Source organism: Ensifer sp. ENS10 (assembly GCF_014852025.1).
GTDB lineage: Bacteria > Pseudomonadota > Alphaproteobacteria > Rhizobiales > Rhizobiaceae > Ensifer.
In genome coordinates this window covers 226551-337371 of sequence record NZ_JACVAS010000004.1, presented here as the reverse complement: position 1 = coordinate 337371, position 110821 = coordinate 226551, and the positions used below count along the sequence as shown (strand labels likewise).

Sequence of the window (110821 nt, the reverse complement as noted above, 5' to 3'; positions counted from 1 at the left end):
TCGCCTTTAATGCGCTTGGCGACGGTCTGCGCGACGCCATCGATCCCTATTGAGGAGGACGCTTCATGACTGAGACAATCGACGTCCTCGTAGCCGCGCCCGCCGAGCGCAAGGATCTTACCGAACGAAACGGCCGGCCGATCATCGACGCCCGCAATGTCGCTGTTCGTTTCAAGGTCGAACACGGCATGGTGGAGGCGGTGAAGGACGTGTCCTTCCAGCTCTACCGTGGCGAAACCATCGCCATTGTCGGCGAGTCCGGCTCGGGCAAATCGGTGACGGCGCGCAGCGTCATGGGGCTTCTCTCCAAGCGCGCCACCATCGCTCCGCAATCGCGCATCGACTATGACGGCAAGGACGTGTTGAAGTTCTCGCCGCGCGAGCGGCGCGCCTTGCGCGGCAATCGGCTGGCGATGATCTTCCAGGAGCCGATGAGTTCGCTGAACCCGGTCTATACGGTCGGCACGCAGATCATCGAGGCGATCCGGGCGCACCGCAGGATCAGCCGCCGGGCGGCGATGGAGCGGGCACTGGAACTGCTGCGCCACGTGCGGATCCCGGACCCGGAACTGCGGCTCAATCAGTATCCGCACCAGCTTTCTGGCGGCCAGCGCCAGCGGGTGATGATCGCCATGGCGCTCGCCAACGATCCTGATGTGCTCATCGCCGACGAACCGACGACGGCGCTCGACGTCACCGTGCAGGCGCAGATCCTCAACCTGATCCGCGACCTGCAGCGCGAACTCGGCATGGCGGTGATCCTGATCACCCACGACCTGACGGTCGTGCGGCAGTTCTCCGACTACGTCTATGTGATGCAGTATGGCGAGGTGAAGGAGCACAACACGACGGCTGCGCTCTTCGCCAACCCGTTGCATGCCTATACCAAACGGCTGCTGTCTTCGGAGCCGTCGGGTGCCGCCAAGCCGCTGCCCGACAATGCGCCGATCATGCTTGATGGACGGGACGTGAAGGTCTGCTTCACGCTGAAGAAGGGTGGCCTGTTTCGCCCGCAATTCTCCGAGTTCGTCGCCGTCGACAGGCTGAGCCTCAATCTGCGCAAGCATGAGACGCTGGGGCTCGTCGGCGAATCCGGCTCGGGCAAGACGACCTTCGGCCAGGCGCTGATCCGTCTCATCAATGCCGATGGCGGCGAGGTCTTCTTTGACGGTATCCCGATCCACGACAAGGACCGGACCGCGATGCGGCCCTTGCGTTCGCGCATCCAGATCGTCTTTCAGGATCCCTTCGCCTCGCTCAATCCGCGCATGTCGATCGGCCAGATCATCGAGGAGGGGCTCGTCGTCAACGGCATAGGTCAAAACCGCAAGGAGCGGCTCGACCGGGTGGTGGACGCGCTCAGCGCCGCCGGCATGCCGGGCAACATCCTGTCGCGCTTCCCGCATGAGTTTTCCGGCGGCCAGCGCCAGCGCATCGCGATCGCTCGGGCCATTGCGCTCGAGCCGGAATTCATCCTGCTCGACGAGCCGACATCGGCGCTCGATCTCTCCGTCCAGGCCCAGATCATCGAGCTCCTGCGCAAGCTGCAGGACGAGCGGGGCTTGAGCTATCTGTTCATCTCCCATGACCTCAAGGTCGTGCGCGCGCTCTGCCACCGGGTGGTGGTGATGCAGCATGGCAAAATCGTCGAGGAGGGGCCGGTGAGCGAAATCCTTTCCAATCCCAAGACCGCCTACACCGAACGGCTCGTTAAAGCCGCCTTCGATGTGGCAGCATGACCACGAGAAAACAGAGGCAATCCATGACCAGACAACCCAAGATCACCTTCATCGGCGCTGGATCCACCGTCTTCATGAAGAACATCATCGGCGACGTGCTGCAGCGGCCGTCCCTGTCCGCCGCAACGATCGCGCTGATGGACGTCAACCCGCAGCGCCTTGGTGAAAGCGAGATCGTCGCCGGCAAGCTGGTGCGCACGCTCGGCGTCAAAGCCAAGATCGAGACCCATTCCAACCAGCGCAAGGCGCTCGAAGGTGCCGATTTCGTCGTCGTCGCCTTCCAGATTGGTGGTTATGAGCCCTGCACGGTCACCGATTTCGAGGTTCCGAAGAAATACGGCCTGCGCCAGACGATCGCCGACACACTCGGCGTCGGCGGCATCATGCGGGGCTTGCGCACCGTGCCGCATCTCTGGAAGATCTGCGAGGACATGCTCGAGGTCTGCCCCAACGCGATCCTGCTGCAATACGTCAACCCGATGGCGATCAACACCTGGGCGATCGCCGAGAAGTATCCGACGATCCGCCAGGTTGGCCTTTGCCACTCCGTCCAGGGCACGGCCTTCGAACTGGCGCGCGATCTCGATATCCCGGTGTCGGAGATCCGCTACCGCGCCGCAGGCATCAACCACATGGCCTTCTATCTGACGTTCGAACACAAGCAGGCCGACGGCAGCTTCCGCAATCTCTATCCGGATTTGGTGCGTGGCTACCGCGAGGGACGTTTTCCGAAGCCCAGCCACTGGAACCCGCGCTGCCCCAACAAGGTTCGCTATGAGATGCTGACGCGGCTCGGTTACTTTGTCACCGAAAGCTCGGAGCACTTTGCCGAATACACGCCCTATTTCATCAAGGACGGCCGTCCGGATCTGATCGAGAAGTTCGGCATTCCACTCGACGAATATCCGAAGCGTTGCGTCGAACAGATCGAGCGCTGGAAGGGGCAGGCGGCAGCCTTCAAGGAAGCCGAGACGATCGAAGTGGCCGAGAGCCACGAATATGCCTCCTCGATCATGAACTCGGTCTGGACCGGCGAACCCTCGGTGATCTACGGCAACCTCCGCAACAACGGCTGCATCACCTCGCTGCCGGCAAACTGCGCCGCGGAAGTTCCCTGCCTGGTCGACGCATCGGGCATCCAGCCGACCTTCATCGGCGACTTGCCGCCGCAGCTGACGGCGCTGATCCGCACCAACATCAACGTTCAGGAACTGACGGTCCAGGCGCTGGTGACCGAGAACCGTGAGCACCTCTATCATGCCGCGATGATGGACCCGCACACGGCGGCCGAACTCGACCTCGACCAGATCTGGTCGCTCGTCGACGACCTGCTCGTCGCCCATCGCGACTGGATCCCGGAATGGGCGCGAGTTTCGAAAAAGGTCCAGGCGGCTTAGCTCTTTCTCCCGGCTAAGCTGCGATCGAGCCCCGGAACTGCTGTTCCGGGGCTTGTCCTTTCACTACAGCGCCGCGCGTCTTGTCAGACGCGCAAAGGTCGCTGTAGCACTTTGAATTGCTGCATGTTTTTGTCCTTTGATCGGAGACGATTAAAGGAAACATCCAGTTAGGCTTCAACGCCTTGCGAAAGCGGCAGCACAATGCGCATGCAAGCGCCGCCGGACGCCGAGCGGGCGACATCGACGTAACCGCCGTGCAGATGGGCGATTTTCTGCACGAGATTGAGCCCAAGGCCGGCGCCCTTGCCGTCCTTGCGCAGCCGCTGGAACGGCTCGAATATCTTGTCCGTCTCGCTGCGCGGTATTCCGTCGCCGTCGTCGCACACATCGATCGAACCTTGCGAGTCGACCTTAACCGTGATCGTGCCCCGGCGACCGCCATGGTCGATGGCGTTCTGTACGAGATTGGTAAGCGCCCGCTCCAACGATGCTTCGTCCCCCGTCACCATGACAGGGCGTTGATCTGCCTCGAAGGTCATCTCGTAGCCCGCTCCGAAGGCAAGTGGTGCGAGCGCAACGATCACCCGCTCGGCAAGCGCTGCGAGATCGACGGGCCTGAACTCGTCCTTTTGGGCATCGAGACGTTCGAGGTCGAGCAACTGGCCTGCCAGAATTGAAAGGCGCGTCACGTCCTCGTTGAGTCGGGTCTTGTCCGGTCCCGGTGGAAGCGACGCGATACGGGCGCCGAGGATGGCGACCGGTGTGCGCAGTTCATGCGCCGCCTGCGCCAGAAAGCGCTTATGTCTTGTATACCCGTCATCAAGCCGCACCAGCGCATCGTTGACCGCCGTCACCAGCGGCAGGAATTCCGAGGGAACGTCCGCGACCGGCATCTGGATGCCGCGCTGGTCATATTCGATATGCGCTGCATGCGAGGCGGCGTGTGACAGGCCCGACAGCATCCTGCGAACGACGATCGGCGTGACCACCACGGTCGCAAACGCCAGAAGCAGCAGCATCGGCACGAAGATCGTGAGGAAGGCGCCGGTCGTGCTGAGCAGAAGGCGGCTCAAGGTCAGCTCCCCTTCTGTGCCGCTGAATATCTGGACGCTGCCGGCCGGGGACTCGAGCCATTTGACAACGGCTTCCGGGCGCGCGTTCTTGTCCGGGGAAAGCCTGAAGCGGGCGTCGTTCATGTGCTCGAGGCCGGCGGTCGCAAAGGCGAAGGCGTCGGGCACCTCTCCTTCGGAGCCTTCCTTGTCACGCACGATGAACCAGATGTTCCCCGCCTGCTGACGCAACCGGGTCAAGTCAGGCGTTTCCTGAAGGACGAGGTCGCCGTTCTGATTGCGGGTGATGGCATCCTTTAAGACGTCGACATTGCCGTTCTCGTAGCCGTCAATGAGATAGCCGGTCACCCAGAGCAAACCGACGGCAATGGCGATCACGACCAGGGTCGCGACCGTCTCGAACAGCACCAGCCAGCCGACGAGACGCCATTTGAACGAATGCGAAGCGCTGCCGCTCATGAGCCTTCCCGCAAGAGGTAGCCGACGCCGCGGATGCCGTTGATGATCACGCCGGCGTCCGCCTGCTGCAGCTTGCGGCGGACGCGCGAGATATGGGTGTCGAGTGCGTTGGACTGGATTTCGTCGTCGAGGCCGAACACCGCTTCCATCAAGGCGGCGCGCAGCACCATCCGGCCCATGCGGCGGGTGAGGGTTTCGAGCACCAGAAGCTCGCGCCGCGGCATTTTCAGCGATGTGCCGGCCACGCTTGCCTCGCAATGCGCGAGGTCGAAGGAGAAGCGCCCGGCCGTGACTATGTCGGACTGCACAGGGATCGGCCGCCGCGCCAACGCCCGCAGTCGCGCCAGCAGCTCCTCAAAGGCAAAGGGTTTGCCGATGTAATCGTCGGCCCCACCATCGAGCCCTGCAACCCGGTCGGCGAGGTCGTCGAGTGCGGTCAGCACCAGCACGGGCACGTTGTTGCCGCGCGCCCGTATCTTGGGGATGAGCGAGAGCCCGTCACCATCCGGAAGCTTGCGGTCGAGCACGATGACATCGTAGACCGCATCGCGCAGGATCAAGGCCGCTTCGGCGAGGTCGCGCGCATGATCCGCGATCATCCTGTGATTGCTCAACGCCGCCCTCAGCGCATCCGCGAGTTCCTTCTCATCCTCGACCAGCAAGACCCGCATGATTGCGCTTCACCTCGTGCAAATGTCGTTACGCGCGCGCAACGTAGTGCCGCTTCATTGAGGGAACCTGTCATTCGTCCTATGGGGCAAATGCTGGTTCGATCGGTATCTTCAAAGAGGGCGTTCCTTCCGTAGGATGCCGCAAGCTAATCCCGATCGCCAGCATTGCACAATCATTCGTTGCGAGCGCGGCGCATGACATGCTGTCTCAATGTTGATCCTTAGGCTGTGCGACAATCGCTCGTGGGCATGCGTTCCGCGAGATATCGCCAAAGGGCCTGGATCAGGACGCATGAAAATCGGGAACCGAAGGTGGCGTTCGCGCCACGCACATGGAGATCGACCCGGCCGCAACCCAGCCACGGGGTGGGCTGCGGCGATCCATTCCTCAAGGCTTCTGCAGTACGCGGTTCTGGCATTCGCGCTTGCCATGGCTGGCTGCGTCGGCCCGGACGTGACGCCGACGAACAGGCGGCTGGAATTGACGACCGGAGCCGTCCCGCTGCAGCAACCGACGCCGGATGCCGACGACACGGGTATCATTCTTGCGTTTTCCGGGGGCGGCGCCCGCTCGGCTGCGTTCGGCTATGGTGTGCTGTCGGCTCTGGCGGAGGCGCCATCGCCAGGGGTAAGAGGACGCAAGCTCGCGGACGAGGTTGCCGTCGTCGCCGGCGTTTCTGGCGGGGCGGTGCTTGCGTCGTACTTCGCACTTTACGGCCGCCCAGGCCTCGCCGACTTCCGCGAGCGCTTTCTCGGGCGAAACGTCGAGGCGTCGCTCCGGTTGTCGTTTTCGCCGGGGAACATCCTGCGCGGCTATCAGGGCGGGGTGAACGACCGGTCCGGCTTGCCCGCCTGGCTTGATGCGAACCTGTTCAAGGGCGCAACGCTCGGCACGGTGGCGCGCCCGGGCCATCCGCGCCTGGTGATCCATGCGACCGACCTCTACAACCGCGCGCCGTTCATCTTCGACCGTGAATCTTTCACTGCCATTTGCAGCGATTTTGACGACTATCCGCTCGCCTATGCTGTCGCGGCCTCGGCCGCCGTCCCGGTCGTCTTTGCGCCCTTGACCTTGCAGAACTTCCGGACGGGTTGCGAGGCGCTGCCTGAAAAGGCTGCCCCGGTTGCCGGATCACGCGCAGCGGGTTCGCTTGTCGCAAGCGAGTACGCCGACGCCCTTCGGCGATACGAAACAGCAAAAGACCTGAACTACCTCAAGCTCTACGACGGCGGTCTGGTGGATGGCGTCGGAACACAGAGTCTGTTGCATCTGATGGTGCGGTCTGCACCCGAACCCATTCCCGAGGAGCGGGCCCAGCGCTTGAGGCACGTGATCGTCATCGTCGTGGATGCCTCGACCCGGATCGGAGGGGATCTGTCGAAAACCGTCGATAGCCCCAAGGCGCCGGACGCGATTGTCGCGGCCATCGACGCGATGATCAACATTCCCAATCTCCAGAGTTTCGATGCCTTCCGCAATCATCTGCCGGCATGGCGCGACAGGTTCGTGAAGTGGCGTTGCGGTAACGGGAGGGCGAAACGGAACTGCGGCGATCTCGATGTCGACGTCGTCCGGCTGGCCTTGACCGACATCGTCGACCCGCCGGTGGCACGGCGGATCATGACGCTCCACAACAGACTGACATTGGATGCGAAGGATGTCGATTTCCTGTCGGGCCTCGGCCGGCGGCTGCTTATCGAACATCCCGGATACCAGCGATTCCTGGACCGCATCAGGCGGGGCACCACGGATGGGCGTATCAGCGCCTTGTCGAATTGGCGCTGAGGCAATCTCAAATAACAGTAAATACTAATACAACCTCTCTGAATAAGGCTTTCGATGTGATAAACTCATCGCGGGAGCAACAGCCGGCTTAGGAGATGCCGGCCTCCGTTTCATCTCGCAGTTCAGTCGTTCGTGGATGTCGAGGCAGTGTCTCCACCATGCCGGACCAGGTCAGGCCGTCCGCAAAGTCGACCATTGACCGAAACTCGGATTGGGAGGTGTATGATGGTTCGCAAATTGTTTCTCATCTTGGCTGCCGCGGCGTCCGCGCTTGCGATCAACGGAGCCGCTTGGGCCGATTTCACGGTCCTCGTGCCATCGAGCAGCGAGGGGGACGGCCTTAGGGCTGCTGCCGACGACTACTCGAAGATGAAGGGCACGAAGGTGGAGATCGTGCAGGCGCCCTATGCCAACGTCTTCGAACAGGGAGCCAATGCAGGGGCAACCAAATCCGGCGTATTCGACATCATTCTGATGGATGACCCGTGGATTCCGTTTTTCGCCGAGAACGGACATCTCGAGGATTTGACACCATACTTCAAGAAAGCGGGCCTGGAGGGGCCGGACACCGACTTCCTGTCGAAGTCGCTGGCGATCTGCCGCAACCCTTACAATACCGGCCCCTATGTTTGCCTGCCCTATGTGGGAAACGCCCAGATGTTCTTCTATGACGCCGCCAAGTACAAGGAAGCCGGCGTCGACGCTCCCAAGACCTGGGATGACGTCTTGAAGGCGAGCCAGGCGCTGACCAAGGACGGCGGCGGCCGCTATTTCGGTTATGTCTTCCGCGGCGGTCAGGGTAACCCGGTCGTGGCCGACTTCATGCCGATCTTCTGGTCCTACGGCGCCGATATGTTCAACGCGGATCGCACAAAGGTGACGATCGACACGCCGGAAGGCGCGGCCGCGATGAAGACCTTCATGGCGCTCCGCGACGTTTCGCCAAAGGGGATCGAGAGCTACAACGCCAACGAAGTGGGCACTGCGCTTGCCGCCGGCACCGCCGCCTCGTCAATCAACTGGCCGAACTGGGTTGCGACCTTCGAGGATCCGAGCCAATCGAAAATGGTCGGCAAGATCTCCTACAGCCCGATCCCGGCGGGCACGAAAGCGGGCAGCTCGGAAATCGGCCATTGGACCATGGGCATCATGTCGGCCTCCAAGAACAAGCAAGAAGCCTTCGACTTCATGCTGTGGGCGACTTCGCCCGAGCAGATCAAGATCTCCGCCGAGCGCGGCAACCCACCGGTGCGGACCTCGGTCTTTACCGACCCGGAACTGACCAAGCAGGAGAAATTCCGCCACTACCCGGTGCTGATGGAGGCGATCCAGGCCTCGACGCCACGGCCGCGCCATCCGAAGTGGCCGGAGATCGAAAATGCCTTCGGCATCGAGCTTTCCAAGGTGGTCGCGGGCACGATCACGCCCGAGGAAGCGCTGAAGAACTCACAGGCAGCGGTCGAAGAAATCACCGGCCTTAAATAGGCGGAGGCATATATCGGCGGGGCCACAGACCCTACTCTCGCGGCCGCACCGGCATCGGTCCGGTGGGGTCGCACTTGAGGTCTGTATGGACAGCGCCTGCGGGAGAAATCGATGTTGAAGCCCGGCAAAGGCATACCGGCGGCGTCGCTCCGACTGGGTGGCGCACTCGAACATTGGACCGAGCGGCACCTGCGCTACCTGATGCTGGCGCCGACCATGCTCATCCTTCTGGCGCTGACGATCTTCCCCAGCCTCTACATGTTCTATGCGGCGGTCCACAAGATCAGCCCCAATCCCGACCTGCCCTGGCAATTCGTCGGTCCAGGCAATTTTGCGCGGCTCTTGACCGATGCACAATTTCACGCCGCGCTGCGCAACACTGCAGTCTTTACCATCGTTTCCGTGTCAGTGGAGTTCGTGCTCGGTCTCGGCCTGGCGCTGCTTCTTGATCGGTTCATTCGCCGGCTCACCTTCTTGAAGACTGTGCTGATGATCCCGATGATGCTGCCGCCAATCGCCGTCGCGATCACCTGGAAGATCATCTACGAGCCACAGTTTGGCGTCCTCAACGAAATCATGTTCCGTCTCGGCCTTCCACTGCAGGCCTGGGCGGGCGACGTGAACCTTGCGATGTTTTCGATCATCGTTGCCGACGTCTGGCAATGGACGCCTTTCATCTTCCTTCTGATGCTGGCGGGGCTGGCAAGTCTCCCGGTCGAGCCCTACGAGGCGGCCGCGCTCGATGGCGCCTCGTCCTGGCGGCAGTTCTGGGACCTGACGCTGCCGTTCCTCAAACCGGTGATTGCCATTGCCTTGCTGCTGCGCGTCATGGATGCGCTGCGCCTATTCGATCTCGTCTTCATCCTGACGGGAGGAGGTCCCGCCGATCGCACCAAGGTTCTGAGCCTCTATATCTACCAGGTCGCCTACCGCTTCGCCGATCCCGGCTACGCGGCGGCGATATCGCTGTTCGTCCTGTTCGTGACGATCGTTCTCAGCACCTGGTTCATGAAACGCATGCGGCTGGCGGATTGACGATATGGCGACGACGACCCTCCCCACACGCAGCCGCACCAGAGAATGGCTCATCCGCCTGTCCGCCTATCTGGCGATCCTCGTCGCCTTGGTGTTCACGCTTTTCCCGATCTATTGGATCGCCGCGAACTCGTTCAAGTTCGACATCGATATCTTCGCCGTGCCGCCCGAATGGCTGCCGCGCAACCCGACATTGAAGCACTATGACGAAGCCTTCATTCAGCGACCGTTCCTGCGTTACGCGCTGAACAGCTTCCTCGTCGCGGCCGGCACGACCATCGTTTCCGTGGTTTTTGGTACGATGGCGGGTTATGCGCTGGCGCGCTTCAGCTATCCCTGGCAATGGCGTAAGCAGATTTCCTTCTGGATACTGTCGACGCGGATGATGCCGCCGATCGTCAGCATCATCCCGCTCTACCTGTTCTTCAACTACTTCGACATGCTCAACACGAAGTCGGCGCTGATCATCGCCTACACAGCCTTCAACCTGCCGTTCGCCACCTGGATGATGAAGAGCTATTTCCAGGACCTGCCGGTCGAACTGGAAGAGGCGGCGATTGTCGACGGCGACACGCGCTGGGGCGCCTTCCTCCATGTCGCTTTGCCGCTCGCCAGGCCCGGGCTTGCGGCGACGGCCATCTTCTGCCTGATCATCTCCTGGAACGAGTTCCTGCTTTCCCTGATCATCACGCTCACCGAGCAGTCGCAGACGCTGCCGATCGGCATCGCCGGGCGGGTGACGCAGTACAAGACCTATTGGGGGGAAATCAGCGCCGCCGGCTTCATGGCCTGCGTGCCGATCGTCATCTTCGCTTTCATCGTTCAGAAGCATCTCGTCCGGGGGCTGTCTCTCGGGGCGGTCAAGGGGTGAGACGATGGCGTCCGTCACGTTCAACAACGTCTCCAAGAAGTTCGGCGAATTCGTCGCGGTGGCCGACTTCAATCTGGAGGTTCGGGACAAGGAGTTCCTGGTCCTGCTCGGGCCTTCCGGCTGCGGCAAGACCACGACGATGCGCATGGTTGCCGGTCTCGAGGAGGCGACATCGGGTGACATCTTCATCGATGCGGTACGCATCAATGGCGTGCTGCCGAAATACCGCGACGTGGCGATGGTCTTCCAGTCCTATGCGCTCTATCCGCATTTAACCGTCGAGGAGAATATCGGCTACCCGCTCAGGATCCGCAAAGTGCCTGAGGAGGAACGCAAGCAACGTATCGCCGAGGTCGCACGCCGGGTGGAACTCGAGACCATGCTCTCCCGCCTGCCGAAGGAGCTCTCCGGCGGCCAGCGCCAGCGCGTCGCGCTCGCCCGTGCGATCGTGCGCACGCCGCGCGTCTTTCTCATGGATGAGCCGCTCTCCAATCTCGACGCCAAGCTGCGCACCCAGATGCGCGCGGAGCTGAAACATCTTCAGCACGAGTTGCAGGTCACGACGATCTACGTCACGCATGACCAGATCGAGGCGATGACGCTGGCGCATCGGGTGGCGGTCATGAACAAGGGTGTGATCGAGCAACTGGGAACGCCGCGGGAAATCTACAGCAATCCGCGCACGCTGTTCGTCGCCGGCTTCATCGGCTCTCCGCCGATGAACCTCATCCCGGGGGAGGCACGCGACGGAGTGTTCACAAGCGCCGGCTTCAGGGTCGGCGGGCTTGGCCAGGCGACCGTTCCCCGCGCCGTCCTCGGTGTTCGCCCGGAAGATGTCCAGGCAACGAGCGCCGCAGACGCCGATGTCAATCTGGTTGCGCCCATCTATTCGGTCGAGCTCACCGGCGAGAACACGCTGGTCAGCCTGCGGCTCGGTGCTCAATTGCTGACCTTGCGTGCAGACAAGAATTTCGCCGGCCAGATCGACCAGCCGATCGGCATCAAGGTCGTGGCCGACCGGGTGTTTCTCTTCGATGGCGAGTCTCAGCGTCGTGTCGACTTCTGATTTCCGGTTGGCGGCCGCAGTCGTCGCGATCACGTTTGCGGCAGGGGCTGCCGTCGCTGATGACGGCCCGATCACCGGCAATCCGCTCGTCGATATTCCCGCCGGCACCTTCGTCTTCGGTCGCGATAATGGCCCGGACAACGAACGTCCGCGTCGGCAATTGCTAGGCGGTGCGTTTGCGATCAACCGCACCGAAATCACCAATCGTCAGTATCAGGATTTCGTGGCTGCGACGGGTCATCGCCCCGCCTTCTATGCCGGTCACCCGCTTCTCGGTTTGGACGATCATCCTGTCGTCGGCGTAAGCTGGGCGGACGCCGATGCCTTTTGCCGTCACTACGTCCTCACCCTTCCGTCGGAGCAGCAATATGAAAGAGCGGCGCGCGGAACCGAGGGACTGGCGTTCCCTTGGGGCATGGCGCCGGCGGATTATCGGCGGGTCAATGCCGGCACGACGATCTGTTGCTCCGGCGATGCGAGCGACGGCTATCCGATGACCGCGCCGGCGATGTCATTTGCCGCCGGCGCGAGCGGCGAGGGGGTGCTCAATCTCATCGGCAATGTCTGGGAATGGACCAGCGATCTCTATGTGCCCCATGAACCCAAGGGAGCCATGGGTGGCAGATCGTATCGCGTACTGCGCGGCGGGTCCTGGAACAGCGATTCCGCGCATCTTACCACAACCTATCGTTTGGCCTATGATCCGGATTTCCGGTTCTCGGCCAATGGCGGCTTCCGATGCGTCCGTTCCGGCAGATGACGATCCTCGTCGCCTTTTTGCTTCTGGCAGCAGGTGCCGCTGCCGAGCCGAAGGTCGCGCCAGGCTATCGGCTCGAAAGCTTCAGCAAAACCGGCGCCGCCTTCGCCGGCCTTTCTCGCGATGGCGAGGCTCTGCTCGTCACCGATCTCGCCAGTGGCCGGCTCTATCGCGGCACGCCGGGCGGCGATTTCGATGCGTTCGGTCCTGTCTTCCCCCATGGGCTCGATGTGATCGGCGATCCGACCGGTCCCTATCGCGTGTTTCGCGTCGGTGACAAACTGATCGTCGCCCAAGGCTGGACGCCCGCAAACGGCGATGAGGGACCCTATGACCATGCGCTCATCGCGATCGACGGTACCGGCAGACGCCATGTTATCAGCGCCGATTTCTGGAACCCGTTCGACCTTGTCGCCGTCGAGGATGCCTATTACGTCGTCGACTCCGCGCGCAACAGTGTCGAGCGTCTTGGGGTCGATGGCCGCAAGCAGACGATGATGAGCTTCCGCCGCCTGCAGCAACAGGCGACCGCGTTGGAGACGCTCTCGCCGACGGAGTTCAAGGGTGAAGACAGCTACGAAGTCGACGCCGTGCCGACCGGTATCGCGCTTCGCGAGGGGCGCCTCTATGTCGCGCTGTTCGGCGGCTTTCCCTTCCTCGCCGCTGCCGGAAAGGTCGTTTCGATGGCCGAGAAAGGCGATCGCACGGAGGTGCGGCCGGACGTTGAGGGCCTGAACGCACCGGTCGCCATCGCCTTCGACGACGAAGGACAGATGCTCATCCTCGAACACGGCCTATACGACCAGCAGCAAGGGTTCCGGTCAGGAAGCGGCCGGCTGTTGCGGCTCGACAAGGCGACGGGCCGCCGCGAGACGGTTGTCGGTGGGTTGACGCGACCGGTCTCCATCCTCGTCTGGGATGTGAGGCAGATCGTCATCTCCGAACTTGGCGGCACGCTCCTCTTCCTGACGCGCGAGGAGAGGCGCTGACGTCGCAGTTGCCGGGGCTGACTATCGTGACCTCATGCAGCAAATCAAAGTGCTACGGCGACCTTGCGCGTCTGATATGACGCGCGGCGCTGCAGAGTGTGACCGAGCCTCAACTCGCCCGCGCCTCCAGCCAGTTTTGCCACTCCGCCTCGCTGCCGTGGAAGACGTTGAGGTCGATCTTGCCGTCGACGCCGTGCGACAGGCCCGAGCCCGAATACTGCCAGAACAGCCACTTGCGGTTCGGGTAGACCTTGGACGGATGCTGGGCCACGGCGCGCAGCCAGAACGGATACTTCTGGAACGCGCCCTGCAGGTTGTCGGCATAAAAGTCCGGGGCGGTGTAGATGATCGGGCGCTGGCCGTAATGCGCCTCGAGCTTGTCCATGAACACCTGCATCTTTTCGCGCACGCGTTCGGGCGACAGGCGGCGCTTGCAGCTCGATTCGCCGTTGTATTCGACGTCGATCACGGGCGGCAGCGCGCCGGGCTCGCGCGGAACGTTGCGAATGAACCAGTCGGCCTGCTCGCCGGCGGTGCGGCACCAGTAGAAGAAGTGATAGGCACCGCGGCGCATGCCGGCCGCCTTGGCGGCGCGCCAGTTCTTCTTGAACATCGGGTCCAGATGGTCGCCGCCGTCGGTCGCCTTGATGAAGGCGAAGTTGGCCCCTTGAGTGCGCAGCTTCGGCCAGTCGATCTCGCCCTGCCAGCGTGAGACATCGACGCCGTGAACGGCCATCTTGCGCGGATTTTTGGCGCGGCCGAAATTGATCGGCTTGGCGTCGCGGAAACGGTGACCGTAGACCCGCGAACGGCCCTGCGGCATCGCCTGCGTCACCGGATTGTCCGGCGCGACGAAGGCGACCGGACGCGCGCCCGGAACGGGCGTGGCCAAGGTCGTCGTGGTCGTCGTGGTATTGGCCGCGGGCGCGAAGGCTTCGGGTTCGGGAACCGGGCCGGCCCAGGCGAGCATTTCCTGCGGCGGTGCGGATTGGACGTTCTGCGGCGGCGTGACCTCGGCCACCCTTGCGCCGACATTGGCGGCGGGTACCGGCGCGGCCGAAAGCACGACCGAGCTGGTCGTTTCGCGCGAGGGCCGCGGTGCGATCGTGTCCAGGCTCGAACTGGAAGAGCAGCCGGAAACTAGGCCGGCAAAGATGATTGCGGTCGCAGCTGAAAGACGCATGGGCACCCGTACGCAAAACAAGGTCGACGGCGATCGCCGGCCGACAGGTGTGAAATAGCTAACGGAAGCTTACCCAAAAAGTTTGAATCCAATCTTACCAAGCCGACCCAACTTCACGCACTGGAGGTTGCAATTACGGGGCAGATTGACGCAGACGCCGGGACGCTCTCAACCAGGGCTATTTAACGCCGAGGCTCGTTCGTTGTCGCTGGCCGGTCCGATATTCGAGATTGCGGGCAATGGTCTCGTCAAGCGCGCCCGAGGCGTCGGTGATCATCGTTGGCGCAAAATGCGCACGGAAGCCTTCGCCGACCCGAAAGGCCGGCGTGTAGAGCGGCCCAAGCGGCTGCGTCGTCGTGACATAGGTGAGATTGCCGTCGCTGCCCGAACGCGTCGGAAGACCATGGCGATGCATGACCGAGGGCAAGGCGAGGCGCAGGCTGTTGGCCAGCAGATGGATCATCTGCCGGCCCGAAAGCGAGCGACGGTAATTGCGGTAGAAGCCCAGGCAATGGCGCAGGATTTGGGTCCGATTGCCGTCGAGACGCGACAGCTTGCGGGCAAACAAGGCGACGTCGTCAAGGTTGTCGAGGGGATGGGTCATCAGCGTGAACCCATCCATGTCGCGCAGTTTGGCAGAAGGAAGGAAGCGGCCCTCTGCGGCGCATTCGTCAAACAGGGGTGTGCCCAGCAGCGGGATCGTCAGGCTCAGGAAGGCCGGCAATGGCATTCTGCTTTCGCCGGTGATGAAGGCGAGTTCGTCCTGCATCGCCTGCATCGTCTGCGACGACGGATCGAACATCAGCCCGTACTGGAAGGCGACACCGGCCTTCAGGCAGGTCTGAATGGCTTCCAACTGCGGCACCACCAGGTTCTGTTTCTTCTGGTAGCGCTTCAACTGCGCTTCGTTGAGCGTCTCGACGCCGCTGAAGAGGCCGAGACAGCCGGCCGCGCGCACCGCTTCGAGATTGTCGGGATCGCGAAAGAAATCTCCGGTGACGAGCGCAATCCATCCCTGAAACAGTCCCTCTTTCCAAAGCGAGCGGATCAGGTCGAGCTTGGCATGGAAGGCGTCCTTGCTGTTTCCGTAGAAATTGTTGTCGATGAACAGCACGTATTTCTTGGCCGGGACATTGCGCAATTGCGCTTCGATATAGCCGAGGTCGTAGCTGTGATAGCGCCGGCCTTCGGCGGTGAGCGCACAGAAGCTGCACTTGAAATTGCAGTAGCGGCTCGTCTCGACATAGCTGACCGGGCCGCCCCAGCCGGCGAGGTCGAAGCGCGGCAGGATCGTCTCGGAGACGGCCCATTCGCCAAAGACCTCCTTGATAACCGCCTGCATCTCCTCGACGTCACCTTCGCAGGCGTAGTCGAAGGTTTCGGCGCTCGAAACCGGCAGATTGCGGACGACCGGTCCGCCGGCGACGATGACGCAGCCTGGAGATTTCGTGCGGGCATAGGCGGTCAGATGGCGCATCCGGTCGAAGGCGGCGGTGACCCCGGTCAGCACCAGCATGTCCAGTTCCGCGAAGGCCGCCTCGTCGACGAGCGGCCCGTCGTGAAATTCGCTGTAGGCGCGAAGGCTCACGCGATCGCGGGCAAAGGCGCCCGCCAGGAACAGGTGGCCGGTTCCCTGCGGGATGAAGTCGGGGCGACCTTCCGGATTTCTGGTCTCGTCGAAATGCGCAAGCACGATTAGGACGCGAGGCACTCGATACTGGTTCACGCATGGCCTCCCTCAAACGCAACAACCGGGACATGGGGCGGAAACGCGGCCTGATCGAGCTGGAGGACCTCGCCCCAGGTGTTTTGCCGAACGGCAAACATTGTCTCCAAGGCCTGCCACGCCGCAGCATCCTTCGGCCCCGCCGGGTGGCGAAACGAGGCGAGCGCCACGGCCGGCATCTCCAATTGTATCGCCTCTGCGAAGGCGTATCGCGCCACCCGCTCGGCGCGTCGTTGCTGGCCGAGATGCAGGTAAATGGTCGCCTCGCCGAGTGCTGCCGTTGGGCGGCCGATCGGATAGACGCGTGCGAACCGCTCGAGCTTTCGCAGGACAAGCTGCGCCGCTGCCGGGTCGCCGCCCTCCGTGTCGCTCGCGACGTCGAACAGCCGGGCGAGCGCCGGCAGGGTTCGCGTCTTCATCGCCGGGTTGAGCGTCTGGCACCAGGAGAATGCCCGTTCGAACCACGCCTTTGCTTCGCCTCCATCACCTTGCCGCCGGGCGGCTTCCGCGAGAAGAGACGCACCCTCGATGCAGTGCACGAGTTCCAGTCCGTCGGCCTTTGCGGTGATGATCTGCCTGAGTTCATCGAGATCGGCGTCGATGGCGGCCCATCGGCCAAGCGCCGCATGGCCCCTGAGGCGGCCGAGCAGGCCGCAGCCGAGCACCTGGGTGTCGCCGCGCCTGCGGCCCTCTTCGCAGATGCGCTGAACCAGGATTTCCCATGGTGCAATGCCTTCGAAAGCGGAGGTCAGCAGCCAGGGGCCGGAAATCGTCTCGAGGCCAACGGCCACTTCGCACCAACGTCTCAAATCGCCGACGGTCGAGGCGTTGTTGAGGCCGGCCTCGAACGCCCGCTTGCCTTCGCGCCAATGGCCTATGCCGATTTGGTACATGCCCGACAAAAGGTCGACGCGCACGCGCGTTCCCAGTTGATCCACGCGCTCCGAAAGGGCGGCGGCCAATCGGCTGTAGTGCTCGGCCTGTTTGTGAAGCGGGATCACGCCGCATATGGCGCCGAGGCTCGCGTAATTGGTGGCGGTCGTCGGCGAGACATATTTGTTTCTTTCGGCGAGGTTCGTCGCCCGAAGCGTCGCATGGATCAGCCGCAGCTTCTCGCTGGTGAAGTAGTAGATCCGCGTCAGGTCCTCATGCGCCTTTGCCGCGAGAAGGAAAGGATCGGATGGTGACCGCGAGATCTCGCGTTCCAGGATCCAGTCCTTGTCTCCATGGGTCACGCGACGCCACACCTGTTCGGCAAGATCGAGAACGAGATGCAGCGCAAGGCCGGCCGAGGTGCGCGGAAGCGGCAGGCCGGAAAGCCGTAGGCCCTCCTCATAGGCATGCCTTGCAGCTTCGGCCCGGCCGAGATTGAGACTGGCCTCCCCGAGCAGGAAACAGGCGGCCGCCCGCCGGGCAGGCGTGATCGTGATCGAGAGCTCGCGCGCGGTCTTGAAAAAGCGCTCGATCAGGTCGACGACAGCGGCATTGTCGAACTGGCGCAGACGCAGCTCGGCTACACGATCCAGGTAGTTGAATGCCTGCGCTGCATCGCCGGCGCGCTCCCAATGGCTCAATATGCGCGGCAGATTTTCCGCATTGTCGGGCTGCCCGCTCTCTTCCATCGCCTGGGCGATGGCGCGATGTGCCTCACGGCGCTGTTCCGACAGCATGCTGTCGTAAATGGCCTGGCGGATGACGGCGTGGCTGAATGTGAAACGGCCCGGACGGTCGTCCATGGGTTTGATCAGATGGGCCGCCTGCAGCCGCTCGATGCTTGCCTCGATGTCCAAGGCGGACTTCCTGATCGGTGAAAGCGCCTGGAGTTCGGCGATGGAAAAGGTCGCGCCCATGGCGCTTGCGATCTTCAGGAGAGCCTGGAGCTCAGCCGGGAGCTGGTCGGTTCGGGCGATCACGGTGACCTTGGCCGTATTGAGCAAGGTCGCTTCGTTCGAACGGGCTTCGGCGAGCGACAGGGGGACCTGGGTTTCCGCAGCCTTCGGCAATCGCCGTTCGCCGATCATCCGGCAGATTTCGCGTATGAGCAGCGGGTTTCCCGCCGACTGTGCATAGACCGCTTCGCAAAAGCCATCTGCCGGGGAGTTGCTGCCGATCGACGCGCGCACCAGTGAAATCGTGCCCTCGAAATCGAGGGGCAAGAGATCAAGTGTCTGCGCACCATTGTAATGTTGTCCGGTCCACCGCGTCAGGTCCTGTTGCGTCCTGGCCGTGCGGGTTGACACAACGACCGGGATCGGCGCCGTTCCGGAAACCAATCGGCCGAGCAGCTGACCGGATGCCTCGTCCAGCCAGTGGACGTCCTCAAGCACTACAAGGCCGCGCCCCCAGGAAAGGCTGTCGGTCATCAGATCGCGCAGCAATTCACGCAGCCGGTGCGACCGCCCGTCGCCTGACATCGCCCGGGTCTCGACCGTGTCGGTCAAGGTGAGGTTGATGGCATCGTTCAGCAACGGCGCCAGATGTGCGAGTTCCGGTCGGTGGGCGAAGAACTGCATCACCTGATCCGAGGCTTCGGCGCCGCGCAGGTCGCCGATACCAAGCAGGTCGCGGATCACTCCGCGCCAGGCAAAATAGGGCACGTCGCTTTCGATATCGTCGGCATTGCCGACCAGAACCTGGCTTCCACGGTCACGGCAGGTTTCGACGAAGGAACGAAGCAGCGCCGATTTGCCGACGCCGGAATCACCCTTAACGATCATCACGCCGGTGGCCTGTCCTCTGCCTGCGCGCTCCACATACGCGTTGAGTGCTGCAAGTTCGGCCGCCCGGTTGAAGAGAACGGGGGACTTGGTGTCGATGGTCGCGACGGTCTCGGCAAATGGCGCGAAGGCGACCACGCCGCCGCGCATGCCGGGCACGGCAAGTGTCCAGGGACCGGAAAAAGCAATCTGGCCGGCAGTCTCCTTCGCCGTTGCCTGGTCGACGAGAATGCGGCCTGCGGCAACGCTCGCCAGCCGGGAGGCCATGTTCACGGCGGCTCCAACGACAGTGTAGTCGGCACGATGGATCGTCCCGAGCGCGCCGCAGAAACTCTCGCCGGTCGAGATGCCGGCCGACAGGCCGAGATCCGGCTCGTCGAGTTCGTTCGACAGGCGAAGGGCGGCGATGATCGCCCGGCGCGCATTGTCGGCATGTTTTTTGCCGGGCAGGCCGAAAACGGCGAAGACTTCGAGCCCGCCGGAATGGAGCGCTGTGTGCAGGATCTCTCCACCGGTGCGGCCGACGACGGCAATCGATCGTGCTACGAGCTTGTTCAACCGATCGAGATCCGTATCGAGATCGCGCCCGACGATATGCACGAAAAGCGCGGTCACGATCCTGAGGTCTGCGAGCCATTGTGAAAGCGGTGAGAGCAGGCGGCTGCGCAGCGAAAGCGGTAGATAGGCTTCAAGCCGGTCGGTTGCGGAGCCCGGCTGAGTGCGGGGCGCTTCCTTCGTGGTCGAGCAGGGCTCGATGCTTTCGAGGCGTGTGGTCCCCTCCCGGTTCAACCCGCCCTTGGCGCGCCTGCCGATCAGCTGCCACGCGGCATCGGAGACGAGAATTTCTCCGGCGTCGCTCAGTTGGCCGCCATGATCGGCCTGGGCCAGGCAGTCGCCTCCGACGATCAGCCAACGCTGGTCCGCGCGCGGCAGCAGATGCAGCAGCGTGATGGCGCCGGCACCGACGGCGATGCGCAGTTGAAGCGCGTCTTCGGGATTGCCCGGCCCGCCGATTTGCTCGCGGATACGTTCGGCGCAATAACAGCTGCGCCAGGCCGTCTGTTCGAGCTCATCCGGGGACGGTGCCCGCCAGCCGGCAATCAGGCTGTCGCCGGCGAAACTCAAGACCGTGCCGCCATGCTCCTCGATATGGGTGATGAGCTCGCCCATGAAGGCGTTCAGAAGCAGGCTGACGCGTTCGGCGCCGGCAGCGCGGTCGCTTTCGGACCATTTGGCGGTCAAACGCGTAAAGCCGGAGATGTCGGCGAAAAGCAGCGAGCCGAGAAAGTCTTCCCGAGCGGGGGCAGCCGATTCCGTTGCTGCCGGGGAGGACCATTGGACCAGGGCTCCGGACAGGTAACGTTGGAACTCATATTTGCCGGCGCCACCAACCACGCAAAATTCTCCCCAAGATTTTAGAGTAACACGCCTCCTGTCTGACTGAAAGTCGACTCACGCTGATCTACGGGACCCCAGTAACGGCAAGTAAATATCTGTTTCGCGCGGCTTTCGGACGGAGTAATGTTTGCCCGATTGTTCGAGGGGGTCTCGCAACAGGAGGGGACAATGGAGGTCGACTGGGCTGGTCCGGTCGCCGCCGTGACGCGCCGCGATGTCTTGCGGCTGGTTTCGGCGGGCGTGCTTGCAAATGTGCTTTCCGGGTGCCGGCATCTGCCTTCGCCCGGCGCCTGCAGTCTCAGTCATCCGATCATCGACGTCCATTGCCATTTCTTCAACGCGGCCGATGTGCCGGTGGATGGACTGGTTCGCTATGTGGCGCTGCGGGAGAAGATGCCGGAGAAAAGGCTCTCCGCGAACGCTGAGGAGGCGAAGGGGCTGGAAAATGCCCTGGTGGTCTTTCTCGTGACAGCGCTTGGCGATGTCGCGCCCAAAGCCAAACATGAACTTGCTGTTCTGAAAAAAGGCGCTCGGCGCCTTTCCGACGCCGAGCTCGCGCGGCGCAAGGACGAGCAATTGCGCGTCGCGGTAAGGGATCTGATCGCGCGCGCAGGCGAGCAACGATCGACGTTTTCGAGGCGCAGTCTTGGCGAATCCCCTGACTATGACGGTTTGCTGCGTCAGCTCGGCGGAACTCCCGATCTGCCCCAGACATTCCAGCGGCGTTCGGGCGGCGGCGTGAGTGAAGCGGATGTCGATACCGTCGCCACCGCCGCAAAGGCGCACGACCAGATCGGAACCTATCTTTCCTTCGTCCGGCTGATGCAGGACTACCGGGAAAACCTGGCGGAAGCCTATGTCAAGATCTTCGCTTCCAAATGTCGGCTCTCTCTGATCACGCCGAGCATCCTGGACTTCGATAAATCGCTTCACGGGACATCATCGCCACAGCGCGACCAGATCGACGTCATGGACGAGGTCCAGCAGATCGTCACCAGGAAGCACGGCATCCGCATGCACAGCTTCGTCGGCTTCGATCCGCATCGGGAAGCGCAAAGGCCGGGTTCATCGCTGGCAAACGTCCAGTACGCGATCATGGAAAAGGGCTTCATCGGTGTCAAAATCTACCCGCCGATGGGCTTCAAGGCATGGGGCAATGCGGATCCGGCGATCGATGGCGCGCTGAAGCGGCTCTACGCCTGGTGTCGCGACAACGATGTGCCGATCATGGCCCATGCGGAAAACAGCATCGGGGCCGGCTGCGGCTACGGCAATCTTGCAAGCCCCGCCTATTGGAAGAAGCTGCTCGACACGAACCAGTACGATAAGCTGCGGATCAATCTCGCGCATTTCGGCGCCTTCGACGAAATCCTGCGCCCGGGGGCGCCGACAGGCGTGATGGTCTCCTGTGCCCAGGACAAGTTTTCCGGGCCGCCGACCTGGGAAGAGATCATCGGCAGGACGATCGATCACGAGCGTCGCCCGAACCTGTTTGCGGATCTGAGCTATCTCAGCGAACTGGTCAGCAGCGACGACAAGAATCTTCACACGAAGATCCGGCAGCTGTTGGACGAATGGCTTGATGATTACGACCCGGACGCCCGCCATCTCATGTTCGGCACCGACTGGTCGATGATGGCGCTGGAGAAGGACTACAACGCCTATGTTTCGAGAATAGTCGAGCAACTGACGCTCGCCAGCGTCAGCGACGAGCACCAGCAGAATATCCTCTGGAGGAACGCTTCCCGCTTTCTCGGTCTCGACCGGCCCGGCAAAACGCGCGACCGGCTTACCGCCTATTGCGACAAGCACGGCCTGGGTTCGGCCTGGCTTTCAGAACTGGCGATTGCCTGAGGCAGAGCCACGGCGTCAGGTGATCCCGCTGTTTTCCTCGATCAGCGCCACGGCGCCGTGCGTGCAATCCACTCCCGCGTCCGCCCCTCTGGATCGGCATTCAGCGTGATATCGGTGACGACCGCGGCGCTGTCGGCGCCATGCTCGAAGACGCCGGCAATCCGGTCGATATTGAGGCCGCCGATCGCAACGAGCGGCAGCGGCGTGACGCGCTCCCGCCAGGCGGAGAGGCGCGGCAGCCCCTGCGGATCCCATTTCATCTGCTTGAGGATCGTCGGATAGATCGGTCCGAGCGCGACATAGTCGGGCTTGGCGGCAAGCGCCGTCTCCAGCTCCCTCTCGTCGTGGGTGCTGAGGCCGAGCTTCAGGCCGGAAGCGCGGATTGCGGCAAGATCCGCATCCGCGAGATCCTCCTGGCCGAGATGGACGAAATCGCAGCCTTCCTCGATCGCGAGGCCCCAGTAGTCGTTGACGACGAGCTGGCACCCATGATGGTCACAGATCGCCTTGGCCGCGCGGATCTCGTCGCGAAGCTCTGCTTCCGGACGGTCCTTGACGCGAAGCTGCACCAGTTTCACGCCGAGCGGCACCAGCCGCCCGATCCATTGGGCACTATCGACGATGAGGTAGAAGGGGTCGAGTTTCACGCGAACACCGCCTTTCCGATGACGGGCGTGGAGGGAACGGCAAAATCGCGCGGTTCGAGCATGCCCGCCTCGAAGGCATCGCGTCCGGCGTCGATTGCTCGGGCGAAGGCGGAGGCCATGAGGGCCGGTTTCGTTGCCCCGGCCACGGCGGTGTTGAGCAGAACCGCGTCGAAGCCGAGTTCCATCACTGTCGTTGCGTGTGAGGGCCGGCCGATGCCGGCATCGACGATCAGCGGCATATCCGGAAAATGGGCCCGCATGGCGCGCAGCGCCGGGATGTTCTGTGGCCCCATGGCGCTGCCGATCGGCGCGCACCAGGGCATCAGCACCTTGCATCCGGCCTCGACGAGATGCTCGCCGACCACGAGGTCGTCGGTCGTGTAGGGGAAGACCTCGAAGCCTTCGGCGCAAAGGATGCGTGCTGCTTCGACCAGCCCGAAGACATCGGGCTGAAGCGTATCCTGATGGCCGATGACTTCGAGCTTGATCCAGTTGGTGCCGAAGACCTCGCGCGCCATCTTGGCGGTCAGCACCGCCTCCGCCACCGAGTGGCAGCCGGCGGTGTTGGGCAGCACGTGCACGCCGAGCGACCGGATCAGGTCGAAGAAAGCGCCGCCCTGACGGCCGCCGGCGGTTTCGCGGCGCAGCGAAACCGTGACAATCTCGGTCGCCGACGAACGAACCGCGTCTTCGAGCGCGGCAGGCGAGGGGTAGCGGGCGGTGCCCAGAAGCAGGCGGGAACGCAGTTCCTGTCCATAAAGCGTCAGCATGTCTCAGCCTCCTTTCATCGGCGAGAGAATTTCGATCCGGTCGCGATCGCTGAGGGAATGGGCCGAGCGGTCGGCTCGGTGCACCAGCTCGCCGTTGACGGCGGTGGCAAGCCAATCCCCTTCGAAGTCGAGTGCGGCCAGGAGTTCGGCAAGGGTCGTGACTGTGAGGTCGTGATCCTCGCCGTTGACGGTCAATTTCATGCGGCGTCTCCCTTCAGGTTCCGGGTAAGGGCAAGGTTCGCCGCTTCCTCGGCCAGGGCCGGTGAAAGCAGGAAGCCGTGGCGATAGAGCCCGTTGAGCGTGATGGTGTTTCCGGCGCGCATGACGCGCGGCAGATTGTCGGCAAAGGCCGGCCGGACGCCGGTGCCGGTTTCGAGAAGGCGCGCCTCGCCGAAGGCGGGGTGAAGCGCATAGGCTGCGTTCAGCAATTCCATCAGCGAACGGGCGGCAATCGGACCGCCGTCGTCGGTTTCGATCATGGTCGCTCCGCACATGAACAGACCATTGCCGCGCGGTACGATGTAGAGCGGGATGCGCGGGTGGATGAGACGGACTGGCCGCGACAATTCCACTTCGCCCGTCTGCAGATAGAGCATCTCGCCGCGCACGCCGCGCAGGCCGGCGATGGCGCCGATCCGCGAAGCGCCGCTGCAGTCGGCGATCAGATCGCTGTCGCTGCTATTATCCGCCTCGCCGATGAAGGCGACGCCGTTCTCGACGAGCTTTTGCCGCAGCAAGACAAGCGCCCGGCGCGGGTCGAGATGCGCCTCGCCGGGGAAGAACAACGCCTCTCGGAAGCGACCGGCAAGCGCCGGCTCCAGCCTCGCGATCGCTTCTCCGCCGAGCCATTCGAAGCCGGACGTGCGCGAAGCGAAGCGTTTGAGTTCGCCGACGTCTCGCGGCGGAGCGACGACGAGGGTGCCGTTGCGTGACACTTCGCCCGGAAGCGCGCGGTCCCACCAGTCGATGGCGCCGATGCCGCGCGTCAGCACCGTTTCCTCGGCGCTCTCGCGTTCGCACCAGGGCGCCAGCATGCCGCCGGCAAACCACGAGGCCGCCCCGCCGAAGTCTGGCTGCCGCTCGGCAACGGCCACCTCGACGCCGCGGCCCGCCAGCTCATGCGCCAAGGTCAGCCCGCCGACGCCGGCACCTTTGATCAGGACACGCATGGTCAATGCGCCCAGCTGCGGCGAGCCGAACGTCGGCCAGAAGGAAGCAGAATCGCGATGAAGATACGCATTGCCGAGGCTCCATTGTTGGAGACCCAGCTCGGACCGGAAGAGAGGGAAGGACGCCTTGCCGAGATCTGCTCGCGCGAACGCGAATGCGGCAGCGATGTCTGCACCGTCCCTACGCCAGTATGAACTGGATCAGGTTCAACGGGTCACTGCGCCGCGGAAACCGCCTAGCAGAATCTCAGCCCCTTGTCGGGACACCCCTGGTGAATGCTTCAAACTGAGCGGCTGGATCGGATTTTGTCAAGGGCTGCCGGTGTGTACCTCGTGCGCAAAAAATTATCTATAAAAAGTGGAAGGACATGTGTTCTTGAGGCTCGCTGGTGTCGGTAGCGGGCATCGGTCGAGAGATCTACGGCTAGTGCAAGGCGCAAGGTCCCGAAAATCCGGGCATCTGGCCGTTGCTGTCATCGCCATCAGCTGATGCCGCCGAGGCGGAAAGTCGCGGTATTTGCCCTTCTGACCGCAGCCGTCGAGGCACGAAAAAGCACGACAAGGTTGAGTCATTGCAATTAGGTCTCCTTTTAGATGGTTGCTCGATGCAGTGTCCGTGAAAATTATAGATAATAATGGATTCTATCTATTCTGGGGAAGTGAACGAACATGCTCGACACAAACAGTTCGACTGAGCCGACCTCCGGAGCTACGAAGCCCGGCAAAACCGGTTGGAATCTGGGCGACGCGCAAAAAATCTATAATTTGCCGTTCAACGACCTTCTGTATCGTGCGCAGTCCGTTCACCGCGCCCAGTTCGACCCCAATGCCATCCAGATGAGCCGCCTGCTCTCGATCAAGACCGGCGGCTGTGCCGAAGACTGCGGCTATTGCAGCCAGTCGGCACACTACCCGACGGGGCTGAAAGCGTCGAAACTGATGGAAGTCGAACAGGTTCTTGCAGAGGCACGCAAAGCGAGGGATGGCGGCGCGACGCGCTATTGCATGGGCGCCGCCTGGCGCAGCCCGAAGGAGCGCGACATGGAGGCGATCGTCGCCATGGTCCGCGGCGTCCGGTCGCTCGGCATGGAGACCTGCATGACGCTTGGCATGCTGACGCCGGAACAATCCGGGCGGCTCGCAGATGCCGGGCTCGATTACTACAACCACAATGTCGATACGTCGGAGCGCTTCTACGGCGAGATCATCACCACCCGCAGCTTTGCCGACCGGCTGGAAACGTTGGCGAACGTCCGCGACGCCGGCATCAAGGTCTGTGCCGGCGGCATCCTCGGCATGGGCGAGACGGCTGACGATCGGATCTCGATGCTGGTGACGCTTGCCAATCTGCCGGTGCCCCCCGAAAGCGTGCCGATCAACATGCTGATTCCGATCCCGGGCTCGAAGCTTGCCGATGCGGCGCCGGTCGATCCGATCGATTTCGTTCGCACCATCGCCCTGGCGCGTATCCTGATGCCGCAGTCGCATGTCCGCCTTTCGGCCGGCCGCACCGATATGAGCGACGAGATGCAGGCGCTCTGTTTCTTCGCCGGCGCCAATTCGATCTTCGTCGGCGAAACGCTGCTGACCGCCGACAACCCCGGCGAGGATCACGATGCGGCACTCTTCCGCCGGCTCGGGCTGAAGCCGATGCCGCTTACGGCAGAACCGGAAGCGGCCGAATGACCGCGGGCTTGCTCCACCGCTACGAGAAGACGCTTCACGGCCTTGAACGCAAGGAGCGCCGCCGCGAACTCGCCTCCGGCAGTGGGGTCGACTTCACCTCGAACGACTATCTGGCGCTTGCCGGTTCGCCGCGTCTCAAGGCGGCGATCATCGCGGCGATCGACCGCGGCCTGCCGGTTGGATCAGGCGGTTCGAGACTGTTGCGCGGCAACCACAGGGAACACGAGGCGCTGGAGGCGGAGGCGGCCGCCTTCTTTGGCGTGGAGCGAACGCTGTTCTTCGGCAGCGGCTATGCGGCCAATGCCGCCTTGTTTTCGACGCTGCCGCAGCGCGACGATATTATCGTCCACGATGCCCTGATCCATGCGAGTGCCCATGAGGGTATCGCCGTAAGCAGGGCCGGTGCGATCGCGGTCAAGCATAGCGACGTTGACGCCTTTGCCGATGCGATCGGTGCGTGGCGCAAGCGCGGCGGCATGGGACATCCGTGGATTGCCGTCGAAAGCCTCTATTCGATGGACGGCGACCGGGCGCCGCTTGCAGACCTCGCCGCGCTCGCCGATCGGCATGATGGATTTCTGGTGGTCGACGAAGCGCATGCGACCGGCGTCTTCGGGCCAGATGGCCGCGGTTTGACGGCCGAATTGGACGGCAGGGAAAATCTCGTCGTGCTGCATACCTGCGGCAAGGCGCTCGGCGTTTCCGGCGCCCTCGTTGGCGCAAACGCCGTGCTTTGCGACTATCTCGTCAACCGTGCTCGCAACTTCATCTATGCGACGGCGCCTTCGCCGCTCATTGCTGTCGCCGTCCGCGAGGCTCTTGTGACACTGGCGGATGAGCCTCAGCGCCGGGCAGCGTTCGATGATCTCAGGACCTTCGCCAATCGGGCGCTTGCCGAGACCCTCGGCATCGAAGGCAGCGGCTCGCAGATCCAGCCCGTCCTGATCGGCGACAACGGTCGCGCCGTGAGGATTGCCGCGCGAATGCGCGCCGAAGGTTTCGATTTCAGGGCGATCCGTCCACCGACCGTTCCCGAGGGGACGGCGCGGCTTCGGATCGCGATCACGCTGAATGTCGACCGGCCGATGATCACGCGCATGCTGCAGGGCTTGAAGGTCGCAATGACGGAGGAGCGGTCATGATGCGCCGTTTCGTCGTCACCGGCACGGATACCGGGATCGGCAAGACGATATTCTCCGCGGCGCTGACCGACGCGCTTTGCGGTTGCTACTGGAAACCGGTGCAGTCGGGGCTCGATGAAGAGACCGACAGCGAGGCTGTAGCGCGGCTCGGTCGGATCCCGCCCGACCGCATCCTGCCTGAGACCTATCGGCTGCGGACACCGGCTTCGCCACATCTGTCGGCGCGGATCGATGGTCAGTCGATCCAACCTGAACATCTCTTGCCGCCCAAGGTCGACCGCCCGCTCGTCATCGAGGGGGCAGGCGGGCTCCTGGTGCCTCTCACCGAGCGGAGCGTCTTTGCCGATGTGTTCGCGCGTTGGCACATCCCGGTCATTCTCTGTGCCCGCACGGGGCTCGGCACGATCAATCACACGCTGTTGTCGCTCGATGCGCTCCGGCGCCGTGCGATCCCGGTCCTGGGTGTCGCCTTCATCGGCGACGAGCAGGCGGATAGCGAAGCGATCATCGCGGAACTGGGGGAGGTTCGACGGCTTGGGCGGCTGCCGCGGCTCGACCCGTTGACGCCGGAACGGCTGCGGCAGGCGTTTCGCGAGAATTTCAACGTCGACGATTTGCTGGAGGTGCCGGCATGAGAAATTCCACCGTCTGGTATCCCTTCACCCAGCATGCATTGGAGCCGGCGATGCGACGCGTCGTCCGGACCGAGGGCGCCTATCTCATCGACGAAAACGGGGCGGCGATCCTCGATGCGATTTCGTCCTGGTGGGTCATCACCCACGGCCACCGGCATCCCGCCATCATGGAAGCGATCCGCGCCGCCTCGCAAACCTACGATCAGCTTATCTTCGCCGAATATACGCATGCGCCGGCGGAGAACCTGGCGCGCGGGCTGATCGAGATCGCGCCACCCGGGCTCGCCCATGTGTTCTATTCCGACAGCGGCTCGACCGCGGTCGAAGTCGCGCTGAAGATGGCACTTGGTTTCTTCCACAATCTCGGCCGGCCGCGGAACCGCATCTGTGTGCTCGAACACGGCTATCATGGCGATACGATCGGCACGATGTCCGCGGGAGAAAGGGGCGTCTTCAATGCGCCTTACGCACCGTTGCTCTTTGCCGTCGATCGGCTGACGTTTCCGGAGCCGGCTCAAGAGCAGGCGACGCTTGATGCCTTCGAGGCGGCCTGTGCCACCGGCGAGGTCGCGGCCCTGTTGATCGAACCACTGCTCCTCGGTGCAGGCGGCATGAAAACCTACCCGGCTTCCGTGCTTGCCGAGTTGAAACGGATTGCCGAACGGCATGGCAGCCTGTTGATCGCCGACGAGGTGATGACCGGATGGGGAAGGACGGGCAGCCTGTTCGCCTGTGATCAGGCCGGCATCACGCCCGATATTCTCTGCACGTCGAAGGGACTGACCGGTGGCGCGCTGCCCTTGGCGGCGACACTCTGCACGGCCGAGATCTTCGAGGCGCATCTCTCGACCGATCGACGCAAGACGTTCTTTCATTCGAGTTCCTATACGGCCAATCCTATCGCCTGCGCGGCAGCGCTCGCCAATCTCGCCGTCTGGAAGGGAGAGCCAGTGCGGGAACGTATCGCCGCGTTGTCGGAGGAGCAGCGTCGGCATGGCGCCCGCCTCGCCGACGATCCCCGCTTCAGCGATACCCGCCAGCTCGGAACGATTGCTGCCCTTGATCTCAAGGTTCCGGCCGGCGGCTATCTCTCCGAGATCGGCCCGCGGCTCAGGGCCTTCTTCCGCGAGCGGCGATTGCTGATCCGCCCGCTCGGCAATGTCATCTATCTGATGCCACCCTATTGCGTGACCGCTGAAGAGCTCGACCGGGCCTATGGCGCGGTCGACGAGGCGGCATCGCTTTTCGCGGCAGGGCGGCTGTGAGCGCCGCACGGTCCTCCCGGCTCGCCGGCTTCGGCCATGCCGTGCCGGCACGGCGCGTTGCCAATGCCGAGATCGAAACGAAGCTCGGTCTCGAGCCCGGCTGGATCGAGCGTCGTACCGGCATTCGCGAGCGGCGTTGGGTCGAGGATGGCGAGACATTGACGGGACTTGCGTCGAGCGCCGGCGCGGCGGCGCTCGAGGATGCCGGCATGCTGCGGGGCGATGTCGCCCTGACCCTGTTGGCGACCTCCACGCCCGATCATCTCCTGCCGCCTTCCGCACCTTTGCTCGCCCACCGGCTCGGGCTCACCCGTTCCGGCGCGATCGATCTGGCCGGTGCGTGCTCGGGGTTCCTCTATGCTTTGACGCTTGCCGACGGCTTTGTCCGTTCGCAGGGAAAACCGGTATTGGTGGTGGCGGCCAACATTCTGAGCCGACGCATCAACCCGGCGGAAAGAGCAAGCACCGTTCTCTTTGCCGACGCGGCGGGTGCGGTCGTCGTTGCTCCTTCCGATGATCCGCAGACCGGTTTGCTTGGCGTTGACCTTGCCGCCGACGGCAGCCGCTACGACCTGATCTCAATCGCAGCCGGCGGCAGCAGCCAACCGTTCTCACCGGGCCTGCAGCCCGAGGATTTCCTGATGACGATGCGCGACGGGCGGGAGATGTTCGCCCAGGCGGTGGAGATGATGACAGCCTGTGCCGTCCGCGCAATGGATGCCGCCGGCTGCAATCCCCAAGAGATCAGCCGCTTCGTGCCGCATCAGGCCAATGCCCGGATCTTTGACGCCGTCTGCGATCGCCTTGCCATCGAGCCTGCAAGAACCGTACGGACCATCGCGGACTACGGCAACTCGTCCGCCGCGACGATCCCGCTGTCACTATCGCTGACGCATAAAAATCGGCCGTTCGCTCGCGGGGAGAAGCTGCTGTTGACGGCAGCGGGCGCCGGGCTCACCGGAGGCGCGGTGGTGCTTGGCTGTTAGCCGGTGCGAGACGGGTGCGGAAATCGCGCGCAATTTTCGCGCCTCACTTGGGCAGGCTCGCAGTCAGGGCGTCCCAGGCGCTGCGCAGGATCCGCGGCGTATGAGGACTGGCTGCAGCTTGTATTCCTCCTGCAGCGCGTGGCTGCCGAGCACGCCGTCCAGCGCCAGCCGTGCGATCTCGTCGATCGGCTGGCGGATCGTCGTCAGGCGCGGCAGCACCAGCGAGGCAAGCGGGATGTCGTCGAAGCCGACGATCGAAAGATCGGTCGGCACGCGCACGCCCATGTCGCCGGCGGCGCGCAGAAGACCGATCGCCTGCTGATCGCTCGCAGTCGCGATCGCCGTCGGGCGCGTTGCTGCCGCTTGTGTCAGCATCTGCTTACCGATCTCTTCGCCCGAGCGGTAGTCGAAGTGACCTTCGACGACCTGCGGTGCGACGTATTCGCCTGGATGGGTCGTGCGGAATTCCTCGAGCCGCTGCTTAAAGCCATCGCGGCGCTCGCCCGACACCTCGGTCGAACTCGGTCCGCTGATGTAGCCGAGCCGGCGATGCCCGAGTGCGAGCAGATGATCGGCGGCGAGGTAGCCGCCCTGCCTGTTGTCGACGGCAACGAGTGCATGCCCGCTCAAGGGCCGGTCGACGGTTACCGTCCGCGTGCCGGCGACAAGTCCGTCGACGAGACTGTTGCTGACGGGAACGAGGATCAAACCGGCGGGCAGGCGCCCGAGCAGTGTCTCGATCTGCTGCCTTTCGGCCTCCGGATCGTCATGGGTGTTGGCGAGCAGGACCGAATATCCCTCGGCCGAAGCAAGCATCTCGACATGCTTGGCAAGCTCAGCGAAGAAGGGATTGGTGATATCGGGCACGACGAGCCCGATGATGTCGGTTTTGGCGAGCCTGAGACTGCGGCCGAGGATGTTCGGGCGATAGCCGATTGCCTCAATCGTTGCTTCCACTTTCTTCCGGATGTCTTCGCTGACCGTCTTGTTCTTGGCGAGGACGCGCGAAACAGTGCCCACGGAGACACCGGCACGCTGGGCAACATCCTTTATCGTCGGGTTCAAACGGTCGGCTCCAGTCCCATTTTCTGCGTCCGCTGCGGTTAGAAATCATGCAGCAGATCAAAGCGTTATCGCAAGCCCCCGGGGTATCGGGTGGCGGCTGGTTTCTTCCTTTTAAATCAGAGAATGCCGGCAACAGATAGCGACTTCCAGCACAAATTTCACCGTGATGAAACGTTTCATATTGACAGCAGAGAGATGTTTCGCTTTTCTTGGCGGCAGAAGCGGTTCATTCGCATTCACTTGATGAAACGTTTCATCGATGGTTGGAGGACCGTCGTTTCACCGGAGGAGAACCCATGAAGCTTTCAAGATTCGCATCTATCGTCGCGCTCACTGTTGCCACTGCGCTCCCGACGATCGCGATGGCCGCCGACAAACCCGTCGTTGGCCTCGTCATGAAGTCGCTTGCCAACGACTTCTTCAAGAACATGCTCGAAGGCGCAGAGGCGCATGCAAAGAAGCGGGGCGACTACGAGCTCAAAGCCATCGGCATGCAGAACGAGACGGATTTCGAGAGCCAATTGAACGGCGTCGAAAACTTCATCACCCAAGGCGTCGACGCGATCGTCATCGCACCAGCCGACTCCCGCGCCATGGTCGCGCCGCTGAAGAAGGCGATGGACGCCGGCATCGTCGTCGTCAACTTCGACGTCTCGCTCGACGAGCAGGCGAAGAAGGATGCGGGTGTCGACCTCGCCTTCGTCGGTCCTGACAACCGCGGCGGCGCCAAGATGGTCGGCGATGCGCTCGCCAAGGACCTTGGCGCCGGCGGCAAGGTCGTGATCCTCGAAGGCAACCCGGGCGCCGACAATGCGGCGCAGCGCAAGCTCGGTTTTGAAGACGCGGTCGCCGCCGGCAAGCTCGATCTTCTCGATTCCCGCACGGCTCATTGGGAAACGGAAGAGGCGAACGCCGTCTTTTCCACCATGCTGACGGCGCATCCCGATATCCAGGGTGTGCTCGCGGCCAACGATTCGATGGCGATCGGGGTGGTCAAGGCGCTCGATGCGGTCGGCCGCAATGACATCAAGGTCGTCGGCTTCGACAACGTGCCAGCGGTCGCGCCCATGCTGAAGGACGGCAAGCTGCTCGCGACCGTCGACCAGTTCGGCTCGGAGATGGCGGCCAATGCGATCGACAAGGCGCTCGCCGTCGTCGCCGGCGGTCCCAAGCTTGAAGGCTGGGTCAAGACCGACATCAAACTCGTGACCAAGGACGACGTGAAATAGCCCAGAGATTGCTTCTACCGCACCGGGTGTCGCCCGGTGCGGCTTAGGCAGGAACAGCGGACGCGGGATGCGATTGGCTCCCGTTCGGAATTGCTGCGTTTCAAAGGGCTAGATTATGATGAACACGGAATCAGTGCGCGCGGATGCGGCTGACATTTCGACGCGGCCCGTTCTGGAGCTGCACGATGTCAGGAAGGCCTTCGGCGGCACCAAGGCGCTGAACGGCGTCAGCCTTTCTATTGAGCCAGGCGAAGTGCATGGCCTGATCGGCGAGAACGGCGCCGGAAAGTCCACGTTGATCAAGGTGCTCTGCGGCATCGTCCGTCCGGACGAGGGCGCGATCAACCTGTCCGGCCGCGCTTACGCGCCGACGACGCCGCGCGAGGCCAAGGCCAACGGCCTCCAGGTCGTGCACCAGGAATTCAACCTGCTGCCCTATCTCTCAGTGGCGGAAAACATCTTCATCGAACATCTGCCGCGCAATGCACTCGGCGTTGTCAGGCTGCAGGAGATGCATGCCGGCGCGCGTGCCGCGCTCGACGCCATCGGACTCAGCGACATCGACGTGTGCTGGCCGGTCGAGCGGCTCGGCATCGCCCATCGCCAGCTCGTCGAAGTTGCCAGAGCGCTGATGACGGAAAGCCGCATCCTCATACTGGACGAACCGACGGCAACGCTGACGTCGCGCGAGACCGAGCGGCTGTTCAAGATCATCAACGAGCTTCGCAGTCGCGGCGTGTCGATCATCTTCGTTTCCCATCACCTCGACGAAGTCTTCCGCATTTGCGACCGAGTGACGGTGCTGCGCAATGGCGAGACGGTGTTCTCGCGGCCGATTGCCGAAACCAACCAGGACGAACTGGTGCGCGCCATGGTCGGCCGCAAGCTGCAACAACAGATGGCGAGCGAAATGGTGTCGTTGGCGCGCCCCGAAGAAGCGCTGTCGCTCGTCAACTTCCGCCATCCGCAATCGCCCCATGCCCAAGGCATCTCGCTTCAGTTGCACAAAGGCGAAATCCTCGGGATTGCCGGTCTCGTCGGTTCGGGGCGCACCGAGCTCTTGCGCGCGATCGCCGCTGCCGAGCCACCGCTCTCCGGCGCGCTTCGTCTTGAGGGTGCGCCCGTTTCCTTCCGCTCGCCGCGCGAGGCGATCAATGCCGGCATCGGTTTCGTCACCGAGGACAGGAAGGAAGAGGGGTTGATCCTCAACATGCCGATCGCCGCCAATGTCACGCTCGCGTCTCTCTCGGACGTGTCGCGCGCCGGCATCCTCGACAGGAAGGCCGAGATCGCGGTGACGGAGCGGCTCGGTGCCGAGCTCAAGCTGAAATATGGCGGGCCGGGCAGGAATGCCGCGACCCTTTCCGGCGGCAACCAGCAGAAGGTGGTGCTCGCCAAGTGGCTGGCGCGCAATCCGAAAGTGCTTTTGCTCGACGAACCGACGCGCGGCGTCGACGTCGGCGCGAAGGCTGAAATCTATGCGCTGATCCGCCAGTTCGCCGAGCGTGGCCTGGCGTTGCTGGTCGTCTCCTCCGAACTGCCGGAGCTGATGACGCTGTCGGACCGCATCCTGGTGATGTCGCAGCACCGCGTCGTCGGCGAACTGTCGCGGCCGGAATTCTCCGAAGAACGTATCCTGCAATATGCCTACCAGGGCGAGCAGCAACAGGCGAGGCACTGAGATGCAAGCACTCGAAAAGACACAAGCAAGCGACACCGCCGATACGCGCCGGCTGACGGGCTGGTCGCCGAAGGTGCTCCTGCGCGATGCCGGTATCGGCCTGGCGCTGCTGCTTTTGATCGTGTTCTTCTCGGTCAGCACCGAGCATTTCCTGACGCCCAACAACATCTCCAATATCCTGACGCAGATCACCATCAACCTGATCCTCGCCGTCGGCATGACCTTCGTCATCCTGATCGGCGGCATCGATCTTTCCGTCGGCTCGATGCTCGCCTTCTGCGCCGTCGTCGGCGGCACGGTGCTGACGATCCCCGATCTCTCTGTGTTTCAGGCAGTAGCCCTTGCGACCCTTGCGGCCGTCGGCACCGGCGTGGTCTGCGGCTTCCTCAATGGCTGGATCAGCGCCTTCTGGGGGCTGCCCTCCTTCATCGTCACGCTCGGCATGCTGAATATCGCGCGCGGCGCAGCACTTCAGGTGACGGATGCGCGGACGATCTATTCCTTCCCGCCGAGCTTCAACGCCTTCGGTTCGCAGATGATCCTCGGCATACCCGTGGTCTTCCTGATCGCACTGGTGCTCGTCGCGATCGCCTGGTTCGTGCTGTCGAAGACGGTGTTCGGCCGGCTGCTCTATGGCATCGGCAACAACGAGGAGGCCGTGCGCCTCGCCGGCCACTCGCTGATGTTCTACAAGGTGGCGGCGTTCACCATCGCCGGCGCGCTCGTCGGCATTGCCGCCATGGTCTACATGGCCCGCCTCAACATCGCGAGCCCGATCATAGGCATCGGCTTCGAGCTCAATGCGATCGCGGCAGTCATCATTGGCGGCACCAGTCTCAACGGCGGCCGGGGCACGGTCATCGGCACATTGCTCGGCGCCTGCATCACCGGGGTTCTGGCCAACGGCCTCATCCTGTTCGGGCTCAGCGACTTCATGCGCCAGATGATAACAGGCGTCGTCATCATCCTCGCCGTGATCATCGACAAATATCGCGAGCGGCTGACGGGCATTTGATCGGGGCGGCTTGCCGCCCGCTCCCAACCAACGAGAAACGTTCATGCGCGCTGCTGGGGCGATAAGGCCCGCATGCATCGCAGTTTCGTGCCCGGATTTCCGTGGGCAGAGACAAGCTGAGGAAAGGATAGGCTGATGCTTATGAATGTTGACCCGGCACTGAATGCGGACGTGTTGCACGCGCTTCGCTCCATGGGCCACGGAGACCGGATCGCGCTCGTCGACGCGAACTTTCCGGCCGACACGATTGCCCGCAACACCCGGCTTGGCCTGCCGCTGCACATTGCCAATGTTTCGGCTGCGCGCGCAGCCAGAGCCATCCTCTCCGTCATGCCGCTCGATACGCCGCTGCAGCCTTCCGCCGCTCGAATGGCGCCAGAAGCCAAGGCGGGGGAGTTGCCGGATGTCCAGCTGGAGGTGCAGGCCGAAATCGCACGGGCGGATGGCGACGCGCCGAAGATGTACGCGATCGAGCGCTTCGCCTTCTACGAGGAAGCAAGACGCGCCTATTGCGTCATCGTGACCGGCGAGGCGCGCCTTTATGGCTGCTTCCTGTTCACCAAGGGCGTAGTGCCGCCCACCAGCCGTTGGGACGAGGCGATGTGACGGAAGTCGGCATCGTTGCTTCCTCGCCGCCCGGCAGAAGTGTGGCCGGCCCGCGACTCAGGCAGCCGGGATCGCCAAGGACGCTGGTACCTTGACCCAGGCCGCTCCCGTCTGGCCGTGGTGGAAGCCATTGGAAAACGGGACTCCCGGATAGACAGACTCGAGGCGTGCCAGGCTTTCGTCGATGGCGCGCCGGCCGGCGATCGCGTCGCCATAGATCTCGGCGACGGCGACCATGTCGCAGTCCTGTGGGGACAGCCGGATCCGGGAGACGCCGGCGGCGGCAAGTTCAGGCAGTTCCTGCATCAGCGCCTGGCAGGTGTGCGACATGGTCTGCACGCCGTTCAGTGCGAGGAAAGGTTGACGGTCGAGCGTCTCGACGGTCAGGCCATCCGTGTCCTCGCCGCAGATGAACTGGCAATTGTCCTTGATCAGGCCCTTGGAACGGGCATGGGCGCAGCGCGCCGAGATCGCCAGCGGCACGCGACCGAAGGCGAAGATCTCGAAAGCGAGGCCCGGATTGTCCTTGATGATGCCGCGCACCGATGCCATCGGCAGTTCTGGCGGCAGACAGATGCTCGTCGCGCCCCTCGATGCCAATAGCCTGGCGGTTGCGCCGTTGTAGACGTTGACCAGCGGCCCGACCGAATGCGGCCTGCCGGCAAGCAGGTGCAGCGCGGATAGGTCGTTGGCCTCGATCGGGTAGGTGCTGTCACGCACCAGCCCGCGCACGAGCTGGCTTTCGCGTTCCAGCGTCACCAGCGCCAGCGAGGCGAGGCTAACCTCTTTGCCGGCACTCTCCAGCCGCTCGATGACCTCTCCGACATGCGGCTCGATGAAATGCAGCCGCTTCGAGCACACGGCCTCGCCGATCGTTACATGGGCGATCGGCGCCTCGTCGGCGATGCGAAAGTAGAAGTCGCGCCACTTGGGGCCGTCCCAGAGATAATAGACTGGGCCGAGGCTCAAGGCGGGTTTGGATGGGCTCGTAGATGTGGTCATGGGCCGATTACCTCCAGCGCTTTTCATAGGCGCCTGTTGTCGTCTTCTGGCCTTCGCTAAGCGCTTTCAGCCGCGATACCAAAGCGGGCCGCTCGGCGGCGCCGGCGGTCAGTGCCCGCCGCATGACCGAGACGACCTCGGCAACATAGGCCTTGCCGCGCTGCCGCCCTTCGATTTTCAGCGCGCTGACGCCCGCGCTGCGCAGCGCATCGATATGGTCCATCACGTCGAGCGAAACCGGATCCTCGAAGGCATAACCGCGTTCGTCGGCAATATCGAAGCGCCCCTTGCAGAGCGTCGGGTAGCCGGCGGCCTCTCCGGCCGGGAAGCGGTTGATCGTGTAGTCGCCGAGCTCGGAGACGAGTTCGCGCCCGTCCTGGCGGTAGCGCACATGGCTTGCGGGCGAGCAGACGCCGTTCATGTTGGGCGACTTGCCCGTGGCGTAGGAAGAGAGCGAGCAACGCCCCTCGGCCATGACGCAGAGGCCGCCAAAGGCGAAGACCTCGATCTCGCAATCGATCTGTTTGGCTAGTCGGGCGATGTCGGCGATCGTCAGCGTGCGTGGCAGCACGACGCGTTTTGCCGCGAAAGCCTCGACAAGGAACCGAACGGCATCGGCATTGGAGGCGGAGGCTTGCACGGAGACATGCAGCCGCTGTTGCGGATGGCGTTCGACCGTGTAGGCCATCAGGCCGAAGTCGGCGAGGATGACGGCATCGGCGCCGAGTGCCACGGCGTCGTCCACCGCCTGGTGCCAGAGCGTCTCCTGGCCGGCGCGCATGAAGGTGTTGATCGCGACGAAGGTCATCACCTTGCGCTGCTTGGCATAGGCAATTGCCGTCCGGAGTTCCTCTCGGGAGAAGTTCAGCCCGGGAAAATTGCGGGCGTTGGTTTCGTCGCGAAAACCGCAATAGACCACGTCGGCGCCGGCATCGACGGCTTCGCGGAAGGCGGCCGGCGTGCCGGCGGGGCAGATCAGTTCCATTGGGGAGCCTCCTCCTTGACAACACGGCCAAGTGCGCGCTCGCGGATTTCCTCCGTGGCGCGGCGCACGAGCGGTGCGAACGGCCCACTCATCCGCGCAAGATCGCGTGGGAGATCGATTTCGCAATCGTCGAGTGCGTTGCGCAGCGCCAGCATCGCCTCCATGTCGCCGCTGACGGTGAGATCACGCGAGAAGAAGACGGCGTCGCCATCGACACGGCCTTCGAGCAGGGCCAGCAGCAGCACCAATTCGCCTTCCATGCAGGCATCGGAAGCCGGCGCGCGCTCCTTGCGATGGACGGAAATGCGCGGCACGGCCGGTTCGACGAGAAAGCCGATCGGCAGATCGGAGGGCAGGAAGGCGTAGCGTTTGTTGGCATGGTCAGCCAAGCGATCGAAGAGGCCGGGATGGGTCTCGATCACGCGGGTGAAGACACGTTGCACCACGCTTTCGATGGCGATGATGGGAACGAAGCTGAGAGGTGCGGTGATCGCGAGCGGAAGTGACATTGTTACCTTTTGGGGCTACCTGCGAAGCGACGGAATCGGACGATGCGGCGCATGCTAGTCGCCCGCCGCCGCCGGTTGTTTGCGCCACGTCAAAGACAAGGGCCATTCGCCGCCACAAACAGGCTCCATGAACAGGACCTTCCGCCCGTCCCAGGGCTTTGCAACGCTTCAGGAATTTGTCGATACGCTCGAGCGCGAGGGCGACCTGAAGCGCATCTCACGGCCGGTTTCGCTGGTGCACGAGATGACCGAGATCCACCGCCGCGTGCTTGCGGACGACGGGCCGGCGCTTCTTTTCGAGCAGCCGATCGATGCCTCTGGCGCCGTGCAGCCGATCCCGCTTCTCACCAATCTCTTCGGGTCGGAACGCCGGATCGAACGCGGTTTCGGCCTGATGCCGGGAGGGCTCGATGCGCTTGCCGCCGAACTGGCGGAACTGCGCGACCCCAGAGCGCCGCAGTCGCTGCGCGACGCCTGGGATCGGCTGCCTCTATTGAGATCGGCGATGTATATGCGGCCGCGAAAGGTAACGCGCGCACTCTGCCAGGAGGTCGTCTGGCGTGATCACGAAATCGACCTCGGGCGCCTGCCGGTCCAATGGTGCTGGCCGGGCGAGCCGGCGCCGCTCATCACCTGGCCGCTGGTGATCACGCGCGCCCCGGATGATCCGCTGGATGTCAATGTCGGCATCTATCGCATGCAGGTGCTCGGCCCCGATCGTGCCATCGTGCGCTGGCTCGCGCACCGCGGCGGCGCCCGCCACCACCGTCTGTGGCAACGGCTGGGTCAGGATATGCCGATAGCGGTCGTTATTGGCGCCGACCCGGCAACGATCCTAGCTGCCGTCATGCCGCTGCCCGACGGGTTGAGCGAGCTGAATTTTTCAGGACTGCTCAGGCGCGGCAGGACACAGCTTGTGAAGGCGAAGACCGTGCCGCTTTCGGTGCCGGCCAATGCGGAGATCGTGCTGGAGGGTACCGTCTCTGCCGTCGAAACGGTAGAGGAGGGTCCCTATGGCGACCACACCGGCTACTATAATTCGGTCGAGCCGTTCCCGGTCATGCGTCTGTCGGCGATCACCATGCGCCGGAACCCGCTTTATCTCTCGACCTATACCGGCCGGCCGCCGGATGAGCCCTCGCGGCTCGGTGAAGCGATGAACAGGCTGTTCGTGCCGCTGGTTCGCAAGCAGTTTCCGGAGATATCCGATCTCTGGCTGCCTCCGGAAGCCTGTTCCTACAGGGCCATGGTCGTCTCGATCGACAAACGTTACCCGGGACAGGCCAAGCGTGTGATGATGGGGCTTTGGTCGATGCTGCCGCAGTTCAGCTACACCAAGCTGATTATCGCCGTCGATCCCGATATCGACGTGCGCAACTGGTCCGATGTGATATGGGCCTTGGCGACTCGTTTCGATGCCAGCCGCGACGTGACCGTGATCGAGGGTACGCCGATCGACTATCTCGACTTCGCCTCGCCGCGCTCTGGCCTCGGCGGCAAGCTCGGGCTCGACGCCACCAACAAGATAGGCACCGAAACCGATCGCGACTGGGGGCGGGTCCTCGAAATGTCGCCAGAGGTCATCGGTCAGGTCGATGCGATCTGGGCCGGTCTCGGGCTTGGAGGACTGACACGATGACCCGAATGAAGATCGTGCTCGGCGTCACCGGCGCTTCCGGTGCAGCGATTGCGGTGCGCATCGCCGAGCGGCTCAGCGATATCGAAAGCGTCGAGATGCATCTCGTCCTGTCGCCGGCGGCGCACCGCACACTCGCGCACGAGGTTGGCGCGGAGGCGCTTCCGTCGCTGTTACGTAGGGCTACCCGAACCTATGATCACGCCGACATCGGTGCGGCGATTGCGAGCGGGTCGTTTTCGACGGCGGGCATGATCATTGCTCCGTGCTCCATGCGTACGCTCGCGGCTATCTCCGCCGGCATGGCCGACAATCTCGTGGTTCGCGCCGCCGACGTGCATCTGAAGGAGCGCCGCAGGCTGATACTGATGGCGCGAGAGACGCCGCTGCATCTCGGTCACCTGCGCAACATGTGCGCCGTCACCGAAATGGGGGCGATCATCATGCCGCCCGTGCCGGCCTTCTACCATCGACCTGAAACCGTGGACGCCATCGTCGACCATCTGGCGGCGCGGGCTATCGACCTCCTGGCGCTGCCGATCGCCCCGCTGGCAAAGGCCTGGCAAGGTGAAGGCTAGTCGAAGGCAGCAGCCTGGAGCAGCGGGTCGGCGCCGAAGAGGACCTCGTGACCGCCAAGCAGCAGCCAGACGGCAATCGCCACGGTGGCAAAGGCGGCGATGATCATCACCGGATCGGCACGCAAACGGGTTTCGCCCCGAATAATCGCTGCGAAGGGCCAGACCGATGTGCCCTTCGAGGCCGCTTGCCAGCCGTCACCGAGACGACGGCGTGCGCGCTTTTCGAGCATGAAAAAACCGCCGACGGAAAACAGCGCGAAGCCGCCGAAAAGCACGAGCGAGCGCAGGTCGCCATTGGGCACGATGTGACCGGCGGCCCAGAGGAGGAAGCCCCAGAGCACCGGATGACGGGTGATCGTCACGATGGCGCCGGGCCGCTCGTTGCCCTGGTAGATCGAGATCGACAGCGCGTTCTCGCTGAAAAGGCCGGCCAGCACGAGAAAGATCCCTAGCGGCGCCAGCATGAAGGTCATCCACGCCTGCCAGGCGGCCGGTTCCCAGAGCGGGATGAAATCGAGCTGCAGCGCTGCGTGAAAAATGAACCCGAGAGCGAGCAGCGACAGCAGCGAGTAGACCGCGAAATAGGTCGAGCGGCCGAGCCGGTCGATCAGGCCCTGGCGCAGCGCCGGCCAGGCCGGCACCAGATGGAGCAGGAGGAAGACGGCGAAGGCGAGGAGGAAATAGGTCATGTCGATCTCCTCACGCATGGCGCCAGAGAAGCAGGCGTTCCGTTGCCACGTGGCGGCGAACGGTTTCGAAGAAGCCCCGCAACATGTAGCCGATCGCATCCCAGCTGAGCGAAGCCCTGTTGTCGAGAACGGCCTTCAGCACGTGCACCAGTTCGGCGGCTGCCCGATCGTCCTGGTCGTGTTCGGCGCGCAGTCGGGCGATCAAGGCGTCGCGATCATCAGTCGCTCGCCGGTCTTCGACTGCAGGAAACAGGATCATTTCCTCCAGCGCGTGGACGCGCCGGAGCTTTTCCGGAAGTTCCGTCATGATCACGCGGCAGCTTGTCAGGTCGATGCGGCGCGGAATGGAATCGGCGAGCGTCTCGAGGCGATCGCACAGCGAAAGAAGCTCGCGGTAAGCCTGTCCCAGCTCGTGGTGTTCCGAAAATTGCTGCTGCATCGATCTGCTCCGTTGAGTGTCGTGCTTGAACTACACCCAACGGCAACGGTCCTCTTTGACATTTCTCAAAGTCTGCGGCGTGACCGTTCATGGCTCGGACGCTTGTCTCGCGCGATACGAACGCGTTGGCGACGGGCGTCCTTGTCACAGCAATCAGATTGTGACTTGGAGTTTGCAAGCCCGGAACACGGCCGCGGCCTTTGGCCGGGCTTGGCTCCGTCGCCGTCATTCACGGACGCGGTGTCAATCGATCAAGCCATGCAGTCAGTCTTGATCTTTCGCGGACCAAACCATTCTGATTGAAGTGGTGAACACAAAAATGCGCCCATGAATCCTCGTAGGCCATCTCCATACTTCCGGTGACCGCAGTCGTACCTAGCCCGATCTCTGCGTAGGTAAACTCGAAACTGCCACTCGGACGTGCCATCGCAATGTGGAACGGTTGACCAGTAAACTCGTTGATCATCGGCCGACCGCTGCTGCGCATGACGCCGGGTATCTCTACTCTGGCGGTTCTGAGTTCCAGGTCCGCTTCAAGATGAATCGGCAGGAACAATGTCTCGCAAAACTCCGAGCATGTGGATGCGAACACGGAGAACAGATTGCTGAGTGGTTCGCCTGCTTCGCCCGAGATGATCGCTTCAAGCGCGCTCCGTTGCGCTTGATCCGCACGCTCGTCGATAACGATCAGGCGCTGGCCGTTTCCATCCTTGATTTCACCTGGCCACTTGTACATCGCCGCCCAGTTCAGGCCCGCTATCGGCGTATCGCCAAAGTAGCCTTCCACAATGTTGCCGACGAATGCCGACTGACAATAGCCGTGGGTGCTCGGCAGGTTGAACTGGCAGCCGCAGTTCATGGCGCAATTGCAGTTATCGTAAGTCTCGCTCTTGAATAGCCATTGGTCGATCATACCCTGATCCTCCCCTAGTCCGTGAGAGAGGGCAGCTCGTCAGGCTGAACTCTTCTGCATCGCTCCGCGCCCGCGACACGCGCCCAGTTTGGATGCGGAAGAAACCGAAGCTGAGCAGTGCTGACATGTGTCAACCGCGAGGCTCGAACTCCGATTATAGCATGACTTGGAAGGGCGGCTCATCGCTCCAAAAGCGGAATCTGACAAGCCGTCCGCGAGCGTGGTTATGAGTCCACTCCCTTAGGTCCAGGCAGCTGGCGCCGCGGAAGACTTCGCGCCTTAGCGATCGAGGAAGAGAACGATCGCGATTGCAACGGAGGAGAGGATCGCCGACAGCGTCGCGCCGCGCTGAAGCACGCCCATACGATAAAGCACCAGGGCGAAGACGATGATGATGGGGGTGGCGACGGAAAGGCCGATCTGTGCGTCTGTCATCGGAAGGCTCCTTTGTTTCCCGCCAATAGCCCCGCCCCCTGCCGCCTTCTTTGCTCAATCGCAAAGACAGGGTGGGCGCCCGTGCCTAGCTCAAGCCTCAAGTTTTTTGACGGAGGCGCTGACATGGATGCGCGCAGTCATCCGATTGCCGCGACGGCGGAAGAGGACACGACGGACACACTGCTGCTCTGGGTGCTCGTCTGGAGCGAACTTGCCGCCTTCGGCATTTTGCTTGCCGGTTTTCTGCTTGTCGGTCTCGTCCAGCCGGACGCGTTTGTTGCCGCCCGTTTGCATCTCGATCCGCTGCTTGCCGGTATCAACACGCTTGTTCTTCTGACCAGCGGCTGGCAGGCGGCCCTGGCGACAAGGCCGCGGGCGTCGCTCGGGCAGCGCCGGCGGGCGCTGGTGAATGCCGCGCTTATCGGCTTTGCCTTCGTGGCGATCAAGCTCTTCGAATACAGCACGGAGGCGGGCGTCGCCGGCGATCCTGCATTCGGCTCCTTCTTCGAACTCTATTTCCTCGTCACCGGTTTCCATCTGCTGCACGTCGTCTTCGGTGCCTTTGTGCTGCTCATCGTTGCGTGGCGCCCGGCATCCGGCAACGTCACCCTGATCACCACTCTGTGGCATGTGATCGATCTCGTCTGGATCGTGATGTTTCCGCTCGTCTATCTCGTGTGAGTGCCATGACCGACCGAAATCCCCGACAATTGTTCAACACCTGGCTCGTGCTCGCCGTGGTCGTGATCGCGGGCATGGCGTTGATGGCGATCGCCGGGCCGACAGCTCCCGTCATCGCGGTCTTGCTCGGGCTCGCCGTCGTCAAATGCCGGTTCGTCGCGCTCGATTTCATGGGGCTCAGGCAGGCGCCGTCCGCCCTTCGCTTAGGCCTTTTGATTTGGCCCGTAACGCTCGTCCTGCTCGCCGCAGCGAAGCAGGTGTTGAGCACTGTTCTCTTCATCTGAGCTCACCCGCCGACTTGTTTGCCGAAACGCAAAGAAGCCGCCGCCGATTTCCCTAGACATGGGTTCGCCCCGATTGTTGCCGGCGTTGGAAGTACCGACGCCACACGGGGAGGGGATCAGATCAGCCGGCCGCGCTCTTCGCGGCCAACTGAAATCGAAAGGACCACGTGATGGCAGAACGCCTCACCAAAACCGGGGCCCGTAACGTCTTTTACGGCGGGTCCTTCTTTTTCTTCGCAATCTTCGTCGGGCTGACAGCTCACAGCCACTACTACATGCGGACGACCTCGACGGATGAAACGACGCTGACCGATGCGGTCGCACGCGGCAAACACGTCTGGGAAAAGAACTCTTGTATCAACTGCCACACGCTCCTGGGCGAGGGCGCCTATTTCGCGCCCGAGCTCGGCAATGTCTGGAAGCGCTTCGGCGGCGAGGCCGATCGAGACGGCGCCCGCGAAACGCTCAAAGCCTGGATGGCCGCCCAGCCGACCGGCATCGAGGGGCGGCGACAGATGCCGCAGTTCAACCTCTCCGAACAGGAACTCAACGACCTCGCCGATTTCCTCGAATGGACGAGCCGCATCAAGACCCAGAACTGGCCGCCGAACGAGGCGGGTTGAGCAGAGCAATTGGAGTGTGACACCATGAAATACCAAACCCAGAAGGTCGCGATGCTCTACTTCTACGGAGCGCTCGGCCTGTTCCTCGCCCAGGTGCTGTTCGGCGTGCTTGCCGGCACCATCTATGTCCTACCCAATACGCTCTCCGAGCTCCTGCCCTTCAATATCGTGCGCATGGTCCACACCAACGCGCTGATCGTCTGGCTGCTCATGGGCTTCATGGGCGCGACCTATTACCTGCTGCCGGAAGAGGCGGAAACCGAACTCTACAGCACGAAGATCGCCATTGCGCAGTTCTGGATCTTCCTGATCGCCGCGGCCGTCGCCGTCGTCGGCTACCTCCTGCACATTCATGAGGGGCGCGAATTCCTCGAACAGCCCTTCGCAATCAAGGTGGGAATCGTCATCGTCGCGCTGATGTTTCTCTACAACATCACGCTGACGGTGCTGAAAGGCCGCAAGACCACCGTCACCAACATCCTGATCTTCGGGCTCTGGGGTGTGGCGATCTTCTTCCTTTTCGCCTTCTACAACCCGATCAACCTGGCGCTCGACAAGATGTACTGGTGGTACGTCGTTCACCTCTGGGTCGAAGGCGTCTGGGAGCTGATCATGGCATCGGTGCTCGCCTTCCTGATGATCAAGCTCAACGGCATCGACCGCGAAGTCGTCGAGAAGTGGCTCTATGTCATCGTCGGCCTGGCGCTCTTCTCCGGTATTCTCGGCACGGGCCACCACTATTACTGGATCGGTGCGCCGGGCTACTGGCAGTGGATCGGTTCGCTGTTCTCGACGCTCGAAGTGGCCCCCTTCTTCACCATGGTGATCTTCACCTTCGTGATGACCTGGAAGGCCGGCCGCAAGCATCCGAATCGCGCAGCCCTCCTCTGGTCCATCGGTTGCTCGGTTATGGCCTTCTTCGGTGCCGGCGTCTGGGGCTTCCTGCACACGCTGTCTTCGGTGAACTACTACACCCACGGCACGCAGGTGACCGCGGCCCACGGACACCTCGCCTTCTTCGGCGCCTATGTGATGCTGAACCTGGCGGTCATGGCCTATGCCATCCCGGAGATCCGCGGCCGCGCGCCCTATAACCAGTGGCTGTCGATGGTGAGCTTCTGGACCATGTGCACCGCCATGTCGGTCATGACCTTCGCGCTCACCTTCGCCGGTGTCCTCCAGGCGCACCTGCAGCGGGTGCTCGGCGAAAGCTACATGGACGTCCAGGACCAGCTCGCGCTGTTCTACTGGATCCGCCTCGGCTCCGGTGCCGTCGTGCTGATCTCGGCGCTGATGTTCATCTGGGCGGTTCTCGTCCCCGGCCGCGAGCGCAGCGCAAAGCTCGCCAGCATCGTCCAGCCTGCCGAATGACCAAGCAACCGGCGCGGCTTGCCGCGCCGGCACCCCCAAGAAATCCCACCATGGAGACTTGCCATGAGCCCTGTCCAAACCGCCGTCAGCCGCGCGGCGCTCGATATTCCCGCCTATAGTCCCTCCGGCAATGAATGCGCGCTTTTCGAAAGCGCCTGGGTGCGGCAACTGCCGCTGCTCCTCAAGGGACCGACCGGTTGCGGCAAGACCCGTTTCGTCAGCCACATGGCAGCGAAGCTCGGCCTGCCGCTTTCGACCGTTTCGTGCCACGACGACCTTGCCGCCGCCGATCTCACCGGCCGCTATCTCCTGAAGGGCGGCGACACCGTCTGGGTCGACGGCCCCCTGACCCGCGCCGTGCGCAATGGCGGCGTCTGCTATCTCGACGAGATCGTCGAGGCCCGCAAGGACGTGGCCGTCGTCCTGCACCCGCTCACCGACGATCGCCGCATGCTGCCGCTCGAACGCACCGGCGAACTGCTCGAGGCTCCGTCGAGCTTCATGCTGATCGTCTCCTACAATCCCGGCTACCAGAACTTGCTCAAGAGCCTGAAGCCCAGCACAAGGCAGCGCTTCGTGGCGATCGAGTTCGACTTTCTGCCGCGGAACGAAGAGATATCAGTCGTTTCCCAGGAAAGTGGATTGCTGGAAAGCCAGGTGGCGCCGCTCGTCAACCTCGCGCAGCGGCTGCGTGCGCTTAAGGGGCATGATCTGGAAGAAGGCGTGTCGACCCGGCTGCTCGTCTATTGCGCCTCGCTGATCGATGCCGGCATGCCGGTCAGGGACGCGGTGCGCGCCGCGATGATCGAACCGCTCACGGATGAACCGGATGTGCGCGCAGCACTTCTCGAAGTGGCCGGTTCGCTGATCGCCTGAGGTGGACCATGCTTGATTTCCTCGAGCTCGAAGAGACCGTCGGACGGGCCTGGCACCGCTTCGTCGGTAATACCAGAACCTGGCGGCGTTACCCGGAACACGCGGTGAAGCTCGCCGATATGATGCCGGTGCTCGGCGTCTCATTTCGCGGACACGGCGGCGAGGCGGCGGTGCAGATCGTACCCGCCCGCGGGCGCACGTCGGGCCATCGCTTGCGCTGGCGGCAGCGCATGGGGCTCGGCGAAGAGAAGCTCGTCCAGCCGGCGCGCGACCACGCGTCGCTGATGCTGCCGGGCGAGATCGATATTTTTCCGACGAAAGACCTGAACCGGGATCTCTATCACTGGCTCGTCGCCTATATGGCGACGATGCCCGTTGATCCCATCGACGAAACCGATCCGCTCCGTCGCGACCTGGCGCTGGTATCGCGCGCCCAGGAAACGGTCGAGGAAGTATTCCAGCGGTTCCCCGGTCTCCGGCGGCGCTATCGGCGCCTGGCCGAGGCGACGCTTGCCGAGCGCCAGCGTGGCGCGCTGCCGTCGATCGAGCAGCATCTCGAAAACCGTATCCTGCGCCTGTTGCGCAAGGTCGTAGGTGAGGCGGATGCGACGCTGCCGGTGATCTTCCCGCATCGCGCGCCGCCCGGCTACCTGCCGATGCTGCCGATGCCGCTTTGGCCAGACACGCTGCTGCGCACAGAAACGACGACCACGCGCGACGAGGATGTCGCCGCGACACCGGGCACTCAGAGTGCGGTTGCCGAAGTCGAACGCCACGTCGCCGTGCGCGAAAATCCGGAAAACCGCAAGGGGGAGCGCAGCCCCTTCATTCTCAACCGCTTCGAGAAGATCCTCGCCATGGCCGAAATGGTCAATGTCGACCGTCCCGGCGACGACAGCGACGACCACGACAGCAAGGCGGCCGAGGAACTCGACGACATGACGCTTGGCGAGCGCAAGGGACGCCCCTCGGCACGCTTCCGCTTCGATCTCGACCTGCCGCCGGAAGCCGTCGATGCGACGCCGTTGACGGCCGAGCTCACCTATCCCGAATGGAACTACCGAACCGGACAATACCTCAAGGACCATTGCCGGGTGCTGGCGACGCCTGCCTGGGCCCAGGAAGAGCGGACCGAGCTCACGGAGGAAAGCAAGAGCCTGATCCGCCGGGTGCGGCGCCAGTTCGAAGTGCTGCGCCCGCGGCACGAGATGCTGCGCGCGCAACTCGACGGCGCCGATCTCGATCTCGATGCGGTCGTGCGCGCCCGCACCGATCTCGCCGCTGGCGGCCAGGGCAGTGATCGCATCCATCTGATGAGCCGGCCGCAGGTGCACGATCTGGCGGTGACGATCCTCGTCGACGTGTCGCTGTCGACCGATTCCTGGTCCGACAACCGGCGAGTGCTCGACGTGGAGAAGGAGGCGCTGCTCATCCTGGCGCACGGGCTGTCGGCCTGCGGTGACAACCACTCGATCCTGACCTTTACCTCGCGACGGCGCGACTGGGTGCGGGTCGAAACGGTGAAAGCCTTCAACGAGGCGATGGGACCCCTGGTCGAGGCGCGCATCGCGGCGCTGAAGCCCGGCTATTACACCCGCATCGGCGCCGCGATCCGTCATGCCTCTGCCGAGCTTCGCCGACAACCGAACCGCAAGAAGCTTCTCCTGGTACTGACCGACGGCAAGCCCAACGACATCGACCATTACGAGGGGCGCTTCGCGCTCGAAGACAGCCGCCGTGCGGTCACGGAAGCACGGCGCAGCGGCATCAACACCTTCGCCGTCACGGTCGATCGCGAGGCGAAGTCCTATGTGCCTGCCATGTTCGGCCAGAACGGCTACGCCGTGGTCGGCAACATCTCGCGCCTGCCCGCGGCACTGCCGGCGATCTACCGCAATCTGGTGGGATAGTGGAGGTGGAAATCAGCCGAGAAGACAAGAAGGCCCGGCAATCGCCGGGCCTTTCGCGTTCAAGACGGGATAAGATCGCTCAAGCCGCCTTGCTGTGTACTCTCTGGGACTCGTCGATATAGGCATCGAAGGCGGCCGCGACTGCGCGGATGACGAAGCGGTGTTCGGGGCGGACGGTGATGACGCCATCAGCGATATCGATCACGCCATCCTGCCGCAGCTCCGCCAATTTGCCGTTGCCTTCGACGAGCGACTGCCCGTCCCGGCCGTGCGCCGCGGCGATCGCGGGAATATCGACACTGAAATCGCACATCAGCCGTTCGATGATCGCGGCGCGCAGCCGGTCCTCGTCGGTCAGCCGGTAGCCCTTGGTGGTTGCGAGGCGGCCCGAGGCGATTCGGCTCGCATAGACACCGGGCGGCACCTCGTTCTGGACATAACCGTCGCGCGAGCGGCCGATCGCCGAGGCGCCGAAACCGATCAGCGTCTCGCAGTTGTCGGTGGTATAGCCCTGGAAGTTGCGGCGAAGCCGGCCGGTCGCCTGGGCGGTGACGAGGTCGTCGTCAGGCAGGGCGAAATGGTCGAGGCCGATCTGCCGGTAGCCGGCCTTGATCAGCGCCTCGCCGATGGCCAGCGCCTGTTCGGCGCGGGCGCTACTGTCCGGCAGTGCCGTCTCGTCGATCATGCGCTGATGCTTCTTGAAGCTTGGCACATGGGCGTAGCCGAAAACGGCGAACCGCTCCGGACGCATCGTGACGGCCGCTTCGACAGTCTCGATGCAGGAGCGCACCGTTTGATGCGGCAGGCCGTAGATCAGGTCGAAATTGATCCCGCCAATGCCGGCGCCGCGCAAATGGGCGACCGCTTCGGCCGTCTGCTTCTCACTCTGAATGCGATTGATCGCCTTCTGCACAACGGGATCGAAGCTTTGCACGCCAAGGCTGGCGCGCTTGACGCCGCCTTCGCCGAGCGCCTCGGCCATGGCGAGTGTCAGCCGGCGCGGATCGATCTCGACGGCGACGTTGGCCGACGGCGACAGTGCGAAGCGCTCACGCATCAGCGTCATCAGCGCGAGGAATTCGCGCGGCTCGATGATCGTGGGCGTGCCGCCCCCGAAGTGCACTTCCGCGACAGGCAGCGGCCTGCCGACGGTGTCGGCGACCATGCGGATCTCGTCTCTCAGCACGTCGAGATAATCGAGGATCGGATCGTCCTTCTTGGTGATCGTCGTGTGGCAGCCGCAGTACCAGCACATCGAGCGACAGAAAGGGATGTGCAGATAGAGCGACACGTCCTCACCTGCGGGGATAGCCTTCAGCCAGTCGCCGTAGGTGTGGTCGTCGACCGTTGCGGCAAAGCGTGGGGCGGTCGGGTAACTCGTGTAGCGCGGCAGGCGCATTTCACCGTATTTCAGGAGCGCGGAAGCTAACATTTCGTCCTCATCTGGGTGCCGATGGATGCACCTTTCTAGGCCTCGCGGCCCGGCAACTCTTTGCGAAAAGTCAAGGACGGGGGTGGTCTCGGCCAAACCGGGATTTGTTTGCGCTTCGACAAAATGTCGCGGTGCCGCCGCCGCTAGGTTGCGGAAATCCGGGGCGTGTGCGCCGGCGTTTCCCGGACCATCATCAAACGACGGCGCCTAGAGCGGATGACTATGACCATTGCAGAGACCGACAAGCCCTTCATCGATGTGCGGACCATTCCGCCGGTGGAGCGCCATCCGAAAATCTTCGGCATGCTGAATGCGCTTGCCGAGGGTGGTGCCTTCATCATCATCAACGATCACGATCCGCGTCCGCTGCACTACCAGCTGGAAACGCGCTATCCGGGCGAGTTCACCTGGGAGTATCTCGAGCAGGGACCGGCTGTCTGGCGTGTCGAAATCGGCCGGCAGCAGTCCTCCGGCTGCGATTGCTGCTGCGGCGGGCACTGAGCCCCAGTGCGCCTCAAGAGCGGGATCGGGAAAAGTGGATGCGGATTTCCGCTCACATCCCGCTCTAACTTACGAGAATCGGTCACGTTTATGGCTTTTGGTCGGCTCGGCCAAAACCATCGTGCTCTAGGGGATGAACCACCATGTTCGCAGCAACGCTATCCCGCTGGACGATGTCCTACTTCGCGGCCGCGCTGATCTTTCTCGTCCTTGGCGAGATCATGATGGTTCTCGGCTACGGCTACCCGGTCTCAGCCCTTGAGGCGCCCGAAACGCTGGCGCTCGTCCATGCCGTCGTCCTGGGCTGGTTGAGCCTGTTGATGACCGGCGCGCTGCTGCAGTTCGTGCCGGTCCTCGTCGGCCGGCCGCTTTCCTTCCCAAGCGTCGCACTGCCGGCGCTCCTCTTCCTCATCGCCGGCATCGCCGGCCTGACACTTGGTTTCGTCAGCCTGTCCGGCGCGATAGATCTTCCGGTAACAGTGCTTCCTGTGGGAGCCGCTTTCTCAATTGTCGGGTTTTCGGTGCTTGGCTTTGCTTTCGCAGCCACGCTCTGGCATGCCCGCCCCCTGCCGCTCCCGGCCCGCTTCGTCGCGGTCGGTCTTGCTGCGCTCTTCGGCACGATGCTGCTCGGCGGCGTCTATGCCGGGGTACTGTCGGGGTTGATCGATGCGGAAGCTGCGATCGACCTGACGATCGATGGGCTTTCACTGCATGCTTCCCTGGGCCTGTGCGGCTGGTTGAGCTTCACCACCATGGGCGTCAGTTATCGGCTTTTGACCATGTTCATGCTGTCGCCGGACAAGGAGCGGACAAGCAGTCGCGTGGTCTTCGCGCTTGGTGCCCTTTGCCTCGGCCTTCTTGCAGCGGCTGTGCCGGTCATTCTCGCGGGTACTTTCGGTCGCTCCTCGCTCCTACTCCTCGCCGTTGGCTCCGGCGCTGCCGTGGTGGCGATCTATATCGCCGATATCCTGCGGATCTATCGGGAGCGTCGCCGCAAGGCGATCGAGCTCAACAGCCGCGCCAGCATCGGCGCCTTCGCGTCGTTGATCGCTGCGACTGCGCTGTTCGTCGCGCTGCTCGCGACCGGCCGTCTCGACGCGGGTTCCGGTGCCGTTATCTATCTCGTCGCCTTCGGCTGGCTGACGGGCATGGGCCTTGCCCAGCTCTACAAGATCGTGCCGTTCATGACCTGGCTCGAATGCTACGGGCCGGCGCTTGGGCGTATGCCAACGCCAAGGGTTCAGGACCTCGTCGTCGAGGTCTCGGCCCTTCGCTGGTTTTGGCTCTATTATCTGACGGTAGCGCTCGGTACTCTGGCCCTGCTGATCGGTAGTGTTGTCCTCTTTCGCTTTGCGAGCCTCGGCCAATTGATTGCCGTCAATGCGCTCATCCTGGAGTTCGTGCGAACACGGCGTCTGATCAACGTTCCGGCTGAACTTCGATTGCCTGATGGACTTGTTCGACCAGGCCTGTTTTTGCCATCCATTCCTCACGGAGGTTCCCATGAGCCAAGATCCCTATGAACTCGATGTCCGACCGCTGTTGCGCGGTGGCAGCGACCCGTTCCAGGCCATCATGAATGCCGTTGACAATCTGGCGCCGGGCCAGGCGCTGAAGCTGATTGCAACCTTCCGGCCCGTTCCGCTCTACAGCGTCATGGCCGGACGTGGTTTCACCCATCAGGACCGCCCGCTCGACAATGGCGACTGGGAGGTTCTGTTCACGCCCGAAGGAGACGTAGACGAAATCCGGCTTTCGGTCGGCGAAACGGATCTCGACACCTGGCCCGACCCGAGCCGCCAGCTCGACCTGACCGAGCTCGATCCGCCCGAGCCCATGGTGCGCATTCTGGCGACGGCCGAGAAGATGGCGGAGGGTGAAGTGCTCTTCGCCTTGCTCGCACGCGAGCCGCTGTTCCTCTATCCGGAGCTCGCCAAACGCGGGCACAAATGGGCCGGCAATTTCGATGCGACCGGCGAGACCTACCGGATCCTTATTCGCGTCGGCGGGAGGCGCTCCCATGTCGGCGCCTGATACCCTGGACCTCGAAGCGAAGATCCGCGATGCGCTGCGCATCATCATCGACCCCGAAATGGGCAAGAACGTCGTCGATCTCGGCCTGATCTATGACATCGACGTCCAGGAGGGTGGCATCGCCCGCGTCACCATGACGACAACGATCAAGGGGTGCCCGGCGACGGCCTTCCTCAAGGAGGCCGTACAGAACTGCGTCTGGTATGTGCCAGGCGTCGAATATGCCGAGGTCCGCCTGACCTACGAGCCGCCCTGGACGCCTGAGATGATGGCCGAAGGCGCGATCGAATTCGCGCAAGGCGGCATCTTCTAAGAGTTGTCCTGCAACAAACAAAAGGCGCCGCTGATGCGGCGCCTTTTGTTTTGGGTTCGAACGTGCAGTCAGGATGACGCGCGGGGCGATCGGCGATCGCAGACCAGCATCGGCCCGTATTCGAGCGCGAACAGCGCGAAGGCGGCAATCCACAACACGCCCGAAAGTGCAATCAGATGATGATAGTGTGCGGGCAGCACCTCTGCCAGCGGCCGGATCAGTGCTGCGGCCATGATGGCGACGTAGGAGGCGGTGGTGAGTGTTGATCCCACCAGCGGTCGTCCGGTGTGGCCGCGGCTGGCGCGGGTCATGACGGCGAGCATCATCGAGGCAATCACGCCCACGGTGAGCACGTGCATGACCGGGTATTCGCTCAGGAGTTCGACCGCTCCGGCGGCGACGGCCAGGAAGCCGAGCGGCACGAAGGCATAGGCTGCGTGCAGCACGAAGAGTAGCGTCTCCGGCCGGGTCGCCCATCCGCGCCAGCGGAACAGCCGCACCATGTGGAAGGCGCAGGCGACAAGCGCGATCGTCCCCGTGACGATGTGATCAGGTGCGAAGGTCCAGGCAGCGAGCGCCGCGACACCGATCAGGATCGCCGCGGTGTCGAAGCGGTTATAGGGCACCGGGAAATTTGTGCGCCCGACCTTGTTCAGCCAGTTGCGCGTGAAGCTCGGCACAATGCGTCCACCAACGATCATGATCAGCATGGTGTAGGCGCCGATCGCCAGTCGCGCCGCGGCATCGACGTCGAGGTCGCTGAGAACCGAAAGGTGAAAGCAGATATTGGCGGCAGACAGGAGCACCAGCCCGCCGATGACTTTCAGGTCTTTCCATTTGCGACCGACGATCACCTCGCGCGCGCAGATCAAAAGGAGCACAGGCAGGAACAACGCTTCGATACCGGCCGCGACTGGCAGGCCGATCAAACCGCTCGATAGCAGAGCGATCCGTCCGACCACCCAGAGCCCAAAGAGGCCGGCGAGCGGACCGCCGGAGACCGGCAGCCTTCCCGTCCAGTTCGGGATCGCCGTCAAAAGGAAGCCGCCGAGCACGGCGGAGGAGAAGCCGAACAGCATCTCGTGTGCGTGCCAATGGGCGGCGCCGTAGTTGCCGGCAAGGTCGAGCCCGAGAATCAGTGCCGAGATCCACAGCACCATGGCACCGATCGCCCAGAGCGCGGCACCGAGAAAGAACGGCCGGAAGCCATAGGAGAAAAGCACCGGCCCGGTGGTGGAGAGTCCGCGCGGGATGCCGCCGCTCGGTTTCGGTCTTATGAGTCTGTCCAACATGATCGTCGTCCTCATCGTGCGTGCTTGCGGACTTGCGGATGAGGCTTGATCTATCAATGGCTTCAGAGGGGCTCTTTGCGAAAACGCAAGTATCGCGGCCCCGCTCCGCCAGGTGTGTTCATGCGGGGCAAAGAAAAACGATCGCCTCGAAACGATTTGTTCCAAGACAAAGACGCGATTCGTCTGTGGTTCTATTTCTTTTGTGACTGCTGGGGGACCCGTGGTCGAGACCGGAGGTGAGGCCGCCCAAGTCGGCGCCGCCCACCCTAACTCGTTGAATACAGGCGCGTTTCGCAGAAAGGCCAATTCCGGCCGCTGGAGCGCGTCGAAGGAGAGCAAGATGACTGAACAACTTCAGATGACCCGCCGGACGATGCTTGCCGGCGCTGCCCTGGCGGGCGCGGTTGCGCCGCTTCTCCATACCGCTTCGGCACAGGCGGCCGGCGCCGCCACGGCAGCGGGTGCTGCCCCCGTCGACATCTCGACCCTGCCGCGCGTGAAGGTCGATCTCGTCAAGCCGCCTTTCGTCCACGCCCATGAACAGGTCGCCAAGACCGGACCGCGCGTCGTCGAGTTCACCATGACGATCGAGGAAAAGAAGCTGGTGATCGACCGCGAGGGCACCGAGATCCACGCAATGACCTTCAACGGCTCGGTGCCTGGCCCGCTGTTGGTCGTGCACGAGAACGACTATGTCGAGCTCCGGCTGATCAACCCGGCGACCAACACGCTGCTGCACAACATCGACTTCCACGCCGCAACCGGCGCGCTGGGCGGTGGTGCGCTGACGCAGGTCAACCCGGGCGAGGAAACCACGCTTCGCTTCAAGGCCACCAAGCCCGGTGTCTTCGTCTACCATTGCGCGCCCGAAGGCATGGTGCCCTGGCACGTCACCTCGGGCATGAACGGCGCCATCATGGTGCTGCCGCGCGAGGGCCTGAAGGACGAGAAGGGTCAGCCGTTGACCTATGACAAGATCTACTATGTCGGCGAGCAGGATTTCTACGTGCCGAAGGACGAGGCCGGGAACTACAAGAAGTACGAAACCCCCGGTGATGCCTACGAAGATGCGGTGAAGGCGATGCGCACGCTGACCCCGACCCACATCGTCTTCAACGGCGCGGTCGGCGCGCTGACCGGCGACAACGCCCTGACAGCGGCTGTGGGCGAGCGCGTGCTCGTCGTCCATTCGCAGGCCAACCGCGATACGCGGCCGCACCTGATCGGTGGGCATGGTGACTATGTCTGGGCGACCGGCAAGTTCCGCAACCCGCCGGACCTCGACCAGGAAACCTGGCTCATTCCGGGCGGAACCGCGGGCGCTGCCTTCTACACATTCCGCCAGCCGGGTGTGTACGCCTATGTCAACCACAACCTGATCGAGGCCTTCGAACTCGGCGCTGCCGGCCACTTCAAGGTCACCGGCGATTGGAACGACGACCTCATGACTTCGGTCGTCAAGCCGGCGTCGATGTAGACGGCTGAAGCAAGGTGATTGCGGGGCCGCGATCTGCGCGATCCCGCACGCGAACAAAGGCACGCGCTCGTCAGCGCGTGCCCTTCCCCGGAGGCCTCCCATGACCAGCAACAAGAAATCTGCGGTTTCGCTCCTCTCGCTCGCAGCCCCGGCCGTCCTTTTGGCCGCAATCGGTGGCGTGCTTTCGGCGAAGGTGGGGCTGTTCGACGATCTCAAGGACGGCGTCGACCTGTCGATCAGGCCGCCGGTGACCGTGACGATCGCACCGCGTCAAATGAGCTATCGGGCGGAGGGACACTTCCTGAAGAACGGCTTTGCTGTCGATGCGCCCATCGTCGTTGCGGCGCTCGAGCAGCCGCTCGAGATCATGAAGTACCAGGTGACGCGTCAAGATTTTGAACGCTGCATCGCCGACGGCGCCTGCCAGCAGCCGGAGGGCGGCCATGGTGCCGGCCTGTCGGGCGTGCCGATGACCGGGGTCAACTATACCGACGCGAACGACTATGCGGCATGGCTGACCAGGAAGACCGGCGAAATCTGGCGTCTGCCGACCGACCAGCAATGGGCCTTTGCCGCCGGCTCCAAGTTTCCTGACGATGCGCTCGGGATCGACGGCAGCAAGGAAAATCCGGCGCTGCGTTGGTTGGCAGACTACGAGCGCGAGGCGAGCCGGCAGCGGGCGAAGGACCCGCTGCCGCAGCCTTCGGGCGCTTTCGGCGAGAACGAGTACGGCGTTGCGGACCTGGACGGCAATGTCTGGGAATGGACAGAGACTTGCCACCGCCGCGTGACGATCGGCGACGATGGCGAGGTGCTGAAGGAGCAGCCCGCCTGCGGCATCTTCGTCGTCAACGGCAAGCACCGGGCATCGATGAGCTTCTTCATCCGTGATCCGAAGAGTGGCGGCTGCGCCGTCGGCGTGCCGCCCGATAATCTCGGCTTCCGGTTGGTGCGCGACGGCCGCTGGTATTCGGGCTTCCTCTACGCCTTCGAACGCCGGCTCCAGGGCGCCGGGTAACATGGCGCAGGCAGTGGACCCGCTGGGGCTCGCACCTCTCAACCGGCAAAAGCATGTGGCAATCGCGGTGCTATGGCGTCCTTTGCACATCTGACAGGACGTGCGGCGCCGTGGTCCTTTTGCAGGGTTCCGGGCTGTGCTAGAGCAGAGCAACTCAAACGGCAGGATGCCAAAGTGGCTGCACTCGATCGCACACTCGTCAAATCGCTCCCTCTTTTCCAGAAAATGAGCGATCAGGAACTGGATTCGCTGCTGACGCGCGCCACGGTGCGGCGTGTTCCGCAGAACGAAGCCGTGTTCGAGCAGGGTGCGCAGGCCGACTTCTTCTTCCTGCTGCTGCACGGCCGGCTGAAGGTGACCCAGGTCACCAAGGACGGGCAGCAGATCATCGTCCGGGTCGTCAATCCCGGGGACCTCTTCGGCTTTGCCCGCGCGCTGCAGCGCAGCGACTATCCGGGAACGGCGACAGCCGCGACCGAGAGCCTGGTTCTCGCCTGGCCGACGGAGCTTTGGAACGTCTTCGTCGAGAAGAACCCTCACCTCGCCGTCAACGCCATGCATACGATCGGGCAGCGTCTCGACGAGGCGCATACCCGCATCCGCGAAATGTCGACGGAAGAGGTCGAGCGCCGTGTCGCCCACACGGTTCTCCGCCTTGCGGAGCAGGCGGGCAAGCCGGAAGGCGGCGGCGTCCGCATCGACTTCCCGATCTCGCGCCAGGATATCGCCGAGATGACCGGAACAACGCTGCACACCGTCTCGCGCATCCTCAGCGCCTGGGAAGGGCAGGGCCTCGTCCAGGGCGGACGACAGAAGCTGATGCTCAAGGACATTCCAGGCTTGCGGCGTCTGGCTGAACGGATTGGCAGCTAGAATGGCCGGCCGTACACCAGCGCGCGATCCTGCGACGTTCTTCCACATCGCATGACGGCCATTCACTTGCGAGTGACGAGCTATTGAGAACCCACCCCGCCAATCGCAGGATTGCACAATGTCGACGGGAAGGGATCTTAGATCACGGTTTACGGTGGTTCAGCGTCTACTTTGGAGCGACGATCCCAGGATAGAAGTCACCGTCGCCGCCTTCGTAGTTGCCGCTGTAACCGCCACCGCCGGTTTGGGAGCATGCGGCGAGGCCCAGAACTATTGCCAACAAGATTGTAGCGCGCATTTTTCTACCTTTTTCAGTTCATCGTTCACGACAGGGCTGTCGAAATTCCGTCCTATCATGTGGGGGATCAACCGATATCGGGCAATCCCAATGGCAGGATTTTGCTAGGGTTTTTCCGCGCGCACAGCGTAGCGATGCTGGGACTGCCGTGCCAGACCCTTGAAGACATTCCAGTTCTTGGCCTGGGTGCGATGGATTTCGCGCAGGTCCCTGTCGACCGTGATGTCGACGAAGCCGGCCTTCTGCAACAGTTCGACGACGGCCTCGGCGTGGGCGCCCTTGGAGAAATGCACGCGGGAGAGAATGCTGCGATGCGTCGCCATCATCTGCGGTGAACCGGTCGGCGTTTCCGCCCTGAAGAGGCCGAGGCGTTGTCCCCAGGCGCTGAGCTTCGAGAACAGCCGCTCGAGTGCCGTCGAGTTGACGAAGTCGCCGTCGACGACGAGCAGCGTGCCGCCCGGCTTCAGCACGCGCAGCCATTCGGCAAAGGCTGCGGCCGGATCGACGAGTGTCCACACCAAGTGCCGGTTGACGATCACATCGTAATGGCCGTCGGGCTCCATGGTATTTTCGGCGTCGCCGAGGGCAAAGCGGATCGAGCGGCCACGATTGCGGGCCTTTTCGCGGGCGCGTTCGAGCATGGGTTCGGCCCAATCCAGGCCCTGCACCTTGAAGCCGAGTTCGTCGAGCAGGTGCGAGATGACGCCCGTCCCGCTGGCAAGGTCCAACGCGGCGCGGCCGGCGCCAGGTCCGAGGTGGCGTAGAAACAACGCGTGCCAGGCAGCGCGCTCCTCCTCCGAGAAGATCTCATGTCCCGGTGACAGATCGAAAGTTGCGGCGCGCTCCGACCAGTAGGCCTTGATTTCATCCCGCAGGTTGTAGTTCTGCCGATCCGTTACATCGCTCATGTCGATACCGCCGTCTCTGTTTGGAGGCGTTCTAAAAGATAAATGTTGACTAATAAAGTCATGAAACATTAGATCGCGTCGATTTTCCCAGCGGAGCAGAAAACAATGCGGTTTTTCAACAGGGTGGCTGCGGCCGCCACGGGCTTTTGCGTGCTTTTTTCAACGGCAGCCTTCGCTGATGTCGTGACGCTGAAAGACGTGACCGGCCGCGATGTCGAGGTCAATGTACCGGTCGAGCACGTGATCCTCGGCGAAGGGCGCCAGATCTATTTCCTCGGTGCGCTCGACCGTGACGAGCCGTTCAAACGCGTCGTCGGCTGGCGTGACGATCTCTCCAAGGCTGACCCGGAAAGCTACGCCGCCTATCTCGCGAAATACCCTGATGTCGCCAAGCTGCCGACCTTCGGCGGCATGAAGGACGGCACTTTCGACATCGAGCAGGCGGTCGCGCTGAAGCCCGATGTCGTCTTGATGAATGTCGATGCCAAGACCGCAACGGAGGAGGCTGGCTACATCGAAAAGCTCGCCAAGGTCGGCATCCCGCTCGTCTATGTCGACTTCCGCGAAAAGCCGATGGAAAACACCGAGCCGAGCATGCGTGTGATGGGCAAGCTGCTCGGCAAGGAAGAGAAGGCCGAAGAATTCATCAAGTTCCGCGCCGAAAGCATCGCCAAGGTGACCGACGTTTTGGCGAAGGCCAACCCGAAGAAGCCGCTGGTCTTCGTCGAGCGCGCCGGCGGTTATTCCGACGATTGCTGCATGTCCTTCGGCAACGAGAATTTCGGCAAGATGGTCGAATTCGCCGGCGGCGTGAACATGGCCAAGGACATCATTCCCGGCACCTTCGGCACGGTCAATCCGGAGCAGATCATCGCTGCGAACCCGGACCAGATCATCGTCACCGGCGGCAACTGGCAGGGTTACGTGCCGGGCGGCGCCTGGGTTGGGGTCGGTTATGGCGCGGATGTAAAGGAAGCGGCCCGCAAGCTCGAAAACCTGACCAAGCGCCCGGCCTTTACCGGCGTCCAGGCGGTCAAGGACGGCCAGGTCCATGCCATTTGGCACCAGTTCTACAACAATCCCTACCAGTTCGTCGCGATCCAGCAGATCGCCAAGTGGCTGCATCCGGATCTCTTCGCCGACCTCGACCCGGAAGCGACGTTCAAGGAGCTGCATGAGCGCTTCCTGCCGCTTCCCTATGAGAGCGGCTACTTCGTTTCGCTGACGGCCAGCAAGTAAGCAGATCGACAGCCGGAGGAGGGGAGGTCTCTACGGCGCCGCGCGTCTTATTAGACGCGCAAAGGTCGCCGTAGCACTTTGAATTGCTGCATGTTTTCGTCCTTAAATCGCATGCGATTTAAAAAAAACAGCAGCAGCGTCGCGATCGAAAGGAATGAGAATGCCGATCTTCAGGAAAATCGCGTCGGCGATGATCGCCGCCATAGTGCTGGCGGCTCTGCCGGCTAGTGCTGCGGAAATCATCGACGTTACCGGCCGCCGGGTCGAAATCGCGCTGCCCGCCAAGCGCGTGCTGCTGGGCGAGGCGCGGCAGATCCATGTCGCGGCGGCGCTGAAAGGCGAGCATGTCTTCGACACGATCGTCGGCTGGCGCGACGACCTCGTGAAAAAGGACCCGGATTCCTACGCCGCCTATGTCGAGCGCTTCCCCGAGATCGAGAAGCTGCCGCGTTTCGGCTATATCCCTTCAGGCGATTTCAGCCTCGAAGCGGCGATCGCGCTGAAGCCCGATGTGCTGACCCTGAACCTCGAGGCTGAGAAGGCTGTCGAGGAATCGGGCTTCATCGAAAAGGCGGCGGCTGCCGGCATCGCCGTCGTCTATCTCGATTTCCGCGTCGATCCGGCTGCCAACAGCGAGAAATCGGTCGAAATCCTCGGCCAACTCTTCGGCGCCGAGGCAAAGGCGCGTGAATTCATCGAATACCGCAATGCCCAGATCGCGTTGGTGACGGACCGCCTGAAGAAGGCGGGGGCAATCGCACGCCCGAAAGTCTTCATCGAGCGCTCTCCCGGTATCACCGGCGACGTCGTCTGCTGCCGAACCTTCGGTCCGGCGAATTTCGGCAAGATGGTGGAAGAGGCCGGCGGCCACAATATCGGTTCGGACGTGATCAAGGGCACCTTCGGCGACCTCAATCCTGAGCAGCTCATCGTCAGTGATCCCGATCATGTCATCATCACCGGCAGCAACTGGTCGGCGGAATCCGATCTCAACCAGTTCGTCAGCGTCGGCCGTGGCGCCGATGCGGCGGCGGCTGAGGAGCGTCTGCGCGGCCTGATGCAGCGCCCGGGCTTTCCCGGCCTGAAGGCGGTGAAGGAAGGTAACGTGCACGCCGTCTGGCATCAGTTCTACGGCGCGCCTTACGAGTTCATTCCGATCCAGCAGTTTGCCAAATGGTTCCAGCCGGAGCTTTTTGCCGACATCGACCCGGACCGGACTTTCCGCGAGTTTCACGAGAAGTTCCTGCCGGTGACCTATCGCCCGGGCTACTTCGTCTCGCTTCCGAAGGATGGTGAATGATGGTTGCCATGACTGACCAGATTTCCGGCGTTGAGGGACGGGGGCGCTATCGCGCGCTCGTCCTGCGCCGTTTGGTGCTGATCTTCTGTCTCGTCGGCGCGCTGTTTGCGTCCGTCGCGGTCGACATGGCGCTTGGCCCTGCAAATTATCCGCTTGCCGATGTGCTGACGGCGCTGTTCCGGTCGGAAACCGTGAGCGACCAGCTCCGGGTGGTGATCTGGGACATCCGCATGCCGATCGCGCTGATGGCCGTGACGGTCGGCGCCTCGCTGTCGGTCGCCGGCGCGCAGATGCAGACGATCCTCGCCAACCCGCTGGCAAGTCCGTTCACGCTCGGCATCTCCGCCGCTGCCGGTTTCGGCGCGGCCCTCGGCCTCGTTGCCGGCGTCGCGGTCTTTCCGGTTGCGGTCCAGTACATGGTGCCGATCAACGCCTTCCTGATGGCGATGCTGGCGGCGCTCTTCATCCACTTCGCCTCCACCATGCGCGGCGTCACAGTGGAAACGATCGTGCTGCTCGGCATCGCGCTCGTCTTCACCTTCAATGCTGCGCTGTCGCTGCTCGAATACCTCGCCTCCGAGCAAGCGCTGGCCGCGGTCGTGTTCTGGACGATGGGCAGCCTCACCAAGGCAACCTGGCCGAAGGTCTGGATCACCGGCGCCGTGCTGCTGTTCGCCTTGCCGCTTTTTGCACGGCACGCCTGGGCGCTGACGGCGCTTCGGCTCGGCGACGACAAGGCGGCGAGCTTCGGCATCAATGTTCGCCGGCTAAGGCTCGAGGCGATGATGACCGTCAGCCTGCTTGCGGCGATCCCGGTCTCCTTCGTCGGCACGATCGGTTTCGTCGGTCTCGTCGGGCCGCATATCGCCCGCATGCTGGTCGGCGAGGATCAGCGCTTCTTCCTGCCGGCCTCGGTGCTCTGCGGCGCGCTGCTGCTTTCGGTCACCTCGGTCGTCAGCAAGATGCTGATTCCCGGCGCGGTGCTGCCGATCGGCGTCATCACCGCGCTCGTCGGCGTGCCCTTCTTCTTCGTGCTGATTTTCACCAACAGGAGGCGTGCATGGTAAGCCTGACGCTGGAAAAGGTTGGTGCGAACTATGGCCGGCGCGTGGTGCTGTCGGACGTCAATACAGGTGTCCTTAGGGGCGGTGGCCTGACGGCGGTGATCGGTCCCAATGCCGCCGGCAAGTCGACGCTGTTCAAGCGCATCGCAAGCCTGACGTCCGGGCCCGGCACCGTCCACCTTTCGGACACGTCCAAGGGGCCCGAGGGCATCTGCTACATGCCGCAGGATACCGGCGCCAATGCCGTGCTCACCGTCTACGAGTCGGTGCTTCTGTCGGCCAAGCAGGGTTCCGGCTGGAAGGTGAAGGACGCCGAACTCGCCGAGATCGACCGGGTGCTCGGCGAGCTCCGGATCGCCGACCTCGCCTTTCGCGGCCTCGGCGAGCTTTCCGGTGGCCAGCGCCAGCTTGTCTCCATAGCCCAGGCCCTGGTGCGCAAGCCCGAAGTGCTGTTGATGGACGAGCCGACCTCGGCGCTTGATCTCTTCCGCCAGATCGAGGTACTCGGCTTCATGAAGCGCCTGTCGGCGCAGTCGGGCATGGCGGTGCTGATCGCGCTGCACGACCTGAACCATGCGCTGCGCTACTGCGACGACACGATCGTCATCAGCGGCGGCTCGGTGCTGGCGAGCGGCCCGACCCATGAGGTCATCACCGCGGACATGCTGCGCTCGGTCTACCGCGTCGAGGCGCGTGTGGAGGCTTGCTCCATGGGGCGTCCGGTCGTCATCGTCGACGAGTCGCTTTAGGCGCCAGAACAATTCCATGAGAATTTGAAGCGGTTTCCGTCTGGAACGGCACCAATTCAAGAGGCTGGAAAGCACTTCGCCGCCGAGGCGGCGAAGTGCGGCTTCTGAGATCAGGTCGGCTTGTGCCCCTTCAGGCCGTAGAAGGCGATATAGGCATAGCAGGCGACGGGCATCAGGAAGGCAAGGTGGATGCCGATGTTGTCGGCAAGGCCGCCCTGAACGAGCGGCAACAGCGCGCCGCCGACGATTGCCAGGCACAGGATGCCGGAGCCCTGGCTCGTATATTTCCCGAGGCCGTAGAGCGCCAGGCTGAAGATCGTCGGGAACATGATCGAGTTGAAAAGCCCGATCGCCAGAACCGACCACATGGCAACGCTGCCGCCGGCAAAGACGGTTAGCAGCAACAGCACGATCGCTGCGACTGCGTTGAAGGCCAACGCCTTGCCGTCGTCGACGAAGCGCATCGCAACCGCGCCGATGAACCGGCCGACCATCGCTCCGCCCCAGAAATACATCACATAATGGGCGGCTTCGGCCTCGGAGAGGCCGGCAATGTCGGGCTGGTTCAGGAAGTTGACGAGGAAGCTGCCGATACTGACCTCCGCGCCGACATAGACGAAGATGCCGATGGCGCCGAGGACCAGGTGGCGGTAGTGCCAGGCCGACTTGCCGTCGGTGATCGGCTCGATCTCGTCATGCACTTCGACGGTCGGCAGCTTCAGGGCGGCGAAGAGCGCCGCAAGCAGCAGGAAGGCGGCGGCAAGAAGCAGGTAGGGCATCTTGACCGCGCTTGCTTCGGCGAGCCTCAGCGCGTCGAGCTGCTCCGGCGTCGCGCCGGCAGTGGCGACGACAGCAGCCGACAGGATCAACGTTGCACCGAACATCGGGGCCAGCGTCGTGCCGAGCGAGTTGAAGGCCTGGGTCAGGGTCAGACGGCTCGCGGCCGTATCCGGCGGACCAAGCACGGTCACGTAAGGGTTGGCCGAAACCTGCAGCAGCGTGATGCCGCTCGCCAGCACGAAGAGAGCACCGAGGAACAGCGCATAGATGCGAAAGCTTGCCGCCGGGACGAACAGCGCGCAGCCGATGGCGGCGATGACGAGGCCGAGCACGATCCCCCATTTGTAGCTGATGCGCTTGACGAGCGCGCCGGCGGGCAGCGAGACGATGAAATAGGCGCCGAAGAAGCAGAATTGGATCAGCATCGACTGCGTGTAGTTGAGCGAGAAGACGTTCTTCAGATGCGGGATCAGAATGTCGTTCAGGCACGTGATGAAGCCCCACATGAAGAACAGTGAGGTGAGCGCGAAGAGGGCAAATCGATAGCCCGTCGCGTCCGGTGACGCGGATGAGGCCGCGCGCGTGGGCTCAGCGCCCTTGGTGATGATACCTGCCAATGGTTTAACCTCATGATGTCGTTGACGCCGGAGCTTGGGGCCTTGGGAGGGCGTCGCATTGGACGCGCCGGCGGCAGCCGTTGATCTTCACTTGGGAGCACGAAGATATCCGGTTGCGCGGCGCTTATACCGCGCGCACAGGGCTTTGACAGTGTGAAAGGTAGGATTTCCCCGGTCGCAGGCCGGCTATCGGTCAGAGCGTGGCCAGTTCGCGATTGGTAAGTGTGCCGACATGGGCCCGTTTGATGTCGAGCTTCCGTTCGAGCGCCGCCATGATGTCCTCGCTGAACTCGATCGATGTCAGTTCGGCGATTTCAGGCAGTGCTCCCGGGGTAAAGACGTTGACCTCAACGAGCTTGTCGCCGACCACGTCGAGACCGACGAGGAACATGCCGTCGCGCACCAGCTTCGGCCGCATCTGCTCGGCCACCGCGAGCATTTCCGGCGTGACGACGGCGGCGACGGGCCTGCCGTTGACATGCATGTTGGAACGTAGCTCACCTTCCGCCGGGACGCGCCGAACCGCAGCGTAGGTATCGCCGCGTTTGAGCGGCCGGCCGTTCATCAGGAACAGCCTGACGTCGCCTTCCGTTGCTGCCGGCAGATATTCCTGCGCGATCACATAGCCCATCTCGCTGACCGCCTCGAAGATCTGGTTGAGGTTCGTCTCGTGGCTGGAGCTAACCTTGAAGACGTTCTTGCCGCCGGAGCCCTGCAGCGGCTTCAGAATGACACCTTCCGGGTGCTCGTCGACAAAGGCCCTGATCTCCTCAATATGCTTCGAGATCAGCGTGGTCGGCCGAACCATCTCGGGAAAGTCCTGGAGATAGAGCTTGTTCTGCGCCCGCGTGAGCCCGTCGGGATCGTTGACGACGATTGCCCCGCGCTCGGCCGCAAGCCGCCCGAAAATCACGCCCGCCTGGGTGGCCCAGGGGCGCGGACCGGCGTCTTCCGACGGGTCGCTTCTCAAAAACAGAACGTCGACGTCGGCGATGTCCAGCGTCTCACGCCGCGTGGCGCCGCTCCGCAACGCGGCGATGAAGGTTTCGGCCTTGCGCGGCTTCGCCGCGCCGAGGTTGAGGGCGTGGATCATCAGGCGGCCATCGGGCCTCAGGATGAAATCACCAGGGGTGACGTAGACGATCTCGTGGCCACGGGCGAGTGCCGCAAGCGCAAGCGATGTCGTCGCATAGACCGTCTCTTCGCCCTCGATGGAGTTGACGAAAAAGGCGATGCGCATTCAGTTTCCTACTCTGCGACCATGTCGAGCGGGGTAATTCCCCTCTGGGCTCGCTGAAGTCGGTCGCGCGCTTTGACGTCATCGAGGAAAATAGGGCGAATGGCCGCGGCACCAAGGAGGCCGCGCAAATTGAGTTCCTGGATCGCACCGAAATGCGACGCGGCGATCTTGCCCATCCAGAAGGGCTCGAGACTGCCGCCGTCGGCGAGATGCTCGAGAAGCTGCAACAGGCCGCGCAGGTAGATCGCGTCCTTGACCAGCCCGCCGCCGCGATAGATGCGCAGCGTAATGTTGAAGGCCTCTGTGGTGCCGAAGCCGTGGCCGTCGACGAGCAGCCGGTAGGTCTCCGGAAACAGTGCGCCGTCAAGCAGGGCCGCGCAGCCGACGACTCTCGCCGCAAGCACCCGCAGCCGGTCCGCGGTCATGCCGGCACTCAAGTATTCGGCGAAAACGGCAAGCCCTTCCTGCATGCCTTCGTAACCGGCAAGCCCTGAGCGGAGGATCCGGAGGCCCTGGGCCGAGCCGTTGAAATAGGTCAGCAGGTGCACGCCGACCTCGTGGCTGAGCAGCGCCTCGACGCGATCGGGGTCGAGTGCCGAGCTTCTGGCGATCAGCAGTTGACCGCGCGAGACGAGCAGGCCGGCTGGCAGGTCGTCGCGAATTTCGACGGACGCGGTGAAATCGGCGGACTGGCGCCGATAGGCTGATATCATCGCCTGGGCTCGCTCCCTTATGTAGTCGCAGTCGCGCTTGTTGCCGGATGTCGGAGACGAGGCGCCATCGGCTGCGGTGCGCGCGAGGATGTCGGACGCGGCGTTGAGAAGGTCGCTTTCCACCGGGCCGTAGAGTGCGCGGCCGAGTTCGACGAATTTGCGGGTCTCGCGCGCGGATATCATCGAGAGCTGCAGATCGACCTCCTGCTGCTTTTCCCGATAGAGGGCATAAAGCAGCGGATCTTCGAGGTGTTCGAAGTTGAGGGTGAAGAGTTTGCGCTTGGCCGTTTCGATCTGCAGCGCCAGCGGCCGATAGTAGAGGCGGGGACTTCGGGAAAAGCCGCTCGACGCGAATTCCGCCCAGGCGGTTTCGGCGTTGATCGGCGTCACCGCGAGCAGGAAATCGAAGCTCGAGGCGATCTCGTCGATGCCGCGGTCGGCACGCACGACCGCGTCGACGAAGGCTTTCCGGCCAAGGGCGCGATGCGTCGGTAGCCGGAAGTCATCGGACCGCGCGCGGGCGAAGGCCGCAACGGCGCGGAGCCCAGCATCGAAGACGCTCGCAACCAGCCGCTCGCGCAATTGCGGATAGATGCGGCGGGTGCCCGGCTCGCAGTAGATGGGGGCAAAACGCACGGTGAGATGGGGATAGTCGAGCGCCAGGGTCTTTCGGCCTGCCCGTGCCTCCGGTTGCCGCTCGACAAGCGTCACATGCGGGGTCCGGAACTTTCCCTCGATCGTCGCAGCGGTCTCGATCAGTGCTTTCGCGGCAACCTGCTCGGCGCCGCTTAGCCCGGCGACGACCTCGATCAGGAAGGGCGGCAGGAACGGCGCGTCCTTGGCCGGCGGGTCATCGCTTTCGAGCTCGGCAAACTCGAGAACGATGAACATGCCCTGCCGCTCTTCGATCACGCGGCCGACCCGCTCGATGACGACGGCGGCGATATCGACGCTCGGAGCCAGCAGATAGGCGGCATTCGCCTGGGCGATATCGCGCGCGACCGGCTGCTGGTGCTCGGCTGCGATATGGACGCAGAGGAAGGGAAGCAGGCGGTCGATGTGCAGCCGTCCACCCTCGCCGAAGTCCCGTCGCACGGCGCGACCATCCTTCAGTCGGGCAATGGCTTCATCGAGCCACTCCGGGTCAGGGCTCGCGCGCATGGGTCTCCCGTCCGTCATCGCTGCCTCGCGAGCGCCTCGGTCAGGATCGGAACGAGTGATCCGACCAGTGTGCGCAGCGACCTCAGCGCTTCGAGGTCTGGCTTGCCGGTCCACTCGTCCATGAAGGTCTTCTTGAACTCGATCGCGATCGCGCAGCCCGTATCGGGAAAGTGCTCGTGGATGAAGCGCGTCTGTTCTCCGCGTCCCTGGAAGGCAATGTTTTCACGCACATCCACAGGCCGACCCGCGAGCGTGGTGGCGCTGATGGCAGCGACCAGCGTATCGATCACGTCGGCCCATTTGGCCCGATCCATGGAGGAGGTTCCGATGTTGATCTCGGGTGCCTCGGCGATATCGGCCGGTTCGGCCTCCGGCCCCTGCCGCCGATGGTTGTAGCTGTGTATGTCGAGCACGATGAAGCGCTGATGGCGGCGCTCGATCGCCGTCAGCATCGACCGGAGCATGGCATAGTATTCGTCATGGACGGCAAGGGATGTTTCGATCAACTCCGCAGGCGGCTGCTCCCGCCAGACGGAAAGACCCCAGGCCTGTGCGGGCTGGAGGTAGACGGCGCCTACGCGGGCACGATTGATATCGACCTCGAAGCGCGAGCGATGGACGACGATGCGGTTGGCAAGGTCCCGGATGATGAATTCGGTGAACGGGTCCTCCTCGCGCAGCCTTTCTTCCTCCGTCAACGCCACCAGCGCCCGGGCATCGCTGCGCATGGCATGCCCATTGTGGATCGCGGTGCCGACGATCGGTCCATCGCCGCGATTTACGGTCCACCAGGCGTTCTCCGTGGCTGAACGGAACTGTTCCGTCGGCTCGCGTTGCATGTTCGCTCCCGCATGCCCTCACTATGGGCGCTTCGGGAATGCAACTCCCGGGCACGCCCGAGAGTTCCGCAAAGATTCAAAATTCCATGGCAGATCAGTCCGGTTCGGGGTGCCGTTCTCGGTTCCCGCTTCAGCGCGATGACACCCCGATTTCGCCGAGGATCCATTGGCGGAAGGCGCTGATCTTCGGTGAATTGCGCCGCGTCTCCGGGTAGACCAGCCAGTAGGCATGGTCGTCGTTGCAGAGAAGATCGAAGGGCTGGACGAGGCGCCCATCGGCCAGCTCGGCGGCGAAGAACGCCGGCGTCAGGATCGCCACGCCCTGGCCGGCCGTGGCGGCGTTGCCCTCATAGGCCTGCGCGCCCATGCTGGCGCCGGGACGACTGGAAAGCCCCTCGGCAGGCACATTCGCGGCCGCAAACCATTTCGCCCACCAGGGATCGCCGGGATCGAGCAGCGGCAGACGCAACAGATCGGCCGGCTCCTTCACCCCGCCGATACTGGCCGCAAGGTTCGGGCTGAGCATAGGGGTGAAGTCGGCGTTGATCAGCCGGTGCGCCACAAGCCCCGGCCAATCGCCGCGGCCGGAGCGAATGCCGATATCGACCTCCTCGCGGCTGAAGTCCACCAGGTGAGGCTCCGTTTGAAGGCGGACGGCAAGGGAAGGGTGGGCGATCTGAAAGGAGCCAAGACGCCGCGCCAGCCAATTGGAGGCGAACGTGGCGATCGTGCTGATGACAAGCGTTCCCTGGGCGCCGCCGCGCGCCGTGACATAGGCTTCGCTGAGCTGCTCGAAGGCCTGCGTGACCGCCGGAGCGAGCCGCTGTCCGACTTCTGTCAAGGCAATCTGCCGCGGTCGGCGCAAAAACAAGGGCGCGCCGACCCGATCCTCGAGAACCTTGATCTGATAACTCACCGCGGCCTGCGTCGTGCCGAGCTCGGTTGCGGCCTTCGTGAAGCTTCCATGCCGGGCGACCGCCTCGAAGACGCGGATCGCCGTCAATGGTGGAAGCGGAAGTGTCTTATGCATTAAATGGCCTTATGCATGGTAAGCGATATTCGATTGGAAGGTGATGCCGCTCGTAACCATTTTCAAGATCCGTCCATTAGACGGATTGATGAAGAGGATGACGGCTATGACAACCATTCAAGTACGTAGTTTTTCGTCGACAAACGATTTTTCCGCGCGCTCCTGGCTGGCGTTTCTGTTCGCTCGAAAGCGTCGTGCGCTCGAGGTCGTCGATGTCAGAGACCTGTCGGATCACCTGAAACGGGACATGGGCTTCCTCGATGGCAACCGCCCCGACGCGAAAGACCTCCCGACCGCTTGAATACTTTCGACCTGGGCGAGCCTCCCATCGCCCAGGTCCACCAATGCCAAGGGCATGACACCGCCGCCGCCTCCTTCCTCCGTTACACTACCCCTGCACTCGCAGCTCCGACGTCCGCCAAAAGCGGAGCAGTTTTTCATCTCTCGCTCGCTCTTTGGGTCAGAATTCCTTTAATCTACTATTTGAGTGGATAATCTCGGAAGGCTCGGTCAGGAATCGAGCTGGGCAGAAACGCCCTCCGGTCGGCGCAGGTTTGCGTTGATCGGCTGAAAATGAGGTCCGAGATGAGTATGCTGCGGCAATTTGAGCGTTTGAGCGCAATTCGCGAGGTCCTGCAGGGCCGTTTGGAACTGCACGAGGCGCGGGACTGTTTCGGCTTCGACGATGTCGAGGACGGCACGGCCAATGAGCTCAGGGACCGCATCGCCGAACTCTCCGATGAAATCTCGACCTTAAGAAGTCGTTGCGACCGATACGAAAGCTTCGGCCGTCAATGACCAACCCGAAAGGCGGCAGCACGTCGCCGATGAATGGACCATCCCCATGACCTTGCATGTGAATTCACGCGTCGCGGATCACGCGATCAATCCGCTTTTTCTCGAACGCTGGTCGCCGCGGGCCTACTCGGGCGAAGAGATTTCCGAGGCCGAACTGTTCGAAATCCTGGAGGCCGCCCGCTGGGCGCCATCAGCCTACAATGCCCAGCCCTGGCATTTCGTCTATGCCCGCCGCGGCGGACAGGACTGGGAGAAGCTGCTCGGTCTTCTGAACGAGTTCAACCGCAGTTGGGCAAAGGAGGCTTCGGCCCTCATCTTCGTGCTGTCGAAAACCTCCCTGCTGCCGCCAGGCGCCAGCAAGGAGGTGCCTTCCTACACCCATTCCTTCGATACGGGCGCCGCCTGGGGCGCACTCGCCCTGCAGGCGGCCCATTCCGGCTGGCAGGCGCACGGCATGGCCGGCATCGACTACGACCGCGCGCGGGCCGAACTCGAAGTTCCTGAAAACTACCGGATCGAGGCTGCCGTCGCGATCGGACGCCTCGGCGATAAGGCTCTGCTTCCGGAGGCTCTGCAACAGCGCGAGCAACCAAGCCCGCGCAAAGCCCTCTCCGAAATCGTGTCTGAAGGGCGCTTCGTGGCCGGCTAAGCTTCGGCAGACTTGGACGGGGAGCGGGGGTACATTGCCGGCCCGCTCTCCTCAGCGATCGTCCGTTTCATCCTTGCTCGTCGCGTTCAGCGCCTGAACGCTGATGGCCGCGACGAGGCCGGTCAGGACGATGCCGGAAAAGCCTATCACCAGAGCCAGCAGCCGTGCGCCCAGGTGTTTGGGCGTGATGTCGCCGTAGCCGATCGTCAGCCCGGTGACGAAGGTGAAATAGAGGGATTCATCGAGCCGCCATTCCTCGATGCGGCCAATGATGACACCGCATCCGGTCATCACGATCAGGATTGCGGAGAAGATCGGCCAGAGCACCTGAAGTTGCTGGTAGAGATTGGAGAAGAACAGGCGCCGCATTCTTTTTGAATGGCTCCTGCGATGAGATTTCGCCACGCAACCCTCCCTCTCGCCAGGTAGGAAGCCCGCCGTGCTAACGATTCCGTACGCCTGCGACGGTCCGCCTTGGCTTCGCTCCCTGCCGCCGAAATCCCCTCTCGGCCCGGCACCCGCAGTCCTCAAGATATCCGCAAGTCGAGCAGCCTGCCAGCGTCTGCTTTGGTAGGCGACAAGTGATGCCCGAAGTGTGGCTGAGGCGTTCCTTGCAACGGATTTTACCCAGTGCTATCGCTTTAGAATAACTTCATGAAAGCTCCTGCCAGAGGATAGTCCGGATGGCATCGAACGAGCATTCGCCTGTCGGCGACGGTCGCGGTGCCACTGCGGGTTTCCGGCTCGACGTGACTGCAGGTCTCACGGCCGCTGCCGTGGTTCTGCCAAAGGCGATGGCCTATGCCACGGTCGCCGGTCTGCCTGTCAGTGTCGGTCTCTACACCGCCTTCGTGCCGATGATCATCTACGCGCTTCTCGGCACGTCCCGGGTGCTGAGCGTCTCGTCGACCACGACCCTTGCCATTCTCGCCGGAACACAGCTCGGCCTTGCCGTCCCGGATGGCGATCCCGGCAAGTTGATAACGGCAACCGCGACGCTGACGGCGATGACCGGTGGGCTTCTCATCCTGGCTTCGCTTCTCCGCTTCGGCTTCGTCGCCAACTTCATCTCCTCGCCGGTCCTGATCGGCTTCAAGGCCGGCATCGGCCTCGTCATCGTGCTCGACCAGGTGCCGAAGCTGCTTGGCCTTCACTTCACCAAGGAAGGCTTCTTCCGGGATATCCTGAGCATCGCCGGCCATCTGTCCGAGACCTCGCTACTGACGCTTGCAATTGCGGCTGCGGCGCTGGTGGCGCTTCTTGCGATGGAGCGGCTCTGGCCGCATTCGCCGGCGCCGCTTCTGGCGGTGGCTGCAGGCATTGCGCTTTCCTGGTTCGCCGGCCTCGAGGCGCTCGGTGTCTCCACCGTCGGCTTCATCCCGCAGTCTCTGCCTTCGATCACGCTTCCGAGCCTCGGTCTTGCTCAGGAGCTTCTGCCCGGCGCGCTCGGCATCGCCTTGATGAGCTTCACCGAGACCATCGCCGCCGGACGTGCATTTGCCGCCCCCTCCGACCCGCCGATCAGGGCGAACCGTGAATTACTGGCAACCGGCGCTGCAAATCTCGGCGGCGCGCTTTTCGGCGCCATGAGCGCCGGCGGCGGAACATCACAGACGGCCGTCGTGCGTGCCGTCGGTGGACATTCGCAGGTGGCGTCGCTGGTCACCGCGGCGGCAGCGGCTGCCACGATGCTGGTGCTGGCGCCCATGCTGGGTCTGCTGCCGCAGGCGGTCCTGGCGGCAATCGTCATCGTCTATTCGATCGGGCTTATCAAACCGGCGGATTTCTGGTCGGTCCGCAAGGTCCGGCGAATGGAGTTTCAGTGGGCGCTGGCGGCTTTCCTCGGCGTGCTGCTCTTCGGGACGCTGCAGGGCATCATCGTCGCGATCGTGCTTTCCTTCATCGGACTGGCCCGCCAGGCGGCATCGGCGAAGGTCTATGTCGTCGGCCGCAAGCGCGGCACCGATCGGCTCCGGCCGCTGTCGCCGGATCATCCTGACGACGAGACCTTCGAAGGGCTGCTGATCCTTCGGCCGGAGAGGCGCCTGTTCTTTGCCAATGCACAGCAAGTGGCAGACCAGGCGCAGATGCTGGTCGCCAAGCACAAGCCCAAGGTTCTCGTGCTCGACATGAGCCGGGTCTTCGATATCGAATATTCCGCGCTGCAAATGATGACGGAGGGCGAGCGTCGCATCAGCGAGCACGGGGTCACCGTCTGGCTGGCCGAGCTGAACCCGGATGTGCTCGCCTATGTGCGGGCCTCCGGTTTTGCCGATCAGCTCGGCCCCGATCGCCTGTTCGTCAACACGCGCACAGCCCTTCAGCACTATCTGGCGAGCATCGCTCCGGCAGCGGCCTGATTCACTCCGCGATCAATTCTCCGGTGCCGCCAAATGCCGGCGGGAAGTCGCGATACTTGGGCAAGCCGTCCTTCATCGGCAGCACCGTCTCCTGATAGTTGACGTGGAGCGCGGGTTTGAACGGCAGTGCCGGGATGACCGCAGCAAAGACGTCCGTCACGCCCCAGAGCGGATGCTCGGTCATGAGGTGACCGCCGCAGGCCTTGCACCATTTGCGCACGCTCGTCGCGGTCTTCTGGTAGCCGACAAGATTGTCCGCGCCCTTGACGATGCGGACCTTCTCCGGCGGCCAAAGCGTGAAGGCATTCACGGGTCCCGCCGACCACGTCCGGCACGAATTGCAATGGCAGAAGCCCATGGCGGCCGGATCGCCGCTCACTTCGATCTCGACTGCGCCGCAGAAGCACTTTCCGTTGTAGCTGCCGTTCGCTGCCATGACTGTCTCCTTTCGGTTCGCGTCATCCGGAGAATGGGCTCTCGCGGATGGCCGATATGAACCCAAGCCTGAGCGTGTCACGCCTGATCCTGAGGTCAACGCCTCCTTTCGAGCTAGGTCCTATAGCCGGTTACCGGATGAGGCTTTGCTGCAGCACGATGCGAGCCGACAAACCGCCGCCCTGCCGGTTGCGGAGCTCGAGCTCCGCGCCGGTACGATCCAGCGCCCGTTCGACGATGCTGAGGCCCAGGCCGCTGCCGACCGATGTCTTGAAGCGGCCGCGGAAGAAGCGCTCGGTCACGTGCGGCATCTCCTCGTCGGGAATGCCAGGGCCTGTGTCGTTGATCACAATGACGAGGCGGCCGGCCGCCATCTCGCAGGTGCAGGAGACTGTTGCGCCAGGCGGCGAATGGTTGATCGCATTTTCCAGGAGGTTGCGCGCCGCCAGGCGAAACAGGTCCGGATCCATCTCGATCTTCACACCGAAGAGGTGCGGGTCGATGGCGACGTCGACCCGGTGAGCCTGGCCGGCGAGTTCGGTCCGAAGACCTGTCAATATTTCACCGGCATTGAAGGCTCCTGCTGGCTTGGCACTCTCGGAGGCCTCGACGGAGGCGATGTCGAGCAGTTGCCGCACCAGCTTGCCGGTCCGGTCGACCCCGGCGACAATCTGGCCGAGCGCCTTTTCACGGATCTCGCCGTCGTCGCTGGCAAGCGCGACCTGGGCTTGCGTCTTGAGGCCGGCCAGAGGCGTGCGCAGTTCGTGGGCGGCAAAGGCGATGAAGTTCTGTTCGCGCTCGCGGGCACCGGCGACGCGGGCGAAGAGGCCGTTCAGCGATTTCAACACCGGGCTGATTTCGCGCGTCGTGCCCACGTCTTCGATCGCGTGCAGATTCGAAGCCTCGCGCGCGGCGAGATCGCCCGCAAGTTTCCGGAGCGGTGCCAGCCCGCGCCCGACGCTGAGCCAGATCAAGACGGCCAGAAGGGGGATGATCAGCAGCGCCGGTAGCAGCAACCCCTTGACCAGATCGTTGACCAGCCGGTCGCGGATGCGAAGGTTGTCGCCGACGAGGACGCGTACGCCGAGGCTGGCATTCTCGACCGCGAAAACCCGCCAGGTCTCACCGTTGATGACGGTTTCCGAGAAGCCCATCGCATGCGGCGCGAGCGTCGTGTCGGGAGCGCTGTCCGACTTGCCGATCAGCGTGCCGTCCAGCGACCAGATCTGGCAGGAGAGCTGCCGGTCGTAGTGCGGGTGCTCCAGAATCGGAATCTTGATCGCGCTCTGCGCCGGACGGTTGGCGTCACCGTCGCCTTCCTCCTTCATCATGTCTGGGCTGACGATCAGCGAATTCACCATGCGCGCGGCCTCCATCAGCCGCGCGTCGAGCACACGCTCCACCTCGGCGCGCGTGCTGAGGAAGATCCACACCGTCGCTGACAGCCACAGCAGTCCTGTCGTGATCAACAGTATGGCGAAGAGGCGGGTGCGCAGCGACCGCATCAGCCGGCCCCACCCAGCCGATAGCCGATGCCCCTGACGGTTTCGATCAGGCCGGGGCCGAGTTTGTTGCGCAAATGATGGATGTGGACCTCGACGGCGTTGCTTTCGATTTCCTCCTGCCAGCCGTAGAGCCTGTCTTCGAGTTTGGTTTTCGAAAAGATGACGCCGGGATGTGCCATCAGCGTGTGCAGGATCGAATACTCACGCCGCGAGAGCTGCACCGGTTTGCCGGCCTGTTCCACCGATTGCCGGGCGGGATCGAGCCGCAGGCCTGCCCATTCGAGCGCCGCCGTCGCACGGCCGGTAGACCGCCGAGACAGCGCCCGCAACCGTGCGGCCACTTCGTCGAGGTCGAAGGGTTTCCCGAGGTAGTCGTCGGCGCCGGTGTCGAGGCCGGCCACGCGATCGCGAACCGTGTCGCGGGCCGTCAGCAGGAGCACGGGAGTGTCATTCTGGCTGGAGCGCAAGTCCTTGAGGATATCCATGCCGGAACCATCCGGCAGCATCAGATCGAGTACGATCGCGTCGAAGCTGTTGGCGGCGAGTGCCGTCGCCGCCGCGTCGCAGGTGCCGACCGCATCGGTGGTAAATCCGGCCAGCGCCAGGCCGACCTTCAGGCCGTCTCTGAGGATATCGTCGTCTTCGACGATCAGGACTCGCATTGCTATTCCTCACATTTTTGAGAGCGGAACTCTTAAATCGCTCCCTTAAGGCAGCCTTAAGGTAGGACTTCCCTCTGAAGCGGCATTGCAACAATCGAATCGTTGAATGCCCGATATGACCGAACCAAACGAGCCCTCTTCATCCACGGCCGATCACAAGACCGGCATCACGCTCACCCGCCGCAGCCTTGTCGTCGGAGCAGCCTCGCTGTTCGCCACCGGTTGCGCGACCGCGCGTCCGACGCCGGCGGTCGTGCCGGCGGCAACACCCGTCCGCGCCGCGGCCGGGCCGACCGTGCCGCCGATGTACCACGCGATGCCGGATGAAGAGTTTCCGATCCCCGAGGTGAGGGTCGCCGAGATCGATCCGAAGTTCTGGCGACAGGAGGTGGATTATCCGAGCGGCGAGCGGCCCGGCACGCTCATCGTCGATACGCCGGCGAAGTATCTCTATCATGTGCTGCCCGGCGGGCGGGCGATGCGCTACGGCATCGGCGTCGGCCGCGAGGGTTTCGCGTGGTCCGGGCGGGCGATTGTCGCCTACAAGCGCAAATGGCCGCGGTGGACTCCGCCCGATGAGATGGTCGCGCGCCAGCCGAAGCTCGCGCCCTACAGCATCGCCAATGGCGGCATGCCGCCGGGCATCAAGAACCCGCTCGGCGCCCGTGCGCTCTACATCCACAAGGACGGCAAGGACACGCTCTATCGGATTCACGGTAGTCCCGAGGCGCATTCGATCGGCAAGGCGGTCTCGTCGGGCTGCATTCGCCTGCTCAATCAGGATGTCGTCTATCTCTACGATCAGGCGCGGGACGGTAGCACCATCGTCGTCATTCCGGATCCCACGAAGGGCGATCTGGCCATTGGCTAAAGGCAGCCAACAGAGGTGGCGCGGGAATTCTGCAACACTCCGGAAACGAGTGCTCGCAGCGGGCGGCGATCCACGCCAAAGAATGATTATCACCACATTTCGGTCACGGTTCGGCCCAACAGCCTTGGGCCTCTCCTCGGAACATTTCCTACCGAAATCCCCAACCTGGAATAGAATAAAGTGTCGATGAATTTGTCCCGCCGCTCGCTGCTCGCGGTGATCGCCAGCTCTGTCTTGAGCGCTTGCACGCAGATCCCGAAACCAGAACCGAAGCCGAAGCTGATCGAGCCGATCGCCGGGGACGGTGGCTCGCCGGAGAAGGCAGCCGATGCCGCGGGCGTGCCGACGAAGACCTTCGATTATGCGAAGATCTATGGGCCGGTGAAGGACGAGGGCTACGACGTTCCAGGCATCCAGTACGGTGAGATCAAGCCGCAGTTCCTGCGCCAGGAAGTGGCCTATGCCACCAACGAGCCGCCCTATTCGATCGTCGTCGATACCCAGACGATGTTCCTCTACTACGTACTGCCGGGCGGTCGCGCCATCCGCTACGGCGTCGGCCTCGGGGCCGCGGGGCGCGCCTGGAAGGGGCGCGCGGTCGTGCACTGGAAGCGCAAGTGGCCGCGCTGGACGGTGCCGGACGACATGGTAGCGCGCCAGCCGCACCTCAAGAAATACGGCATTGACGCCGGCGGCATGGATCCGGGTCTCGACAATCCGCTCGGCGCGCGGGCCATGTACATTTTCCAGAACGGTCAGGACACACTCTACCGCATCCACGGCTCGCCGCAGTGGCGCTCGATCGGCAAGAACGCATCCGCCGGCTGCGTGCGCATGCTGCAGCAGGACGCGATCGATCTCTACGATCGCGTCCGCGGCAAGACCCCGCTCATCGTCCTGTGACGCGCTACGCTTTGGCGTGATTTTCCAGCTTTCACCGGACGGATTGCCTCAGAGCGGTTGAGGCGGCGGAAGTCCGTCCGGTCCCATTTGCATATAGTCCTGCGGCTGCGGCAGTGGCTGCGAATCCGGAAGTGGCTGCGAGTCCGGAAGTGGCTGTATTTCCGGCATCGGCTGCGATTGCACCATGCCCCCGCCCGTGAGGTCAGTGACGACGATCGGCGTGCCGTTTGGCACGCGATTGTAGAGGTCGACCACGTCCTGGTTGATCATGCGCACGCAACCCGAGGATACCGATTTGCCAATGGTCCACCATTCCGGTGAGCCATGGATGCGGTAGAGCGTGTCCTCGCCGTTCTGGAAGATATACATGGCGCGCGCGCCGAGCGGGTTCTTGAGGCCGGGGTCCATGCCGCCGGCCTCGATGCTGAATTGTTGCAGCTCGGGTTGGCGCGCCACCATTTCGTTCGGCGGTTTCCAGCGCGGCCATTCGCGTTTGTACTGGATGACGCCGCGCCCGGCCCAGGCGAAGCCGGCGCGCCCGAGGCCGACGCCGTAGCGCATCGCCTGGCCGTTCTCGTAGACCCGATAGAGAAAGTGGTTGCCGACGTCGACGACCAGCGTTCCCGGCTTCTCGCCGGTCGGATCGGCGACCATCTGGCGATAGAAACGGGGCTCGATCTTCTCGTAGGGGATGGCCGGCAGGGGATAGGGTTCGTTCGGCTTCTCGCCGTACATATCCGCAAGGAAGGCGTTCGCCTCGGGCACAGGTTCCGGTGCATAGGAGCGCGTCATCGTCGGCCGCGTCGAGGCACAGCCTGCCAATCCGGCGGCCGCGAGCCCCGCGGAGAGTTGCAGGAAGGTGCGGCGGCGGATCTCTCTTTCAGGCATGGAACCCTCGATCGTCCGGTGTTCGCTTCTGGCGATACAACCGATCTTGTAGGTCAATTGTCGCCAGCCGACGAACGATCACAGGCCGGCGTAGGGATCCGCCAGCGCCGCTTCGGGTCGGCTAATAGGATACTTAGTTCCCGAGATCTTCGCTGCCAGCTTTTCGGCGCCGTTTTTCTCAAGGAGCGCCCGGAAGCTCGGATGCATGCCGCCGTCGACATAGGCGTTGAGCGGCGCCGACGTCTGGTTTGCCATCAGGCCCGCGAGCTTCGCGTCCTCCGATTGCAGCTTTGCCACGAGCCCGGCGTCTGGCGCCGTCGCAGCGGCGGGGCAGGCCGCGAGCGGATCGGACGGCTCGCCATCGGCGAATTCGGTGTTGAAGACATAACGGCGACCGCAGGCCGAAACCTTCGGCTGGCGCCTCGTCGTCTGGAAGATGTCGTAGCCCTGCTTGATGTTCTTCCAGAACTCGAAGTTCGGATCGCCGCGATGCTTGGCCATGTTTTCGGCGGTCATGCGGAAGGGATAGGCCTGCACCTGGAAGGTGCCCTGGCCGCCGGCAAGCGCGCGCTGGACGACGGAGTAGATCTCGCCGACGCCCTGGTCCGTAAGTGCGTAGCAGCCCGACGACGAGCAGGCGCCGTGCACCATCAGCGCTTCGCCGGTATAGCCGAGCGCCGACTCCAGCCGGTTCGGATAGCCGAGATTGAAGGACAGGAAATATTGCGACTTCGGGTTCAGCATACCGGCCGAGACATTGTAGAAACCCTCCGGCGCCTGGCGGTCGCCCACCTTCGTCTTCGGGCCGAGCTTCCCCGACCAGCGGCACATGGGGTAGGTCTTCAGCAGGGCGTATTGGCCCTGCTTGTTCTGTTTCCAGACTTCCAGCTCGCTTTCCTGCTTGAAGATGCGCACCAGAACCGGGCTTTCCGGCTTGCTGCCGTTCTTCGCCATGGCGGCGATCAGCTTGGCCGGGATCGGCGGCGGTTCGCGCACGTCGTCGGCATCGAGCGCCATGCAGCTGGAAAGCGCAAGTGCCATCGCGCCGATCGCCAGAGCATGCCGCATCCGACGCACCTGCGTGAAAAACTTGCCAGTGGAGGGCGTTTGGGAAGAGGGGCTCTGTATCGTCTCGCGCCGCATGCGGGCTCCTGGCTATGCTGCCGCCGCCCAGCGTCTTGCGTTCGGCGCGGTTACCGACGGCATGCGTTCGACGCACAGCGGGTCGGCTTTAGTTCAGCGATTAAGCGGTGGCAGCCCTGGCTGCAAGCCTTTGTCCTGGGCGCTGGCGATCAACAATACTTGAACGCGCGCCGCCATAGCTGCCCGCCGATTGGGTCGATGTTGAGACAAGATGGTGAATTTTTTCTCAACGCGGGCGCCGGATTGCTCCAGGCGCGTCAGTCCCGTGGCTCGCTGCCGGGCGCGTAGACGGTCTTCTGCCTGAACGCAAAAACGTTGCCGCAGCGGCAGCGGACCATGTGCTTGGCGGGGTCGGGAGAGGTGCGCTCGGTCGAAAAGCCCTTGGGCATGACGTCGATGAGAAAGCCGCGATTGCCGCCCTTCGCCTTGTCATTTTCAGAGGCTTCGGCGAAACCGGACGCCCCGCATTTCGCGCATTCCAGCTTTCTCGAATAACGATCCCGCGACGCCATCTTCCATCACACCTGATTGCGCTGCCGCGCCGTTCCGTCGAACCCGGACCTACAGGAGCCGGCCTTTCGGTTCAAGCTCGGCCGCTGTCATGACCGTCATTTCTCGCGCTCTATTGGGCGGGATGCATCGAGAAGCCGCAGCGGCATGCGACATCAGGCTTACCGATACCCAGTGACATCGGCCGGCTTGTTTGCCTCCATCACCTCGCGCATGTAACGCCAGCAATCGGGCCGCGAGCCGTCGAGATCGGTGAAACCGTAAATCTGAGCCAGTCCACCGCTCGACAGCGACTGGCCGTTCCAGCGCGCCCTGTCCGGATCGGCCGCCAGCGCCGCCACGGCGCGGCCGACGAAGCGCGGGCTTTCGGAAATGACGAAGTGCGGCTGGACCTTGGCCCCCTCCAGCCAGGTTTCCTCGGTCGCCTGAAAATGCTCCAGCATCATTTCGGAGCGCATCCAGCCGGGCGTGATCGAAACCGAGGTCGCACCGTGCGGCGCCAGATCCTTGGCATGGGCCCAGGCCATGCGGTTGGCCCCCACCTTGGCGAGGTCGTAGAAGGGGGAAATGCGGTAGTGAGTGGCATTGTACTCGGCGGTGCCATCGGTGACCTCGACGAGCAGCCCGCCCGGCTTCTCTATCATCAGGGGCAGGGCGTAGTGCGCGGTGATCAGGTGGGTGTCGATGCCGAGGCGCAGAAGCCTCAGGCCGTTCTCCAGATTGTGCTCCCAGACGGACTTCTCCCACTCGAACAGGTTTTCTCCGCCCCAGACGTCGTTGACGAGGATATCGAGCCGCCCCTGTTCACGGCGGATGCGCGTGACCAGCGCTGCGACTTCGGCCGGGTGGAGATGATCGACCTGAACGGCAATACCCTTACCGCCGAGGCTGGTGACGATGTCGGCCGTTTCCTCGATCGTTTCGGGCCGCTTGTATTCGGATTGCTGTTGCCTTGTGGTGCGGCCGGTCACGTAGACGGTGGCGCCGGCGGCGCCGAGTTCCGCGGCGATGCCGCGCCCGCCGCCCCGTGTCGCGCCGGCGACGAGCGCGATTTTTCCTTCGAGCGTCATTGTTTTCCTCCTTGGGGCCGATAGCCGCTGGTGCTTTCTCTTGAATTGGATATATAAATGATTGTTCGGTTATAAATGAGAGTCAAGATGCCACGACCAAAAACGATGCCAGACGAAGAGGTGCTGGTGGCTGCATTTGCGCTGATGCGGGCCGAAGGGCCGGATGGCCTGACTTTCGCGTCGCTCGCCGCAAGGACCGGCCTTTCCGGCGCCACGCTCGTGCAGCGCTTTGAAAACAAAACGAAGCTGATCCAGCGCGCGCTCAACCAGGCCTGGGACGGCCTTGACCGCCAGACAGCGGAGCTGGTGGCGACGGTGCCGAGAACGCCGGAGGGAGCCATCGCGCTGCTCGTCGGCCTGTCCGGCGATTATGGCGCCATCGAATCCTATGCCGACGATCTCCGAATTCTCCGGGAAGACCTACGGGACCCGCTGCTCCGTGCGCGGGGGGTGACGTGGCGCGACGTGCTTTCCGGCGTGCTCGACGAATGTCTTTCGGGATTGCCCGCCGCTGCCCCTGGACTCGGACTCCTGATGGCATCGCAATGGCAGGGATCGCTGCTCTGGTGGAGTTTCGACCCAGAAGTGCCTGTCGCGGAGTTCGTCGAACAGAGCCTGCGGCGTTTCGTTGAGGCCTTTGCAAGGCAACCGACGGCCTGAGGTCAGCGCCACGGCCTTTCAGTCACCCGGCTGTCAAATCGCCGTGAGATGGCCGTGCAGTGGATGACGGCGGCGGAAGATCGTCTTAGATGCTGTTCCATGTTCAGATGTGCTGCCGTTCTCTTCGCCCGGATCGTCGCCTTGGCACTCGTCGTCCTGACGTTGCTCACCTTGCCGGCGGCTGCCCAGGTGGTGGCGCCGGTTTCGACCTTGCTGGAAGAACTGGCTTCGCGGCAGGAGCTTGAGCCCCTGAAGACCGTGATCGTCGCGCGTGACGGCAAGGTCCTCGCCGAGCGCGGCTATCGCGGCAACCGCGTGACCGACTCGACCAACATCAAGTCGGCGTCAAAATCGATCATCTCGGCGCTGGTCGGCATTGCGATCGACAAGGGATTGCTCGAAGGGCCGGACCAGAAGATCGCGCCGATCCTGAAGACGGACCTGCCGGCTTCGCCTGATCCGCGCATCAACGACATCACCATCGGCAACCTGCTGTCGATGCAGGCCGGGCTTGGCCGGCTGTCGGGGCCGAACTATGGCCGATGGGTCGCGAGCAGCAACTGGGTGCGTACGGCGCTCGCTCAGCCCTTCGACGACGACCCGGGCGGTGAGATGCTCTATTCCACCGCATCGACCCACCTGCTTTCGGCGATCCTGACGAAGGTCAGCGGCAAGTCGACCCTGGCGCTGGCAAGCGACTGGCTGGGGCTACTCGAGGGTTTTCGCATCGGATCCTGGGATCGCGATCCCCAAGGCATCTATCTCGGGGGCAACCAGATGGCGATGAGCGCCCGTTCCCTGCTTGCCTTCGGCGAACTCTACCGCAATGGCGGCCGCGCGACCTCAGGCCAGCAGCTTGTGTCATCAGAATGGATCGCAGCATCCTGGCAGCACCGCACCAATTCGCGTTTCTCCGGGGACGAGTACGGTTACGGCTGGTTCGACCGCCAGATCGCTGGCGAGGAGGTGCACTTCGCCTGGGGCTACGGCGGGCAGATGCTCTACATCGTTCCGAGCCTCGATCTGACCGTGGTGATGACCTCGGCCGAGAGCGGACCGTCAGCCCGCAACGGCTACCGCGATGCTCTACACTTTGTGCTCGGCGAGATCATCACAAGGGTGGAGGCCGCTCCGGAAACGGACGGGTGACAGGCCGCGTGCCGCTCATGCCGGCTGGCGCGTGCCCAACAGCGGCTCAGGATGCCGAGATTTGAAAGGTGAGAGATGTTTGCCACGAAGACAATCGAGACCGGCGACAAGCCCGAATTCTACCGCGAACTGGCGAGCCAGCTCGGCGGGCTTCTGCATGACGAGCGCGACTTCATCGCCAATGCCGCCAATTTTTCCGCCCTCGTTTTCGATCTGGTGCCGGATCTGAACTGGGCCGGCTTCTATTTCCTGCGGCCGAATGACGAGCTGGTGCTCGGGCCGTTTCAGGGCAAGGTCGCCTGCGTGCGCATTCCGGTCGGTAAAGGGGTCTGCGGGGCTGCCGCCACGCAACGGCAGACGATGCTGGTGCCCGATGTGCATGCCTTTCCCGGGCATATCGCCTGCGATGCCGCGTCCCGCTCCGAGCTCGTCGTGCCTTTGCTCAAGGATGGCAGAGTGCTCGGCGTGCTCGATCTCGACAGCCCGAGCCCCAACCGTTTCGATGCCGAGGATCAGGCTGGGCTCGAGGTGCTCGCCGCGATTTACGTCGCGGCGAGCGATTTCAGTTAGATCGGTAGCTGGGCGCTAGCCTTCAAAACCTTCGATGACGATCTTGCCCATGGCAGCACCGGTCTCGATGCGGCGGTGGGCTTCGCGCAGGTTTGCGGCATTGAACGGCGACAGCACCTCGGCAAGCGTCGTTTTCAGCCGTCCGGCATCGATCTCGTCGGCGACGAAGGACAGCAGCCGGTGCTGCTCGATCATGTCAGGCGTCTGATGCATCGGGCGGGCAAACATGAATTCCCAATGCAGGCTCGCCGCCTTGGTCTTCATGCCCGCCATCGGCATTGGCACGTCGGTGTTGTCGATCGAAACGATGCCCCCTTGAGGCCGGATCAGCTCGACCGCATCGTCCCAATGGCGCATATCGTTGAAGATGGCGATGTGGTCGACATGGGAGAAGCCGAGCGCCCTGACCTGGGCAACCAGCGGCTCGCGGTGGCTGACGACGTGGTCGGCGCCGAGTTCCTTCACCCAGGCGATAGTCTCCGGCCGCGAGGCCGTGGCGATCACGGTCAGCCCGGCGCGCTTGGCAAGCTGGATGCCGATCGAGCCGACGCCGCCGGCGCCGCCGACAATCAGGATCGACTGGCCGCGATCCGCACCGTCCCGGTCGATCCCGAGCCGGTCGAAGAAGGCTTCATAGGCGGTGATCGTCGTCAGCGGCAGGGCGGCTGCCTCGGCGAAGCTTAGCGACTTCGGTTTGCGCCCGACGATGCGCTCGTCGACAAGCTGATACTGCTGGTTCGTGCCGGGCCGCGTCAGGTCGCCGGCGTAGTAGACATGGTCGCCGGGCTTAAACAGGGTCACATCCGGGCCGACCGCTTCGACCACGCCGCTGGCATCCCAGCCGAGTACGCGCGGCGTTTCCTCGATCTTGTCCTTCGGCGCGCGCATCTTCACATCCACCGGATTGACGGCGACCGCATGGACGGCCACCAGAATGTCATACCCCTTGGGTTCCGGCTTCGGCAGGTCGACATCGAGGAAGCACTGCGGGTCGGAAACCGGGAGATAACGGGTGAGGGCGACGGCTTTCATGGCTTGCTCCTTGTCATGGACGAATGGTCTTGGGCTGTGAATTCGGCGGTGACGAAGACGAGTTCGGCGTCGCCGGTATTGGTCAGATCGTGCACGAAGGCGGTCTCCGGCGTCAGGTCGCTGAAGTGGCGCGTGTCGCCGGCGCGGTAGACCACGTCCGTGACCTTTCCGCCGCCCGAGCGCGAGCGTGCCGTACCGTCGGTCAGCGCCGTCCAGAAATAGGGCCGGTCGTGGCGATGGGGGCGAAGCGGTTCACCGGGCTTCAGCCGCAGATGCCAGACGCGCAGGCTCTCTTCCTCTAGCACCAGCTCGGTGCCAATGTGATCGTTGACCAGGGCTTCCGCGCGCTCGTGTTCCGTCAATGGCGCGCTCATGCGGCGTCCTCCAGGGCCGGATAGGTACAATATCCGTCGGCACTGCCGCCGAAAAGCTTGGTTCCGTCGAAGGTCGCAAGCGGCAAGCCTTCCTTCAGCCGGCGCGGCAGGTCCGGATTGGCGATGAAGGAGCCCTGACCCTGCGTCGAGGCCGAGGCGCGCTGCGCATAGTATTCGGCCATCAGTGTATTCGGGACGTTGCCCGGCTGGCTGCTGCGCGCCCGCGTCATCGGCGCAAGCGCGATCCGGTTCGGCAGGGTCAACGAGCCGAGGGAGACAGGAGAAAAGAGCGTTGTCGGCATGGGACGGTCCTCTTGCGGGCGAAATGTCGGAACGGTTTGCGTCAGTTGATGAGCGCGCCGCCTTCGATGTCGATGACGGATCCGGTGACGAATGGATTGTCGATAGCAAAGAGGTAGCCGTGGGCGATGTCCTGCGGCTGCCCGAAGCGGCCGGCGGGCAAGGTCGCTGCGGCGCGATCGAACATGGCGTCGCGGGCGTCGCCGGTCATGCCGGCATAGGCCTCGGTCTGCGTCAGTCCGGGGCTGACGACATTGACGCGCAGCGGCGCCAGTTCCCTGGCCAGGATCTTCGCCACGGCTTCGAGAGCAGCATTCATCGCGGTCTTGACGAAGGTGCCGGGAACAGTCCGGCGGGCGAGAAAACCTGAGGTGAAGGTGATCGTGCCGCCTGGACGTATATACCTGGCCGCTTCGCGGGCGAGCACGATCGAGCCCCAGAACTTGACGTCGAAGGCGGCCTTGGCGGCATCCAGGTCGATATCGGCAACCTTGCCGCCGGGGGCCGAAGAACCGGCCGTGACGACCAGATGGTCGATCGGCCCGAGCTTGCGGAAGTAGGCGGCAACGGAAGCGGCGTCGGCGATATCGAGGCCGGTGGCGCGGCTGGCGATCTCGACCCGGCCGGGACGCTGGGTCAGCGCCTTGGCAACGGCGGCGCCGATGCCGCTCGTGCCGCCGATGACGACGGAAACGGTATTGTCATTGAATGTCATCGTCATTCTCATGCTCCAGGGGAATGTGGGGGAACGGGTTCGGAAAAGAGTGCTTCAAGCAACGGACCGCCGGGCGTGCGCAGAAACAGCCGGCGCTCGCCGATGTCGGCAAGGTCCATGGTCGAGTAGGGAATGGCGAGCCGGTCGAGCCTGGCCCGGAAGGCTGCGTAGTTGTCGAGCCGGAAGCCGACGTGATCGATAGCCTCGGCGGCCCGGTCGAAACCGCTGCCTTGGCTGCCGATGATGTGCACGATCGGTTTGCCGTCGGCGTAGAGCCAGTAGCCCGGGATGCGCCGGATCGCCGCCGGGCGCTCGCCGACGGTCAGGTCGAAGACCGTCTCGAAGAACGCGCGCGTGCCCGCGATGTCGCCTGTGCGGATGGTTACGTGGTCGAGATGCATGCCGCGTCTCCTTTCGGGAAGGAATTTAGCTCTTGCGGCGCATCCGGATAATTGGCTTATTTCCAAAAGTATATTTCGGAAGAGGCGAAAGATGTTGCTCGACAATCTGGCTCTGTTCCTTTTGATCGTCGAAAAGGGCGGGCTTTCCGCCGCAGGTCGCGAAAAGGGCCTGTCGCCGGCCTCTGTTTCCGAGCGGTTGGCGGCGCTTGAAGCCCACTACGGTGCTGCCCTTCTGAAACGCACGACGCGCGCAATCAGCCTGACGGAGGAGGGCCGTCTGCTGGTCGATGGCGCCCGCCGGCTGCTGGCGGAGGCCGACGAACTTGAGACAGGCATCCGATCGGGTACCCGAACGATCTCGGGGCCGATCCGCCTCAGCGCCCCCGAAGATATGGGACGGCGCTACATCGTGCCGATCCTCGACCGCTTTCTTGCCGAGCACCCTGACGTGACGGTGGATTTCAATCTCACCGACGGCTACGTCGACCTCGTCGGTCAGGGCATGGACTTTGCCATCCGCCACGGCCTTCTCGCCGACAGTACGCTCCGGTCGCGCTCCCTCGGCGAAAACCGCCGGGTCGTCTGCGCCGCACCCGCCTATCTGGAGGCCAGGGGCCGGCCGGAGCATCCGGACGATCTTTCCCGTCACGACTGCATCATCATGCGCTTCGGCGCCAATCTCGACAGGGAGTGGGCTTTTCAGGTCGATGGCAAGCCGCACAAGGTCATGGTGCGCGGCAGGCGCGTCGCCAATGACGGCGGGGTGGTTGGGGAATGGTGTCGCGCGGGGCACGGCATCGCGCTCAAATCCGTTTGGGACATTGCCGAGGACCTGGCGTCCGGTGCCCTTGTCGAACTCCTGAAGGATTTCTCTATAGGTGGGACGGGATTGCAGATCGTCTATCCCCCGCTCACCGTCCAGCCGCGCCGGGTGCGACTGCTGATAGACCGCATCGCCTCGGAGCTGAGTTCCATCGAGAGGCCGAGCAAGGGACGAACCTGAAGCCGCCAATCAGGGTCGCGCCCGTACCAGACGCCGTGGCCTTCGCGCAACAGTCCTTTTCCAATAGACGGCGCGGCCGGTCCTGACGCAGTTTCGGCTCGTCATGCCGCACGTCAGTGCATTGCAGCACACCTCCGCTTCACTTATGAAACATGAGAAACGTATTCAAGATAAGCGGCAGCGACCCGGGCCGTACGTTCAGGATGATGGTGCGACAGCCGCACGCTGGAGAGGCAGATTGATGACCGATGCGATGGTGCGGGGGCTTCACGAGCGGGAAGAGGGCAGGATCCGCCGCTTCTTCAGCCGCCGCCTCAGAAACCGCGAGGACGCCGTCGACGCCACGCAGGAGACCTTCATGCGCATGCTGGAGGCATCGCGCTCGACGCTGATCGAGAACCCGCAGGCCTACCTGTTCCAGGTTGCCCGCTCGGTGGCGCGGGTCGCGTCCGAACGCGCTGCGCGCGAGCAAGCGATGTTCGTTGCCGACGAAGAGGGCATGGAGCATGCGGAAGACAGGCCGATCCAGGACCGCATCGTCAACGCCCGCCAGTGCCTGCTGATCATGGCGCGCACCATCCAGGGCCTTCCGAACCGCTGCCAGCAGGTCTTCATCCTCAGCCGCCTGCACGGCCTCAGCAACAGCGCGATCGCCGATGAGCTCGGCATCTCGAGAAATATGGTCGAAAAGCATATCATCCGAGCGCTGCTCGAATGCCGGAAGATGCGCGCCGAGATTATTTTCTGAACCGACGTCAGGTCAAACCGTTCTTTCAACTCTAAGATGATTGAAGCGATTCCCTTGGAGGGTTCGCCTGACGGCATTTTCAGTTCGACCGGAAGACGTGCATGAACGGCAATCGCCAGACCATCGATGACAGCACTCTGGAAGCGGCGGCGACGTGGGTTGCGAAGTTGCAGTCCGACGACGCGACGGCCGCCGACCGTGCGGCGTTCGAGCTCTGGGTTTCCGCACATCCCGATCACCGGATGGCCTATGAAGAATTGCGGGCGCTCTGGAGCGATCTCGGAGACGTGCCGATCCCAAGCGAGCGCCTCGGTGAATTGCGCGCCCAACGCCGCCGTCGGGTCGGCGGTTTCGTCGGGCTCTGTCTTGCAGCGGGTCTTGCCATGCTCTCGCTCGCGACGCCCTACGGCGACCGCTGGCGTGCCGACTTTTACACCGGCGTCGGTGAAATCAGGCGGATCACCCTGGAGGACGGGACCGAAGTCGACATGAACACCGACACGGCCCTCGTGGTTCGCTACGAGCAGGGCCGCAGAAAGGTGCGGCTCCTGCGCGGCGAAGCATTCTTTGCCGTTGCGAGGAACCCGCTTCGGCCGTTTGTGGTCGAAGATGGGGCGCTGAGCGCGATGGCATTGGGGACCCGGTACTCCGTAGGCACGGCCGGTGCAGAACGAGCCGCCGGCGTCCAGGTGGAGGAGGGCCGCGTTGAGGTCGCGGCGGCCGGCCAGAAAGCGATCCTGGGTGCGGGCGAGGTGGCAACGATCGACAAACAGGGACGCCTGTCCCTGTCGAAGACGGATGTCGCGGCCGGGACGGCGTGGCGCGACGGCAAGCTCGTCTTTTCGCGCCGCCCGCTGCGCGACGTCCTGGCGACCCTCGAGCGCTACCGTCACGGCCGAATCCTGCTGCTCGACGAGGCGGCGGGCGGTCTCGAAGTCTCCGGTATCTTCGATCTGCACGACACCGACGCTGCCCTGCAGGTTCTGGAAGCCAGTTTGCCGCTGCGTGTCATGCGGATTTCGGGCCTGATGGTCGTCGTTCAGTCGCGCTAGGAAAAACCCAAGCAGGCAAGGCCGCTCCAGGCCTGGCCATATTCATCGCTCAAAAAAATCGTCCGGTGACGTCAGGAGATCGCGTTCCCCGAACTCTTATTCAGAAGTGGCGGCGCTGCACATGGATCGAGGCAGCCTGCCCAGGAGTTGAGTAGGGGATCTCGGATGAGAATTATGCAGGGTCGCGGATCACGACGCCATTCTTTCACACGCCTGGCGCTTGCCGGCGTTTCTTTCATCGCCTGCGCGACGGCAGTTCAGGCACAGGCGACAACGGCACTGGCCGCGGTCATTGCGCCGAAGGCGTTCGCCGTTCCCGCGGGATCCCTCGAAGCGGGCATCCTGAAACTTGGCCAGCAGGCCGACCTGCGCCTTCTTTATCCGAGCACGCTGACGAGCGGAAAGACCACCAGCGGCGTCAGCGGCACGCTGGCGACGGAAGCGGCCGTTGCATCGCTTCTGGAAGGAACCGGCCTTCGCTATCGCTTCGTCGGTGAGAAGACCGTGCAGATCTTCGATCCGTCGGATGCAACGATCACCACCGGCGCCGTCGTCAAGGATGGCGCGACACAACTCGAAAAAATCACCGCGACCGGTGAGCGGACCGGTGCTGAGGGTATTGTCGAGACCGACGGTTATGTCGCGAAATCGGCGCGCGTCGCCACCAAGACCGATACGCCGGTCATGCAGACGCCGCAGTCGATGTCGGTGATCAGCCAGAAGCAGTTGCAGGACCTGAAGCCTCAGAACCTGCAGGAGGCGTTGAACTATACGCCCGGCGCCCGCGTTGGCCAGTACGGCGCCGAACCGCGCTTCGACGCCTTCAAGGTCCGCGGCATCGACCTGACGCTGACCGGCATCTTCCGCGACGGCCTGCGCCAGATTGCGAGCCCGAACGGCCTCTTCCGGCTGGAGCCCTATGGCGTCGAGGCGATCGCCATCCTGCGCGGCCCGGCGGCCTCCATCTACGGCGCCAGCAGCTCCGGCGGCATCGTCGACATCGTTTCGAAGCGGCCGACCAGCGATCCGCTGCGCGAAGTCGAAGTCCAGTACGGCTCCTACGGTCGGGTGCAGGGCGCCTTCGATGTTTCCGGGCCGCTCGATGACGAAGGCACGATGCTCTATCGCATGACCGGCCTTGCGCGTGACGGGCGCACCGAAATCGAGGCGGTCAAGGACGATCGTCTGTTCATCGCGCCCGCCTTCACCTGGCAGCCGGACGAGGGCACCAAGTTCACGCTGCTCGGCGAATACATGGATTCGACGACCGGTGGCACCTGGGGCTATCTCAACCGCTACGGGCCGGACGGCAAGTCGATCGGCGCGATCCCGACCTATGGTGGCGACGCCCGCTTCAACGATTTCACCCAGAAGCAGGCGCGTATCGGTTATGAGCTCGAACATGAGCTCTCAGACAACGTCACGCTCTTTCACAAGCTGCGCTACTCCGACATCTCGACGCAGCAGGAATGGGTGTTCGCCAAGTATCCGGGCCTCACCGTCGAGGACAATACCGGCGTTGCCAGCGACACCTACCTGAAGTTCGACTTCGACACCGGCGCCGCAGCACACCAGCTCATTGCCGGTATCGACTACAGCTACATGAAATATACCTCGCAGCAGGGCAGCGGGCCGGACCTCTTCACCGACGATTTCACCTATGTGCCGAAGCTGACCTCCACCCAGAAGCAATCGCAAAGCGGCATCGGCATCTATCTCCAGGACCAGATCGAATATGACGCCTGGCGCCTGACGGCGGGCGTTCGTCACGATTGGGTAGACAACAAGTATTCGGTCGACGGCTCACCCTTTGACCGGAACGACAGCGAAACGACGGCGCGCGCCGCGCTTGGCTATGTCCTGCCAAACGGCATGATGCCCTATGTCAGCTACGGCACCGCCTTCGTTTCCAATCCCGGCGTGATCATCAATCTCGGCGGCACCGATACGCCGGCCATGCCGACGCTCGGCAAGCAATGGGAAGCGGGCGTCAAATACGAGATCCCCGGCCAGAACGCGACGATCACCGCCGCAGTCTTCAACATCGACCAGGAAAACGCCACCGTCTACGAAACGTCCTCGGGCCTGAACCTCCTGCGCCAGCTCGACCTCAAGTCGCGTGGCTTCGAACTGGAAGGCACCGCTTCGCTCGACAATGGCTGGAACTTCATCGCCTCCTATTCCTACAACGATGTCGAGATCACAAAGCTGACATCGGAAACGCTCGGCAACCAGCTCAACTCCTCGCCCTACCACATGTTCTCGCTCTGGGCGGATTACGAGGTGCAATCCGGCGTGCTCGAGGGGCTCGGCGTCGGTGCCGGCGTGCGCTATGTCGGATCGAGCTTCGGCGACAACGTCCACACGCCGATCCTGAAGAACCAGGCGCGCACCTTCGTCGACGCTTCGGTCCGCTACGATCTCGGCGCCGCCAATCCGAACTTTGAGGGCGTGCGGCTGCAGCTCAACGCGACCAACCTCTTCAACGAGGTCGAGCAGCTCTGCACCACGGGCTTCTGCTACTTCGACGAAGGCCGCAAGGTCGTCGCCAGCGTCCGCTATCGCTTCTGATGGCGATCGATGCCAAGCCGTCAACAAGGCCGTCGCCCGCCGCGATCTTCTTCGCGGTCGGCGGGCTTTATGTGGCGCAGAGCGTGATCGGTGGGCTGACGATGCTCGGTCTGCCGGCGGTGCTCAGAACCCAAGGTTTGCCGCTCGACCAGATCGGCCTCGTCTATCTGACCGTGCTGCCCTGGGCACTGAAGTTCCTCTGGTCGCCGCAGGTGGAACGCTACCGCCTGCCGGCGATTGGCCGCAACCGCTCGGCTGTCATCGTGATTGCCGGCGGCGCACTCTCTGCCACGATGCTCGCGGTGCTGGGCTTGCTCGGGCCGGAGCGGCTCGCTCCGGTGCTCGCCTGCCTGGTGTTCATTGCGCTCTTCACCTCGACCGTCGACATCGCCTGCGACGGCTTTGCCGTCGAGACGTTGGCCGAAGAACACCATGGCTGGGGCAATGCCGCCCAGGTCGGCGGCTCCTATGTCGGCTCAGCGATCGGCGCCGGGCTGTTTCTGGTTCTGGTCGATTGGTTCGGCTGGGCGCCTGCCGTTTGGGTGATGGCGCTCGTCGTGCTTTTGCTCGGCCTTCCCTTCCTGTTTGGCCCGGGTTCGCGTCCGACAAGCGCAACGCGCAGCCATGTGCCGTCGCTCAAGGCCGCACTGCGGCGACCGGAGGTGCGCAAGGGGCTGCTACTCGCAGCGATCTATGTCTCGGCGCAGAAATGGGGCCTCGCCATGCTCGGGCCTTTCCTCATCGATTACGGCTTCGATCTTGCTTCGGTCGGAGTGCTGAACGGTGTTGGCAGCATGATCGTCGGTTTCGGCGGGGCGTTGTTCGGCGGCTTGCTCGTGCGGCTGTGCGGCGCTGCCACGATACTGATCGGCGCCCTGCTCTTGCAGGTCACGATGCTTGTCGCCTTCGCCTATGTCGGGGCGCCGCTCGTGATGACCCTTGCGGTCGCCAGTTCTTCCGGCGTCATGGCGATCGGCTTCGTGGCGCTCTATGCCCAGTTCATGGGCTGGGCCGATCCGCGCCAGGCGGGGGTCGATTTCACGCTTTTCCAATGCGTGGACAGCCTCGTTGGCATGGCCGGCGGTCTCGGAGCCGGCTGGATTGCCGAGCGCTTCGGCTATGCGGCCTTTTTCCTTTGCGCCGCCGGCGTTTCAACCGCCGCAGTGCCTCTGCTGGCTTTTCTTCTACGAGCGCACTCGGTGACGCGAAGAATGCCTGTTTAATCAGTCTTGCGTATGGGAGCCATTGCCGCTCCCAGCGATATCCGCGCCTTCAACCGACTGCTTAATAGTCATACGCTCGCAAGTAGATAATTGGTCGGCCGTCGCGAACCAGGGCGATGCCCTCGTTGCCGTAGAGGGGCGCCACTTTCTTGGTGCGGCACAGCCATAAGGAATCCCCCGCGATCATCGCATCCAGCAAGGGCGCGAGCTCCACACGCGGGTCGGGGAGGCGGTAAACAAGATCTCGTGGAAGACTCTTGAGCCCACCAACCTTCTGAATAACCCACTCCCGAAAACCTTCAGGGGTGGTTTCCTGAACCAATTCAAGATCTTTGCGGTCGTAGTGTAGTCGTGGATCGTGGGCCATGTCGTTGGTCACCTGGATGAGCGCGGATCTAAGCGACGATATCAAGTGCCGGCCGGTTTCGGAACTGCCGGCGATAGCTCGCCGGCGAGATCGAGAAGGCGCGGGTAAAGTGCTGTCGGAGCGAGACGGTCGAGCCGAAGCCGGCCATCTCCGCCACGTGATCGACGGAACAGGAGCCGGTCTCAAGCAGGCGTTGGGCGACGGCGAGCCGCTGCTGAAGAAGCCATTGCGTGAAGGTCGTTCCCGTCTTCTTGCGGAAGTGCCGGGTGAAGCTGCGCAGGCTCATGCCGGCATGATCCGCCAGCCGTTCCAGCGAAAGCGGCTCATCGAGATGCTCGATCGCCCAGGCGATCGTTGCGCTGAGCGGATCGCCGCTGCCCGGAGCGGGCAGGGGCGCCTCGATATACTGCGCCTGGTCTCCGTGGCGATGCGGTGCAATGACCAGCCTGCGGGCGATGCGGTTGGCGATCTCGGCGCCGTGGTCGTTGCGCACGATGTGCAGGCAGCAGTCGATCGCGGCGGCGGTGCCGGCCGAGGTCAGGATATCGCCCTCGTCGATGTAGAGCGCGTTGCGGTTCAGGGCGACCCGAGGATAGGTCCGCTCGAATTCATCGGCCCAGGCCCAGTGCGTCGAGGCTGCTCGCCCGTTGAGCAGGCCTGCCTCTGCCAGCACGAAGGTGCCGAGACAGAGGCCGACAAGCCGGGCGCCCCTGATGTGGGCAGTGCGTAGCGCGTTCAGCAGGTTTTCCGATGGACGGGTGTTCGGGTCATCCCAGGCCGGGACGATGATCGTGTCCGCCTCCGCAAGACTGGAGAGGTCATCTTCCACCTCGATGCTGAAGCCGGACATGGTGCGGACAGATCCGGTCTTTTCACCGGCGATCAGCAGTCGGTAGCGCGGCACGCCGAGCTTCAGCAGGTCGTCGCCGAAGACGATGCAGGGAACGGACAGATGAAACGGGCTGATGCCCTCGAAGGCGACGATGGCGACGGTGTGCATTGCGGTATAAACCCGGTGGGCCTGAAGTTGGCCGGAACCTATCACATATTGTCGTTCAGGCCACTTTCGCAACATGGGCGTTTTCGCGACTTTCGCGGCGTCAGATTGCGAAAGGAACCTCCATGACACAACACCCGACCATCCGAACCATCGCCGGTGCGGCTGCTCCTGCTAGCCTCGATCCCCGCAAGACAGCCCTGTTGGTGATCGATTTCCAGAACGAATACTTTACGGGCCGCATGCCGATCCCGGATGGGGAAAAGGCGCTCGCCAATGCCAAGAGGCTGATCGAACGCGCCGACACCGAGGGCATGAAGGTCTACCACGTCAAGCACGTGACGCCGGCCGGCAGCCCGGTGTTTGCCGAAGACAGTGCGACCTCTGACTTTCACCGCGACATCCGGCCGGCAGCCAACCATTCCGTGGTCCGAAAGTCGTCGGTGAGTGTGTTTGCCAGCACCGACCTCGGCGAGCAGCTGAAGAAAACCGGGATCGATACGCTCATCATCACCGGGCTGATGACCCATGCCTGCGTTGCCGGCGCCGCGCGGGACGCCGTGCCGCTCGGCTTCAACGTGATCGTTGCAGCGGATGCCTGTGCCACGCGCGACCTCGACACTAACGACGGCGACGTCGTTCCACATGCCGTGCTGCATCGCGCGTCGCTGGCGACGATCGACGATACCTTCGGCGACATCCTGACGACCGATCAGATCCTGTCACTCGCGCGTCGGTCCTGATCTGCGCATAGGCTACCGGTTCGGCCCGGATTGTCGAAGGCGGAGCAATTCCAGGCGGACGCCCCCTCGTATCCTCTGGATCTGCCTAGGCCGAACCGCGCAGCATGATCTCGGCGCTGAGCAGAATGCGCTCATCCTCGGGGAAGGCACCGCCGTCGTCGGAGCTTTCCCCGAGCTTGAACAACAAGAGTTCGATCGCCAGTCGGCCGATCTCGTTGTAGTTCTGCGCCACCGTCGTCAGCGGCGGGCAGGTGTAGCGCGACAGCGGATGATCGTCGTGGCCGGCGACACGGATATCGGCGTCCGCCTCGCGTCCGACCTTGAGGCCCGACTGAAAGGCGGCGGCGATGACGCCGAAGGCGACGCGGTCGTTGGCGCAGAGCACCGTCTGCGTCGGGAAGCCGCCGGCGCCGAGGATGCGCAGCGTTTCGTCGAAGCCGAATTTTTCAAAATCCCAGGAGGCGTTCGGCGTGGTCTCGACCAGCGCCGGCTCCATCTTCAACTGCTGCATCGCTTCCAGATAGGCGTCGCGCCGGGCGATCGCGTTGTTGTTGACCGGCGGCATGCCGAAATAGCAGGGGGGGCTTCCCGAGCGGCAGAGATAATCGACCATCAGGCGGAAGCTCTGGCGGTTGTCGGTGCCGACGAAGGAGGAGCTGTCGTCGAGCGGCGAGTCCACGTAGATCAGGGGAATGCTTTCGCCGAGCGCCGTCAGGGTCTTGTGATGCGACTGCACACCGAGCGGTGCGATGATCGCACCGGCGACGTTCATCGACTTGAAGGTCTCGATCGCCCGCTCTTCCATCTCCGGCCGCCCATCGGAGGAGAGCACGAAGGCGAGGAAACCCGCCTGGTTGGCGATGTGCTCGATCCGGCGCGTCAGCGCCATGTAGAAGGGGTCGGTCGAGTTCGGGACGATGACGCCGAGGATGTTGGTGCGGCGGCGGTTGAGGTTGACGGCGAAGATGTTCGGGCGAAAGCCCGACTGCTTGATCGCCGCCTCGATAGCATCGCGGGTCTTCTTCCGAACAGAGCCCGGATCATTGAAGTATTTGGAGACCGTGGGGCGCGACAAACCGACGAACTCCGAAAAATCCTCCATCGTCTTGATCTGTCTGTCCACCGTTGCTGTACCCCATATTGTTTTGATTTCGTTTATAGGTTCATTTTGAGGGGATAGGCAGTACCGGCTCGGAAATATTTACCGAATGCATGACCTGCCGCTAAGCTCGGCAGGCCAAAAAATAATCCTCGAGAACCCGGTCGACCGCGGCAAGTGCCAGTGATTTTGCCTTGGCGGCAACTTCGCCGTCACGCACGCGCTCGTAACTGCCCGGAAGATACTGGCTGATCAGAGTTTCCGGGATGTTGACGCCTTCAAGCAGCGACAGAAGTTCTTCCACCGCTGCAGCAACCTTCGGGTGCGGCCAGTAATAGCGGATGCGGTCGCTGTAGGAGAAATGCCGCTGCAGCCGTTGGGCTTCCGGCGAGCCGTGGTAATACTTGCCCCAGTTCGCCGGTTCCTCGCGCATGACCATCTCGGTGACCGATGCCAGTGTCTGCTTGCGTGCCTCGGGGAAGAGGAAGGTAGCGATCTGGTCGAGGCCGTAGAGCGCCTCGCGCAGCGCGAAGGTAAGGCCGGGGCCGACCTTGAGGATGGCAAAGCCATCGGAGACGAGATCGCGCAATGCCTCCGGCGTCTGATAGTCGGTGGAATGCGCCTCGAAGACGATGCCATCCAGCTGCCTCAGGCTGGCGCTAAGCTTTGCCGCCTTCTGCCTGTCATAGGCGATGACGTTCTCGTTGCCGAACTCGACGCCCGGCTGGACGACGGCGCCGACCACACGCTTGAAAGCGTTAGCGGCGCCCGCCGCTTCGAAGGCCTGGCGATGGACGCCAACCGTCTCGATTGCCGCCTCGGGCGCCGTGACCTCCAGCGTATCCAGCTCTTCGAGTGCGCCGCCCGGAACCGGGACTTCTGTGCCGATGATATAGACGGGAGCGACCCCCTCTTGGCCGGAAATGGCGGCCTCGGCGGCGGCGGCAAGCCGCGCAGCGCGTTCCGCCGTCACGGCATCTGGAAGCGCCACCGGTTCGCCGGCGCAGCCCATGCTTGTATCGAGATGCAGCTTGGTGAAGCCGGCCCGCGCATAGGCCTCGATCATCGTCACGGCCTTGGCCATGGCGCCTTCCGCTGGCAGATGTTTCCACGGGTTTGGGCCAAGGTGGTCGCCGCCGAGGATGATCCTCTCCTTCGGGAAGGAGACGCGGTCGGCGATGCCGGCGACGAAACGGGTGAAATCGGCGGGCGTCATGCCGGTATAGCCGCCGTCCTGATTGACCTGGTTGCAGGTCGCCTCAATCAGCAGGGCGGCGTCTTCCTGTAGCGCACGCAGCATCGCGGCCTCGATCACCAGCGGGTGGGCGGAGCAGACGGAGGGAATGCCGCGCGGGCCGGGGCGTTCGTTCCAGCGGGCGATGTCGATCAGCAGGTTCGGTTGCATGGGTCAGCCCTTTCGCGCGTAGATGAAGGTTTCGAGATCGGCGCGCGTCGAGGCGCCTTCCATCGGGCCGGAGATCATGACGGCGCGTGCGCCCGAGGCGTTGGCGAATTCCAGCGCTTCTGCGGGTGCCGCTCCGTTCAGCCAGAAGGTGACGAAGGTCGCGCCGAAGCAGTCTCCGGCGCCGGTCGGATCGACCTCTTCGGCCGGAAAGCCGGGATGCGAGAGCGTGATTTCCCGATCGAAATAGCTCGCGCCTTCAGCGCCGCGCTTGACGACGATCACCTTGATGCCGGCGGCAAGCAGTTCCGAAACCGCCTCGGCCTCGGTCTTCGCCTTGGTGAACAGGAAGAGCTCCTGCCCGCTCGGCAGGAAGACGTCTGTCCTGGCAAGCACCGCGCGCAGCGCCTCGCGCATGCCGGGGCTATCGAGGATTTCCGGCCTGAGGTTCGGATCGAAGGACACCGTGCCGCCGGCCGCCTTGATCATCTCGATCGCTGCGATAATGCTCTCCACCACGCTTGGTGCGTAGAGCGACGAGCCCATCACATGCAGATGGCTGCAACCGCGCACCAATGCCCGCGCGGCGTCATCGAGACGGATCGCGCCGCAGGCGCTGTGGCGGATATTGAAGACGAAGGCGCGGCTGCCGTCGGGGCGATAGCGCACGAAGGCGCTGCCGGTGGTGCCGAGCGGATCAACCGCGATGCCGGAGATGTCGACGCCATCAGCCTTCAGGCGGTCGAGATTGACGTGGCCGAAATCGTCGTCGCCGACGCGCGAGATGATCGCGGCTGCCTGCCCGAGTTTGCCGACCTGGTCGATGAAGATCGCCGGGGCGCCGGAGGGGTAGGGGCCGATGAGCGGCGTGGCCTGCCGGAAGCCGTCGCCCTTTTCGGTGGCGATGATCTCCACGAGGATTTCGCCGATCGTCAGTATCTTGTGCATGGGTATGTTTCTCTTCTGAGGATCAGCGCTTGGCCTGCTTGGCGCGGACGTCGAGCCAAACCGCGATCAGGATCACCAGGCCCTTGACGATGAGCTGGTAGAAGTAGGGGACCGACAGCATGTTCATGCCGTTGTTCATGACGCCGATGATGAGCGCGCCGATCAGCGTGCCGACCATGGTGCCGACGCCGCCGGCAAGCGAGGTGCCGCCGAGCACGGCCGCAGCGATGGCGTCGAGCTCATAGCTCATGCCGGCATTGGTCTGGGCGGAGAACAGCCGGGAGGACAAGAGCACGCCGCTGATTGCCGCCATGACGCCGGAGATCATGAAGATCGTGATCTTCAGCCGGTCGACCTTGATGCCGGAATAGACCGCCGCCTCGCGGTTACCGCCCGTCAGATAAGCGCGGCGGCCGAAGCTCGTCTTGCTCAGAAGGATGTGGTTGACCACGAACAGAACGGCGACCACCCAGATGATGATGGGCAGGCCGAGGAAGCTCTCCGTGCCGATGGCGGTCCAGGTCGCATTCTCGATCATCGCCGGCGCGCCGTTGGTCGGCAGGCTGACCATGCCGCGGTAGATGCCCATCGTCGCGACCGTGACGATGAAGGAAGGCAACAGCAATTTCGCCGTCAGCACGCCGTTCAGCATGCCCATCAGGGCGCCGGCCAGAAGCGTGATGACGATCGCCGGCGCGAAGCCGAGACCGAAGGCGAAACATTGCGCCCCAACCATGCCGGCAACTGCGATGATCGAGCCGACCGAAAGGTCGATCTCGCCGAGCAGGATCACCCAGGTCATGCCGAAGGCAGCGATCGCCACCACCGCCACCTGCTGCAGGATGTTCATGAAGTTGACGACTGACATGAAGCGCGGGTTGAGGAAGGAGAAGATGACGCAGAGCATCACCAGCGACAGCAGGATGCCGCCATATTGTTTCAACGCCCGCATGAAGGCGGCCTGGGTCTCGGATTGCTGTGTCATGATTGGAATCCCGTTGCGTGCGCCATGATTGTTTCCGGGCTGAGGTCGGCGCCGGAAAGGGTCGCGCCGATGCCGCCCTCGTGCATGACGACGACGCGGTCGCTCATTCCCAGAACTTCCGGCAGCTCGGAGGAGATCAGCAGGATCGCCGTGCCCTCGGCCGCCAGCTGGCGGATGATCTTGTAGATTTCAAACTTGGCGCCGACGTCGACGCCACGGGTGGGCTCGTCGAGGATCAGCACCTTGGGCCGCGTCAGCAGCCACTTGGCGAGCACGATCTTCTGCTGGTTGCCGCCGCTGAGCGAACCTGAGGGCGTGTCGAGCGAGTGCGTCTTGATCGCCAGCCGGCCGACTTCCACGGCCGCGGCTTCGCGCTCGGCGCGGCTCCGGGTGAAGCCGAGCGGTCCGGTGAAATCGGCAAGGGCTGCCATCGAGATGTTCCAGCCGACGCTGTGGCTGAGAACGAGGCCTTCTTCCTTACGGTTTTCGGTGACGAAGCCGATGCCGCGCGAAATCGCCTCTGCCGGCGAGCGGAAACGAACCGGCTGCCCCTCGAAGCGAACCGTGCCGGTCGCCGCCTTCATGCCGAACAGTGCGTTCATCACTTCGGAGCGGCCGGAACCGACGAGGCCGAAAAAGCCGAGGATTTCGCCGGGGCGGACGTCGAAGGAGATGTCGTCGAACTCGCCATCACGGGTAAGGCTGTCGATCGAAAGAACCGGAGCTGTCTTCGCCGACTGCTCGTGGGTCCGTGGCGGATAGATCTCATCCATGCGACGGCCGACCATCAGCGCGATCAGCGCCTCGATGGTGACGTCGTCGCGATCATGGGTCGAGACATATTCGCCGTCGCGGATGACGGTGATGTCGTCGCTGAGCCGCATGATCTCTTCCATGCGGTGGGAAATGTAGATGACGGCGACGCCACGTTGCTTCAGCCGGGTAATGATCTCGAACAGGATCTCGGCTTCGCTGTCGCTCAGCGACGAGGTCGGCTCGTCGAGAATGACGACCTTGGCCTCGTGGCTCAGCCCCTTGGCGATTTCCACGAGTTGGCGCTGGGCGATCGAGAGATTGCCGATCTTCTCGCTGACGTCGATCGGCAGACCGAGATCGGCGACGATCGCGCGGGCCTTGGCGACGAGCGCCTTGTCGTTGATGAAGCCGAAGCGGCGCGGCTCGCGGGTGGCAAGAATATTTTCGGCCACCGTCAGGTTGCTGCAGAGGCTGAGTTCCTGGAAGACGATGGCAAGCCCGAGGGCTGCGGCGTCCTGCGGATCAGCCGGCCGGTAGGGGCGCCCATCAAGCGTGATGACACCCGAAGTTGCCTCGTGCACGCCGGCCAGAATCTTCATCAGTGTCGATTTGCCGGCGCCGTTTTCGCCGAGCAGCGTGTGCACCCGGCCGCGCCTGACCTTGAGACGCATGCTTTTCAGCGCCGCGACCTGACCGAAGGATTTGGTGACGTCACTGATCTCGAGGATGGTGTCCGTGGTCGAACCATGCATGGTGGCCTCCATACGACGCCGCGCGTCCCATCCGCGCGCGCAAAGGGCGAGCCGAGGCGCCTCCGGCCATATGCCGGAGCGCTCACTCCTGAGGTTGCCGCCGCCCGGAGGCGACGGCTGTCCTGGGAGGACTTATTTCGCGGTATAGACGCCGGGCACGATCGGCTGTTCGGCCGGAACGGTCTCGCCGGCGGCGACCTTGACGGCGGTGTCGACTGCCTGCTTGCCCATCTGGTCCGGGAACTGCTGGATGACGCCGACCATGACCGGGTTGGTGTCGACGGCGTCGCGCGCTTCCTTCATGCCGTCAAAGCCGATGACCTTGACCTGGGATTCAAGACCCGCGGCCTTGACCGCGACGGCGGCTGCGAGGGCTGCATCGTCGCCAAAGCCGAAGATGCCGGTGATATCGGGATTGGCCTGCAGCATGTTCTGGGCCGCAGCCAGCGCTTCGGCGCGGGTAATGCCGGTCTGGATGGCGACGATCTCCATGTCCGGATGCTTGGCGATCGCTTCCTTGAAGCCGTTGACGCGGTTCACCACCGACTGGACGGTCGGATAGTCGATGACGGCGACCTTGCCCTTGTTGTCGAGGACCTTGGCCATCAGCTCGCCAGCCTTCACACCACCGGTGAAGTTGTCGGTGCCGATATGCGAAGTGACCGTCGCGCCATTGGCCGGAACGTCGACGGTGATCACCTTGATGCCGGCCTTCTCGGCCTTCTCGATCGCAGCGCGCACGCCCTGGCTATCGACCGGCGAGATGACGATGACGTCGACGCCCTTGACGATGAAATCCTCGACATCGGCGAGCTGCTTGTTGAGATCCTGGTTGGCGATCGAGACCTCGAGCTTGACGTTCTTGGCTTGCGCCTCGGCTTTCATCGCGTCGGCGAGCTCGATGTAGAACGGATGCTGCTGGGTGAGCAGCGATGCGCCGATGCCGTCGGCAAAGGCCGTGGAGGCAAGGAGCGAGAGCGCCGTGCCGGCGACGAGCGATTTCAGAATGCGGGACATGTTCATGGTTTCCTCCCTGGAAACGGCGCGGGCCTTCGGTGTTGTGCAGCCAAGCTGGCGAGGCCCTCCCACCGCCGTCTTGGTGAGGGCGTAAAAACCACAAAACTTTGCGCGCGTCAATTTTTAATAATACGCAAATAAAAAATAAAAAGTATACCGAGGAAATTTACTATACCTCCCCACGGTTCATCGCAGCCTGCTGAGCAGCCGCAAGGGCTCCCTCCAACTTCGTTGCGCGGATGACTTGCCTTTGCCCCTCCTCGCGCCAGATAGCGTGGCAAACGGTGACGGAGACGAGATCATGTCTGAGACCAGCAAGACGGTGTTGGTCCGAATCCTCGGGCGGGTACAAGGCGTTAGCTTCAGGGTTTGGGCCCGTGACGAGGCGCAGAAGCTCGGTCTCGTCGGATGGGTTCGAAACGAAGCCGATGGCTCGGTTGCCGCTCTGATCAGCGGTCCGGAGGAGGCAATCACCCTCATGCTCGAGCGTCTGCATGAAGGGCCGCCGGCCGCATGGGTTTCGAAGGTCGTTGCCGAGTTCGTCGAAGCGCCGGAAGGCGTCAGCGGCTTTCGGATCACCAGATAGGCATTCGTGCCTCTCGTGATGCTGCCCAATACAGGTTGAGCTTCAGTTCTCCCGCCGCATCAGAGCGTGCGCGGCTGTCGCAATGGGCACAGCCCTGCGGCGATCGTGCGCGAAATCAATGTTGCGCTTCGAGACCGCTCGTTCTCCGCTCGCGGCCATAGGCACGGAGAAACGTCCTGACCGCCTGATGGGCGCTGACTTCCAGTTCCGCTTCGCTCGGGGCCTCGCCGAAAAGCCCGCCCATCTGCAAGTCTGCCTTGATCAGCGCGATGAACTGCCGGGCGGCGAGGTCGAAGTCATCGATGTCGAGCGGTGCTGAATGGGCGAGCCGGGCAAAAAGCGCCGCCAGCGCCCTGTCGGTCTTGCCCGGGCCCTGTTCCCGCCAGAACTGGAACAGATGCGGATAGCGATTGCCCTCCGTCGCGATCAGCTTCTGGATGAACTTGGCGTCCTGGTTGCAGATGCAGCTCTTGTTGAGGCGCACCGCAAAGGCGGCAAGCTCTTCCTCGAGGTTGTCGGCCTTTTCGGGAAACGTCGCGAGGATGGAGAACAGCATGCCGTTGGTGCGATCCATGATGTCCTGGATCACTGCCATGAACAGCGTCTCTTTTTCGCGGTAGTGGTTGTAGATCGTCTGGCGCGACACGCCGGCTTCGGCGGCGATCTCGTCGATGCTGGCACCGGAAAAGCCCTCGCGGCAGAAGACGTCCGCCGCGGCCTCCAGGATCGAAACGCGTTTCGCGAGTTGTCCTTTTTGCGCGCGGACGTCCGGTGAGGCGAGGCCAGATTTTTTCATGGACTGAAGATAGAGCCCATTGACGATTTAGACAATGCTGTCTAATTTTACATCTGTGTCCAAATTAATGGACTAAGTAGTCAGCGCAGGATGCGTCTCCCAAACGTTCGATCCTGGCACGACCGTCATCTTTCGAGTTTCAATCCCGGCGACAGCGATGTCGGCCCTGGGCCGGAGCGTTGTCGTGATTTCTGAAAGATCATTGCCATGACAGCGTCCTTCCTTCGCACGGCCATCGTCCTCGGTCTGATTTCGGCGATCGGTCCCTTCGCAATCGACATGTATCTGCCTGCCTTGCCGTCGATCGGCAAAGACCTGGCTGCCGAAACCGGCGTCGTGCAGCTCAGCCTGCTCTCGTTCTTCATTTCCTTTGCCATTTCGCAGCTCATCTACGGGCCGCTTTCCGATATCTGGGGGCGCAAGGCGCCGCTCTATCTCGGCATCGGCCTCTTCACCGTTGCCAGCGTCGGCTGCGCGCTCGCAACCGACATCGAAACCCTGATCGCCTTTCGCTTTCTGCAGGGTATAGGCGGCGCCGCCGGCATGGTTATCCCGCGCGCCGTCGTCCGCGACATGCACACCGGCGTTCAGGCGGCGCGGCTGATGTCGCTGCTGATGCTCGTCTTCAGCATTTCGCCGATCCTGGCGCCACTGGCCGGCAGCGCGGTGATCCAGTTCTACGGCTGGCGCGGCGTCTTCTATGCCGTGATGATCGCCGCCTTCATCGGCCTGATCCTCTTGTCGACCCAATTGCAGGAAACCCGACCCAAAAAGGACCGTGCCGGCAGCAGCGTGGCGAGCGCGCTTGCCGCATACCGCCTGCTGCTTTCTGACCGCAACTTCCTGACGCTCACCTTCATCGGCGGGCTCGGGATCTCGGGCTTCCTGGTTTATCTCGCCAACTCGTCCTTCGTGCTGATCGACCATTACGGGCTGACGCCAACGCAATACAGCATCGCCTTTTCGATGAATGCCGTTTCGTTCTTCGCGGTGTCGCAGGCTACCGGCTGGCTTGGCGAGCGTTTCGGCCTGGTGCGGGTGATGCACCTCGCCGTCGCCGCCTTTGCGCTGACGATGGTCACGATGTTCATCGTCATGAGCCTCGGCTTCAACCAGTTGCCCGTCATGGCCGCCTTCCTGTTCGTCGGCTACGGCGTGCTCGGGCTGGTGATCCCGACCTCGGCGGTGCTGGCGCTTGAGGATCACGGCGAAATCGCCGGCACCGCATCGGCGCTGATGGGCACGCTGCATTTCGTCACCGCCGCCGTCGCGATGATCATCGCGAGCGTCTTCTTCGATGGAACCGCTCTGCCGATGACCGGTGCCATCGCGGCTTGCGCGCTTGCCGCCTTCCTGCTGACGCAGGCAACGATCGGCCGCAGCCGTGTGGTCGCGGCGGAATAACCACACCCCTTTGATGCGCGGAGCCGCCCAAAGACATCATGTCCTCGGGCGGTTCTTCATGTTCCCGCAGGTGCCTGGGGTTCCTCAGAAATCCCAGTCCTCGTCTTCGGTCGCGACCGCCTTGCCTATGACATAGGACGAGCCCGAGCCGGAGAAGAAGTCGTGGTTCTCGTCGGCGTTGGGTGAGAGCGCGGAGAGAATGGCGGGGTTGACCTTGCAGGCTTCTGCCGGGAACAGCGCCTCGTAACCGAGGTTCATCAGGGCCTTGTTGGCGTTGTAGTGCAGGAACTTCTTCACGTCCTCGGTAAGCCCGACGCCGTCATAAAGGGCTTCCGTATATTTCGCCTCGTTGTCGTAGAGTTCGAGCAGCAGGTCGAAGGCGAAGTCCTTGATTTCCTGCCGGCGTTCCTCGGTCAGCCTCTCCAGGCCGCGCTGGAACTTGTAGCCGATATAGTAGCCGTGCACCGCCTCGTCACGGATGATCAGCCGGATCATATCGGCGGTGTTCGTGAGCTTGGCGCGGCTCGACCAGTACATCGGCAGATAGAAACCGGAATAGAACAGGAAACTTTCGAGGAAGACGCTGGCGACCTTCTTCTTGAGCGGATCGGCGGAGGCATACTGCTCCATGATCAGCGCCGACTTCTTCTGCAGAAACTCGTTTTCCTCCGACCAGCGATAGGCGTCGTCGACATCGGGCGTCGGGCACAGCGTCGAGAAGATCGAGGAATAGGAGCGCGCGTGCACCGCTTCCATGAAGGAGATGTTGGAAAGCACCGCCTCCTCGTGCGGAGTGATGGCATCCTCCATCAGCTTGACGGCGCCGACGCCGTTCTGGATCGTGTCGAGCAGCGTGAGGCCGGTGAAGACGCGGATGGTGAGCTTCTGCTCCTCCGGCTTCAGGGTCGCCCAGGAGGGGATGTCGTTGGAGAGCGGCACCTTCTCCGGCAGCCAAAAATTGCCGGTAAGCCGGTTCCAGACCTCCAGATCCTTGTCGTCCTCGATGCGGTTCCAGTTGATGGCGCGGATGCGGTTTGCTGGCTTGGTGTGCATGTTCATTTCGTTGTCCTCTCGGGCGTGGACGCCCCTCATCCGCCTGCCGGCACCTTCTCCCCGCTTGCGGGGAGAAGGTGTATGCCGCGCCATCTCGCATAATCTGGGCCGTCAGTGTGGCAGGTACCCTCTCCCCGCAGGCGGGGAGAGGGTTAGGGTGAGGGGCACTTAATGGGAACGCGGCGCTACAACGCGCAGGAAACGCAGCCCTGGACCTGCGTGCCCTCAAGCGCCATCTGGCGAAGGCGGATGTAGTAGATCGTCTTGATGCCCTTCTTCCAGGCGTGGATCTGCGCGCGGTTTATGTCGCGCGTCGTCGCCGTGTCGCGGAAGAACAGGGTCAGCGACAGGCCCTGGTCGACATGCTGGGTCGCAGCCGCATAGGTGTCGATGATCTTCTCCGGCCCGATCTCGTAGGCGTCCTGGTAATATTCGAGGTTGTCGTTGGTCATGAAGGCGGCCGGATAGTAGACGCGGCCAATCTTGCCTTCCTTGCGGATCTCGATCTTCGAGACGATCGGGTGGATCGAGGAGGTCGAGTGGTTGATGTAGGAGATCGAGCCCGTCGGCGGCACCGCCTGGAGGTTCTGGTTGTAGAGGCCGCCTTGCGTGACCGCCTGTTTCAGTTCCAGCCAATCGTCCTGCGTCGGGATGCGGATGCCGGCCGCTTCGAACAGGCCCTTCACCTTCTCCGTCGCCGGCAGCCATTCGGCTTCGGTGTATTTGTCGAAATATTCGCCTGACGCGTATTTCGAGTTCTCGAAGCCCTTGAAGGTCACGCCCTTCTCGACCGCCAGCCGGTTGGATGCGCGGATGGCGTGATAGGTCACCGTGTAGAAATAGATGTTGGTGAAATCGATGCCTTCCTCGGAGCCGTAGAAGACGCGCTCGCGGGCGAGGTAGCCGTGCAGATTCATCTGGCCAAGGCCGATCGCGTGGCTGTCGTCATTGCCCTTCTCGATCGAAGGCACGGAAGAGATGTGGCTCATTTCGGAGACGGCGGTGAGCGCGCGGATCGAGGTCTCGATCGTCTGGCCGAAATCCGGACTGTCCATCGCCGCGGCAATGTTCAGCGAGCCGAGATTACAAGAGATATCCTTGCCCATCTTTGCGTAGGAGAGGTCGTCGTTGAATTCGCTCGCCTCGCTCACCTGCAGGATTTCCGAGCAGAGGTTGCTCATGGTGATGCGCCCGGCGATCGGGTTCGCCCGGTTCACCGTGTCCTCGAACATGATGTAGGGGTATCCGCTCTCGAACTGGATTTCGGCAATGATCTGGAAGAAATCGCGCGCCTTGATCTTCCGCTTGCGGATACGAGCATCCTCGACCATCTCGCGGTACTTCTCCGTCACCGAAATTTCGGTCAGCGGCACGCCGTAGACGCGCTCCACGTCATAGGGCGAGAACAGATACATGTCCTCGTTGTTGCGGGCGAGCTCGAAGGTGATGTCCGGGATGACGACGCCGAGCGACAGCGTCTTGATGCGGATCTTTTCGTCGGCATTTTCCCGCTTGGTATCGAGGAAGCGCATGATGTCCGGGTGGTGGGCATGCAGATAAACAGCACCTGCCCCTTGGCGGGCGCCAAGCTGGTTGGCATAGGAGAAGCTGTCTTCAAGCAGTTTCATGACAGGGATGATGCCGGAGGACTGGTTCTCGATCTGCTTGATCGGCGCGCCCATCTCTCTGATGTTGGTGAGCGACAGCGCCACGCCACCGCCGCGCTTGGAGAGCTGCAATGCGGAATTGATCGCGCGGCCGATGCTCTCCATGTTGTCCTCGACCCGCAGCAGGAAGCAGGAGACGAGCTCGCCGCGTTGCTTTTTACCGGCATTGAGGAAGGTCGGCGTCGCCGGCTGGAAACGCCCGGAAATGATCTCATCGACGAGATCGCGGGCAAGTCCCTCGTTGCCGCGCGCCAGTGTCATGGCCACCATGCAGACGCGATCCTCGTAGCGCTCCAGGTAGCGCTTTCCGTCAAAGGTCTTCAGCGTATAGGACGTGTAGTATTTGAACGCGCCGAGGAAGGTCGGGAAGCGGAACTTCTTCCCATAGGCGTGGTCGTAGAGATCGCGGACGAAGTTGAAGGAATACTGGTCGAGAACCTGCTGCTCGTAGTAGCCCTCGGTCACCAGATAATCGAGCTTCTCCCTGAGGTTATGGAAGAAGACCGTGTTCTGGTTGACGTGCTGGAGGAAGTATTGTTTCGCCGCCAGCCGGTCTTTGTCGAGCTGGATCCGTCCCTCTTCATCATAGAGGTTCAGCATTGCGTTCAGCGCATGATAGTCCAGCGCCGCTTCCGTCGCCTTCAGGGGGCGTTCGAGTGTTGAGACGTCCAAAATCGTTCCATCCCGTTTCTGACATTGGCGACGTCCTCCTCTGTTCCGAGAAGCTCGAACCGGTAGAGGTAGGGCACCTGGCACTTGGCCGCGATGACGTCGCCGGCGATCCCGTAGGTCGCGCCGAAATTGCTGTTGCCCGCAGCAATGACGCCGCGGATGTGAGAGCGGTTGCCCGCATCGTTGAGGAAGCGGATGACCTGTTTCGGCACCGCACCCCGGCCGTCATCGCCGCAATAGGTGGGCACGACCAACACGAAAGGCTCGGAAACCGTAAGTGAAGCCTTACTTTCTTTGAGCGGTATGCGCGCTGCGCGAAGGCCGAGCTTTTCGACGAAGCGATGGGTGTTTTCCGAGCGGCTGGAAAAATAGACGATCAGGCCCACCGCCCGTCTCCTCTAGGAAAGCGCGCTGATCTTGTCGGGGCGAAAACCCGCCCAGTGTTCGGGGCCGGCGACGACGACGGGAAGCTGCATGTAGCCGAGGCCCTTGACCGTTTCGAGCGCGTCTTGGTCGATGGAGATATCAATGACCTCGTAGTTGACGCCCTGGCGATCGAGCGCTCGGTAGGTCGCGGTGCATTGGACGCAGGCGGGCTTGCTGTAGACGGTAACGTTCATTTCTTCCTCGTTTGGTCGGCTGGATGAGAGCATGAGAAGGCGCACGGACACGCAGCCGCGATCCGGCGAAATGCAGGGCTGTCATGGCTGTGGCTCGCTCGGATCTGGACGCCCGGGCATGCCTCTTCGTCAGCTGCGCGGGAAACCGCGCCTCTTGATTGGCGAGCGATAGAATTTCAATGACGCGGACATGACTTCACCCCGAAGCTTTCGACAGGCTGCCGGGGAGATGTCGAGACGATCAGGCAGGCTCATCCTGCCGCACGACAGCGCCGTGCGTCCTATCAGACGCGCAAAGATCGCTGTAGCACTTCGATTTGCTGCATGTTTTTATCCTTAAATCGGCGACGATTTAAGGAAACATGCAGTAGACTCAACCCCTCCGGACACCCGCCCGTGGACGTTTGTTGCTCGAGGCAGGTCTCCTGGCTCACGGGTCTCAGCTTCCATCCCGACCTTCCCGAGGCCTCATGCCTCAGTGGTCCAATTCCGGACAGTCGCTCGCCGTCTACAGTTGCGGGGGCAGCTACGGCATAGCCTAGCGAAAACTCGCCGACGCACCGTATTCCCGTCTTAGCTCTCAATCCCTGCGAATCGAGAGAACCTCGAACACTAGATATAGTAGTTCATCGCAAATCTGCGTCAATAGGTTCGAGGTGCCCGAAGCCGGGGTGAGAAGGTGATTTCTTTCGCCGTGTGGATAACAAGGAGTAAACGGCGGGAGGCGGCGAAACCTGTGGGTGAAGAACTTCTCGGCTTTGAGCCCCGCGCTCGCTCCGTTGCGATCACTTGCGAAGGGGCTTCGGCACGCCGCTTTTAGAAACGCCACGCCGGATCTCTCCCGAATTCGGTCCGCGGGCTGGGAAGGTGGCAGATCACGATAACTGCGCTGTGTCTTGCCTCTGCGCTCCGTCAATCGCAGAGCGACATGCTTATGTCTTTGTTTTCTCCGGGCTGGGCTCGAGGCGAAGCCCTTGCCATTTGCGGCGCGTCGCCGCAATCCCGCTCCGGCGAGGGCGGTGACCTGCGCGGATCGTCGTCCTTCGGCCAATGCCAAGGATCGGCACCATCGCCGACGCGCGCCCGGATGGTCTCCTGATCTCGCGTCAGCCCGATATCCTTCAGCTGGAATTCGCTGAACGTATCGATGGCGATGATTGGGTTGAGTGCGTTTGCCGGCCCAGTTCAGGGCATGAAGGATCGTTGATCGCACTGCGCTAAGCATTGCTATCCTCTTTGTTTTTGCTGTTGTGTTCACGAAAAAAGTGAGGATTTTTGCTGCTTCGCGCAAAGCGATTTCTCGCATGCTGGCATAAAGAATGCTTATCTCAGGGCCATGAGCAAGATTCCTCCCATGAGTGCCGTGCGCGCCTTCGAAGCGGCCGCCAGACATCTGAGCTTCACCCGCGCCGCCGACGAGCTCGGCATGACGCAGGCGGCGGTCAGCTACCAGATCC

At 63.1% G+C, this 110821-nt stretch carries 109 protein-coding genes and 2 riboswitches (2 of these 111 only partly in view); of the genes, 58 read left to right on the top strand and 51 right to left on the bottom strand.

All coding sequences use genetic code 11. The annotated features are described in order from the left end of the window. The 3 genes in view from IB265_RS17390 to IB265_RS17380 are tightly spaced (at most 23 nt apart) and all read left to right on the top strand, a layout consistent with a single transcriptional unit that may run on beyond the window. On the top strand, window positions 1–53 hold the end of the coding sequence (locus IB265_RS17390) for an ABC transporter permease (RefSeq protein ID WP_057251907.1). 1075 nt of this gene lie to the left of the window's left edge; only the last 53 of its 1128 coding nucleotides appear in the window; its start codon lies off the left edge, out of view; its stop codon occupies window positions 51–53. 12 nt (window positions 54–65) lie between these two features. Then, window positions 66–1739: an ABC transporter ATP-binding protein gene (locus tag IB265_RS17385; protein ID WP_057251906.1), complete on the top strand. Its 1674-nt coding sequence runs from the start codon at window positions 66–68 to the stop codon at window positions 1737–1739. 23 nt (window positions 1740–1762) lie between these two features. Beyond that, complete coding sequence (locus tag IB265_RS17380; RefSeq protein WP_057251905.1) at window positions 1763–3136, top strand: alpha-glucosidase/alpha-galactosidase; 1374 nt, start codon at window positions 1763–1765, stop codon at window positions 3134–3136. Window positions 3137–3303: 167 nt separating this feature from the next. Here IB265_RS17380 and IB265_RS17375 read toward each other — a convergent pair whose 3' ends face one another. Together IB265_RS17375 and IB265_RS17370 are read right to left on the bottom strand one after the other, a co-directional pair. Beyond that, on the bottom strand, window positions 3304–4665 hold the full coding sequence (locus tag IB265_RS17375; RefSeq protein WP_192494932.1) for a HAMP domain-containing sensor histidine kinase: 1362 nt from the start codon (window positions 4663–4665) through the stop codon (window positions 3304–3306). After that, window positions 4662–5336 (bottom strand): response regulator transcription factor, encoded by a 675-nt coding sequence (locus IB265_RS17370; protein ID WP_057251903.1) that lies wholly within the window; start codon window positions 5334–5336, stop codon window positions 4662–4664. Before IB265_RS17370 ends, IB265_RS17375 begins: the two co-directional genes overlap by 4 nt. Window positions 5337–5628: 292 nt before the next feature. On the opposite strand from IB265_RS17370, the gene IB265_RS17365 reads away from it, so the two are divergent. From IB265_RS17365 to IB265_RS17335, 7 genes are all read left to right on the top strand, one after another. Beyond that, entirely contained in the window at window positions 5629–7122 is a 1494-nt protein-coding gene (locus IB265_RS17365) for a patatin-like phospholipase family protein (protein WP_162261307.1), read from the top strand. Between the two features lie 225 nt (window positions 7123–7347). Then, entirely contained in the window at window positions 7348–8607 is a 1260-nt protein-coding gene (locus IB265_RS17360) for an ABC transporter substrate-binding protein (protein WP_057251901.1), read from the top strand. A 111-nt stretch (window positions 8608–8718) separates the two neighbouring features. Further along, window positions 8719–9642, top strand: a complete 924-nt coding sequence (locus IB265_RS17355; protein WP_057251900.1) for a carbohydrate ABC transporter permease — start codon at window positions 8719–8721, stop codon at window positions 9640–9642. A 4-nt stretch (window positions 9643–9646) separates the two neighbouring features. After that, window positions 9647–10513: a carbohydrate ABC transporter permease gene (locus tag IB265_RS17350; RefSeq protein WP_057251899.1), complete on the top strand. Its 867-nt coding sequence runs from the start codon at window positions 9647–9649 to the stop codon at window positions 10511–10513. Between the two features lie 4 nt (window positions 10514–10517). Continuing rightward, complete coding sequence (locus IB265_RS17345) at window positions 10518–11579, top strand: ABC transporter ATP-binding protein (RefSeq protein ID WP_057251898.1); 1062 nt, start codon at window positions 10518–10520, stop codon at window positions 11577–11579. Next, the gene (locus IB265_RS17340; protein WP_244495653.1) at window positions 11566–12339 is read left to right on the top strand and encodes an SUMF1/EgtB/PvdO family nonheme iron enzyme; all 774 of its coding nucleotides are present in this window, start codon (window positions 11566–11568) and stop codon (window positions 12337–12339) included. Before IB265_RS17345 ends, IB265_RS17340 begins: the two co-directional genes overlap by 14 nt. Further along, the gene (locus IB265_RS17335) at window positions 12318–13325 is read left to right on the top strand and encodes a ScyD/ScyE family protein (RefSeq protein ID WP_057251897.1); all 1008 of its coding nucleotides are present in this window, start codon (window positions 12318–12320) and stop codon (window positions 13323–13325) included. Before IB265_RS17340 ends, IB265_RS17335 begins: the two co-directional genes overlap by 22 nt. 109 nt (window positions 13326–13434) lie before the next feature. Here the strand turns inward: IB265_RS17335 and IB265_RS17330 are convergent, their stop codons facing one another. The 3 genes from IB265_RS17330 to IB265_RS17320 form a co-directional block, all read right to left on the bottom strand. Next, entirely contained in the window at window positions 13435–14508 is a 1074-nt protein-coding gene (locus IB265_RS17330) for a GH25 family lysozyme (RefSeq protein ID WP_057251896.1), read from the bottom strand. Between the two features lie 178 nt (window positions 14509–14686). Further along, window positions 14687–16234 (bottom strand): radical SAM protein, encoded by a 1548-nt coding sequence (locus IB265_RS17325; RefSeq protein WP_057251895.1) that lies wholly within the window; start codon window positions 16232–16234, stop codon window positions 14687–14689. Further along, the gene (locus IB265_RS17320; protein ID WP_192494931.1) at window positions 16231–20346 is read right to left on the bottom strand and encodes an AAA family ATPase; all 4116 of its coding nucleotides are present in this window, start codon (window positions 20344–20346) and stop codon (window positions 16231–16233) included. Before IB265_RS17320 ends, IB265_RS17325 begins: the two co-directional genes overlap by 4 nt. Before the next feature lie 171 nt (window positions 20347–20517). On the opposite strand from IB265_RS17320, the gene IB265_RS17315 reads away from it, so the two are divergent. Further along, window positions 20518–22203, top strand: coding sequence for an amidohydrolase family protein (locus IB265_RS17315; protein ID WP_057251893.1), 1686 nt, complete (start codon window positions 20518–20520; stop codon window positions 22201–22203). A gap of 41 nt (window positions 22204–22244) precedes the next feature. Here the strand turns inward: IB265_RS17315 and IB265_RS17310 are convergent, their stop codons facing one another. The 4 genes from IB265_RS17310 to thiO are packed head-to-tail and all read right to left on the bottom strand — an operon-like array spanning window position 22245 to window position 24789. Further along, the gene (locus IB265_RS17310) at window positions 22245–22850 is read right to left on the bottom strand and encodes a thiamine phosphate synthase (RefSeq protein WP_057251892.1); all 606 of its coding nucleotides are present in this window, start codon (window positions 22848–22850) and stop codon (window positions 22245–22247) included. Then, entirely contained in the window at window positions 22847–23620 is a 774-nt protein-coding gene (locus IB265_RS17305) for a thiazole synthase (RefSeq protein ID WP_057251891.1), read from the bottom strand. Before IB265_RS17305 ends, IB265_RS17310 begins: the two co-directional genes overlap by 4 nt. A 3-nt stretch (window positions 23621–23623) precedes the next feature. Then, complete coding sequence (gene thiS / locus IB265_RS17300; RefSeq protein WP_057251890.1) at window positions 23624–23821, bottom strand: sulfur carrier protein ThiS; 198 nt, start codon at window positions 23819–23821, stop codon at window positions 23624–23626. Continuing rightward, window positions 23818–24789: a glycine oxidase ThiO gene (gene thiO, locus IB265_RS17295; RefSeq protein WP_057251889.1), complete on the bottom strand. Its 972-nt coding sequence runs from the start codon at window positions 24787–24789 to the stop codon at window positions 23818–23820. Before thiO ends, thiS begins: the two co-directional genes overlap by 4 nt. Window positions 24790–24846: 57 nt before the next feature. Between thiO and IB265_RS17290 the strand changes: the two genes are divergently transcribed. The 6 genes from IB265_RS17290 (at window position 24847) to IB265_RS17265 (ending at window position 30503) form a co-directional block, all read left to right on the top strand. Further along, a complete protein-coding gene (locus IB265_RS17290; RefSeq protein WP_162770845.1) occupies window positions 24847–24984 on the top strand; it encodes a hypothetical protein in 138 nt (45 codons plus the stop codon). Continuing rightward, a riboswitch (TPP riboswitch) is annotated at window positions 24950–25070 on the bottom strand. (Overlaps the previous gene by 35 nt.) A gap of 388 nt (window positions 25071–25458) precedes the next feature. Continuing rightward, window positions 25459–26475 (top strand): biotin synthase BioB, encoded by a 1017-nt coding sequence (bioB, locus tag IB265_RS17285; RefSeq protein ID WP_057251888.1) that lies wholly within the window; start codon window positions 25459–25461, stop codon window positions 26473–26475. After that, window positions 26472–27617: an 8-amino-7-oxononanoate synthase gene (locus tag IB265_RS17280; RefSeq protein ID WP_192494930.1), complete on the top strand. Its 1146-nt coding sequence runs from the start codon at window positions 26472–26474 to the stop codon at window positions 27615–27617. Before bioB ends, IB265_RS17280 begins: the two co-directional genes overlap by 4 nt. Beyond that, on the top strand, window positions 27614–28252 hold the full coding sequence (bioD, locus tag IB265_RS17275) for a dethiobiotin synthase (RefSeq protein WP_057251886.1): 639 nt from the start codon (window positions 27614–27616) through the stop codon (window positions 28250–28252). The genes IB265_RS17280 and bioD overlap by 4 nt, the downstream gene beginning before the upstream one ends. Next, complete coding sequence (locus tag IB265_RS17270) at window positions 28249–29517, top strand: adenosylmethionine--8-amino-7-oxononanoate transaminase (RefSeq protein WP_057251885.1); 1269 nt, start codon at window positions 28249–28251, stop codon at window positions 29515–29517. Before bioD ends, IB265_RS17270 begins: the two co-directional genes overlap by 4 nt. Continuing rightward, complete coding sequence (locus IB265_RS17265) at window positions 29514–30503, top strand: beta-ketoacyl-ACP synthase III (protein WP_057251884.1); 990 nt, start codon at window positions 29514–29516, stop codon at window positions 30501–30503. The genes IB265_RS17270 and IB265_RS17265 overlap by 4 nt, the downstream gene beginning before the upstream one ends. A 63-nt stretch (window positions 30504–30566) precedes the next feature. Here IB265_RS17265 and IB265_RS17260 read toward each other — a convergent pair whose 3' ends face one another. Further along, on the bottom strand, window positions 30567–31568 hold the full coding sequence (locus tag IB265_RS17260; RefSeq protein WP_057251883.1) for a LacI family DNA-binding transcriptional regulator: 1002 nt from the start codon (window positions 31566–31568) through the stop codon (window positions 30567–30569). A gap of 296 nt (window positions 31569–31864) precedes the next feature. Between IB265_RS17260 and IB265_RS17255 the strand changes: the two genes are divergently transcribed. The 4 genes from IB265_RS17255 (at window position 31865) to IB265_RS17240 (ending at window position 36099) form a co-directional block, all read left to right on the top strand. Next, window positions 31865–32797 carry a sugar ABC transporter substrate-binding protein gene (locus tag IB265_RS17255; RefSeq protein WP_057251882.1) on the top strand — a complete coding sequence of 311 codons (933 nt, stop codon included), beginning with the start codon at window positions 31865–31867 and terminating at the stop codon, window positions 32795–32797. A gap of 118 nt (window positions 32798–32915) precedes the next feature. After that, on the top strand, window positions 32916–34478 hold the full coding sequence (locus IB265_RS17250; RefSeq protein ID WP_057252110.1) for a sugar ABC transporter ATP-binding protein: 1563 nt from the start codon (window positions 32916–32918) through the stop codon (window positions 34476–34478). Window position 34479: 1 nt separating this feature from the next. Next, window positions 34480–35493 (top strand): ABC transporter permease, encoded by a 1014-nt coding sequence (locus IB265_RS17245; protein WP_057251881.1) that lies wholly within the window; start codon window positions 34480–34482, stop codon window positions 35491–35493. A gap of 135 nt (window positions 35494–35628) precedes the next feature. Then, the gene (locus IB265_RS17240) at window positions 35629–36099 is read left to right on the top strand and encodes an RbsD/FucU family protein (protein WP_057251880.1); all 471 of its coding nucleotides are present in this window, start codon (window positions 35629–35631) and stop codon (window positions 36097–36099) included. Between the two features lie 57 nt (window positions 36100–36156). On the opposite strand, the gene IB265_RS17235 is transcribed toward IB265_RS17240, so the two are convergent. From IB265_RS17235 to IB265_RS17225, 3 genes are read right to left on the bottom strand one after another with little or no spacing between them, the layout of a single operon-like run. Continuing rightward, window positions 36157–37101: a U32 family peptidase gene (locus IB265_RS17235; protein ID WP_057251879.1), complete on the bottom strand. Its 945-nt coding sequence runs from the start codon at window positions 37099–37101 to the stop codon at window positions 36157–36159. Window positions 37102–37108: 7 nt separating this feature from the next. Continuing rightward, window positions 37109–38086 (bottom strand): peptidase U32 family protein, encoded by a 978-nt coding sequence (locus tag IB265_RS17230; protein ID WP_057251878.1) that lies wholly within the window; start codon window positions 38084–38086, stop codon window positions 37109–37111. Beyond that, the gene (locus IB265_RS17225) at window positions 38077–38595 is read right to left on the bottom strand and encodes an SCP2 domain-containing protein (RefSeq protein ID WP_057251877.1); all 519 of its coding nucleotides are present in this window, start codon (window positions 38593–38595) and stop codon (window positions 38077–38079) included. Before IB265_RS17225 ends, IB265_RS17230 begins: the two co-directional genes overlap by 10 nt. Before the next feature lie 127 nt (window positions 38596–38722). Here IB265_RS17225 and IB265_RS17220 point away from each other — a divergent pair, with 127 nt between their 5' ends. Beyond that, window positions 38723–40234 (top strand): UbiD family decarboxylase, encoded by a 1512-nt coding sequence (locus IB265_RS17220; RefSeq protein ID WP_057251876.1) that lies wholly within the window; start codon window positions 38723–38725, stop codon window positions 40232–40234. Next, window positions 40231–40809, top strand: a complete 579-nt coding sequence (locus tag IB265_RS17215) for a UbiX family flavin prenyltransferase (RefSeq protein WP_057251875.1) — start codon at window positions 40231–40233, stop codon at window positions 40807–40809. The genes IB265_RS17220 and IB265_RS17215 overlap by 4 nt, the downstream gene beginning before the upstream one ends. On the opposite strand, the gene IB265_RS17210 is transcribed toward IB265_RS17215, so the two are convergent. From IB265_RS17210 to IB265_RS17195, 4 genes are all read right to left on the bottom strand, one after another. Then, window positions 40806–41498, bottom strand: coding sequence for an NnrU family protein (locus IB265_RS17210; protein WP_057252109.1), 693 nt, complete (start codon window positions 41496–41498; stop codon window positions 40806–40808). The genes IB265_RS17215 and IB265_RS17210 overlap by 4 nt on opposite strands. A gap of 10 nt (window positions 41499–41508) precedes the next feature. After that, complete coding sequence (locus IB265_RS17205; protein WP_057251874.1) at window positions 41509–41937, bottom strand: hemerythrin domain-containing protein; 429 nt, start codon at window positions 41935–41937, stop codon at window positions 41509–41511. Between the two features lie 229 nt (window positions 41938–42166). After that, the gene (locus IB265_RS17200) at window positions 42167–42850 is read right to left on the bottom strand and encodes a DUF1326 domain-containing protein (RefSeq protein WP_057251873.1); all 684 of its coding nucleotides are present in this window, start codon (window positions 42848–42850) and stop codon (window positions 42167–42169) included. 279 nt (window positions 42851–43129) lie between these two features. After that, window positions 43130–43285, bottom strand: a complete 156-nt coding sequence (locus IB265_RS17195; RefSeq protein WP_089044838.1) for a hypothetical protein — start codon at window positions 43283–43285, stop codon at window positions 43130–43132. A 123-nt stretch (window positions 43286–43408) separates the two neighbouring features. Here IB265_RS17195 and IB265_RS17190 point away from each other — a divergent pair, with 123 nt between their 5' ends. The 6 genes from IB265_RS17190 (at window position 43409) to IB265_RS17165 (ending at window position 49030) form a co-directional block, all read left to right on the top strand. Then, window positions 43409–43966, top strand: a complete 558-nt coding sequence (locus IB265_RS17190; RefSeq protein WP_057251872.1) for a cytochrome c oxidase subunit 3 — start codon at window positions 43409–43411, stop codon at window positions 43964–43966. 5 nt (window positions 43967–43971) lie between these two features. After that, the gene (locus IB265_RS17185; RefSeq protein WP_057251871.1) at window positions 43972–44250 is read left to right on the top strand and encodes a cytochrome C oxidase subunit IV family protein; all 279 of its coding nucleotides are present in this window, start codon (window positions 43972–43974) and stop codon (window positions 44248–44250) included. A 170-nt stretch (window positions 44251–44420) separates the two neighbouring features. After that, entirely contained in the window at window positions 44421–44873 is a 453-nt protein-coding gene (locus IB265_RS17180) for a cytochrome c (RefSeq protein ID WP_057251870.1), read from the top strand. Window positions 44874–44897: 24 nt separating this feature from the next. Further along, window positions 44898–46244 carry a nitric-oxide reductase large subunit gene (locus IB265_RS17175; RefSeq protein ID WP_057251869.1) on the top strand — a complete coding sequence of 449 codons (1347 nt, stop codon included), beginning with the start codon at window positions 44898–44900 and terminating at the stop codon, window positions 46242–46244. A gap of 63 nt (window positions 46245–46307) precedes the next feature. Next, the gene (locus tag IB265_RS17170) at window positions 46308–47120 is read left to right on the top strand and encodes a CbbQ/NirQ/NorQ/GpvN family protein (protein ID WP_057251868.1); all 813 of its coding nucleotides are present in this window, start codon (window positions 46308–46310) and stop codon (window positions 47118–47120) included. Between the two features lie 8 nt (window positions 47121–47128). Further along, window positions 47129–49030: a nitric oxide reductase activation protein NorD gene (locus IB265_RS17165; RefSeq protein ID WP_057251867.1), complete on the top strand. Its 1902-nt coding sequence runs from the start codon at window positions 47129–47131 to the stop codon at window positions 49028–49030. Between the two features lie 79 nt (window positions 49031–49109). On the opposite strand, the gene hemN is transcribed toward IB265_RS17165, so the two are convergent. Next, window positions 49110–50462 (bottom strand): oxygen-independent coproporphyrinogen III oxidase, encoded by a 1353-nt coding sequence (gene hemN / locus IB265_RS17160; RefSeq protein ID WP_057251866.1) that lies wholly within the window; start codon window positions 50460–50462, stop codon window positions 49110–49112. Between the two features lie 222 nt (window positions 50463–50684). On the opposite strand from hemN, the gene IB265_RS17155 reads away from it, so the two are divergent. From IB265_RS17155 to IB265_RS17140, 4 genes are all read left to right on the top strand, one after another. Then, a complete protein-coding gene (locus tag IB265_RS17155; RefSeq protein ID WP_093235290.1) occupies window positions 50685–50963 on the top strand; it encodes a DUF2249 domain-containing protein in 279 nt (92 codons plus the stop codon). 143 nt (window positions 50964–51106) lie between these two features. After that, complete coding sequence (locus IB265_RS17150) at window positions 51107–52486, top strand: hypothetical protein (protein WP_057251864.1); 1380 nt, start codon at window positions 51107–51109, stop codon at window positions 52484–52486. Then, window positions 52467–52997: a DUF2249 domain-containing protein gene (locus tag IB265_RS17145; protein ID WP_057251863.1), complete on the top strand. Its 531-nt coding sequence runs from the start codon at window positions 52467–52469 to the stop codon at window positions 52995–52997. The genes IB265_RS17150 and IB265_RS17145 overlap by 20 nt, the downstream gene beginning before the upstream one ends. Beyond that, window positions 52984–53310 carry a metal-sulfur cluster assembly factor gene (locus IB265_RS17140; protein ID WP_057251862.1) on the top strand — a complete coding sequence of 109 codons (327 nt, stop codon included), beginning with the start codon at window positions 52984–52986 and terminating at the stop codon, window positions 53308–53310. Before IB265_RS17145 ends, IB265_RS17140 begins: the two co-directional genes overlap by 14 nt. A gap of 68 nt (window positions 53311–53378) precedes the next feature. Here IB265_RS17140 and IB265_RS17135 read toward each other — a convergent pair whose 3' ends face one another. After that, the gene (locus IB265_RS17135) at window positions 53379–54602 is read right to left on the bottom strand and encodes an NnrS family protein (protein WP_057251861.1); all 1224 of its coding nucleotides are present in this window, start codon (window positions 54600–54602) and stop codon (window positions 53379–53381) included. Window positions 54603–54942: 340 nt separating this feature from the next. Here IB265_RS17135 and nirK point away from each other — a divergent pair, with 340 nt between their 5' ends. The 3 genes from nirK to IB265_RS17120 all read left to right on the top strand — a co-directional run bounded on the left by nirK (window position 54943) and on the right by IB265_RS17120 (window position 57970). Further along, window positions 54943–56079, top strand: coding sequence for a copper-containing nitrite reductase (nirK, locus tag IB265_RS17130; RefSeq protein WP_057251860.1), 1137 nt, complete (start codon window positions 54943–54945; stop codon window positions 56077–56079). Between the two features lie 100 nt (window positions 56080–56179). Next, on the top strand, window positions 56180–57097 hold the full coding sequence (locus IB265_RS17125; RefSeq protein ID WP_057251859.1) for an SUMF1/EgtB/PvdO family nonheme iron enzyme: 918 nt from the start codon (window positions 56180–56182) through the stop codon (window positions 57095–57097). A 225-nt stretch (window positions 57098–57322) separates the two neighbouring features. Then, entirely contained in the window at window positions 57323–57970 is a 648-nt protein-coding gene (locus IB265_RS17120; RefSeq protein WP_057252108.1) for a Crp/Fnr family transcriptional regulator, read from the top strand. A 402-nt stretch (window positions 57971–58372) separates the two neighbouring features. On the opposite strand, the gene IB265_RS17115 is transcribed toward IB265_RS17120, so the two are convergent. Beyond that, entirely contained in the window at window positions 58373–59176 is an 804-nt protein-coding gene (locus tag IB265_RS17115; RefSeq protein ID WP_057251858.1) for a class I SAM-dependent methyltransferase, read from the bottom strand. Window positions 59177–59281: 105 nt separating this feature from the next. On the opposite strand from IB265_RS17115, the gene IB265_RS17110 reads away from it, so the two are divergent. From IB265_RS17110 to IB265_RS17095, 4 genes are all read left to right on the top strand, one after another. After that, window positions 59282–60415: an ABC transporter substrate-binding protein gene (locus tag IB265_RS17110; RefSeq protein WP_057251857.1), complete on the top strand. Its 1134-nt coding sequence runs from the start codon at window positions 59282–59284 to the stop codon at window positions 60413–60415. 160 nt (window positions 60416–60575) lie between these two features. Beyond that, window positions 60576–61715 carry an ABC transporter substrate-binding protein gene (locus tag IB265_RS17105; protein ID WP_112996266.1) on the top strand — a complete coding sequence of 380 codons (1140 nt, stop codon included), beginning with the start codon at window positions 60576–60578 and terminating at the stop codon, window positions 61713–61715. Beyond that, window positions 61712–62782, top strand: coding sequence for an iron ABC transporter permease (locus tag IB265_RS17100; RefSeq protein ID WP_057251855.1), 1071 nt, complete (start codon window positions 61712–61714; stop codon window positions 62780–62782). Before IB265_RS17105 ends, IB265_RS17100 begins: the two co-directional genes overlap by 4 nt. After that, window positions 62776–63528 (top strand): ABC transporter ATP-binding protein, encoded by a 753-nt coding sequence (locus tag IB265_RS17095; protein WP_057251854.1) that lies wholly within the window; start codon window positions 62776–62778, stop codon window positions 63526–63528. The genes IB265_RS17100 and IB265_RS17095 overlap by 7 nt, the downstream gene beginning before the upstream one ends. Before the next feature lie 110 nt (window positions 63529–63638). Here IB265_RS17095 and IB265_RS17090 read toward each other — a convergent pair whose 3' ends face one another. The 5 genes from IB265_RS17090 to IB265_RS17070 all read right to left on the bottom strand — a co-directional run bounded on the left by IB265_RS17090 (window position 63639) and on the right by IB265_RS17070 (window position 69908). Next, window positions 63639–64913 carry a sugar MFS transporter gene (locus IB265_RS17090; protein ID WP_244495659.1) on the bottom strand — a complete coding sequence of 425 codons (1275 nt, stop codon included), beginning with the start codon at window positions 64911–64913 and terminating at the stop codon, window positions 63639–63641. Window positions 64914–65118: 205 nt separating this feature from the next. Further along, complete coding sequence (locus IB265_RS17085; RefSeq protein ID WP_057251852.1) at window positions 65119–66165, bottom strand: glutathione synthetase; 1047 nt, start codon at window positions 66163–66165, stop codon at window positions 65119–65121. 8 nt (window positions 66166–66173) lie between these two features. Continuing rightward, window positions 66174–68039, bottom strand: coding sequence for a flavohemoglobin expression-modulating QEGLA motif protein (locus tag IB265_RS17080; protein ID WP_375293070.1), 1866 nt, complete (start codon window positions 68037–68039; stop codon window positions 66174–66176). A 14-nt stretch (window positions 68040–68053) separates the two neighbouring features. After that, entirely contained in the window at window positions 68054–68878 is an 825-nt protein-coding gene (locus IB265_RS17075) for an N-formylglutamate amidohydrolase (protein ID WP_057251850.1), read from the bottom strand. Between the two features lie 130 nt (window positions 68879–69008). Further along, the gene (locus IB265_RS17070) at window positions 69009–69908 is read right to left on the bottom strand and encodes a LysR substrate-binding domain-containing protein (RefSeq protein ID WP_057251849.1); all 900 of its coding nucleotides are present in this window, start codon (window positions 69906–69908) and stop codon (window positions 69009–69011) included. Window positions 69909–69951: 43 nt separating this feature from the next. Here IB265_RS17070 and IB265_RS17065 point away from each other — a divergent pair, with 43 nt between their 5' ends. The 3 genes from IB265_RS17065 to IB265_RS17055 all read left to right on the top strand — a co-directional run bounded on the left by IB265_RS17065 (window position 69952) and on the right by IB265_RS17055 (window position 71355). Further along, window positions 69952–70209 carry a hypothetical protein gene (locus IB265_RS17065; protein WP_309140366.1) on the top strand — a complete coding sequence of 86 codons (258 nt, stop codon included), beginning with the start codon at window positions 69952–69954 and terminating at the stop codon, window positions 70207–70209. A gap of 284 nt (window positions 70210–70493) precedes the next feature. Next, window positions 70494–70706, top strand: coding sequence for a hypothetical protein (locus IB265_RS17060; protein ID WP_057251848.1), 213 nt, complete (start codon window positions 70494–70496; stop codon window positions 70704–70706). A 46-nt stretch (window positions 70707–70752) separates the two neighbouring features. Continuing rightward, entirely contained in the window at window positions 70753–71355 is a 603-nt protein-coding gene (locus IB265_RS17055; protein ID WP_057251847.1) for a nitroreductase family protein, read from the top strand. Between the two features lie 51 nt (window positions 71356–71406). On the opposite strand, the gene IB265_RS17050 is transcribed toward IB265_RS17055, so the two are convergent. After that, complete coding sequence (locus tag IB265_RS17050; RefSeq protein WP_057251846.1) at window positions 71407–71724, bottom strand: potassium channel family protein; 318 nt, start codon at window positions 71722–71724, stop codon at window positions 71407–71409. Between the two features lie 314 nt (window positions 71725–72038). On the opposite strand from IB265_RS17050, the gene IB265_RS17045 reads away from it, so the two are divergent. Further along, complete coding sequence (locus IB265_RS17045; RefSeq protein WP_057251845.1) at window positions 72039–73715, top strand: SulP family inorganic anion transporter; 1677 nt, start codon at window positions 72039–72041, stop codon at window positions 73713–73715. Between the two features lies 1 nt (window position 73716). On the opposite strand, the gene IB265_RS17040 is transcribed toward IB265_RS17045, so the two are convergent. The 3 genes from IB265_RS17040 to IB265_RS17030 all read right to left on the bottom strand — a co-directional run bounded on the left by IB265_RS17040 (window position 73717) and on the right by IB265_RS17030 (window position 76317). Beyond that, complete coding sequence (locus IB265_RS17040) at window positions 73717–74151, bottom strand: GFA family protein (protein WP_057251844.1); 435 nt, start codon at window positions 74149–74151, stop codon at window positions 73717–73719. A gap of 130 nt (window positions 74152–74281) precedes the next feature. Next, on the bottom strand, window positions 74282–75655 hold the full coding sequence (locus IB265_RS17035; protein ID WP_057251843.1) for an ATP-binding protein: 1374 nt from the start codon (window positions 75653–75655) through the stop codon (window positions 74282–74284). After that, the gene (locus IB265_RS17030) at window positions 75655–76317 is read right to left on the bottom strand and encodes a response regulator transcription factor (RefSeq protein ID WP_057251842.1); all 663 of its coding nucleotides are present in this window, start codon (window positions 76315–76317) and stop codon (window positions 75655–75657) included. Before IB265_RS17030 ends, IB265_RS17035 begins: the two co-directional genes overlap by 1 nt. Before the next feature lie 115 nt (window positions 76318–76432). Here IB265_RS17030 and IB265_RS17025 point away from each other — a divergent pair, with 115 nt between their 5' ends. Together IB265_RS17025 and IB265_RS17020 are read left to right on the top strand one after the other, a co-directional pair. Continuing rightward, a complete protein-coding gene (locus tag IB265_RS17025; RefSeq protein WP_057252106.1) occupies window positions 76433–77188 on the top strand; it encodes a L,D-transpeptidase in 756 nt (251 codons plus the stop codon). Window positions 77189–77374: 186 nt separating this feature from the next. Next, window positions 77375–78091, top strand: coding sequence for a L,D-transpeptidase (locus tag IB265_RS17020; RefSeq protein WP_057251841.1), 717 nt, complete (start codon window positions 77375–77377; stop codon window positions 78089–78091). A 48-nt stretch (window positions 78092–78139) separates the two neighbouring features. Here IB265_RS17020 and IB265_RS17015 read toward each other — a convergent pair whose 3' ends face one another. The 4 genes from IB265_RS17015 to IB265_RS17000 all read right to left on the bottom strand — a co-directional run bounded on the left by IB265_RS17015 (window position 78140) and on the right by IB265_RS17000 (window position 81702). Beyond that, window positions 78140–78979 carry a L,D-transpeptidase gene (locus IB265_RS17015; RefSeq protein WP_082615919.1) on the bottom strand — a complete coding sequence of 280 codons (840 nt, stop codon included), beginning with the start codon at window positions 78977–78979 and terminating at the stop codon, window positions 78140–78142. A 78-nt stretch (window positions 78980–79057) separates the two neighbouring features. Beyond that, window positions 79058–80047, bottom strand: coding sequence for a murein L,D-transpeptidase family protein (locus tag IB265_RS17010; protein ID WP_057251840.1), 990 nt, complete (start codon window positions 80045–80047; stop codon window positions 79058–79060). A 332-nt stretch (window positions 80048–80379) separates the two neighbouring features. Continuing rightward, a complete protein-coding gene (locus tag IB265_RS17005; RefSeq protein WP_057251839.1) occupies window positions 80380–80634 on the bottom strand; it encodes a hypothetical protein in 255 nt (84 codons plus the stop codon). A 159-nt stretch (window positions 80635–80793) separates the two neighbouring features. Beyond that, window positions 80794–81702 (bottom strand): SDR family oxidoreductase, encoded by a 909-nt coding sequence (locus tag IB265_RS17000; RefSeq protein WP_057251838.1) that lies wholly within the window; start codon window positions 81700–81702, stop codon window positions 80794–80796. 87 nt (window positions 81703–81789) lie between these two features. Here IB265_RS17000 and IB265_RS16995 point away from each other — a divergent pair, with 87 nt between their 5' ends. The 3 genes from IB265_RS16995 (at window position 81790) to IB265_RS16985 (ending at window position 84081) form a co-directional block, all read left to right on the top strand. Further along, window positions 81790–82362, top strand: a complete 573-nt coding sequence (locus tag IB265_RS16995; RefSeq protein ID WP_057251837.1) for a TetR/AcrR family transcriptional regulator — start codon at window positions 81790–81792, stop codon at window positions 82360–82362. Window positions 82363–82461: 99 nt separating this feature from the next. Next, window positions 82462–83511 (top strand): serine hydrolase, encoded by a 1050-nt coding sequence (locus IB265_RS16990; protein WP_057251836.1) that lies wholly within the window; start codon window positions 82462–82464, stop codon window positions 83509–83511. 75 nt (window positions 83512–83586) lie between these two features. Beyond that, window positions 83587–84081 (top strand): GAF domain-containing protein, encoded by a 495-nt coding sequence (locus IB265_RS16985; RefSeq protein WP_057251835.1) that lies wholly within the window; start codon window positions 83587–83589, stop codon window positions 84079–84081. 15 nt (window positions 84082–84096) lie between these two features. Here the strand turns inward: IB265_RS16985 and IB265_RS16980 are convergent, their stop codons facing one another. From IB265_RS16980 to IB265_RS16960, 5 genes are read right to left on the bottom strand one after another with little or no spacing between them, the layout of a single operon-like run. Continuing rightward, the gene (locus IB265_RS16980; protein WP_057251834.1) at window positions 84097–85113 is read right to left on the bottom strand and encodes a zinc-binding alcohol dehydrogenase family protein; all 1017 of its coding nucleotides are present in this window, start codon (window positions 85111–85113) and stop codon (window positions 84097–84099) included. Further along, window positions 85110–85487, bottom strand: coding sequence for a hypothetical protein (locus tag IB265_RS16975; RefSeq protein ID WP_057251833.1), 378 nt, complete (start codon window positions 85485–85487; stop codon window positions 85110–85112). The genes IB265_RS16980 and IB265_RS16975 overlap by 4 nt, the downstream gene beginning before the upstream one ends. Continuing rightward, window positions 85484–85789, bottom strand: a complete 306-nt coding sequence (locus tag IB265_RS37775) for a hypothetical protein (protein WP_057251832.1) — start codon at window positions 85787–85789, stop codon at window positions 85484–85486. The genes IB265_RS16975 and IB265_RS37775 overlap by 4 nt, the downstream gene beginning before the upstream one ends. 41 nt (window positions 85790–85830) lie before the next feature. Continuing rightward, entirely contained in the window at window positions 85831–86508 is a 678-nt protein-coding gene (locus tag IB265_RS16965) for an SDR family oxidoreductase (RefSeq protein ID WP_200964187.1), read from the bottom strand. A gap of 2 nt (window positions 86509–86510) precedes the next feature. Further along, window positions 86511–86903, bottom strand: coding sequence for a glyoxalase (locus IB265_RS16960; protein ID WP_112996262.1), 393 nt, complete (start codon window positions 86901–86903; stop codon window positions 86511–86513). Window positions 86904–86994: 91 nt separating this feature from the next. Between IB265_RS16960 and IB265_RS16955 the strand changes: the two genes are divergently transcribed. The 5 genes from IB265_RS16955 to IB265_RS16935 all read left to right on the top strand — a co-directional run bounded on the left by IB265_RS16955 (window position 86995) and on the right by IB265_RS16935 (window position 93500). Then, complete coding sequence (locus IB265_RS16955; protein WP_057251830.1) at window positions 86995–87906, top strand: LysR family transcriptional regulator; 912 nt, start codon at window positions 86995–86997, stop codon at window positions 87904–87906. A 241-nt stretch (window positions 87907–88147) separates the two neighbouring features. Beyond that, window positions 88148–88654, top strand: a complete 507-nt coding sequence (locus tag IB265_RS16950; protein WP_057251829.1) for a sigma-70 family RNA polymerase sigma factor — start codon at window positions 88148–88150, stop codon at window positions 88652–88654. Window positions 88655–88755: 101 nt separating this feature from the next. Continuing rightward, window positions 88756–89706 (top strand): FecR family protein, encoded by a 951-nt coding sequence (locus IB265_RS16945; protein WP_057251828.1) that lies wholly within the window; start codon window positions 88756–88758, stop codon window positions 89704–89706. A 165-nt stretch (window positions 89707–89871) separates the two neighbouring features. Next, the gene (locus IB265_RS16940) at window positions 89872–92277 is read left to right on the top strand and encodes a TonB-dependent siderophore receptor (RefSeq protein ID WP_082615909.1); all 2406 of its coding nucleotides are present in this window, start codon (window positions 89872–89874) and stop codon (window positions 92275–92277) included. Beyond that, window positions 92277–93500 (top strand): MFS transporter, encoded by a 1224-nt coding sequence (locus IB265_RS16935; protein ID WP_057251827.1) that lies wholly within the window; start codon window positions 92277–92279, stop codon window positions 93498–93500. The genes IB265_RS16940 and IB265_RS16935 overlap by 1 nt, the downstream gene beginning before the upstream one ends. A 61-nt stretch (window positions 93501–93561) precedes the next feature. On the opposite strand, the gene IB265_RS16930 is transcribed toward IB265_RS16935, so the two are convergent. Together IB265_RS16930 and IB265_RS16925 are read right to left on the bottom strand one after the other, a co-directional pair. Further along, entirely contained in the window at window positions 93562–93867 is a 306-nt protein-coding gene (locus tag IB265_RS16930; protein ID WP_156414672.1) for a hypothetical protein, read from the bottom strand. A gap of 28 nt (window positions 93868–93895) precedes the next feature. After that, on the bottom strand, window positions 93896–94867 hold the full coding sequence (locus tag IB265_RS16925; RefSeq protein WP_057252103.1) for a GlxA family transcriptional regulator: 972 nt from the start codon (window positions 94865–94867) through the stop codon (window positions 93896–93898). 122 nt (window positions 94868–94989) lie between these two features. Between IB265_RS16925 and IB265_RS16920 the strand changes: the two genes are divergently transcribed. Further along, the gene (locus IB265_RS16920; protein WP_057251825.1) at window positions 94990–95607 is read left to right on the top strand and encodes an isochorismatase family protein; all 618 of its coding nucleotides are present in this window, start codon (window positions 94990–94992) and stop codon (window positions 95605–95607) included. 85 nt (window positions 95608–95692) lie between these two features. Here the strand turns inward: IB265_RS16920 and IB265_RS16915 are convergent, their stop codons facing one another. From IB265_RS16915 to IB265_RS16890, 6 genes are all read right to left on the bottom strand, one after another. Next, the gene (locus IB265_RS16915; RefSeq protein ID WP_057252102.1) at window positions 95693–96709 is read right to left on the bottom strand and encodes a LacI family DNA-binding transcriptional regulator; all 1017 of its coding nucleotides are present in this window, start codon (window positions 96707–96709) and stop codon (window positions 95693–95695) included. 121 nt (window positions 96710–96830) lie between these two features. After that, window positions 96831–98111, bottom strand: a complete 1281-nt coding sequence (locus IB265_RS16910; protein WP_057251824.1) for a D-tagatose-bisphosphate aldolase, class II, non-catalytic subunit — start codon at window positions 98109–98111, stop codon at window positions 96831–96833. Between the two features lie 3 nt (window positions 98112–98114). Further along, window positions 98115–99056 (bottom strand): sugar kinase, encoded by a 942-nt coding sequence (locus IB265_RS16905; RefSeq protein ID WP_057251823.1) that lies wholly within the window; start codon window positions 99054–99056, stop codon window positions 98115–98117. Window positions 99057–99078: 22 nt separating this feature from the next. Next, window positions 99079–100041 carry an ABC transporter permease gene (locus IB265_RS16900; RefSeq protein WP_057251822.1) on the bottom strand — a complete coding sequence of 321 codons (963 nt, stop codon included), beginning with the start codon at window positions 100039–100041 and terminating at the stop codon, window positions 99079–99081. After that, window positions 100038–101549, bottom strand: a complete 1512-nt coding sequence (locus IB265_RS16895; protein ID WP_057251821.1) for a sugar ABC transporter ATP-binding protein — start codon at window positions 101547–101549, stop codon at window positions 100038–100040. Before IB265_RS16895 ends, IB265_RS16900 begins: the two co-directional genes overlap by 4 nt. Before the next feature lie 132 nt (window positions 101550–101681). After that, entirely contained in the window at window positions 101682–102572 is an 891-nt protein-coding gene (locus IB265_RS16890) for a substrate-binding domain-containing protein (RefSeq protein ID WP_057251820.1), read from the bottom strand. A gap of 295 nt (window positions 102573–102867) precedes the next feature. Between IB265_RS16890 and IB265_RS16885 the strand changes: the two genes are divergently transcribed. Next, a complete protein-coding gene (locus tag IB265_RS16885; protein WP_057251819.1) occupies window positions 102868–103152 on the top strand; it encodes an acylphosphatase in 285 nt (94 codons plus the stop codon). A gap of 115 nt (window positions 103153–103267) precedes the next feature. On the opposite strand, the gene IB265_RS16880 is transcribed toward IB265_RS16885, so the two are convergent. Then, window positions 103268–103948, bottom strand: coding sequence for a TetR/AcrR family transcriptional regulator (locus tag IB265_RS16880; protein ID WP_057251818.1), 681 nt, complete (start codon window positions 103946–103948; stop codon window positions 103268–103270). A gap of 207 nt (window positions 103949–104155) precedes the next feature. Between IB265_RS16880 and IB265_RS16875 the strand changes: the two genes are divergently transcribed. Beyond that, window positions 104156–105352, top strand: coding sequence for a multidrug effflux MFS transporter (locus IB265_RS16875; RefSeq protein WP_192494929.1), 1197 nt, complete (start codon window positions 104156–104158; stop codon window positions 105350–105352). An 84-nt stretch (window positions 105353–105436) separates the two neighbouring features. Here IB265_RS16875 and nrdF read toward each other — a convergent pair whose 3' ends face one another. From nrdF to nrdH, 4 genes are all read right to left on the bottom strand, one after another. Continuing rightward, complete coding sequence (gene nrdF / locus IB265_RS16870; RefSeq protein WP_057252101.1) at window positions 105437–106411, bottom strand: class 1b ribonucleoside-diphosphate reductase subunit beta; 975 nt, start codon at window positions 106409–106411, stop codon at window positions 105437–105439. 179 nt (window positions 106412–106590) lie between these two features. Then, window positions 106591–108744, bottom strand: a complete 2154-nt coding sequence (nrdE, locus tag IB265_RS16865; protein ID WP_057251816.1) for a class 1b ribonucleoside-diphosphate reductase subunit alpha — start codon at window positions 108742–108744, stop codon at window positions 106591–106593. Then, window positions 108714–109130 carry a class Ib ribonucleoside-diphosphate reductase assembly flavoprotein NrdI gene (gene nrdI, locus IB265_RS16860; RefSeq protein WP_057251815.1) on the bottom strand — a complete coding sequence of 139 codons (417 nt, stop codon included), beginning with the start codon at window positions 109128–109130 and terminating at the stop codon, window positions 108714–108716. Before nrdI ends, nrdE begins: the two co-directional genes overlap by 31 nt. 12 nt (window positions 109131–109142) lie before the next feature. After that, entirely contained in the window at window positions 109143–109364 is a 222-nt protein-coding gene (nrdH, locus tag IB265_RS16855; RefSeq protein WP_057251814.1) for a glutaredoxin-like protein NrdH, read from the bottom strand. 397 nt (window positions 109365–109761) lie between these two features. Next, a riboswitch (cobalamin riboswitch) is annotated at window positions 109762–109987 on the bottom strand. Between the two features lie 731 nt (window positions 109988–110718). Between nrdH and IB265_RS16850 the strand changes: the two genes are divergently transcribed. Beyond that, window positions 110719–110821: the 5' portion of a LysR substrate-binding domain-containing protein gene (locus IB265_RS16850; protein WP_057251812.1), read on the top strand. 842 nt of this gene lie beyond the right edge of the window; the window shows 103 of its 945 coding nt (coding positions 1–103); the start codon lies at window positions 110719–110721; its stop codon lies off the right edge, out of view.

Excerpts from the sequence above, each read along its gene's own strand:
- IB265_RS17360 (WP_057251901.1), top strand. The coding sequence starts at position 7,348 with ATGGTTCGCAAATTGTTTCTCATCTTGGCTGCCGCGGCGTCCGCGCTT.
- IB265_RS17200 (WP_057251873.1), bottom strand. The coding sequence starts at position 42,850 with ATGATCGACCAATGGCTATTCAAGAGCGAGACTTACGATAACTGCAAT.
- IB265_RS16955 (WP_057251830.1), top strand. The coding sequence starts at position 86,995 with ATGTTGCTCGACAATCTGGCTCTGTTCCTTTTGATCGTCGAAAAGGGC.
- IB265_RS17315 (WP_057251893.1), top strand. The coding sequence starts at position 20,518 with ATGGAGGTCGACTGGGCTGGTCCGGTCGCCGCCGTGACGCGCCGCGAT.
- IB265_RS17255 (WP_057251882.1), top strand. The coding sequence starts at position 31,865 with ATGAAGCTTTCAAGATTCGCATCTATCGTCGCGCTCACTGTTGCCACT.
- IB265_RS17045 (WP_057251845.1), top strand. The coding sequence starts at position 72,039 with ATGGCATCGAACGAGCATTCGCCTGTCGGCGACGGTCGCGGTGCCACT.
- IB265_RS17155 (WP_093235290.1), top strand. The coding sequence starts at position 50,685 with ATGACCATTGCAGAGACCGACAAGCCCTTCATCGATGTGCGGACCATT.
- IB265_RS16925 (WP_057252103.1), bottom strand. The coding sequence starts at position 94,867 with ATGCACACCGTCGCCATCGTCGCCTTCGAGGGCATCAGCCCGTTTCAT.
- IB265_RS17370 (WP_057251903.1), bottom strand. The coding sequence starts at position 5,336 with ATGCGGGTCTTGCTGGTCGAGGATGAGAAGGAACTCGCGGATGCGCTG.
- IB265_RS17000 (WP_057251838.1), bottom strand. The coding sequence starts at position 81,702 with ATGACGCTCGAAGGAAAAATCGCGCTCGTCGCCGGCGCGACACGGGGC.
- IB265_RS17060 (WP_057251848.1), top strand. The coding sequence starts at position 70,494 with ATGAGTATGCTGCGGCAATTTGAGCGTTTGAGCGCAATTCGCGAGGTC.
- IB265_RS17330 (WP_057251896.1), bottom strand. The coding sequence starts at position 14,508 with ATGCGTCTTTCAGCTGCGACCGCAATCATCTTTGCCGGCCTAGTTTCC.
- IB265_RS16940 (WP_082615909.1), top strand. The coding sequence starts at position 89,872 with ATGAGAATTATGCAGGGTCGCGGATCACGACGCCATTCTTTCACACGC.
- IB265_RS16930 (WP_156414672.1), bottom strand. The coding sequence starts at position 93,867 with ATGGCCCACGATCCACGACTACACTACGACCGCAAAGATCTTGAATTG.
- IB265_RS17210 (WP_057252109.1), bottom strand. The coding sequence starts at position 41,498 with ATGACCTATTTCCTCCTCGCCTTCGCCGTCTTCCTCCTGCTCCATCTG.
- IB265_RS17145 (WP_057251863.1), top strand. The coding sequence starts at position 52,467 with ATGAGCCAAGATCCCTATGAACTCGATGTCCGACCGCTGTTGCGCGGT.
- thiO (WP_057251889.1), bottom strand. The coding sequence starts at position 24,789 with ATGCGTGTCCTGATCAAAGGTGCCGGCGTCGGCGGGCTGACCTTGGCG.
- IB265_RS17245 (WP_057251881.1), top strand. The coding sequence starts at position 34,480 with ATGCAAGCACTCGAAAAGACACAAGCAAGCGACACCGCCGATACGCGC.
- IB265_RS17215 (WP_057251875.1), top strand. The coding sequence starts at position 40,231 with ATGACCCGAATGAAGATCGTGCTCGGCGTCACCGGCGCTTCCGGTGCA.
- IB265_RS16980 (WP_057251834.1), bottom strand. The coding sequence starts at position 85,113 with ATGAAAGCCGTCGCCCTCACCCGTTATCTCCCGGTTTCCGACCCGCAG.
- IB265_RS17110 (WP_057251857.1), top strand. The coding sequence starts at position 59,282 with ATGCGGTTTTTCAACAGGGTGGCTGCGGCCGCCACGGGCTTTTGCGTG.
- IB265_RS17080 (WP_375293070.1), bottom strand. The coding sequence starts at position 68,039 with ATGCGCGCGAGCCCTGACCCGGAGTGGCTCGATGAAGCCATTGCCCGA.
- IB265_RS16920 (WP_057251825.1), top strand. The coding sequence starts at position 94,990 with ATGACACAACACCCGACCATCCGAACCATCGCCGGTGCGGCTGCTCCT.
- IB265_RS17185 (WP_057251871.1), top strand. The coding sequence starts at position 43,972 with ATGACCGACCGAAATCCCCGACAATTGTTCAACACCTGGCTCGTGCTC.
- IB265_RS17085 (WP_057251852.1), bottom strand. The coding sequence starts at position 66,165 with ATGCGCATCGCCTTTTTCGTCAACTCCATCGAGGGCGAAGAGACGGTC.
- IB265_RS17380 (WP_057251905.1), top strand. The coding sequence starts at position 1,763 with ATGACCAGACAACCCAAGATCACCTTCATCGGCGCTGGATCCACCGTC.
- nrdH (WP_057251814.1), bottom strand. The coding sequence starts at position 109,364 with ATGAACGTTACCGTCTACAGCAAGCCCGCCTGCGTCCAATGCACCGCG.
- IB265_RS17250 (WP_057252110.1), top strand. The coding sequence starts at position 32,916 with ATGAACACGGAATCAGTGCGCGCGGATGCGGCTGACATTTCGACGCGG.
- IB265_RS16995 (WP_057251837.1), top strand. The coding sequence starts at position 81,790 with ATGCCACGACCAAAAACGATGCCAGACGAAGAGGTGCTGGTGGCTGCA.
- IB265_RS16960 (WP_112996262.1), bottom strand. The coding sequence starts at position 86,903 with ATGCATCTCGACCACGTAACCATCCGCACAGGCGACATCGCGGGCACG.
- IB265_RS17150 (WP_057251864.1), top strand. The coding sequence starts at position 51,107 with ATGTTCGCAGCAACGCTATCCCGCTGGACGATGTCCTACTTCGCGGCC.
- nrdF (WP_057252101.1), bottom strand. The coding sequence starts at position 106,411 with ATGAACATGCACACCAAGCCAGCAAACCGCATCCGCGCCATCAACTGG.
- nirK (WP_057251860.1), top strand. The coding sequence starts at position 54,943 with ATGACTGAACAACTTCAGATGACCCGCCGGACGATGCTTGCCGGCGCT.
- IB265_RS17220 (WP_057251876.1), top strand. The coding sequence starts at position 38,723 with ATGAACAGGACCTTCCGCCCGTCCCAGGGCTTTGCAACGCTTCAGGAA.
- IB265_RS16985 (WP_057251835.1), top strand. The coding sequence starts at position 83,587 with ATGTTTGCCACGAAGACAATCGAGACCGGCGACAAGCCCGAATTCTAC.
- IB265_RS17355 (WP_057251900.1), top strand. The coding sequence starts at position 8,719 with ATGTTGAAGCCCGGCAAAGGCATACCGGCGGCGTCGCTCCGACTGGGT.
- IB265_RS17280 (WP_192494930.1), top strand. The coding sequence starts at position 26,472 with ATGACCGCGGGCTTGCTCCACCGCTACGAGAAGACGCTTCACGGCCTT.
- IB265_RS17095 (WP_057251854.1), top strand. The coding sequence starts at position 62,776 with ATGGTAAGCCTGACGCTGGAAAAGGTTGGTGCGAACTATGGCCGGCGC.
- thiS (WP_057251890.1), bottom strand. The coding sequence starts at position 23,821 with ATGAAATTGACCGTCAACGGCGAGGATCACGACCTCACAGTCACGACC.
- IB265_RS17105 (WP_112996266.1), top strand. The coding sequence starts at position 60,576 with ATGCCGATCTTCAGGAAAATCGCGTCGGCGATGATCGCCGCCATAGTG.
- IB265_RS17120 (WP_057252108.1), top strand. The coding sequence starts at position 57,323 with ATGAGCGATCAGGAACTGGATTCGCTGCTGACGCGCGCCACGGTGCGG.
- IB265_RS17375 (WP_192494932.1), bottom strand. The coding sequence starts at position 4,665 with ATGAGCGGCAGCGCTTCGCATTCGTTCAAATGGCGTCTCGTCGGCTGG.
- IB265_RS17075 (WP_057251850.1), bottom strand. The coding sequence starts at position 68,878 with ATGCAACGCGAGCCGACGGAACAGTTCCGTTCAGCCACGGAGAACGCC.
- IB265_RS17135 (WP_057251861.1), bottom strand. The coding sequence starts at position 54,602 with ATGTTGGACAGACTCATAAGACCGAAACCGAGCGGCGGCATCCCGCGC.
- IB265_RS16890 (WP_057251820.1), bottom strand. The coding sequence starts at position 102,572 with ATGAACATGTCCCGCATTCTGAAATCGCTCGTCGCCGGCACGGCGCTC.
- IB265_RS17345 (WP_057251898.1), top strand. The coding sequence starts at position 10,518 with ATGGCGTCCGTCACGTTCAACAACGTCTCCAAGAAGTTCGGCGAATTC.
- IB265_RS16905 (WP_057251823.1), bottom strand. The coding sequence starts at position 99,056 with ATGCACAAGATACTGACGATCGGCGAAATCCTCGTGGAGATCATCGCC.
- IB265_RS17195 (WP_089044838.1), bottom strand. The coding sequence starts at position 43,285 with ATGACAGACGCACAGATCGGCCTTTCCGTCGCCACCCCCATCATCATC.
- IB265_RS37775 (WP_057251832.1), bottom strand. The coding sequence starts at position 85,789 with ATGCCGACAACGCTCTTTTCTCCTGTCTCCCTCGGCTCGTTGACCCTG.
- IB265_RS17125 (WP_057251859.1), top strand. The coding sequence starts at position 56,180 with ATGACCAGCAACAAGAAATCTGCGGTTTCGCTCCTCTCGCTCGCAGCC.
- IB265_RS17385 (WP_057251906.1), top strand. The coding sequence starts at position 66 with ATGACTGAGACAATCGACGTCCTCGTAGCCGCGCCCGCCGAGCGCAAG.
- IB265_RS17235 (WP_057251879.1), bottom strand. The coding sequence starts at position 37,101 with ATGACCACATCTACGAGCCCATCCAAACCCGCCTTGAGCCTCGGCCCA.
- IB265_RS16915 (WP_057252102.1), bottom strand. The coding sequence starts at position 96,709 with ATGGAGGATTTTTCGGAGTTCGTCGGTTTGTCGCGCCCCACGGTCTCC.
- IB265_RS17230 (WP_057251878.1), bottom strand. The coding sequence starts at position 38,086 with ATGGAACTGATCTGCCCCGCCGGCACGCCGGCCGCCTTCCGCGAAGCC.
- IB265_RS17240 (WP_057251880.1), top strand. The coding sequence starts at position 35,629 with ATGCTTATGAATGTTGACCCGGCACTGAATGCGGACGTGTTGCACGCG.
- IB265_RS16945 (WP_057251828.1), top strand. The coding sequence starts at position 88,756 with ATGAACGGCAATCGCCAGACCATCGATGACAGCACTCTGGAAGCGGCG.
- IB265_RS16910 (WP_057251824.1), bottom strand. The coding sequence starts at position 98,111 with ATGCAACCGAACCTGCTGATCGACATCGCCCGCTGGAACGAACGCCCC.
- IB265_RS16900 (WP_057251822.1), bottom strand. The coding sequence starts at position 100,041 with ATGACACAGCAATCCGAGACCCAGGCCGCCTTCATGCGGGCGTTGAAA.
- IB265_RS17290 (WP_162770845.1), top strand. The coding sequence starts at position 24,847 with ATGAAGATACGCATTGCCGAGGCTCCATTGTTGGAGACCCAGCTCGGA.
- IB265_RS17165 (WP_057251867.1), top strand. The coding sequence starts at position 47,129 with ATGCTTGATTTCCTCGAGCTCGAAGAGACCGTCGGACGGGCCTGGCAC.
- IB265_RS17190 (WP_057251872.1), top strand. The coding sequence starts at position 43,409 with ATGGATGCGCGCAGTCATCCGATTGCCGCGACGGCGGAAGAGGACACG.
- IB265_RS16895 (WP_057251821.1), bottom strand. The coding sequence starts at position 101,549 with ATGCATGGTTCGACCACGGACACCATCCTCGAGATCAGTGACGTCACC.
- IB265_RS17055 (WP_057251847.1), top strand. The coding sequence starts at position 70,753 with ATGACCTTGCATGTGAATTCACGCGTCGCGGATCACGCGATCAATCCG.
- IB265_RS16880 (WP_057251818.1), bottom strand. The coding sequence starts at position 103,948 with ATGAAAAAATCTGGCCTCGCCTCACCGGACGTCCGCGCGCAAAAAGGA.
- IB265_RS17040 (WP_057251844.1), bottom strand. The coding sequence starts at position 74,151 with ATGGCAGCGAACGGCAGCTACAACGGAAAGTGCTTCTGCGGCGCAGTC.
- IB265_RS17270 (WP_057251885.1), top strand. The coding sequence starts at position 28,249 with ATGAGAAATTCCACCGTCTGGTATCCCTTCACCCAGCATGCATTGGAG.
- IB265_RS17170 (WP_057251868.1), top strand. The coding sequence starts at position 46,308 with ATGAGCCCTGTCCAAACCGCCGTCAGCCGCGCGGCGCTCGATATTCCC.
- bioB (WP_057251888.1), top strand. The coding sequence starts at position 25,459 with ATGCTCGACACAAACAGTTCGACTGAGCCGACCTCCGGAGCTACGAAG.
- IB265_RS17365 (WP_162261307.1), top strand. The coding sequence starts at position 5,629 with ATGAAAATCGGGAACCGAAGGTGGCGTTCGCGCCACGCACATGGAGAT.
- IB265_RS17025 (WP_057252106.1), top strand. The coding sequence starts at position 76,433 with ATGACCGAACCAAACGAGCCCTCTTCATCCACGGCCGATCACAAGACC.
- IB265_RS17030 (WP_057251842.1), bottom strand. The coding sequence starts at position 76,317 with ATGCGAGTCCTGATCGTCGAAGACGACGATATCCTCAGAGACGGCCTG.
- IB265_RS17020 (WP_057251841.1), top strand. The coding sequence starts at position 77,375 with ATGAATTTGTCCCGCCGCTCGCTGCTCGCGGTGATCGCCAGCTCTGTC.
- IB265_RS16965 (WP_200964187.1), bottom strand. The coding sequence starts at position 86,508 with ATGACGATGACATTCAATGACAATACCGTTTCCGTCGTCATCGGCGGC.
- IB265_RS17225 (WP_057251877.1), bottom strand. The coding sequence starts at position 38,595 with ATGTCACTTCCGCTCGCGATCACCGCACCTCTCAGCTTCGTTCCCATC.
- IB265_RS17115 (WP_057251858.1), bottom strand. The coding sequence starts at position 59,176 with ATGAGCGATGTAACGGATCGGCAGAACTACAACCTGCGGGATGAAATC.
- IB265_RS16990 (WP_057251836.1), top strand. The coding sequence starts at position 82,462 with ATGTTCAGATGTGCTGCCGTTCTCTTCGCCCGGATCGTCGCCTTGGCA.
- IB265_RS17350 (WP_057251899.1), top strand. The coding sequence starts at position 9,647 with ATGGCGACGACGACCCTCCCCACACGCAGCCGCACCAGAGAATGGCTC.
- IB265_RS17205 (WP_057251874.1), bottom strand. The coding sequence starts at position 41,937 with ATGCAGCAGCAATTTTCGGAACACCACGAGCTGGGACAGGCTTACCGC.
- IB265_RS17100 (WP_057251855.1), top strand. The coding sequence starts at position 61,712 with ATGATGGTTGCCATGACTGACCAGATTTCCGGCGTTGAGGGACGGGGG.
- IB265_RS17175 (WP_057251869.1), top strand. The coding sequence starts at position 44,898 with ATGAAATACCAAACCCAGAAGGTCGCGATGCTCTACTTCTACGGAGCG.
- IB265_RS17180 (WP_057251870.1), top strand. The coding sequence starts at position 44,421 with ATGGCAGAACGCCTCACCAAAACCGGGGCCCGTAACGTCTTTTACGGC.
- IB265_RS16875 (WP_192494929.1), top strand. The coding sequence starts at position 104,156 with ATGACAGCGTCCTTCCTTCGCACGGCCATCGTCCTCGGTCTGATTTCG.
- hemN (WP_057251866.1), bottom strand. The coding sequence starts at position 50,462 with ATGTTAGCTTCCGCGCTCCTGAAATACGGTGAAATGCGCCTGCCGCGC.
- IB265_RS17065 (WP_309140366.1), top strand. The coding sequence starts at position 69,952 with ATGCCGCTCGTAACCATTTTCAAGATCCGTCCATTAGACGGATTGATG.
- IB265_RS16975 (WP_057251833.1), bottom strand. The coding sequence starts at position 85,487 with ATGAGCGCGCCATTGACGGAACACGAGCGCGCGGAAGCCCTGGTCAAC.
- IB265_RS17140 (WP_057251862.1), top strand. The coding sequence starts at position 52,984 with ATGTCGGCGCCTGATACCCTGGACCTCGAAGCGAAGATCCGCGATGCG.
- IB265_RS17305 (WP_057251891.1), bottom strand. The coding sequence starts at position 23,620 with ATGCTGACGCTTTATGGACAGGAACTGCGTTCCCGCCTGCTTCTGGGC.
- IB265_RS17015 (WP_082615919.1), bottom strand. The coding sequence starts at position 78,979 with ATGCCTGAAAGAGAGATCCGCCGCCGCACCTTCCTGCAACTCTCCGCG.
- IB265_RS17050 (WP_057251846.1), bottom strand. The coding sequence starts at position 71,724 with ATGCGGCGCCTGTTCTTCTCCAATCTCTACCAGCAACTTCAGGTGCTC.
- IB265_RS17035 (WP_057251843.1), bottom strand. The coding sequence starts at position 75,655 with ATGCGGTCGCTGCGCACCCGCCTCTTCGCCATACTGTTGATCACGACA.
- IB265_RS17010 (WP_057251840.1), bottom strand. The coding sequence starts at position 80,047 with ATGCGGCATGCTCTGGCGATCGGCGCGATGGCACTTGCGCTTTCCAGC.
- IB265_RS17005 (WP_057251839.1), bottom strand. The coding sequence starts at position 80,634 with ATGGCGTCGCGGGATCGTTATTCGAGAAAGCTGGAATGCGCGAAATGC.
- IB265_RS17070 (WP_057251849.1), bottom strand. The coding sequence starts at position 69,908 with ATGCATAAGACACTTCCGCTTCCACCATTGACGGCGATCCGCGTCTTC.
- IB265_RS16885 (WP_057251819.1), top strand. The coding sequence starts at position 102,868 with ATGTCTGAGACCAGCAAGACGGTGTTGGTCCGAATCCTCGGGCGGGTA.
- bioD (WP_057251886.1), top strand. The coding sequence starts at position 27,614 with ATGATGCGCCGTTTCGTCGTCACCGGCACGGATACCGGGATCGGCAAG.
- IB265_RS16935 (WP_057251827.1), top strand. The coding sequence starts at position 92,277 with ATGGCGATCGATGCCAAGCCGTCAACAAGGCCGTCGCCCGCCGCGATC.
- IB265_RS16950 (WP_057251829.1), top strand. The coding sequence starts at position 88,148 with ATGACCGATGCGATGGTGCGGGGGCTTCACGAGCGGGAAGAGGGCAGG.
- IB265_RS17335 (WP_057251897.1), top strand. The coding sequence starts at position 12,318 with ATGCGTCCGTTCCGGCAGATGACGATCCTCGTCGCCTTTTTGCTTCTG.